Genomic DNA, 93,712 nt, shown 5'->3' with positions numbered 1-93,712 from the left:
GAGGGCTTTCGCCCGGCACGCCCAGAGCACGCACCTACGCGGACATCAGCCGCTACCGCGGCGGGCGCGCGGCCCGCCCTCCGGGCGGACGACGGGAATGTGACGACAGGACCTAGGGCTCACTCGTGCGGGACGACCGCCACCGGACAGTGCGCGTGGTGCAGGACGCCGTGGGCGACCGAGCCGATACGGGCGCCGACGGCCGTACGATGGGCGCGGCGCCCGACCACCATCAGCTGGGCCCGCCCGGCCACGGACAGCAGGACCTGACCGGCGCTGCCCATCTCGACGTGCTGGGTCACCGGCACATCGGGGAACCGCTCCCGCCACGGCTGGAGCGCCTCCGCCAGGGCGTTCTTCTCGTACGGCTCCAGCCCGCCCGCCTCGTCGAGGAGCCGCAGCGAGCCCGGGCTGTACGCGTACAGCGGCGGCAGCGTCCACGCCCGGACCGCGCGCAGGGCGGCGCCGCGTGCCGCGGCGGTCTCGAACGCGAACCGCAGCACGTCGGCGCTGTCCTGCGGTGAGCCGTGCTGGCCCACGACGACCTCACGCCCGGCGGCCTCGGCGGCGGGGCTGTCCTCGGCGCGCACGAACACGACGGGACGCGGGGACTCGACGAGCACCTGCTGTCCGACGGAGCCCAGCAGGAAGCCGACGACGACGCCGTGCCCGCGCGAGCCGAGCACCAGCATCTCGGCGTGCTCCGCGGCGCCGACCAGCGACTCGACGGGATGCCCCTCCACCAACTCCGTCGTCACCTCCAGCTCCGGGTGCCGTTCGGCGACGCCCCGCGCCGCCTCCGCGAGCGCCTCACGGGCCCACCGCGCCTGTCCGTCCCGGTCCACGGTGATCGCCTCGTGCGGCTGCCACTGCCAGGCGTGCACCACCCGCAGCGGCAGCCCACGCCGTACCGCCTCCCGGCCGGCCCACGCCAGCGCGGCGAGGCTCTCGGACGTACCGTCCACTCCGGCGGTGATCGGGCGCGTCGTCATCGGCCACCTCTCTGTATAAAAGTTTGGCTGACATGCCAAGTCTTCACTACCCTCCCCGCTTGTGACCTTGGAGTGGGAGCAAGTGATCGTGGACTCGTCGGACCCGGTGGCCCTCGGCCACTGGTGGGCCGTGGCGCTCGGCTGGGTGGTGGTCGAGGACTCCCCCGAGGAGTTCGAGATCCGGCCGACCCCGGACCGCGTGCCGGGCCTGCTCTTCGTCCAGGTCCCCGAAGCCAAGGACCACAAGAACCGCCTCCACCTCGACTTCCGCCCCGACGACCAGCAGGCCGAGGTCACCCGCCTCCTCACCCTCGGCGCCCGCCACGCGGACGCCGAGGCCGGGTACTCGTGGGTCACACTCCTGGACCCGGAGGGCAACGAATTCTGCGTACTCGGCTCCCGCCGGGCCTGACCTTGCGGTAGCTCTAGGGCGGGTTTCCGCCCCCGCCGCCCCTACCCGTCCCATCCCCAGGGGCTGCGCCCCTTCAACCCCCTGCGCGGGAGAGCTCGGGGGTGCGGTTTGTATGGCGGGCGCGGGTGAGTGGGGGCTTGTCGCGCAGTTCCCCGCGCCCCTGAAAAGACGGGGTGCGCCCGGTCTTTTCAGCGGCCCGCAGGGCCGTTCAGGGGCGCGGGGAACTGCGCGACAAGCCCAACACAACCCGCACATACAAACGCCCCCCACCCCCTCTCCCCCCAGCGGGGGTCTGGGGCGGCAGCCCCCAGGGAGCACGTCCGGGGTCGAAGGGGCAGCGCCCCTGGGGATGGGAATGGGTAGGGGCGGCGGGGGCGAAATCAATCCGAGGACGTAACGTCGACGTCGAGACATAGTGGAACCAGAAACGGGGTGGGTGTGTTGATCGGGATCTCCGACATCCGGGAGGCGGCCGAGCGGATCGCCGGCCATGTCGTACGGACGCCGACCATCGACAGCCCGGGGCTCTCCGAGTTCCTCGGCACCCCGGTCACCACCAAGCTCGAACTGCTCCAGCGCACCGGCTCCTTCAAGGCCCGCGGCGCCACCGCGAAGCTGCTCACGCTGACGGACGCCGAGCGGGCGGCCGGTGTCGTGGCGGTCAGCGGCGGCAACCACGGTATCGCGCTGGCGCACATGGCGGCCACCCTGCACATCAAGGCGACCGTGGTGATGTCCAGTACCGCCCCCAAGCGGTCCACCGAACTCGTCGAGGCGGCCGGCGCGTCACTGCGCCTCACCGACGGCATGGCGGAGGCGTTCGCGCTCACCGAGCGGCTCCGCTCGGAGGGCCTCACCCTCGTCCACCCGTTCGACGACGAACTGGTGATCGCCGGACAGGGCACTGTCGGCCTGGAATTCGCCGAGGACGCCGGCGAACTGACGGACGTGCTCGTCAGCATCGGGGGCGGCGGCCTGATCGCCGGTGTCGCGGCCGCCTTCAAGGCGCTGCGTCCGGACGTCCGCGTCTGGGGCGTGGAGACCGAGGGCGCCACCACCATGGTCGAGGCGCTGGCGGCGGGCGGCCCCGTCACGGTCGACCTCTCCTCCATCGTCACCACACTCAGCCCGCCCGCCGTCTCACAGCTCACGTACGACCACGTGTCCGCCCTCGTCGAGGACATCCTCGTGGTCTCGGACGCCGAGGCCGTACGGGGCGTCCTCGATCTCGCCGAGCACGCCAAGGTGTGGGCGGAGCCTGCCGCCGGGTGTCTGCTGCCCGCGGCCCGGCAGGTCGTGGAGCGGGTCGGCGACGGGGCCCGGCTGGGGCTGGTGGTGTGCGGGGGCAACGCCACCACGGCGGACATCATGGAGTGGGCGCGGCGATTCGGCCTGTAGCGCCCTCAGGCGCTCAGGAACCGGTCTTCTCATCGCCTCAACGGCCTTGGCCGCCCGGCATAATGCTCGAATGACCACCCCCACGTCCCCCACCTCCTCCCCGGCCGAGCGCACCCCCGTCGTCATCGTCGGCGCGGGACCGGCCGGGCTGACCGTCGGCAACATCCTGCGGGCCGCCTCCGTGGACTGCGTGGTGCTGGAGACCGAGAGCCGGGAGTTCATCGAGCGGCGGCCGCGCGCCGGGTTCCTGGAGGAGTGGGCGGTTCGCGCGCTGGAGCGGCGCGGCCTGGCGGACCGGATCGTGGCAGGGGCGCCGACGCACACCGAGTTCGAGTTCCGCTTTGGCGGGGAGCGTCGGCAGTTCCCGTACACGGAGCTGACGGGGCACCACCACTACGTGTACCCGCAGCCTCTCCTGGTGACGGACCTGGTCCGGGAGTACGCGGACGTCCGGGGCGGTGACATCCGCTTCGGCGTGCGCGACGTGGAGCCGCACGACCTCGACGGCGAGCGGCCCTCGGTGTCGTACACGGCCCCGGAGACGGGCGAACGACGGCTGGTGCACTGCGAGTTCGTCGCGGGCTGCGACGGGGCGCGCGGCGTGACGAGGACCGCCCTGCCGGCGGAGCACGCCACGGTCGCCCGGCACGACCACGGCGTGGGCTGGCTGGCGCTGCTCGCCGAGGCGCCGCCGTCGTCGGACTGCGTGATACTCGGCGTTCATCCGCGGGGTTTCGCCGGCCACATGGCACGCAGCCCCGAGGTCACCCGCTACTACCTGGAGGTCTCGGCCGGCGACGACCCGGCGAACTGGCCGGACGAGCGGGTGTGGTCCGAACTGCACGCCCGGCTGGCGGTGCCGGGGGCGCGGCCGCTCACCGAGGGCCCGCTGGTCGAGAAGCGGGTGCTGGACATGCACAACTACGTCACCGAGCCGATGACGTACGGCCGGCTGTACCTCGCGGGCGACGCGGCCCATCTCGTCGCGCCGATCGCCGCCAAGGGCATGAACCTCGCCCTGCACGACGCCCTGCTCCTCGCGGACGCGCTGATCGCGTACGTCCGCAAGGGCGACGACAGCGGGCTGCGCGGGTACTCGGACGCCTGTCTGCGCCGGGTCTGGCAGTACCAGGAGTTCTCGCAGTGGCTGGCGGAGCTGCTGCACGGGCCGTCGTCCGGCGACGCCTTCCGGGCGGGCTCCGCGATGGCCCGGCTGCGCCGTATCCTCGACTCCCCCGCGGCCGCGTCGACCTCCGCGGAGCTGTTCATCGGCAAGGACACCGATCACTAGACCCCGGCCGCCATGCTCGTGGAAACCCTCAGTGGCCGTCGCAGCACCCGTCCCGCCGCATCAGCCGCCCCACCTCCAGCCAGCCCTCCTCGGTCTCGGCAGCCTTCGCACGCCGCGCCGACGGCTGGTACGCGGCCACCAACTCCTCGGTGGTGTAGGGGGTTCCGCCCCTGAGAACGGAGATTGTACGGACGAGGTCGGCGAAGTCCGTGAAAGGGTCGCCGTCGACGACGGTCAGGTCGGCGAGCTTGCCCGTCTCGACGGTGCCCAGGTGGTCGTCGAGGCCGAACAGCCGGGCCGGCATGACGGTCGCGGTGCGCAGGGTCTCGGCCGGAGTGAGTCCGCCGTCGTGCAGGGCGCGCAGGGCGAGGTGGAGGAAGAGTCCGACGGGGCCGAGGGGCTGATCGGTGCCGAGGGCGATGAGGCCGCCCGCCGCCAGGATCCGCCGGTAGATGTCGATCTCGGTGCGCAGCGTGGCGAGTTGGGCGGGAGTCGGTGGGACGCCCGCAGACTGCCGTACGGTGGCGGCGTCCCACGGGGGCATGACGGCACTCACGCGGGGGTCGTCGGCGAGAGAGGGGTCCGCGCCGAGGAGGGGCGCGGCGGTGAAGGGGGTCGCGATGAGGGAGAAGTCGACGCCCTGTGCGCTGTAGATCTCGACGACGTCCTGGTGGGCGCGCCCGGCGGTGGTGATCGCGTGTCCGAACTCCGCGCGCTGGGTGGCCTGCAGATGGGTCGTCAGGTCCTGGCCGAGCTGGACCCCCGGGGAGAGCAGGTGGCCTCCGGTGCGTATGCCGAGCCGTTCGTGGGCGAAGCGCGCGGCCTCGCTCATCACCCAACTCGGCGCTCGCACATAGGTCTTGACGAAGTCCCAGTCGAGCGCCGCGCCCCGCTCCAGCGAGCGTCGCAGCCCTTCCCTGGTCCGGTGGGCGCGTCCCATGCTGTAGGCGACCCGTGCGCCGTCGAGGAGTTCACCGGTGGTGAGCAGCCGGGGTCCGGCGAGCCTGCCGGACGCCACCTCCTCGCGGATGCGCACCTGTTCGTAGGCGAAGCCGCCGAGGGAGACGGCGGTGGTGACGCCGTAGGTCAGCTGCCCGGTGGCCTGGCGGCTGCCGTAGGTGCTCTGCCAGGGGTGGGTGTGGGTGTCCCACAGGCCGGGGAGCACGGTGTGTGCGGAGGCGTCGATGTGGCGGTGGGCCGCCCGGCGGGTGTTCCGATGCGGTTCCACGGCGGTGATACGGCCGTCGCGTACGACGATGTCGACGTCGTCCCGGACCGTGTCGCCGGTGCCGTCCCAGAGCCGTCCGGCGTGGACGACCGTATCGGCGAGTGCGGGGCGTGAGCGGTCGAGCGGGACGCGGACGGTACGGGCGTTGGCGCCGGAGATGTCGATGAGGCGGAGCCGGGTGCCGGAGAGGTACAGCAGGGTCTTGGAGTCGCCTGACCAGGTGGGGTGGTCGGCGGGTTCGGTGGTGAGGGTGCGGAGTTCGCCGCGTGGGCTGCCGTCGGGGGTGACGGGAAGCAGGCACAGCGCGGACTCCACGATCACGGCCATCCAGCGGCCGTCGGGCGACCAGACGGGCCCGGAGTCGTACCGGTCGGCGATCGAGGTATGGGGTGCGACGGCGTGCAGCCGGTCGGCGCCGGTCGTGGCGTCGACGATCCGGATGAGGTTGTAGCCCTCCCGGAAGCGGGCGCCGAGACGGTTGCGGTCGCACAGGGCGAGGTGGCGTCCGTCGGGCGACCAGCTCGGTCTGCCGGGGATGCCGCCACCGTTCAGCGGCGTCACGAGGACACGTTCCTCGCCGCTCGCCAGGTCGCGTACGACGAGCCGCCCGGTCATGTCGAGGCAGGCCAGCCGCTTGCCGTCGGGCGAGGGGGCGGGCATGACGCGGCCGCCGGTGGCGAGGGCGGTCTCCTTCCCGGTGGCGAGATCGTGCCGGTAGACGCCGAGCAGGCCGTCGCGGTCGTCGGCGTAGACGAGGGATCGTCCGTCGTGCGACCAGGAGGGTGCGAGGAGGTAGCGGGTGGGCGGCGACTTCCGCAGTCGCTTCGGCGGGCGGCCGCCCGAAGTACCCGCCAGCCACAGCGAGTTCAGGGCGGCGAAGGCGACACTGCGGCCGTCGGGTGACAGCGCGGGCAGGTGGATGCCGCGTACCGGCCGGACGCGCGCCTCTCCGAGGTCGTACTCCTTGACGCGGTAGCGCGGCCGGTCCACGGGGAGCACGCCCTCGAAGGGGATGGCCTCGGGCCGCGCGGGTTCGCCGGGGTTCACGAGAGTGAACTGTCCGTCGAGGGTGAGCAGGAGCTGCCCGTCCGCCGTCCAGCGGGGTGGTACGGGTGCGATGTCCCCGTCGACCGGGACGGGCTCGCCGTCGACGACGAGGGTGCAGGAGCCGTTCGGTGAGCCGGTGGTGCGCAAGTAGGCGAGGCGGCGGCCGTCGGGGGCCAAGGCGGGTGTCATGACCTGTGCGGCAACGGTCTCGGTGTGCTCCACGGTCACCGGGCCGGTGCCGTCGGCGGCCACGGCGGCGATGGTCCGGGACTCCGCGCTCGGGCCCGTGGCCGTGGTGGTGACCTTGGCGCGCACGAACAGCAGTCGGGTGCCGTCCGGTGACCAGGTGGGGTCGAAGTCCTCCCACGCGCCGTCCTGGAGGGGGCCTTCCTGGCCGGGGAGTCCGGTGACTCGGGTGATGTCGCCGGTGCTCAGGTCCAGGACGTGGACGCGGTACGGGCACCCGTTGGCGGGGGTGACGGGGCCGCCGCCGCGTTCGGAGCCGAAGGCGAGCCGGGTGCCGTCGGGCGACCAGGCCGGTCCCCGGTCGTCCCAGGGTCCGTCGGTGCGCTGTCGCAGGTCGGAGCCGTCGGGGCGCATGGTCCACAGATGGAAGCCGCCGCCCTGGTAGGCGCAGAACGCGATGAGTTCGCCGTCCGGGGAGTGGGTGGGCCGGTTCGGTTCGAGACCGGCCGGGGTGAGGGGGACCGCCTTGCCGCCGGTGCGGGGTAGGGACCACAGCCCGCTCTGGATCTCGGCGATCAGCGTGTCACCGGCGGGGGCGAATGTCGCCGATCCGTTGGTGGCGCGGGTGAAGGAGAGGGTGAGGCCGGTGCGGGCGGTGCGGGGCCGGGCGACGGCTGCGGTGGCGGTGGCCGCGGTACCCAGGACCGCTGCGGCCCCTGTGGCGGCGAGGAGTTGACGGCGGGTCAGGGACGGGGTGAGGCGACTCTGGTCACGGTCCATGACACGTCACGCTGGCGCATCACGAAGCCCAGGGGCAACAGCACCGTTCACGCCAACCGGCGGACGTCACCTGCCGGAGTGATGGGCCCGGATCCAGGCCGGCAGCGCGAACCAGCACAGCAGGTACCAGACGAGCAGGGACGCCACCAGCCAGGGCACGTATGCGTCGTCGGTGGCCACCCGCAGGATGAGCAGCAGCGCCGCCGTCATCGTGGCGAGGAGCAGGATCAGGCCCGCGACGGTCATTCGGCCCGCCCAGCGCACGGTGGCCGGTTTGACGCGCCGTCCGGTGACGAGGCGGTGGAAGGAGACCGGGCCGACAAGGGCGCCGGTGGCGGCGGCGCCGAGGACGACCGTCACGATGTAGATGGTCTTCTCGGTCTGCGGCAACTGCTCGTAGCGCGGTGTGAAGACGACCGTCAGCAGGAAGCCGAACAGGATCTGCACTCCGGTCTGCGCGACCCGCACCTCCTGGATGAGCTCGCCCCATCGACGGTCGGCGCGCTCCTCCTCCGTCTCGTCACGGCCTCGGTCACGGTGGTCGTTCGCCTCGGTCATGGCACGTCCTCCCGGCTCGGTCGATGCCCCCTTCCCTGGATGGCGCCACCACCCCGACAACCCACCACAGACACAAGCCACTTCACCCACACGAGTGAATCCAGTTGGCGGATCGGATACTTGTGCCAATACCCCACCTAGCGTGACTGCGGTGACCGACTCTTCCGCAACGTCCCGTCGGGGATTCCTGCTCTTCGCCGCCGCGCTCGCTCTCACGCCGCAGTTCGTCCGCCAGGACCCGGCCGCCGCCGCGGCCGAGCTGCCGGACTTCCCGGAGGGCGTCGAGCTGTACCGGTCCGCGTACCGCAACTGGGGCGGGGAGATCACCGCGTCCGCGCTGTGGGCGTGCGCGCCCGCCGACGCGAACCAGGTGGTGGCCGTCGTCAACTGGGCCCGGCGACAAGGCTGGAAGGTTCGTCCGCGCGGTCTGTCCCACGGCTGGTCACCGCTGACCATCACGCCGGGGACCGAGTCCGGCGCACCGGTGCTGCTCGTCGACACGACCACGCACCTCACTGGCATGACCCTCCTATCCACCGACCCCGCCGCCGTCCGGGTCGGGTCCGGTGCCTCGTCGGAGGCGCTGCTCACCTTCCTGGAGGGCCATGGGCTCGGGGTGACGGCCTGCCCGGCGCCCGGTGACCTGTCGATCGGTGGGGCCCTGGCCATCGACGCCCACGGCACCGCCGTCCCGGCCAACGGGGAGAGACGGCTGCCCGGTCACACCTACGGCTCGCTCAGCAATCTCGTGCTGTCGCTGACGGCGGTGGTGTGGGACGCCGACAGCGACGCGTACGTCCTGCGCACGTTCACCCGCGACGACGCGGACGGCGCCGCGCTGCTCACGCACGTCGGCCGCGCGCTGGTCACGGAGTTCGTGCTGCGGGTGGGGGCCAACACGAATCTGCGGTGCCTGAGCCGGACCGACATCCCCGCCGCCGAGCTGTTCGCCGCGCCGGGCACCCAGGGCCGTACCTTCGAGAGCTTCCTGGACGAGGCGGGGCGACTGGAAGCGATCTGGTTCGCGTTCACCGAGGTCCCCTGGCTGAAGGTGTGGAGCGTGGCGCCGACCCGCCCACTGACCTCCCGCCGCGTGACGTCGCCGTACAACTACCCCTTCTCCGACAACGTGCCGCCCGTCGTCGCCGACCTCGTCGGGCGAATGGTGTCGGACGCCGCCTGGCATCTGGCCCCGGTGCTGGGCAACGCGCAGCTGACAGCGGCGTCGCTGGGCCTGGTGACCACGCGGTCGGCGGACATCTGGGGGCCGTCGAAGAACACCCTGCTGTATCTGAAGCCGACGACACTGCGGGTCACGACAAACGGGTACGCGGTGCTCACCTCGCGGGACCAAGTACAGCGCGTCGTCTCCGAGTTCACCGCCTTCTACCGGGAGCGGCTCACCGCGTACGCCGCCCAGGGGCGCTTCCCTGTCAATGGTTCGGTCGAGATCCGGGTGAGCGGCCTCGACGATCCGGCCGACGTCGGGGCGGCCGGGGCCCGCGCCCCCTTGCTGTCGGCGCTGCGGCCGCGCGCCGACCGGCCCGAGTGGGACACGGCGGTGTGGCTGAACGTGCTGACACTGCCGGGGACGCGGGACGCGGAGGCGTTCTTCCGGGACCTGGAACGGTTCCTGATCACCACGTACGACGGCGGCCACGCCCTCACCCGGGTCGAGTGGTCCAAGGCCTGGGGCTACACCGACGAGGCCGCCTGGAGCGACCAGGAGGTCCTGGGCACCGTCGTACCGGCGTCCTTCGACGACGGGGAGGGGCCGGGGTGGGAGGGGGCGGTGGAGATCCTGGACCGGCTCGATCCGCACGGGGTGTACGGGAACGTCTTCCTCGACCGACTGTTCCCGTGAGCGAACCGCACACCCGAGTTCGCGATCAGCGACGTCCCCGCGGCCCCTCTACCCGTAGCTGGAGCTGGACCTCCTGGTCACCGGCGTCCACACCCACCTGGAGCACGGTGTACGCCTCCTCCAGGACCGCCCGCAGCAGCCGTACGGCGGGCGGACTGCCCTGTACGTCGACCGTGACGGGCCCGGACAGCGGTTCGGCGTGCTCCTCGGCACCGGTGGGAACGGCGGCCGTGTCGTAGTGGCCGGTCCACATGGTCGGCCGGTCGTCGCCGGCCTCGTGGGGCGGCTCGTCGGTGCGCCGGTCCGACTCGAAATGGCCGCACAGGCAGGCGAAGACGCGTTCGGCGTCCTGTGCGGAACAGTCGCAAAGCACGACCTCGACCTGGGACACGGGCAGTCGCGGCAGGGTCACGAGCGTCCTCCCTGGTGTGGACGACAGGGTGCGGGTACCCCCATGGTGTGCCCGAAACAGGGTTCGCGCAGGTCGCGCGAGACGGCGCCCGCCGGTCAGGAGGCCAGCCGGGCCTCACGGGGTCCGACTCGATCCGCCCGGTGCCGCACAGCCCGTGGGCTATGTTGAGTGGTCGTGGGAGACGAAGGAGGCGCGCGGGTGCCATCGCCGCAGCAGGCACGTGCGCAGGCATCAGCGATCACGTCCGGGCGGACCGCCCCGGAGACCGAGCAGTCCCCCACGTCCCGGCTCAGGGAACTGTTCGACGGGCCCCGGCTCTCCCCCGGGCAGCGGCGCATCGCGCAGTACCTGATCGAGCACATCACCGAGGCCGCGTTCCTGTCGATCACGGATCTCGCGGAACGCGTCGGGGTGAGCCAGCCCTCGGTGACCCGGTTCGCCGCGGCCGTCGGCTTCAGCGGCTACCCCGCCCTGCGCGAGCAGCTCCAGTCCATCGCGCTCGCCACGCTCGGCAGCGCACCGGGCGCCCCCGCGCCGGACCGCAGCAACGAGCTCCAGGCGGCCGTGGACGCCGAGATCGAGAACCTGGAGAACCTGCGGCGCGACTTCGCCGACCCCGACCAGGTGATCGAGATCGGCCGCGCCCTGTCCCGCTCGACGCCCCTGACCGTCCTCGGGCTGCGCATCTCCGGCGCGCTCGCCGAGTACTTCGCCTACGCCGCCCGCCGTATCCACCCCGACGTCCGGCTGGTGACCAAGGGCGGCACGGTCGCGTACGACGCCCTGCTGCAGTCCCGGGAGGCGGGCGGCACCTGGGTGCTGGCGTTCTCCATGCCCCGGCACGCGCAGGAGACGCTCACCGCGCTCCAGGTCGCCCGCGACGCCGGGCTGAAGGTCGCCCTGGTCACCGACCTGGGGCTCGGACCGCTGGCGGACGAGGCCGACGCCGTGTTCGCCACCGGCACCGGCTCACGCCTCGTCTTCGACTCCTACGCGGCCCCCGTGATGATGTCCTCCGCCCTGCTCCAGGCCATGACGGACGCCGACCCGGAGCGGACGCAGGCCCGGCTGGAGGCGTACGAGCAGGTGTCCGAGCAGCAGCAGTTCTTCCTCAGGGACTGATCCCACCACGTACCGATAGCACCGGATTATTCAGAACTTTCCCGGCATGAATTTTTTCATGTCCTTGCAAACTCATCGGTATATATAAATACTGCTCGCGGATCGTGACCCGGCCGGACACCGGCGTCACGTCGTCCGCCCGGGTCCGTCCGCTCCTACCCACCACGGCGCCCCGGGCGCGGCGGCCCCGGCCATCCCCTGGACCGGGGCCGCCAGGACTCCACCCGAGTCGCACTGAACTGGCGTCGATGCAAGACCGGAGCGTTGAACATGGCCCTCACCTCCTCGCCGATCCGCACGGACTGGCCGTGTCAGGTCAAGACCCCCGGCAGCTACGACTGGGAGCGGTCCGCGGCCAAGTGGCTGCGCGAGCTGGTGCCGGCCCGCTACGGCAGCTACCCGGCGATGATGCGCCACCCCGTCCTGCTCGCCCGCCACGCCCAGATCCAGGTCCAGCACGAGATCCGCGTCGCCCGCACGGCCCTGCAGACCGCCCGCTCCGAACTCCCCAGTCTCGGCATGTCCGAGTCGGTCATCGAGCACACGATCAAGATGTACGCGGCCGAGGTCATGCAGCTGAACCACATCGCCCGCAGCATCAGGGCCGTCAGCCAGGCCCTCGTGGACCACAACCTGGCCCGCGCCTCGCACTGAACCCGCCACACCCGACCGTGGTAGGCGGCGCCTGTCCCGGGAAAGAGGATGAGAGGGTACGCGTACACGCGAGCGAGGGGCGGGACCGATGGATTCCTGGACCTGGGGTGTGATCATCGCGATCGCGGTGGCCGCGGCCGCCGTCCTCGGCGTGGCCGTGTGGCTGCTCCTCCGACTCGTACGCACCCGCCGTGAACTGCGCCGGGCCGGACTGCCGACCGGCCCCAAGTGGGTCTTCTGGGGTGCCGTCCTCTACCTGGTCCTGCCGACCGACCTCATGCCCGACCCTGTGTACCTCGACGACATCGGCGTCCTGCTGCTGGCGCTGCGGTCGATGCGCGCGGGCCGGCACGGCGAGTTGGCCACCGAGGCACAGAACGATACGGGAACCGCCCTGCGGGGATGAGACGTTGTCGGGCTGACGGTCACTGCGACGGACGGCACCGATGAGCGAGCTGGTACCCGGGGGCAATCTCCCCCTGCCGAACGGCACCCTGACGATCAGGGTGCCAGGCCCCTTCGACATCTCCGCCCTCATCACCGACGACACCGGCAAGGTACGCGGCGACGCCGACTTCGTCTTCTACAACCAGCCGACAACGCCGGGGGCCCGCCTCGACGGCGGGCAACTGACGGTCGAGCCGTCCGCGCTGCGCGCGGGCGCGACCCGCGTCACGATCGCCATCAGCCCCGCCGACCCGGCTACACCGCTGGGCCACTTGCCGCCACCCACCCTGCACGTCACGCGAGCCGGCGCCCGCCTCATCGCCCGCTTCACACCCCCGAGGCCCCAGCGGGAGACCGTACTGCTGCTGGCGGAGCTGTACCGCCGCGGCCCGGCCTGGAAGATACGGGCACTGGGGCAGGGATACGCGGAGGGGTTGGCGGGGATCGCGAGGGACTTCGGCGTGGAGGTGACCGAGGACGCCTCTGCGACTCCGCCCGCATCAGCGCCCCGTCAGGGGCGCGGGGCTGTGACATTTGCGGCTCCGCCGCGTGGGCGCGACCAGCCCCCACCGGCCAGCGCTGTGAGACTCCTCGGCCTCGTCAACTCGGCACGCGCCTGCGCACCTTCCCAAGCCGTATCACTGAACCCGCGACTCACAGCCGCAGCCCAAGCCCACGCCACCGCGATGGCCGCACAGGGCCGCCTCGCGTCGGAAAGCGCCGACGGCGTCTCCGTCTACCAACGCATCACCGCCGGCGGTTATACATACCTGACCATCGGCGAACACCTGGTCTCAGGTCCGCGCACCCCCGCCGAGTTCGTGGACTACTGCCTCTCCGACGAACAGGCCAAGGGGACGCTCCACGGACCCGCATACAGCGAGGCGGGCTTCGCACACGCCACCAACCCCCTCTCGGGCACAGTCTTCTGGACGGCACTCTGGGCCCAGCCCTTCACCCCGGCCGGCCTGGAGCGAACAGCCACCGAGGTCATCACCCTCACCAACGCCGAGCGAGCCACCGCAGGCCTCCCTCCGCTCTCCTACGACCGCCCGCTCACGAACGCAGCCCAGGCACACAGCGCCGACATGGTGGCGCGCGCCTTCTACGCGCACACCTCCCCCGACGGCAGCGAACCCTGGCACCGCGCGGCCGCCGCCGGCTCCACCCGGCGGTCCATCGGGGAGAACATCGCCTGCGGGCAACGCTCCGCCGCCGAGGTCGTACGCGGTTGGATGAACAGTCCCGGGCACCGCGCGAACATCCTCAAACCCGGCTTCACCCATATAGGTGTCGGCTTCGCCGGAGGCGGCACGGCAGGCACGTACTGGACGCAGCTCTTCGGCGGCTGAAACCTGTCTGCCGGTTTTCTCCCCCGTTCGAGTCAGTCAACTCGCCTAGAGACATGGCTTCTTGACTCTCTGTGATCGCTCGACTCCAATTCAATCTGTCGGTGTCTCCGCAACGGGAGGACGAAGCAGATGGTTTCGAGCACGGTGGGCGTGAGCGCGGCGACACTGGGCGCGGTGGTGCTGTCCCTCCTGACGGTCCCAGCGCAGGCGGCCGCACCCGCTGCCGCGTTGGCGCCACCGGACAGCGCGGCGCTACGAAAAGTGCTGCGCACGGCGCTGTCCCAGGGCGCGCCGGGCGCGTTCGCGAGGATCGACGACAACGGAACGGCGCTTCGGCTCTCGGCGGGTGTCGCCGACCGGCGCACCGGGCGGGCCATCGCCACCGGGGACCGTATCCGCATCGGCAGCGTCACCAAGACCTTCTCGGCGGTGGTCCTGCTGCAACTGGTCGACGAGGGCAGGATCAAGCTCGACACCCCGGTCAACACCTATCTGCCGGGGCTGCTGCCCGACAAGCGGATCACCGTGCGTCATGTGCTCAGCCACCGCAGCGGTCTGTACGACTACGCGGGCACCCTCTTCGCCCGCGCGGTCCCAGGCTTCGAGAACGTCCGCAACAGGGTCTTCACCTACCGCCAGTTGATGGACCTGTCGCTGGCCCAGCCGCTCACCAACAAGCCCGGCGCGGTGTACGCGTACTCGAACACCAACTTCATCGTGGCGGGCATGCTCATCGAGAGGATCACCGAGAAGTCGGTGGCGACCGCGTACCGGAATCGGATCATCAAGCCGCTGAAGCTGGCGGACACGCACTACGTCCACCCGCGGAACACCATCCCGGGGACGTACTCCCGCGGCTACATGACCGCGGACTCGGCGGGCCGGAAGATCGACTCCACGCGGCAGACCGTGTCGTGGGCGCAGAGCGCGGGGGCACTCGTGTCCAGTGCCAAGGACGTGAACAAGTTCCTCACCGCACTGATGAAGGGGAAGCTCACCTCGTCCGCCCAGCTGAAGCAGATGCTGCGGTGGACACCGGTGAACAGCACGCAGGCGTACGGGCTCGGGCTGCGCCGGCGTGATCTGTCGTGCGGGATCTCGGTGTACGGGCACACGGGCACCGTGCAGGGCTACTACACATGGGCGTTCACGTCGAAGGACGGCGGGCGCAGTCTGACCTCGTTCGCCAACACGTCCAACAACGACACGGTGTACGCCACCATGAACCGCACGCTGGAGTCGGCGTTCTGCGGCTGATCTGCGGCTCACACGCCATGGAGTACGTGGTTTCCGTCTACCGTCGTTCTCATGCCCCTGACCTTCGACGACCTGCTGAGGCGGGCCACCGCACTGGTCCGCCCCGGCCGCCGAGCCGTACTCGGCATCGCCGGCAGCCCCGGCGCCGGCAAGACCACACTGGCCGAGAGGCTGACCCGCACGCTCAACGGCGACGGAGACCCCTGGGTAGCCCACGTCCCCATGGACGGCTTCCACCTCGCCGACGTGGAACTGGACCGTCTCGGCCGCCGGAACCGCAAGGGCGCGCCGGACACGTTCGACGCGTCCGGCTACGCGGCCCTGCTCCGCCGACTCCACGAGGACGAGAACGAGCACGACGACGAGCACGACATCGTCTACGCCCCCGGCTTCGAACGCACCCTGGAACAGCCCATCGCCGGCTCGATCCCGATCCCGCCCACGGCCCGCCTGGTCGTCACCGAGGGAAACTACCTCCTTCTGGGCGAGGCCCCCTGGCCCCGGGTCCGCTCCCACCTCGACGAGGTGTGGTTCTGCGAACTCGACGAGCCCGAACGCGTCCGCCGTCTCATCGCCCGCCACGAGGAGTTCGGCAAGGGCCATGACGCGGCGGTCGCCTGGGTCCTCGGCACGGACCAGCGCAACGCCGGCCTCGTGGCCAAGACACGGGTACGGGCGGATCTGGTCGTGCCGGGGACGGCGATGCCCTTCTGAACCCGGTGCTCAGCCCTGCAGTGTCAGCAGCGGTTCACCCCTCTCGTCGCCCGCAGGATCTCCGATCAGGGCGGTGAATGCCTCGGTGCGGACGGCCAGGCCCTCCGGGGTGCGTTCGAAGGTGGCGGTGAAGGAGTCACCCGGTCCGTAGCGCACGGCGAAGACGTTCAGGTCGTCCGGGGAGCCGGGGGCCGGTTCGGCTTCGAGGGCGCTGGACGCCACCAGGTGGGCCCAGCCCTCGTCGGGGTTGCCGTAGCCGCGCGGGTCGGCGGCCAGGGCGAAGGCGGCCTGTTCCTGGGTGATCTCGGCGCGGGCGTCGAAGAACTCCACGCCCTCGGCTGTGGGGTGGGTCAGCCGCAGGCCGCCGGCGGAGGCCACGGCGGCCTCCGAGATCCGGCGCAGGCCGTCACCGTCGTCCGCCACATACGGGAGTCCGGCGAGCAGATAGGGCTCACCGGGGAGGCGTTCCACCGCGACCGTCGTCCATAGGCGTGTCCCGTCCGTAACGTACAGGGACTGAACATGGCGCAGGACGTGGTCACGGGTGACGACCGGCTTGGTGACCAGCTTGGCCGCCAACCCGTCGGCACGGACGTCCCGGACGCGGGTCTCGCCCATGGGGCGGCACAGCAGGAAGCCGTCGACGACCGGGCCGAAACCGTGCTGGCGGTTGACGGCCGCGGGGAGGAAATACGTGCCGTCCGCCTCGATCAGCGACGGAGTCATCCTGGTGTCGAAAGCCACCGAGACGCCGCCCGCGCGGAGTTGGTGCCGGACCGGTTCGGTGGACGGTGTGCGGTGCCAGGGCGTGGTGTCCTGGATCTGCCAGACCAGCATCCACGCGAAGTGGCCGTCGACGCCGCCGTCCGGCTTGACCGCGTGGCGGCCCGTGGGGGTACCTCCCACGCCCTTTAGGCAGTGGGGGAGGGTGTCGCCCCGGTAGCGGCCGAGGTCGGCGCCGATGCGGTGCCCGAAGTAGCGCAGGCCGAGGACCGACTCGAAGCCGGAGTGCTGTTCGCTGTAGCGCGGGCCGCCGTTGTCGAAGCCGCCGACCGTCAGGCGGGCGTCGATGTAGCGGGCGAGTACCTCGCCGTCCTCGGCGAAGATCCGCTCGCCGCTCACCCGGTGGGCCTGGGCGAGGAAGGACAGGGAGATCGGGCCGTAGTTGTTGTCGTAGGCGCCGCCGTGCTCGGGCGGGAGGAGGGCGCCCCGGTCGCGTACCCGGTGGGCCCGGATCTCGTCGACGTACAGGGCGATCGCCTGTTTGCGGACCCGCTCCCCGTCCTCGGGCGGAAGGTGGCGGGCCAGCATCAGGCCGCCGACGACGCAGCCGATGGCCTGGTTGCCGGCCTCCTGCGGGTTGAAGAAGGTCGCCTCGGTGAGCCAGCGCCAGTAGCCACGGCTCATCTCCCGCAGGGCGTCGGTCTGTTCGTCGTCGAGGAGGCCCTCGGCGAGGTCGAGCAGGTTGACGGCCTGGAGCAGGGCCCACACCGTGCTCGGCCAGTCGCCGATGGGGTGGGCGCCCGGCGCCAGGGTGTAACGGGCGTACGGGAGGCCCGAGTTGCGCAGCCTCAGGTTCGGGTAGCCGGGGTTGTCGTCCGTGTAGACGCGCTCCCGGAGGTGGAAGTCGGTGCTGCGGCGGACTGCCTCCGGCAGGCGCGGGTTCTTGGTGCGCTGCCAGGCGAGGGCCAGCAGCGAGGTGATGCCGAGGGAGGTGTCGCCGATGTCGTCGCCGCAGTCGGGGTGTTCGAGGTTGCCCTCGGGCGTGATGCGCGCGAGGGTCTGCTCGACGACGTCGGCGAGGACCGCGTCGTACGCCTCCGGGGTGTCGGGCAGGTCGTGCAACGGGCCGCGCTGGTGCGTGAGGTGCACGGGAGGGGACGTGAGGTGCACGGGGATCAGCCCTTCATGCCTGGGGTGGCCATGGCGTGGTTCGCCGGAGTCACACGACGGGTGCGGGCCGGCGGGCGCGCAGTGCGACGGTCAGTGTGTGCGGGCCGAGCCCACCGATGTAGACCCGGTTCCCGGTCGTCGCGTCGGTGCCGCCCACCACGGTGTAGTCCTGACCCGGGTCGTACCGCAGTACCTCGCTCCGGTCCGGCCCGGCAAGCGGTTCGCCTGCCTCGGTGTCGGCCTCGACCCGGATCTCGTCGTCACCGACCCGGTAGGTCATCGGCCCGGTCGTCAGGCACCAGCGTCCGTCGCCGATCGGTAGGGCGCCCTCTGGCACGCCGCCCGGCCGGAAGGTCAGTTCGAGGGCCCAGGGCACCCGTGGTCCGCTGATGTCGATCCGCAGGTCGGCGCCGTCCTCCCGCAGGTCCACCTCGACGCGGGTCGTGTGGGAGACCTCGTCCCGGGGCCGGTCCGGGAAGGCCATCGCGGCCGAGAAGCGGCCCTCGTCCGCCAGCCGGTAGACGCCGTCGTCCCGCCTCCGGTCCGTCGGGAGCGGCTGGTAGTAGGCGGCCGTGAGGGTTTCGGTGAGCCGGTACCGGTTGTCGGCGGGCTGTCGCATGTCGGCGGCGCGGAACGGGCCCAGGTCGAAGAACCCTCGCGTCAGACGGACCGCGTCGAGGACGGCGTCGCCGGCGAACAGGCGCAGGAAGGTGGGGTTGCAGGCGAGGCCCGAGCGGATGCGCCGGTGCTCGGGCACGTCGGAGCCGCCGTACACCACCGTGTGCGCGGTTGCCGAGGTGCGGGCGGCGAGGCGTGCGGTGGTGAGGTACCGGTCGCGCGGAAGGGGCTCCGCAGTCGGTGCCGGCAGGACGCGGCACAGGTCCGGGGTGAGGAGGGTCTCGGCGAGCAGGTCGGGGTCGTCGACACCGCCGGCGGCCGCCAGCCGCGCCACCCGTGCGAAGTCGCCCCGGCCGGTGCGGATCGCGAGCAGCCGGTAGTGCGGCAGGTAGGGCGCCAGCGGGAACGGGTGGTTCTGGTCCTGCCGTCGCGAGTGGACGGTCTCCACCGTGCCGTCCGGCCTGATCAGGTCCAGGGTCGTGGCGAGATTGCGTTCGACGGCGTACAGCAGGTCGGCGCGGCCGAGCACTTCGGCCAGGAGCAGCAACGACGGGTTGGACACATGGGCCGCGTAGTTGGCGCTGCGTTCCGAGTACAGGCCGTCCGCGTCGATGTCGACGCCCTCGGCGAGCCACTCCTCGACGCGGTCGAGCAGCCGGTCGTCGGGGAACGACCGGTGCAGCCGGGCCAGCGCCGCGCACAGCTCCCAGCGGTGGTTCGGGGTGTGCACCCCACCGGTCAGGAGGCTGCCGGTGGCGGCGTCGGCGATGTCGGCGAGCGCGGCCGTGACGTCGCGCAGTTCCGGGCCCGCGTCGGCGGCGAGGACGTGCGCGTCGCACACGTCGTTGACGGTGAACGCGGAGTCCGGCGGTGACTGCACGTTGTCGCCGCCGGCGAAGAGCCCGGTGGTGGTCTGCGCGGCCCGCAGGGCGCGGAGGTGGGTCGTCGCGGCGGCGACGGCCCGCCCGCTGCCGTGCAGTGCCGAGTCCGGGGAACGGTATGCCGCGACCAGGGTCTTCACCCGTCGCGCCAGACCACGGTGCGGCACACCGGCGGGTTCCTCGTCGGGGCGGGCCGCCAGCGGGGCGGCCTGCCGGTCGGCGGCGCGGGCCGCCGCGCGGACGAACTCGTGGTCGAGCGGGGTGGGCAAGGTCAGTCCTTCAGTCCGGCGTTGATGTCGGCGTTCATGACGTAACGCTGGAACACCAGGAAGACGACGATCAGCGGAACCATGGAGATGACCGAACCGCCGAGCAGCACCGACCAGTTGATGTTCTGCGCGCCGACGAGGCTCTGGATGCCGATCTGCACGGTGAACTTCTCGGGGTCGTTGAGCATCAGCAGCGGCCAGATGTAGTCGTTCCAGCGCCACTGGAACGACAGGATGGCGAGCGTCAGCATGATGGGCCGGGAGATCGGCACCATGATCCTCAGGAAGATCGACAGCTCACGCGCCCCGTCGATGCGGGCGGCCTCGATGAGCTCGTCGGGGACCGTCAGGAAGAACTGGCGGAACATGAAGCACCCGGTCGCGGTGAGCAGGGCCGGGAGGATGATGCCGACGAGCGAGTTGTAGAGGCCGAGGTCGCGGACGACCAGGAACAGCGGGGCGAGCATGACCTCGGCCGGCAGCATCGTGGTGGCCAGGATGCAGACGAAGAAGGCCTTGAGCCATTTGTTGTCGTACTTGGCCAGCGCGTACCCGGTGCAGCAGCTGACTCCCACCGTGAGGATCGTCGCGATCACACACACGATGGTCGTGTTGATGAAGTACTGGGAGAAGTTGGCGCTTGCCCACGCTTCCTTGTAACCCGACACGGTGGGGTCGTCCGGGAACAGCGTCAGCGGAAGGGAGAACAGGTCTCCCGCCGGTTTGAAGGAGCTGAGGACGAACCAGAGCACCGGCACCCCGTAGAGGCCCGCCAGGACCCACAGCAGAGTCGTCGCGGGAATCGCGCGCCGAAGCCCACCGCTTGCCGCGCCGCGGGGCCGCTTCCTGGAGACGGCCGGCACGGAATCGGCGTCGACCTTGCGCAGTGTGTCTGTGGTTGTCATCGGTTCTCCACCCGCCGGTTGACCATCATCTGGATCATCGCGACGACCATCAGGATGAGCATGAGCACGAACGACGCGGCGCTCGCGTAGCCAATCTGGCCCGTCTTGAACCCCGTCTGGTAGATGTACTGGACAAGCAGGTTGTTCGACGTTCCGGGTCCGCCGTTGTTGAGGGAGGCGAACACCGCGTATTCCTTCATCGCGTGGATCGTGTTGAGCAGGATGACGATGAAGGACGTGGGGGCGATGCTCGGCAGGGTGATGCTGAAGAACTGGCGCCACGGACCGGCGCCGTCGAGCGCGGCCGCCTCGTAGTACGACGTCGGTACGTTCTTGATCGCCGCGATGAACAGCAGCATGGAGAAGCCCGTCCAGGCCCAGGCTGCCGCCACCACGACCACTATCAGTGACAGGTCCGCGTTCGACTGCCACGGAACGGCGCTTCCGCCGACCTTCTCGATGAGGTAGTTGACCAGTCCGAAGTTCTCACCGAACAGCCATCGCCACAGGACACCCACGATGATGGGCGACAGCAGCCACGGGATGAAGAAGAAGACGCGGGCGACCGACGCGCCCTTGGCGTGCTTGCTCACCAGCACGTTGGCGATGAGCAGCGACAACACGAAGTTCAGGGGAACGAAGAGCACGGTGTACAGCAGCGTGCGGGTCGTCGCGGCGTAGAAGGTCGAGTCCCCGAGCAGCTTCTGGTAGTTGTCCAGTCCGACGAACTGGAACGCCCCTACGCCCGTGTAGTTCGTGAAGGAGTAGACGAGCCCGATCACCGCCGGCCAGAGGAAGAACAGCGCGAAGAGCACGACATTGGCCGCGATGAGGACGAGCGGCGCAAGGGTGTACTTACTGCGTCTCCTGGGCGGGCTCGCGGACACGTCCGAGGCGCGTTTTGTCATCTTCCTGACTCCGTGCTGGTGGAATGGATTCCTGGGGCTCACACCATGAGGCCGGCATGGGCCGGGCGCCCGGGCGGGGCGGCGAGGGCTCGACCCCGCCGCCCGGCCCGCCGGCCTACGTTCAGCCGCCGACCTGCTGGTTGTAGCCGTCCACGATGTTCTGCAGGGCCTTGTCGGCCGACTGTTCGCCGTTGATCGCCTTGCCGAGCTCCGCCTTGGTCGGGTCGTCGGCGAGGCTCTTGCCCTTCAGCACCCAGTTCGTCTGCGCGCTGTTGAAGTAGCCGGAGATCGGGTCGTAGAGCGGGATGGACTCGTTGTAGAGCTTGAACGCCGCCTGCGCCGCCTCGGACTTGAAGGGGTACTTCGGGTTCAGACCGCTCTCGACCGGCAGGAAGCCGGAGGCCTCGCACAGCGCCTTGTAGTGGTCGGGCTCGTACAGCCAGGACAGGAACTTCTTCGCGGCGGCGGCCGCGTCGGCGTTGTTGTTGAAGCCGACCGTCATGCCGCCGCTGTTGACGTCACTGGCCTGCACCGGCTGGGCGGGAGTCGGGACGCTCGCCCACTCGAACTTCGTGATGCTCTCCGCGTAGGCGGCGACCTGCCACACGCCGGACCAGTAGGCGACGACGTCACCGCTCTGGAACATGGCCGACGGGTCGGCGCCGCTGGTCCACACCGACTTCGGCATGGTCTTGTCGTCGTTCCATCCGACGAAGGTGTTCACGGCCTTCTTGGTCGCCGCGTCCACCGAGAACTTGCCGGAGTCGTCGGCGTGGACGTACTTGCCGCCCATCTCGTACACCATGGCGCGCAGCCGGGACGGCGACTGGTCGAAGGTCAGGGAGTACTTGGCCTTGGTCTTCTCCCGGACCTCGTCCGCCGCCTTGATGAACTCGGTCCAGGTCCAGGTCTTGTCGGGCGAGGTCGGGTAGGAGACGCCGGCCTTCTCGAAGAGCGACTTGTTGATGAACATGCCGGACGCGGTGACGTCCGAGGGGATGGACAGCACCTTCCCGGACGAATCCTTGGCCACGAAGTTGGCGTTGATCTTGTTGGTCTTGTTGTCGGCGATGGAGCTGAGGTCGATCAGCTTGTTCGACCAGATCGGGTCGAGCGCCGGCACGGCCGCCACGTCGGGCAGCGAGTTCGCCTGCGCGGAGTTGCGCAGCTTCGTCGTGTAGCCGTCGTAGGGGATGTTGACGAGCTTGACCTTGACGCCGGTTTCCTTCTCGTACTGCGCCACCATCTTCTTCCAGCCCGCGTCCTGCCCCGGAACCGTGGAGATCCAGAACGTCAGCGACTTGGAGGTCCCGCCCGATTCGGATCCCGAGCCGCAGGCGGAGAGCAGCAGGGCACCTGCCGTGGCCACGGCAGCGAGGGGAACCACGCGGCGTATACCGCCGCGGCCGAGTCGGCGGGAGCGCCGCACACCTACATTGATCATCTTCGATCCCTTTTTCGTCGCAGGGGACGGAGCACGGCGCCGACCGAGGCGGCACTGGTGCATCTTGCAGGAAAAGTCGCTTTCCGGGGGCGCGGCCTCGCCCGGCCGCGTCGCCCTGAACGGGCAAGGGTCCCCGGCCGTCATGGCCGTCGCCGCACGGGCACGCCCTCGTGCGGTTGCCGTACGTCGAGTACGGGCGGGACGCTCGCTCCAAGCCGGCGTCCCGGCCGACTTAGAAAGCGCTTGTCCGGACATTGGCAGAAGCGGGTGGAGTCCGTCAATGCTTCACCGGCACCCCCTCGGTCACGGTTTGGATTCCGCGGGCCACGGCCAGCTCGGTGGCCCCGAGGACGGTGCCGCTGCCGCCGAGGGCGCTGCTCACGACCTCGGTGGGCCAGCTGAGCCTGGCCAGTTCGGCGCGTACACCGGGCAGGAGCTGCGGGTTCGAGCCGACGTCTCCGCCGAGGATCATGAGGCCGGGGTCGAGGACGGCGGTCGCCGCGGCGGCGAGCCGACCGATCTCGGCGGCGTGATGGCCGACGACCGCGTGGGCGGTGGTGTGCCCCCCGTCGGCGAGAGCGAAGAGCCGCTCCACGGTACGCGGTCGGGGGCCGTCACCGTCGCACCAGGCGTCGGAGGCCCGGCGCAACAGGGAGCGTGCGCCGAGATGGGCCTCCAGGCCCTCGTGGCGTGGCTGGCGGTCCTCGTCCCAGGGGTAGGGCAGTCGGGCGACCTCACCGGCGGCGTGGTTGGCGCCGCGCAACACCTGGCCGCCTATGACGACACCCAGGCCGATACCGACGCCGATGCGCAGGTAGCCGAAGGTGTCCCGGCCCCGGGCCGCGCCCTCGTGGAGTTCGGCGAGGGCGGCGCAGTTGACGTTGTTCTCCAGGTGGACCGGCACACCTGATGGCAGGGCGACGGCCATGGCGTCGAAGGCGGGGCCCGCCTTGGCGGTCGCGGGGCGCTCCCCCTCCCCGGCCTGGATGGTGACGTCGCCGACGGCCACGACGACGGCCCGCAGCGGAGCGCCCTCCGGAAGCTGCGCGAGGATGTCGGAGACGACCCCTGCGGCGTCCGGTCGGGAGCCGGTGCCCTGGGCGAGCAGGGTGCCGTCCAGGGCACAGCCGCGCACCTGGGTCCGGCTGGGGCCGAGGTCGACGGCGAGCACGGCACCGGCGGCCGGGCCGAGGCCGTAGACGGCGGCGGAACGGCCGGTGCCGCCGGAGGCGGTGCCCGAGCAGGCGGCCAGGCCGGCGGCCTCCAGTTCGGCCACGGCGGAGGAGACCGTCGGTTTGGACAGCCCGGCCCCCGCCGCCAGCTGGGGGCGGGTCGCGGTGCCCGCCTCGGCCAGTACGGCGAACACGGCGCGGGCGCTCTCGCTCAGGTTCATGTTCTCCCCAGTCGTACCGCGGCGGCCGGCCGCTCGGAATCGTCTCGGTTTCCGGTTCCGGACCGCTTGACGCCCCTCTATTCGTTAGTTAATTTCCTAACGAAGTCAAGCGGTACTCGCCTGCCGCACCAGCAGAGGCCCGTCCCGGGGCTTCCCGACAGACTTTCTTTCCGCGTGTCCGGACACGGCTCGCCCGCCGTCGCGGCGCCATCGCATCGCAACGACGAAAGAGACCCCGTGCTGGACTCCACCCCGGCCGCCGTCGGTATCGACGTGGGCGGCACCAAGACCTGTCTCCGTGCCGTCACGGGGACGGACTGTGTGGCCGACCATGTGCGCCCGAGCCGTGGCTGGCGGCCGCACGACCCGGCGTCCGCCGCCGCGTGGCTGGCGGCGCTGGTCGGGGAGGTGCTGCCCGCGCACACCGTCCCGGCCGCCGTGGCCGTCGGTGCGCACGCCTGCGAAACCCCGCGGCAGTGCGAGGGGATACGGCTCGCCCTCCAGGAACGGCTTCAGGTGCCGTGTCTGATCGTGGGCGACGCCGAACTGCTCGTCCCCGCCGCCGGATTGGGCCAGGGGGTCGGCCTGGTCGCCGGTACCGGTTCGGTGGCCGTCGGCAGGCTGCCCGACGGGACCTCGGTCCAGGTCGGTGGCTGGGGCGCGGTCCTCGGTGACGAGGGCGGCGGTGCCGGTCTGGTCCGCGAGGCGGCCCGCGCCGTCTGGGCGGCCCACGACCGGGGCGAAGCACCCGGCGCACTGGCCCACCGGCTCGTCGCCGCGTTCGGGGTGGGCGAAGTCCCGGCCCTGGGCGGGGCGTTGGAGAGCGCCACGGAGGTGTCCGCCGACTGGGGGCGGCACGCGCCCGTGGTGTTCGAGGCCGCCGAGGAGGGTTCCGTCCTCGCCCACCGGGTGATCACCGACGGGGGTCGCGCGCTCGCCTCGCTCGTCGGGCGGCTCGCCTCGCGCGGGGTCGCCGTGGACGACGTGGTGGTCGCCGGCAGTACGATCCTGCGCCGGCCCGCCCTGTACTCGGCCTTCGCCACCGCGCTGGCCGACTCCGTGCCCGCCGCACGGCCACGTCCCCTGCAAGTACCGCCGGTCGAGGGGGCGGTGGCGCTCGCACGATCTCTCCTCCGACCGGTCACCCCCTGATCACAGATCCGTCGCCGACCGGACATCAACCGGTCACACGTCAAGCACACGCTCAGCCCGCACGATCACCCCACCGCGAAAGGAGCGGCATTCCATGCCGTCATCTGCCGGGCAACACAGGCTCAACCGGCGCGTCTTCCTCAGGACCTCCTTCGGCGTCTCGGCCGGCCTGATCGCCGCTCCGACTCTCGGGACCGTATGGCAGGCCTCCGGGGCCGAGAGCAAGGCCGCGACCGGGTTCAAGCCGTTCGTGGACGACTACACCACCAACATCACTGCGAATCTCACCCCCGAGACCAACGCGGTCGTCCGTGCCCTTGGCGGCTTCGCGGAGATATGGAAGACCGGGGACGCCTGGAACACCGGCACCCCGCTCATGCCGGAGGTGTCGCGCGCCAACATGCTGTACAGCGTGCGTGTCACCGCCCGGCGCACCGAGGCGCAGGCGCGCGAGGCGTTCATCACCGACCGGCAGCACCAGAGCTACTCGGTGATCAGCGGTCTCGGCCCCCTCGCGGAGCTGTACCGGACGGGCGCCAAGGCGGTCACCGCGATCACCTCCGCCCCGGACGGCACCCCGGCGGGCAAGATCAGCGACTCCGTCCCCGCCGACGCCCCCGCCGGATCCGCGAACGGCGCCGGCTCGACCACGTCCGAGCTCGGGAAGGTGGCCGAGCTCGTCAACACCGTGCGTGGACCGTTCGCGTCGAGCAACCCGGCCAAGTTCTCCTACCAGTACCCGCGCCCCTGGCGGATGAACGAGAACAGCGAGGTCGTCGACACCGGCAAGACCGACGAGTTCGGGTTCCCGGTGTACGACTCCGACGTCATCGTCGCCCCCCAGCTGCTGCGGCAGCGCGGCGAGGACGCGGCCACGGACGGCGGCTTCCCCAGCGGTCACACCAACGCCCTCCACCTGGCGGCCCTGGCCTACGCCTATGCCGTACCGGAGCGCTTCCAGGAGCTGGTGACCCGCGCCTTCGAGGCGAGCCACGACCGGATCGTCTCCGGCATGCACTCCGCGCTCGACGTCATCGGCGGTCGCGTCATGGCCACGGCCCTGGCCGCCGCCGCGCTCGCCGACCCGAAGAACGCCGAGCTGAAGGCCGCCGCGGTCAAGCAGGCCGCCGAGTACTTGCGGGCGAAGACGGGCACCACCGCCGACACGCTGTACGCGTACGCGCACTCGGCCGACACCGACAGCGACCCGTACGCCGACCGCAGGGCCAACGCGCGCCTGGTCGAGCCGAAGCTGACGTACGTGCTGACCCGGAAGGGCCGCTCCGAGGACCTGACCGTGCCGAAGGGCGCCGAGGTCCTGCTGGAGACGCGGCTGCCGTACCTCGACGCGGCGCAGCGGCGCGAGGTGCTGCGCACGACCGCGCTGCCGTCCGGGTATGTGCTGCTGGACGGCTGGGAGCAGTGGGGACGGCTCAACCTGTTCGCGGCGGCGGACGCGTACGGCGCCTTCGGCTCGGACGTCACCGTCACGATGGACGCCGCGCTCGGCGGCTTCCACGCGGCCGACACCTGGCGCAACGACATCTCCGGCTCCGGCGGTCTCGTGAAGGGTGGCAGCGGCACGCTGACGCTGGCCGGCTCCAACCGGTACACGGGCGGCACCACCGTGCAGGCGGGTGTGCTCGCCGCGGGCTCGAAGGAGGCCTTCGGCCGCGGTGACGTGAAGGTGGCGGGCGGCACCCTGCGCACGGGCGACCACACCGTCCGGGTCCGCGGCGGGTACGCGCAGGCCGGTGTCCTCGACGTGACGCTGGACCGGGGCGCCGACGCCGCCCTCGTGGTGGACGGGCGCGCGGTCCTGGAGAAGGGCAGCAAGCTGGTCATCCGCTTCGACTCCGAGCAGGCGCCGCGTGACGGCAGCAAGGTGGCGGTCATCGAGGCGCGGGCGGTGCAGGGCCGGTTCGCCGAGGTCAGCGTCGCCGAGGAGGGCTGGACGGCCGAGCAGGTCTTCACGGCACGTGGTGTGTCGGTGCGCCTGCGGAAGAAGTAACTCGCTTCCCACGTAAGGCTGTTGGGGGTGGCTGCGGCTGCCCCCAACAGTCGTTTTCACAGGCGCGCCCCAACAGCTGTGCTCACAGGCTCGGCAGCAGTGCCTGCTCCGCCCAGATCGTCTTGCCGACGCCGCTCGGGCGGCTGCCCCAGCGGTCGGTGAGCTGGGCGACGAGCAGCAGGCCGCGGCCGCCCTCGTCGAAGGTGCGGGCCCGGCGCAGATGGGGTGAGGTGCTGCTGGCGTCGGAGACCTCGCAGATGAGGGTGCGGTCGCGGATGAGCCTCAGCTGGATGGGGGCGCCGCCGTAGCGGATGGCGTTGGTGACGAGTTCGCTGACCACGAGTTCGGTGACGAAGACCGACTCCTCCAGGCCCCAGCGGGTGAGCTGCTCGGTGGCGAGTTTGCGTGCGTTGGCGACCAGCGCCGGGTCGTCGGTCAGGTTCCACACGGCCACCTGTTCGGCGTCGAGGGCGCGGGTGCGGGCGATCAGCAGGGCCACGTCGTCGGCGGGCGTGTCGGGCAGCAGCTCCTTGAGGACGCTGTCGCAGGCGCTCTCCAGACTGCCCACCGACCGTTGCAGGGTGGCGCACAGGGCGGCGGTGCCGGTGTCGTCATCCCGGTCCCGGGCCTCGACCAGACCGTCCGTGTAGAGGGCGAGGACCGAGCCCTCGGGCAGCTCCAAATCCGTGGCCTCGAAGGGAAGTCCGCCGACGCCCAGCAGCGGTCCGGCCGCCACCTCGATGACCTCGACGCTGCCGTCGGGGCGTAGGACCACGGGCGGCGGATGTCCGGCGGAGGCCATGGCACAGGTGCGGGCGACCGGGTCGTACACCGCGTACAGACAGGTGGCGCCGATCTCCTCGCTGCCCGTGCCGTCGCCGGCCGCCAGGCGCTCGACGAGGTCGTCGAGGTGGGTGAGGAGCTCGTCCGGCGGCAGGTCGACGTCGGCCAGCGCCCACACGGCCGTACGCAGCCGGCCCATGGTGACGGAGGCGCGGATGCCGTGGCCGACGACGTCGCCGACGACCAGCGCGACCCGGGTTCCGGACAGCGGGATCACGTCGAACCAGTCGCCGCCCACGCCGGCCTGCGACAGCGCCGGCAGATAGCGGGAGGCGAACTCGACGGCCGCCTGTCCGGCCATCGCCTTGGGCAGCAGGCTGCGCTGGAGGGCGAGCGCGGTGGTGCGTTCCCTGGTGTAGCGGCGGGCGTTGTCGACGCAGACGGCCGCGCGGCTGGAGAGTTCCTCGGCGAGGGAGACGTCGTACTGGTCGAAGGCGTCGGGGGACTCGGGGGTCAGCATGCGGACGAAGACGGCCACGCCGAGGGTGGTGCCGCGGGCGACCAGGGGTACCGCCATGAGGGACAGGTCGTGGTCCTCGGCCTCCCGGAGTTTGGCCGAGCGGGCGTCGTGCCGGGCGAACCAGGTGTCGAGGTTGTGATCGCCGGTCCGGGTGAGCACGGCTTCGCCGGTGAGCAGGGCGCGGGCGGGTGGCGAGGAGGCGGGGTAGACATCGGCGGCGCCGAGGCCGATCGCCGCTTCCGGGACACCGGGGGTACGGGACTGGTGGGCGGCCCTGCGCAGTTGCACACCGCTGTCCATCGGGACCGTCTCGGGTTCCTCGCCCTGGAGGACGGACTCCAGCAGGTCGACGCTGGCGAAATCGGCGAGCCGGGGCACCACCAGGTCGGCGAGTTCATGGGCGGTCTGGATGACGTCGAGCTTGGTGCCGATGGACCCGGCGGCCTCGTTGAGGATCGCCAGGCGCTGGCGCGCCCAGAACTGCTCGCTGCTGTCGAACGACACGTTCCCCGTACCCACCAGCTCTCCGGCGTGGTTCCGCAGAGGCCACATCTGGGTGGTCCAGGCGTGCATGCGCCGACCGGACGGCGAACGGGTCCAGCTCTCGTAGTGGACCGGCTGTCCGGTCTCCACGACGATCTCCATATGGCGCAGATAGCCACGGCTGTGCTCGGCGTCCTCCACGGTGTCGAGGAAGTAGCGGTGCCGGAACTCCGCCTCGGGCTGCCCCATGACCATGCACGCCCAGTCGTTCATCCGCAGATAGTGCTGCCCGGTGTCGAAGACGGACATGGCCATCGACGCCTGTCTGAAGGCCAGCTCGCCGAGGCCCCGTTCGTCCGGGTTCGGGTTCGCGCTGACGACCAAGCCACGCCGCCGGCCGTCCTCGCCCCACAGCGGGCACATCCGCAGCGCCATCTTCTGGCGCCGCCCGTCCCGGTACCGCAGGGTCACCAGCGCGTCGCCGAACGCCAGCAGCGCGCGCCGGGCGGCCGGGACATCACCGTCGATCAGCTCCGCCGCCGGTCGCCCGGTCACCTCCTCCGCCGCCCACCCGGTGAGCCGCCGCGCGCCCTCGCTCCACCCCGAGACGAGGCCGTACGCGTCGACCACGGCCATCGCGTCACCGCCCGGGGCAGCCGAGGACGAACCCGACCCCTTCGTCACCATATGGCAAGGATGGTCCGTTCAGGGCGGGGCAACAACCCGGATACCCCCACGGCGTACGGGGTCCAGGCCTCGCAGCGCGGCTAGAGGGTGGTGCGGGATTCGAGGTCCTGGCGTGTGTCATTGCCGTAGACGCCGGTCTCGTCGCCGCGGATGCCGTACCAGAGTTGGAAGCGGGCCACGGCCTCCTTGAGTACGACGTCGTACTGGCCCGAGGTGGGGCCGTCGTCGTACACGTTGGGGATGCGGCGCAGCCGTTCCTGGAGTTCGGTGACCTCGGGGCCGGTGTCGCCCTCGCGGAGGGTGCCGGGGCCGTCGGGGTCGACGGCGTCGTTCCGGGCCGGGGCGGAGGTCGCGGGGGCCGACGGGGGCGGGGTGGGGTTCTTCGCCTCGGTTTCCTTGTCTCCGCCGGGTACGAGGAGGGCGGCGCCGAAGCCGATGAGGGCGGCCGCGCCGACGCTGACGATCACCGCGGCGCGCTTGAGCCCCGTGCTGCCGCCGCCGGGTGCCGGGCGCCGCCGCGGCCGCCGCCCGCCGGTGACGACCTCGTCGGCGCCGAAGTCCTCGCCGACCATGACCGGGGGCAGCTCCTCGGTCTCGTACTCCTCCTGCCGGGGCAGGATCCGCTCGCGCGCCGGGGGCGCAGGCGGGTGCGGGGTCGCCCGCGCCGGGGGCGGGGTCGCGTCCGTGACCGGGGGTACGGCGACGGTTTCGTACTCGTCGTTCGGGGCGGTCGTCCCCTTGTACAGCTCCATCTCACGCAGCAGCTCCGCCAGGGCCTCGGTCCGGCGTCGGCGCATGACGTAGGTGGGCTCGATCGTGCGGCGTTTCGTCGTCTGCCCCGGTTCGGGCGGTATCGACACGCTGATCTCCTTCCGTGCACGCGGTCTCCCGCCATCCCCGTGAGGAGATACGGGAAGTCCGCCCCGGAGGTTCAGCTCACCTCGCGGCCGCCGGAGTGGCCGGGAGTACGGCGACGACCTCCCAGCCGGGGCCGACCTCACGCGCGCGGGCCTGAATTCGGCCGCCGAGTTGAGTGACGCGTTCGGTGAGGCCGACGAGCCCGAAGCCGCCGCCCCGGGCCGCCTCCGGGAGCCGGGCACCGCCCCGGCCGTCGTCGCGCACCGAGACCTCCAGGTCGCCGCGGCCGTAGCGGAGGGAGACGGTGACCTCGGTGGCGTCGGCGGCGTGCCGGCGGACATTGGTCAGAGACTCCTGCACCACACGGAAGGCGGCGGCCTGCACCTCGTGCGGCAGGTCGTCGGGGACGGACGGGTCGTGGTCCAGCCGCGCCGTGTGTCCGTCGACACCGCCGACGCCGTCGAAGCCGCGTACGAGCTCGGAGATGCCCGCCAGGTCGCCGACCGGGCGCCGGTCGGCGGCATCGGCCTGGTCGTCCTCGTGCTCGCGCAGCACCCCGACCGTACGGCGCATCGAGGCAAGCGCCTCGGTGGCCGCGCGCTCGATGCCCGCGAGGACAGGGTCCAGCCTCCCCCAGACTTCGTCCGGGGGGACCCCCATCTCGCTTCGCTCGGGCTCGGTGCCGGCCATCATCCGCGCGACCTGGGCCTGCACCAGGATCCCTGTGACGTGGTGGGCCACGAAGTCGTGCAGGTCGGCGGCCATGGAGACCCGCTCGGCGCGGCGGATCTCCGTGACGGCGGCCGTCCGCCGGTTGTCCAGGGTGCGGACGTAGGCGGACAGTCCCGCCGCGCTGCCGACCAGCAGCAGGAGCACGAACGCCGCCCCGAAGGTGCCGCCGTCGTCGGGGTCGAGAGCGAAGTACGGCAGCGTCAGCGCGAGCACGGCGATGCCGTTGAGCGCTCCGCACACCAGCGCCCACCGGGGTGGACACGTCCGGACGGCGACCACCAGCAGGCACAACAGCAGCAGCGCCTCGCCCGGGCCGAAGGCCCCCGGCCTGCCTGCGCCGACGAGGATCACCACGTACGCGAGGGCCGCGAGCGGCGGCAGTCCGGTCCGCACGGCCGGAGTGAGCCATGCGGGCCGCCGGGCGACGGGCCACAGCAGCGCGGCCAGCCCGATGGCGAGCAGGAGCAACTGCGGCCAGACGGGCGCATGGCTCGTGCCCTGCAGTAGTACGTCGCCGATGCAGAACAGGACCACCATGGCGATGCCGCCGGTACGCAGGCAGCCCGACCGCGGCTTCCGGCCCGGCCGGTCGGCGTCGTCGCTCGCGGGGACGCGGATGTCGTGCGTGAGGTTCACGCCGCTCACAGTAGGCAGCCCAGGTGTCCGACGTATCGGCCGTACGGCCGAGGGACGGCGCCCGGCGGACGGTGAAGCCCGGCCATTCGGCCGAGGCGAGCCCCCGCGCCGCCTCGATGGGGGCGCAGCCCCCAAAGGGGCGCGGGGCTGTATCGATATGCGGCTCCGCCGCGTGGGCGCGACCAGCCACACACAACCCGCAGCCGCCATCCCACAAACCCGACCGAGCTATTAGGCTCCCCGCACACTTGACCGGCATGATGCGACCATGACCGACCGCAGCCCGATCCGCGTCCTGATCGCCGACGACCAGGACATGGTCCGCACCGGCTTCCGCTTCTTCCTCGACGCGCAGCCGGACATCACCGTCGTCGCCGAGGCCGCCGACGGCGAGACGGCCGTGCGGCTGGCCCGCGAGGTGCGGCCCGATGTGTGCCTGCTGGACATTCGTATGCCCAAGCTGGACGGCTTGGAGGCCACCCGGCTGCTGGCCGGCCCCGGTGTCGCCGATCCCATGCGGGTCGTCGTGGTGACCACGTTCGACCTGGACGAGTACGTCTACGGGGCGCTCCGCGGCGGTGCCTGCGGCTTTCTGCTGAAGGACTCCGGGCCGACGCTGCTGGCCGAGGCGGTGCGGGCGGCCGCGGTGGGCGACTCGCTGGTGTCGCCGTCGGTGACGGTCCGGCTGCTGAAGCACGTCACGGCGGAGGCGGACGCGGCGGCCGCCGGCCCCGAGGCCCCGCGTCCGCAGGAGCCGCTGACCGACCGCGAACTCGACGTCGTACGCCTCGTGGCCCTCGGACACACGAACGCCGAGATCGCCGCGTCGATGTTCGTCTCCCTCTCCACGGTGAAGACGCACCTCGCCAGCATCCAGCTGAAGCTCGCCGCCCGGAACCGCGTGGAGATCGCCGCGTGGGCATGGCGGACGGGGCACGCGAACGACCGCTGAGACCGTTCCGTTTGTGAGGGTTGGGGCGTTTGGGCGAGTGAGCGCCCCCTGCGCCAGTAGCGTGCTCATGTCACCGTTTGTCTGAGCGTGCACCTGGTGCACGAGGGGGTATCCGACATATGCGCAGCATGCGCGCAGTACTGGCAAGACTGACCGTCGCCTTACTCGCGGGGGCCGGGCTCGTCCTCGCCGGGCCGGGTGCGGCCCGGGCGAGCGACACGGTCGAGATTCCGGCGCCCACCGAAGGGGGCATCTCGGCGACCGTGGAGTTCCGCCGAGCCGTTGTTCCCCAGCCCTACAACCCTGATCCGAACGCCTCCTCCGGTGACCGCCAGTGCCTGCTGCGGTACCATCAGTACTGGGCGACACCGGGCTGCGGTGGCTTCGGGCTCGGTGTCCGGCTGCACAACGTCCGCAACCAGCCGGGCTACCTCGCCGGACTGAGCAGCACCGGGGGCTACTTCGCCGCCTACGCCGACACGGCCCGCACCTTCGGCTGCCTGCGGCCCGACGGCAGCTTCGACCACGACACGAGCTTCGTCGTCCGCACCGAACAGCAGCCGCTGTCGCCGGTGTACTACGAACCGGACAGCAACTGGCTGCTCCGCCAGTTCCGCACCTACCCCGACCAGGACTTCGGCCCGCCGTTCTTCGTCAACTTCCCGGCGGTGGAGGTGAGTTGCCCGGAGGGGATGACGGCGACCCAGTACGGGCTCAAGGTGACGAACGTGAAGGTCACCATCGACGACCCGAACGTCTTCGGCTCGACGACCTGGAGCACTCCCGGCCCGTTCTACGCCTGACAGGGGCGACAGGGGTTACAGGGACTCACTTCGTCAGCGTGACGCGGACGCCGACCGTTCCGTCCGCGCCCCTGCGCAGTCGGCTGCCGAGGAGGGTGAGGCGGCCGAGGACGCCGTACTTGCGGGCGATGAGGCGGCGGTAGCGGGCGGAGCCGGCCGCGTCGAGGATCTCGGCGCGGCCGGGGACGGAGTCACCGGTGGGGTTGCCGCGCAGATCGCAGGGGCCGACGAGGACATCGGCCCGGTTGCGGATGCGTTTGACCTTCCACGAGCCCGCGACGGTCCAGATCCCGAGCGCGTCACCGTCCCGTACCACCCAGACCGGGGTCGGGACCGCGGTGCCGTTCTTGCGGTAGGTGGTGATCAGCAGGTACTTGCCGCCGGCGAGCGCGTCGAGCGAGGTGACATCGGCCATGGCGCGAGTCTAGGTGTACGGCCGCCGGCGGTGACCGGCGGCCGTACACCCGGGTGACGACGAGGCGGTGAAGCCCTATGGATCGTCAGTCGAGCAGGCCGTCGTAGTCGGGGAGCTTGAAGGTGCGCTCGGCGTGGCCGCCGACCAGGTCGGTGGTGTTGTTGCCGACGTTGGCGATGATCGTGTAGCCGTCCGACTCGATGTCCGCGCGCGAGGCGGTCTTGTAGGCGGAGACCTCGGCGAACAGGTCGGGCAGGTCACGCACGTAGAGGCCGTCGACGGGGTAGCCGACCGTCTCCAGGTTCCACTCGGTGACGCTCTCGATGATGCCCGGGCGGGCGGTGACGAAGAAGACGTCCACACCACGGGACTTGGCGTACTCGGCCAGCTCCAGGGAGGGCTTCATCGCCGGGGTGGGCAGCTGGTACCAGGGCGTGTAGTGCGTCTCCAGCGTGGTGTTGTCGATGTCGAAGACGATGGCGAGCTTCTGGCCGGAGGCGTTCGCGGTGCGCCGCTCCACATAGGGCGTCGCCGTGTCGATGACGGCCTTCACGTCCTTCTGCCAGGTCGCGTAGTCGACCTCGGCGGCCGCGGCCGCGCTCACCGCCGCCTCGGCCGGCGCCGCGGCCGCCGGAACGGCGGCGGTGACCGACCCGCCGATACCGAGCACCGCCACCGCCGCGACCGTCGTGAGACGGCGCCCCGCACCGCTTGCTGTCATGTTCGTCCCCTTCTCAAGTCAAAGCGGCGAGGTTGGTCGAACCATCACCGCGCTCGTCATGGTCATGTCCATGAGTGGCCGGGAGACTACCTGAAAGTTACTGATTGGTAGAGGGGTCTCGACGATCGTTCACTTCCTGCGCGAGATGCACGGCCGGGGGCACCGACCGCACCTGGCGGCTGCGAAGATCGCCGAAGTGGCGGCGAAGACCAACCGTCGGGTCTACATTGCGCGTTGACTATGCATCTCCACAGAAGATCACCGAAGATCCAGGAGCTGATGCCGTGACGGACAACCCGGCAGCCTCGGACTTCCCCTCCTCGTCGTTGAACCGCCGCATCGTCACCACGCGGCCGCACTCGGCGCGGATCTGGAACTACTGGCTCGGCGGTGGGGACTACTACGAGGTCGACCGGGCGGCCGGGGACGAGATACGCCGGCTGCATCCGACCATCTGCGAATACGCCCGGGCGGACCGGGAGTTCCTGGGGCGGGCCGTGCGTCATCTGACCGCCGAGGTGGGGATCCGCCAGTTCCTGGACATCGGGACCGGGCTGCCGACGGCAGAGAACACCCACGAGGTTGCCCAGCGCATCGCCCCGGACGCGCGGATCGTCTATGTCGACAACGACCCGCTGGTCCTGGCGCACGCCCGGGCCCTGCTGACGAGCACGCCCGAGGGCCGTACCGACCATGTCGACGCGGATCTGCGCAATGTCGACTCGATCCTCGAACAAGCCGCGCGAACCCTCGACTTCGGCCGTCCGGTCGCCCTGCTGCTGCTCGGCGTGGTGATCTTCATCGGGGACGACGAGGACCCGTACGGCATCGTGCGCCGGCTCGTCGACGCGCTGCCCCCGGGCAGCCATCTGGTGCTCTCGCACACCATCACCGCTCCGGGACTGACCGAGGTGGACGCCGCGGTCGCCTGGTGGAACGCGCACGGCACCCCGCGGATCACGCAGCGCACTCCGGAGGGGGTCGCCCGTTTCTTCGACGGCCTTGACGTTCTCGATCCGGGGATCGTGTCGTGTTCCCGCTGGCGCCGGGAGGCCGGCGATGGCTCCCGGGCGGGGGAGCCGGAAGAAGTTGCCATGTACTGCGGAGTGGGAGGCAAGCGCTGATGACGATCGACTGGGTCAGGCTGCAACTGGACGTCACCGACTTCGATCTGGCGCGTTTCCAGCCGTACGTCGACAAGTGCCGTACCTCCGGCATCCGGCTGACGACGCTCTCCGAGCTCGGCGACACCCCGGAGCACCGCCGGGCGCTCTACGAACTCAACAAGGAGTGCTCGGCGGACATCCCGGGGCGCGGCGAGTTCTTCGACTACGACGAGTACCACCGGCTCCGTTTCGAGGTGCCCGCCTACGATCCGCGCGGTGTGGTGCTGGCGATCGACGGTGACCGGTGGATCGGGATGGCGGCGACGTCGGACCGGCGGAAGTCCGGGTTCGTGTTCAACGAGATGACGGGGGTGCGGGCCTGCCACCGGGGCCGGGGCATCTCGGTGGCCATGAAGACCTTCGGCATCGGGTTCGCCGGGATGTGCGGGGTCAGCATCGTCCGTACGCTGCATCATCCCGCCAACGCGAGGGCGATCGCCATGAACCGGACGTTGGGTTTTGTCGACGCCGACTGGTGAACACGCGCCCACCGCCGCACGTATAGAAGGAGGGCGCTCAAAAACCGGACGTCCTCTCGGTGTTGACGCCGTGTCGGACGGGGTTCGGGAGCCAGGTAATGAGGCACGCACGACGACGAGTCGTGAAGCGAGTGGCACGGCTGACAGCCATCGGTGGAGTGCTCTGCGGAGGCCTGATGGTCACGCAGGCGGCGATGGCGACCGAACCCGCCACCTCGCCGCCCGCGACCCGGAGTTCGGTGCTGGCGGCGTCCGGCACCGGCTCGGGTCTGGTGGAAGAGCTCGGCTCCTCCCGTACGGCGGGGAGCTGGATCGCCGACGACGGCAGCCCCGTCGTCGCGGTCACCGACGAGGAGGCGGCGGCCGAGGTCAAGCAGGCGGGGGCTCGCGCCAAGATGGTCGAGTACAGCGCGGAGGATCTCAAGTCCGCTACGGAGGCGCTGCGTTCGGCGCCCCGGGTGTCGGGCACCTCCTGGGCGATCGACCCCTCGTCCAACGAGGTCGTGGTGCGGGCCGACAGCACAGTGTCCGCCAAGGACTGGAGGGAACTGACGGGTCTGGCCGAGGAAATCGGCGGGTCCGTACGGATGGAGCGCACCGGGGGCGCGTACACGATGCGGCTCAACGGCGCCCAGCCGATCTTCGGCACGGGCGGTCGCTGTTCGATCGGCTTCAATGTGACCGACGGCGAGAACGAGTTCATACTCACCGCCGGGCACTGCGGCCCGGCGGGTTCCGTGTGGTTCGCGGACAACCAGGGCCAGCAGGAGATCGGCCGGACGATCGAGTCGAACTTCCCCGGCGGTGACTTCTCGCTCGTCCAGTACCTCCAGGACGCCCCGAGCAACTCGTCCAACGTGGTGTCCGTCGGTGACGGCCAGGGGGTGCGGATCACCTCGATCGGTGAGGCGGCGGTCGGCCAGCGGGTCTTCCGCAGCGGCAGCACCAGCGGCTTCCGCAACGGCGAGGTGACCGGTCTCGACGCCACGGTCAACTACCCCGAGGGCACGGTCAGCGGGCTCATCGAGACCACGGTGTGCGCCGAGCCGGGCGACAGCGGCGGCCCGCTGTTCTCCGAGGGAGTGGCGCTCGGGGTGACCTCGGGCGGCAACGGCGACTGCGCGCAGGGCGGTACGACGTTCTTCCAGCCGCTGACCGAGGCACTGGAGGAATTCGACGTCCAGCTCACCGGCCTCCCCCAGGCCGCCCAGCCGACCGCCTCCGCCGGCGCGGCGGACGCCGGCTCCCAGGGCGCCGCGGCTCCGGGCGCCGTCGAGCCGGGCGCGGTGGAATCGGTGGACGGCGCCGGCGCCTTCTCGGACATCCTCGACCGCTTGGCCGACCCCCGGAACGTGGGCCCGGGCCTCCTGGTCATCGCCGGCAGCATGGTGGCCCTGGCGGCGACCCGCTTCATCCGCACGGAACAGGACAGGGCGGCGTATCGCCGCCAGTATTCACAGAGCTGGAGCTAGCGCCCCGCAGGGCCCGCAGCCGGGGAACTACTCGGCTGCGGCCCATTCCAGAACAAGGCGCTCGTACTCACTGCGCTGCTCCCTGTTCAGCGTCCCCCCGCTCCGGAACCACAGGGCCCGGATCTCCTCGTTGACCTCGGCGGCCGTTCTGATCGGTTCCGTTCTTTCCAGGACGACATCAGGGGTAGTGGACATGGTGTAAACCATATGACCTCGAACGTGAAGCCGGTGTGAGTAAAGATCCCACTTCGGACATTACGGAACGTGAAGCTGATCACTCTGCGTTTAGGGCTCCACGGTCCCGAGTACGAGCACCTGAATGGCCAGCACCGCGGCGCCCCGCGCCCAGTCGTGGAAGTCGGAGACCTTGGTCTCCAGCGGCACCGGTGCCGCCAGCGGATGCCGGCACGCGCGGACGGCCTCGTCGACGGCCTTGCCCGCCACCTCCATGAGACCGACCCCTTCACCGGCGAGCAGGATCTTCTGCGGCATGACGAAGTTGGCGATCTGCGCCACGAGCGTGCCCAGCGCCCGGCCCGCCTCGTCGATGACCCGCGCCGGCAGGGGCTCACCGGCGGCGGCCCCGGCGAGGATCTCCTCGTACGTCGTCTCGCGTCCGGTGGCGGCCTGGACCTGGTAGCGGATGCTGGGGATGCTCAGCAGGGAGACGGCGCTGCCGCGTTCGCCGTCGGGGGTGAGCGGGCCGGTGGGGTCGATGATCCAGTGGCGGCCGAAGCCCCGGTCCTCCTCGGCGCAGGGCACCCGCTTGCCGCCCAGCACGAGCCCGTAGCCGATGCCCGCGCCGATGGTGAGGACGACGAAACGGTCGAGGCCGCGGCCCGCGCCGAACCAGGTCTCGGCCTCGACGAGCGCGGCCACGTCGTTTTCGACGACCACCGGCAACCCGGTGCGTTCTTCGACGAGTTCGGCCAGGGGCACGTCCCGCCACTCCAGGAAGGGTGACTCCCCGACCACCGCCCGGTGCTGGACGAGGCCGCCGACGCCGATGCCGATGCCGGCGAGTGAGGGGTGGGTGCGCGCGAGTTCGGCCGCCATCCCGGCGAGCAGATCGGCGACGCGCTCCGGCTCGTGCGTGGTGAGCGGGCGGTCGTACCGGGTGACGATGTCGCTCCTGAGCGTGGTGACCACGCCGTACACCATGTCCTCGGTGACCTTGAAGCCGAGGAAGGTGCGGGACTCGGCGACGATGTCCAGCGGCTGCGAGGGGCGCCCCTGACGGGCTTCGGAAAGCGCGGCGCCCTCGGCGGTCTCGATCAGCAGCCCCGACTCGATCAGCGGTTTGGTCAGCCGGGTGAGGCTGCCGGCGGACAGGCCGAGACGCCGGGCGAGTTCGGTGCGCGAGAGCGGTCCGTGCACGAGCACCTCGATCGCCACCGAGCGTTCCCCGGGACTGAGCGGCAGCCAACTGGCGGCGAGAGCGGTCATGAGCGTCAGACTCCCACACAGTATTTTTTCCGCACTGGAAGTAACAAGCACATCCTAGGCCAGGCTCTCCCCCTCCAAAAGATGTTCGCAGAACCCCTTGACGGCTCAATTCTTTCGCAGCAAAAGTAAGTGCCCGACGGGCCTTGAGGCAGAGCCGCCGATGAGGGAGCCACGATGACCATCGCCTCCAACAGTCCACCGATCCGTCGGCGAGGTGACGGCCTCCTCGCCGCCGTCTTCATCGCCCCGGCCATGCTCGGCTTCCTGGTGTTCCTGCTCTGGCCGACACTGCGGGGCATCTATCTGAGCTTCACCCGCTTCAACCTGCTCACCCCGGCGGAGTGGGTGGGCCTCGACAACTACGTCCGGATGGTCAACGACCCGATCTTCTGGGACTCGTTGACGGTCACGGTCGAGTACGTGGTCCTCAACATCGGGGTACAGACGGTCGCCGCGCTCGCCATCGCCGTACTGCTGCAACGGCTGACGCAGTCGGCCATGCTGCGGGGTGTCGTCCTCACGCCCTATCTGATGTCCAACGTGGTCGCCGGTCTGGTCTGGCTGTGGATCCTCGACACCCAGCTCGGCATCGGCAACGAGATCATCAGCGCTCTGGGCGTCGACCGCATCCCGTTCCTCGCCGACGAGACCTGGGCGATCCCCACCATCGCCCTGATCAATGTGTGGCGGCACGTCGGCTACACCGCGCTGCTGCTGTTCGCCGGGCTCCAGGCGATCCCGAACGACGTGTACGAGGCGGCCAAGGTGGACGGCGCGAGCGAGTGGCGGATGTTCTGGCGGGTCACCATGCCGCTGCTGCGGCCGGTGCTGGCGGTGGTGCTGATCATGACCGTGATCGGCTCGTTCCAGGTCTTCGACACCGTGGCGGTGACCACGGCGGGCGGCCCCGCGAACGCGACCAACGTGCTCCAGTTCTACATCTACGGCTCCGCCTTCGGCCGCTTCCAGTTCGGCTACGCCTCGGCGATGTCCGTCGCCCTGCTGGTCGTGCTCAGCGCGATCACCGTCCTGCAGTACCGGCTCACCAGGGCCGGCCAGAGCGACCTCGGCTGACGGAAGGGAGACACCGACATGGCCACCTTGACCACACCCGCGGCACCCGCCGCACCGTCGACCTCACAGCCGACCGTACGACCGACCAAGCGCCGATTCTCCTTCGGGAGGGCGACCGCCTGGACCGTACTCGTCCTGATCATCCTCGTCACCCTGCTGCCGTTCTACTGGATCCTGCGCACCGCGCTCTCCACCAACGCCGGGCTCAACGCGGACCCCGCGAACCCGCTCCCCGTCGATCTCACGACCACCGGCTTCGAACGAGCCCTGGGACTCCAGTCGGCCGAGGAGGCGATCGCGCAGGGCGGCGCGGGCGGCGGGCTCGACTTCTGGCGGTATCTGCTCAACTCGGTGATCGTCGCGACGCTGATCACCGGCTGTCAGATCTTCTTCTCCGCGATGGCCGCGTACGCGTTCGCCCGGCTGCGCTGGCGGGGCCGGGACAAGGTGTTCGGTCTGTTCCTGGCCGGGCTGATGGTGCCGACCATCTTCACACTGCTGCCGAACTTCGTGCTCATCAAACAACTCCACCTGGTGGACAGCCTGTTGGGCATCGCGCTGCCGAGCCTGTTCATGACCCCGTTCGCGGTCTTCTTCCTGCGGCAGTTCTTCATGAACATCCCCCACGAGGTCGAGGAGGCGGCGCTGCTGGACGGGGCCGGGAAGGTCAGGATCTTCTTCCGGGTCATCCTGCCCATGGCGTCCACCCCGATCCTCACGCTGGCCGTGCTGACATACATCACCTCCTGGAACGACTACTTCTGGCCCCTGATGGTCAGTTACAGCGACGGCTCGCGGGTGCTGACCGTGGCGCTGGCGATCTTCCGGGCGCAGACCCCCGCGACCGGCGTGGACTGGTCGGGACTCACGGCCGCGACGCTGATCGCCGCGCTCCCGATGCTCGTGCTCTTCGCCTGCTCCGCCCGCCGCATCGTCAGCTCCATCGGCTTCACCGGGATCAAGTGAGGGACCACTGATGCGACTTCGTACGCTGACCGCATGGGCCGGAGCGCTGACGCTGTCCCTGGTGACCGGGTGCGCGCAGGGCGACGGCACCGGGGCGTCCTCGAACACCGTGACGTACTGGCTGTGGGACGCCAACCAGCTGCCCGCCTACCAGGCCTGCGCGAAGGGGTTCGAGAAGGAGAACCCCGGACTGAAGGTGAAGATCACCCAGTTGGGCTGGAGCGACTACTGGACCAAGCTCACCGCCGGCTTCATCGCGGGCACCCAGCCGGACGTGTTCACCGACCACATCCAGAAGTTCGGCCAGTTCGCCGATCTGCAGGTCCTCGAACCGCTCGACGACCTGGACATCGAGGAGTCCGACTACCAGCCAGGGCTCGCCGCCAACTGGATCGGCCAGGACGGCCACCGCTACGGCTCCCCGAAGGACTGGGACACCGTCGCGCTCTTCTACAACCAGAAGATGGTGAAGGATGCGGGCCTCACCGCCGACGAGCTGAACGACCTCTCCTGGAACCCCGAGGACGGCGGCACCTTCGAGAAGGCCATCGCCCACCTGACCGTCGACAACAAGGGCAGGCGGGGCGACGAGCCCGGCTTCGACAAGAACAACGTCAAGGTGTACGGCCTGGCCAGCAACGGCGGCGGCTACGCCGACGGGCAGACCCAGTGGAGCCCGTTCGCCGGCTCGGCCGGGTGGAGCTACACGGACAAGGCCCGCTGGGGGACGAAGTACCAGTACGACGACGAGACCTTCCAGTCCGTGATCAAGTGGTACTTCGGGCTCGCGGAGAAGGGCTACATGGTTCCCCTCTCCGACTACAACGTCCAGTCCAACCAGGCCAACACCCAGATCGCCGCGGGCAAGGCCGCCATCACCTTCGACGGCGCCTGGATGATCTCCACCTACACAGGCTTCAAGGGCATGGACATCGCCTCCGCCGTCACCCCGGCCGGACCGACCGGCAAGCGTGCCACCATGATGAACGGCCTCGCCGACTCCATCACCAAGGCCTCCAAGAACAAGGCGGGCGCCCGGAAGTGGGTGGCGTATCTGGCCTCCGACAAGTGCCAGACCGTGGTCGGTGAGTACGGGGTCGTCTTCCCGGCGACGCCGGCCGGCACGGAGGCCGCCGTCGCCGCGTACGAGAAGAAGGGCATCGACGTCTCGGCCTTCACCGAACCGGTGGCCGACACGGACAACTTCCGGACCTTCTCGTACCCGATCACCAACTACGCGGCGGACGTCACGGCGCTCATGCAGCCCGCGATGGAGGACATCTACGGCAACGGCGCGCCGGTGAGCGGCCTCGACGAGACCAACGCCCAGATCAACCTGATTCTCGACCAGTGACACGACGCATGACGCGACCAGTGACTCGACCAGTGAAGGACACCTCTTACATGACGTTCTCCCTCGGCATCGTCGGCGCCGGCCAGTTCTCCGGCCAGTTCGCCACGCTGTTCCAGGCCCACCCCGGCGTCGGCGACGTCTACGTCACCGATCTGCTGCCGGAACGCGCGGAGCAGCTGGCCGCCGCGCAGGGCCTGGCCGGCACCTTCCCCTCGTACGAGGCGATGCTGGAGTCGAAGGCGGTGGACGCCGTCGCGATCTTCACCCAGCGCTGGACGCACGGACCGCTGGTGCTCCAGGGACTGGGCGCCGGCAAGCACGTGTACTCCGCGGTCCCCATGGCGATCACCGCGGAGGAGATAGCGGCGATCATCGACGCGGTCCGGGCGACCGGGCTGACGTACATGATGGGTGAGACCAGCCAGTACAACCCGGCGACCGTGCACGCCCGCAACCAGATCGCCGAGGGCGCCTTCGGGCGGCTCTTCTACGCCGAGGGCGACTACGTCCACGACATGGATCTGGGGTTCTACGAGGCGTACCAGTACAGCGGCGGCGAGAACTGGAAGGCGACCGCGAGCTATCCGCCGCTGCTGTACCCGACGCACTCGGTGGGCGGGGTGCTCGGGGCCTGGCAGACGCACGCGGTGAGTGTGTCGGCGATCGGGGTGGTCGACGGGCGCGGGGACGGGGTGTTCGACAAGGAGGTCAGCCAGTTCGGCAACGACTTCTCCAACGCGACCGCGCTGTTCGAGGTGGCGGGCGGCGGTTCGTTCCGTACGAACGAGTTCCGGCGGGTGGGCTATCCGTCGCACATCCGGGAGTCGCGTTTCCGGTTCTTCGGGACGGACGCGAGCATGGAGCAGTTGGCCACGGTGGCGTTCTGGCAGGACAAGAAGGGGGTCAAGGACATCAGCGAACTGCTTGAGCCCAAGCCCACCTTGTCCCCCGACGACCCGTCCCTCCAGCACATCGCGCCGGATCTGCGGGCCGCCTTCACCTCCGGTTCGGCGCCGGTGCACGACCGGTCGCGGCTGCCGCGGGAGTTCGACAATCTGCACAACGGTCACGAGGGCAGCCACCACTTCCTGGTGGACGACTTCGTGACCGCCGTCAACACGCGGACCCTGCCGTCGGTGAACGCGTGGGTGGCGGCCCGCTACACCCTGCCGGGCATCCTCGCGCACGAGTCCGCGCGGCAGGGTGGGGGACGGCTGGAGATCCCGGACTTCGGGGACGCGCCCGAGGCGTGACGTTTCACCACCGGTGACGGGCCGGGCTCCTGGATACGTGTCAGGTGCCCGGCTTACGGCCGTACACGTAGACGTCGTCGCCCTTCTTCAGCAGCGACCAGTACTTCTTGGCATCGGTCTTCGTCATGTTGACGCAGCCGTGGGAGCCGGGCGGGTTCCACATGCTGACGCCGACGGAGTGGAAGGCCTGGCCGCCGTCGAAGAACTGGCTGTAGGGCATGGGCACGTGGTAGATGGACGAGACGTGGTCGATGTTCCGCCAGTAGATCTTCTTCAGGCCGGTGCGGGTCTCGTAGCCGTTCCGGCCGGTACGGACCGGCACGGGTCCGTAGACGAGCTTCTTGCCGTCCTGGATCCAGCTCAGCTGGAGGGTGAGGTCGACGCAGGCGATCCGGCCCTTGTTGGTCGGGCACTTGCCGGCCTTGTTGGGGTTCTTGCCCACGGCCTTCTGCTTGTTCATCAGGTCCATCACGCCCCAAGTGACGGAACCCGCGTATCCGATGTTCGGTGTGATGCCGTGCTTGGTCTGGAAGGCCTTGATCGCCTTGCAGTCGGCGGCCGACTGCTTGCCGTCGACCGGACGGCCGAGGAACTTCTCCACCTGCTTCTGGTACGGCCCTGTCGACGTCGTACAGCTCGCCGCCTGCGCGGGCGCGGTGCCCAGCGCCAGCGTGAGCGGTGTCAGCAGGCCGGTGATCGTGAGCGCTACAGCGCCTCTTCTGCCTATGTCCCCCATGGCGGTCCTTCCCTCTCACACACGTTGATTGCTCTGCGTCGGTAGACACACGGCGGGGCAGGGCGGTTGTGGCGTTGCTCGCGCTGAGACGAAACAGTTACACGGCGAGAATTACGGATATAGAGTTCTCCCCATGAGCAACAGCGATTCCATAACTCGCGTGGCCCTCAAGAAAATCACCCCCGATGTGTCCGGCGCGATGGGCTCCCTGCACGCCGCCGCCGTTTCCGCGGCGCGGGACGCGAAGGTCGAGCCGGAGATCCTCGAACTGGTCCGCATTCGCGCGTCGCAGATCAACGGCTGCGCGTTCTGCCTGGACATGCACACCAAGGACGCCCGTGCCCAGGGCGAGACCGAGCAGCGGATCTACGCGCTGAACGCCTGGCGGGAGACGCCCTTCTTCACCGCCCGCGAGCGCGCCGCGCTGGCGCTGACCGAGGCGGTGACCCTGGTCCACCAGGACGGACATGTGCCGGACGACGTCTACGCGGCGGCCGCGGAGGTCTTCGACGACGAGCAGGTCGCGGCGCTGATCTGGGCGGCCACCGTGATCAACGCGTACAACCGGATCGCGATCGCGACACGGATGGTTCCGGGCGCCTATCAGCCCGCCCAGAAGTAGACCGGAATCCTTCCGGAACCTTCGGGAACGAATTCCCCTGATTCAGGAACGCCGAATTGCGCCGGGCCGTATCGAATGCGGCCCGGCGCTTATCTGTATCTGTATCCGTGTGTCTATTTCTCAGTTGTCGGGGAGCGGCTCCATCAGGCCTTCCAGCCATTCCCGCCATTCCGGAGCGTGGACGGCCGGACCGGCGGTCATCGGGCGCCCGGTCCAGGCGGCGACCGGGCGGATCCCGTGCAGGGCGTTGACGAGCCACACCTCACGGCCGTCCAGCTCGGCCATGGAGCGCTCGCGGTGGGCGACGCGGACGCCGATGTTCGCGGCCCGCTCCTGGACGAGTGCCATGGTGACGCCGGCGAGGATGGGGAGGCGGGGCGGCGGCGTGCAGAGCGTCTCGTCCTCCCACCACACGAGGCTGGAGTTGGCGGCCTCCAGGACCAGTCCCGAGGGTGCGATCAGTACGGCCTCGTCGGCGCCGGTGCCGGACGCCCGTCCCCGCACCCGGGCCAGGGCGTCCAGGTCAGGGCCCTTGCGGCGGGGCACGGTACGCGTGTCCGGCTGGCCGGCCGCCCAGACCCGTACATCCGCGGTGCGGGCCGGCGCGTGCCGGAGCCGCAGCCTCAACTCCAGTGATCCCGCAGCGAGTTCCACGCGGGGGAACCACTCCCCCGTACGCGGCAGCGCGGCCGCCATGTCCTTCCAGAACTCCACGACCTGTTCCAGGGGCGGTGCTCCGCACTCGCCGCAGCCCCGCAGGAACCGCTCCCGGTGCCGGTCGAAACCGCGCACCCGTCCGTCACGCAACAGCCACGAGTCCGCGACCAGGAGGCGTCCGCTCCGCGCGGAGCTCGGGGTCAGGCCGCGCTCGGGCGACCAGGTCGACAGACCTTCCGCGATGGCCGGTTGTGTCACTCCGTACTCCATCGGTCTTTCCGTTCCAGTACTTGCGGCCCGCGACTTCAGTACTTGCGGCCCGCGACGGCCGGGGACCCGTGTCGGGGCCCGTACGGCGCGTGCTCCAGCCAGGCGCCGCAGCGGGGCACGACGGGCGCGAGGGCGGCCGCGGCGCGCTGCTTGACGCGGACGATACGGCGCCGGGGCCGCAGATGGTCCAGGGCCGTGCCGGCGGCGGCGCTGTTGAACAGGGCCGCCGAGCGCCGGACCGCGGCGAAGGAAGCGACCGCTTCGGGCCTGCCGTCGGCGACGGCTTCGGCAGCGGCGGCCGCGTCCGCGATACCGCTGTTCATGCCGCGCGCCCCGAACGGCGGGAAGAGGTGGGCCGCCTCGCCGACGAGCAGCACCCTGCGGTGCTGGTCGGTGAAGCCGGCGGCGACCTTGCGCAGGAAGCGGTATGTGGACACCCACAGGATCCGCTCGCCGTAGCCCTCCCCCACCACCTTCGGCAGCCAGCGCCGCACGGCCTCCTCGGTGCCGTACTCCTCGGCCGCGTCGTCGTCGCGGCACTGGAGGTCGACCTGGAAGCCGCCGGTGAACGGCACGCGCATGACACTGCGGCCGCCGAGGTCCGGGTGCTCATAGTGGAAGACCCGCTCCAGGGGCAGCTCGGCTCCCGGGATGTCGGCGATGTCCGCGACGACGTGGAAGCCGTCGCCGTGGGTGCCCTCCAGGGGGATGCCCAGTTCGCGCCGTACGGCGGAGCGGGCGCCGTCGGCGGCCACGGCGTGGGTGCCCGTCCAGGTACGGCCGTCCTCGTCGGTGAGCCGCACTCCGGTCGGGTCGGTGTGCACGCCGGTGATCCTGGCGTCCCACACGAACTCCACGCCCGCGTCCTGGCAGGCGGCGAGCAGGAAGCGCTCGGTGTCGACCTGGCGGAGGCTGGTGAAGGGCGGGGTGCCGGTGGGCGGGGGGAAGGTGCGGGTGTACACCTCGCGGCCCCGGTACAGGGTCCGCTTGGTCTGCCAGGTCCGGCCGTACGAGGCTATCTCGGCCGCCAGCCCCGGGCGCATCCCTTCGAGGAGTTCCAGGGTCTCGCGGTGGACGAACAGGGCGCGGCTGCCCGGGCGCTCGCGGCCCTCGGGGTCGGCTTCGAGCAGCGTGACGGGGAGGTCGTGGGCGCGCAGGGCGAGGGCCGCCGAGAGGCCCACGGGGCCGGCGCCCACGACGAGGACGGGCGAAGTCGTCATGTGCGGGCGCTCTCGGTCAGCATGCGGGTGATCTCGACCCGTTTGACCTTCCAGGTGGAGGTCATGGGCAGTTCCTCGAACCGCCACTGTCTGGGCTCCGCCATGGCAGGCAGGTCGGCGGTGGCCTCCCGCCAGCGCCGCGGGTCCAGGGGGCGTTCGCCGCGTACGCACACCACGGGGACGGGTTCGCGGTCGACGCCGGGGACGATGACGACCTCGCGCAGCTCCTCCAGGCGGGACATCAGGGTGTCCTCGACCTCCAGGTTGCTGTGCACGGAGTCGATCTGGTCGATCTCACGGTCGATCAGATAGAGGGCGCCCCAGCGGCTCTGGTAGCCCATGTCGCCCATCTGCCACCAGCCGCCGCCGAGTTGGCGCAGATAGCGCTCACGGGCGCCGAGGTAGGTGAGGATACGGCCCCGGGTGCGGGCCTCGATCCGGCCGGGGGCGCCCGGGCGGACCCGGTGGCCGTCCTCGTCCGCGACCCGGACGCGGGTGAAGCCCGGGATGCCGATGCCGACCCTGCGGCCGTCGGCGCGGGCGGCGCTGCGGCGCGTGAACCACTGGAAGGCGACCGGGCCGGTCTCGCTCTGCCCGTACAGCTGGATGAGCCACGGCGAGCGCCGCCTCGACGCGTCCAGCAACCGCTGCACGGTACGCGGGTGGATGGCGTCGAAGGTGGAGCCGTACGAGCGGACGCGGGACAGCGGGGCACCGGGCGCGTCCGCCAACTCCTCCCACAGGACGAAGGTGTTGGGGTGGGTCTCGACGATGCCGGGGCGGTGGCGGGCCAGCAGCGGGCCGATGTTGGCCGGTTCGGGATCGGTGATGAGGACCAGCGGGCTGCCGAAGTGCAGCAGGACACCGAGCAGATGGTAGAAGCGCGAGTGCACGAAGGACATGTGCAGGGCGGCGGTCTCGCCCCGGGTGGGCCAGCCCATCGCCTTCTGCGGGACGAGCCGGTTCCACATCGTGTTCGGGCAGTGCACGGCCAGCTTGGGGAGGCCGGTGGTGCCCGAGCTGTGCGTGATGAGGGAGGGGTCGCAGGGGTGAAGGCGCACGGCGGCCGGGGTCACGGCGCCGGCGTACTTCTGCAGCGGCTCGGCGCCGGGGGCGTCGTCGACGGACAGGGTGCGCCGTACGAGGCCGGGGAGTTCGACGTCCTTCAGCGGGCCTTCGAGTTTGGCCCGGTCGGTGATCAGCCAGGGCTTGTGGAGGCGTTCGAGGAGCTGACCGACGACGGGGCCCGCGAGGCCGGGCGACAGAAGCACGGGGACGGCGCCTATACGGGAGACCGCGCAGGTCAGCAGCACGATGTCGACGTTGTCCGTCTTGTGGACCACCACCTCCTCGGAGGGGCGTACGCCCGCTTCCCACAGGCGGCCGGAGAGTTCGTCGACCACGTCGGCGAGGACCGGATAGGCGAGGTCGGTCCCGAGGTCCGGGTTGACGTCGAGGGGGCGGTCCAGGGTGACGAAGACGGGCCCGTGGCGGTCGGCGGCCTCCCTGAGCATCGAGCCCAGGTAGAAGCCGCGCCCGGCGAGTGCGGGCTGACGGGTGGCCTGATGCTGGTCACGCATATGGCCAAACCTTTCTGCGGGGGTGGAGGTGTCCGCCATGGCTCACCACGCTCCTTGGCGGACGAGGTGGCGGCGGAGCTTGCCGGTCGCGGTGCGCGGCAGCGTGGGGACGAAGCTCACGCTGCGGGGGACCTTGAAGGCGGCCAGCTTGTCGCGGGCCATACAGATGAGTTCGGCCTCCAGGCCCACGGCGATGGGGGGTACGGGGATGACGAAGGCCCGCAGTTTGCTGGCGCCGCGCTCGTCGGTGACGGCCACGACGGCGACGTCCCGGACCGCCGGGTGGGTGCGCAGCAGGGCCTCCACCTCCAGCGGGGAGACGGTGATGCCGCCGACCATCTCCATGTCGTCGGCCCGGCCCAGATGCCGGTAGGTGCCGTCCGGTTCGCGGCGGGCCCGGTCCCGGGTGTTGAGCCACCCGCCGACGAGCGCGCGCTCGCTCTCCTCGGGCCGGTTGAGGTAGCCGGGCGTCACCGACGGACCGCGCACCCAGAGCTCGCCCGCCTCGCCGTCCGGCACCGGGGTGCCCGCGCGGTCGCGGAGTTCGACCTCGAAGCCGGGTACGGGGCGGCCGACCGTGCCGGGGTGGTTGTGGTCGAAGCTGTTGGCGCAGAACGCGTGGCCGGCCTCGGTGGAGCCGATCTGTTCCAGCACGGGGGCGCCGAGCAGTTCGGTGACCTGCTTGCCGAGTCCGGCGGGCATGCCCTCGCCGGCCGACACCGCCGCGCGCACCGAGGCGAAGCAGTCCTCGTGCCCGCCTGCCCGGTCGGCGACGAGGGCGGCGTACGCCGACGGCACCGAGTACAGCAGGGTCACGCGGTGGCGGGCGACGAGTTCGTCCACGACGGCCGGGGTGGGGCGGCGGTCGGTGAGGACCGCGCTGGAGCCGGAGAAGAGGGGGAAGACGAAGGCGTTGCCGAAGCCGTAGGCGAAGTAGAGGCGGGAGACGGAGAGGGTGACGTCGTCCTGGGTGATGCGGAGGAGCCTTCGGCCTATCAGGTCGTGGTAGGTCTTGGGGTCGCTGTGGACGTGGACGACTCCCTTGGGGCGGCCTGTCGTTCCGGAGGTGTACTGGATGTAGAGAGGGGTGTGGGCGTCTGTCGGGTGCGCGTCGGTTTTGGGGGCGGCTGTGGTACTCAGTGCCATCAGTTGGTCGGAACCTAGGCGCGCCGCTGGAACGCCGCGGGTCGTATGTGGCTGGTTGCGCCCACGCGGCGGAGCCGCATATGTCACAGCCCCGCGCCCCTGACGGGGCACGGTGGTGCGGGCCGGGAAGTGATTGTCCAAGTCCGGTCCTGTCACCCACAAGACAGCCTCGGTGTCCCCCTCCATGAACTGGAGTTCGGGTGGGGTGAGTTCGGGGTTGACCAATACCGCTACCGCGCCCAGGCGGGCGACGGCCAGGAACGTGGTCACCCAGGCGATGGAGTCCGGCAGGGCCAGCAGTACCCGGTCGCCCGGGCGTACTCCGTGGTCGGTCAGGACCGTGGCGGCGCGGGACGCGAGGTCGTGGATCTCGCCGTGGGAGTAGGCCCGGTGGCCCTGGTGGAAGGCCGGGCGGTCGGTCCAGCCGCGGCGTTCGGCGAGGGCGGCGAGGTGGGCCGCGACGTTGCCGGGGGCGCCGGCGTCGGCGGGGAGCCGGGTCGGCTGGGACTTCGTCGTGATCGTCATCGCGTCGGCTCCTCGGTGACGGTCGGGGCGGAGGCGTGCTCCCGGTGGGCCCGCATCAGCGCCGCGGTCTTCAACAGCATCTCGTCGTACTCGGCGGCCGGATCGGAGTCGAGGACGATCGCGCCGCCCGCGCCCAGATGCATACGGCCGCCCTGGAACACGGCGGTACGGATGACGATGTTGAGGTCCGCGCCACCGCCGCACCCGAGGTAGCCGAGCGCCCCGGAGTACACGCCCCGCGCCTCGGTCTCCAGCGAGTCGATGATCTCCATCGTGCGCAGCTTGGGCGCCCCGGTCATCGATCCGCCCGGGAAGCAGGCCCGGACGCAGTCGACGGCGTCGGTGCCCTCGCGCAGCGTGCCCTCGACGGTGGAGACCAACTGGTGCACGGTGGCGTACGTCTCGGTGGCCATGAGGCGCGTGACCTTCACGGAGCCCGTACGGGAGACCCGGCCGAGGTCGTTGCGGAGGAGGTCGACGATCATCAGGTTCTCGGCGCGGGTCTTGGCGTCGGCGGCCAGGTCGTCGCGCAGCCGGTCGTCCTCCTCCGGGGTGGCGCCCCGGGGCGCGGTGCCCTTGATGGGCTTGGCCTCGGCGATGCCGTCCCGGGTGATCCGCAGGAAGCGCTCGGGGGACGAGCCCGCGATGTCGAGGTCGCCGAACCTGAGGAAGGCTGCGTACGGGGCCGGGTTGATCCGGCGCAGCACCCGGTAGAAGTCGTACGGGTCGTACGGGGCGGGTAACCGGACCGCGTTGGTCAGGCAGACCTCGTAGCTCGTGCCGGCGTTCAGTTCCGCCTTGCAGGCCTCGATGTCGGCGAGGTAGGTGGCGCGGTCGCGGACGAGCCAGGGCTCGGCGGCGCGGGGGTAGGGCTGCGTGCCTGGCCGGAGGGGGACGGTGGCGTCCGAGGAGACGAAGGTCAGCTGGGCCAGTACGGTGTCGAGCCAGTCGCCGGCCTCGCGGGTCGCCGCCGGGGTGTCCTCGGCCAGGCAGACCGCGTAGGTGAAGCCCTCCTCGTGGTCCACGGCGATCAGCCGGTCCGCGAACAGCCAGCAGGCGTCCGGGGTTTCGGCCTTGTGCCGGTTCGGGGAGCCGGTGTCGCCCTTCAGTTCGTAGCCGAAGTAGCCGACGTAGCCGCCGGTGAAGTCGAAGGGCAGGCCCGTCGTGTCGACCTTGCGGCTGGCCAGCTGCCGCTTCAGATAGTCGAAGACGCTCGCCTGGACCTTGCGGGTGGGCCGCCCCTCCCGCTCGATCTCGCAGAGGCCGCTGTCGACGTCGTAGCGGACGAACTCCGCGAGCGGGCCGCTGCCGTCACCGAAGAACGAGAACCGCGACAGGCCCGGCTCGACGCGGGAGCTGTCCAGCCAGAACGCGTGCCGCGCGTCGGCGTACATGCGGGTGAAGACGGCCTCGGGATCGACGGCGCCGGCGATACGGCGGGTGTGCAGCCGGTAGGCCGGGGCGGGCGCCCGCCGGGGGCGGGGGATCGCGCCGGAGAGCGAGGTGGGCGCGGTGTGCTTCGTAGCGGTGTGTTTCGTACGGGCGAGGCAGGCGACCGCGGTGTTCTTCCTCCGTGGGCTGCCGGCCCGTTCCGCCGTGAGGTTGCGGAAGTTGACCAGCAGGCGGTGGCCGTGGTCGGTGAGGATCGACTCCGGGTGGAACTGCACGCCCCACAGCGGGCGTTCGCAGTGGCGCAGGCCCATCAGGACGCCCTCCTCGGACCAGGCGGTGGGCTCCAGGGTCGGCGGCAGCGGCTCGCGTACGGACAGCGAGTGATAGCGGACGACGGTGAAGTTCTGCGGCAGCCCGCGGAACAGGTCGCGGCCGTCGTGCCGGACGGTCGACAGGTGGCCGTGGCGGGGCCACGGGGCCGGCTCGACCTCGGCCTGCTCCCCCACCGCGATGCCCTGGTGGCCCAGGCAGACGCCGAGTACGGGGATCGTGGCCTCGGCGATCACGCGGGCGGCGATGCCGAAGTCGCGTGGCTCGGATGGGTGGCCCGGTCCCGGCGACACCACCACGTTGTCGAATTCCCGCAGCTGGGGAATGTCGTCGTCCGCGGCGTCATTGAGTACCACCACCGGCTCCTCGCCGTTGACCTCGGCGATCAGCTGGAACAGGTTGTACGTGTACGAGTCGTAATTGTCGATGAGCAGGGTCTTCACCCGCCCACCCCCCTCTGATCGTTCTCGGACCTAGGCGGTCCGCCGTTTGTGCCGACCGCGCAGCGCCTGCAGCGGCGGATACAGCCATTTCTTCAGGAATCTCTGGAGTCTCGGCATGAGAATCCAGGTGACGATGGCCGACACGGACAGACACAGCAGAAGTGTGCGGAAAAGCGGATTCAGGTCGTTGAGATAGGGAAGTATCGCCAGGTTGAACAAGAGCACGGGTGGGAAGACCGCGCTCATATTCACCAACCACAGTTTCCATTTCGGGGGCGGCCCCGGGGCGGCCGGCGTCGGGTCCCGGGCGGTCTGGGCGTCGAACCAGGCCTTGGAGCCGGTCACGCTGCGGCGGCCGGTCTCCCGGGCGAGTCCTTCGGCGCGGGCCGCCCACTGGGCGCAGGCCAGCGAGTTTTCCCAGGTCCGGGCCGAATCCTCACTGTCGAAGCGGTAGACCACATGCCACTCCGCCTCTCCGTCGACAAGTACGCCTCCCCCCAGAAAGCCCGACTGCTGCGCGGTCGTACGCAGCGCGGCCCACCCCCAGGAGTGGAAGTCGGCCTCGCGCCCCGGCACCACGTGATACGCGATGGTGACGGTAACGGGATTCCTGCTCACGCCGTCGAATACGCGAGGAACCGAGACCCCGTTCAAATCTCAACGAAACTTTTTCAACTGTCCGGATCGCACCTTTGGGAGAGCTTTCGTCCTCCTTTGCTGCTTCTGTCGAGGAGTGCGTCGAGCAATACGCCGGAGTAACTTGTTCGATTGTTTGGAAGCGGTTGCCCGAAGAACGATAAAAGGCACACAATGGCAATCACGCATTCACTGTGTGGGACTATGCTGCCGAACCATGCATCCCGTACTCGCCGACGACCTCTCCCGGCTTCCCGCGTTGCTGCAGATCGCCCGTGACTTCGCCGCCAAGGAGGTGGCGGGAATCGTGGAGCGGCCCGTCGCCCGGCTCGATGGGCGCTCCGAGCCCGCGCCGCTGCCTCTGGAGGGGATCGGAGCGGAAGGCGCGCTGGCCGGGTTCGCCGAGCGGTGGGCACCCGGGTTCTCGGGTTCGGCCGGCCCCCGGTACCTCGGCTTCGTCACCGGTGGGGCCACACCGGCGGCCGTCACCGGGGACTGGCTGACGAGCGCGTACGACCAGAACGTGTCCGGTGGTGGCGATTCCTCCGCGACCGCTCTGGAGCGGGAGACCCTGGGCTGGCTGCGGGAGTTGTTCGGGCTGGGCGAGGAACACAGCGGCGCGTTCGTGACCGGGGCGACCGTCTCCAACACCGTGGGGCTGGCCGTCGCCCGCGAGTGGCTCGGCGAACAGCTGGGCATCGACGTGTCCCGGCAGGGTGGGGCCGCCCTCGGCCCCGTCGACGTCCTGTCCGGCACCCCGCACTCCAGCATCGGCAAGGCGCTGTCCGTACTCGGCATCGGCCGCGACCGGCTGCGTACCGTCCCGGCGCTCCCCGGCAACCGGGAGGCGGTCGACGTGGGCGCCCTCGCCACCGCCCTGGACGCGCTCGACGGGCGACCGGCGATCGTCGTGGCCAACGCCGGGACCGTCAACACCGTCGACTTCGACGACCTGCGTGCCGTCGCCGCGCTCAAGCAGCGGTACGACTTCTGGCTCCATGTGGACGCCGCGTTCGGCGGCTTCGCCGCGCTGTCACCGTCGTACGCGCATCTCATCGACGGGCTCGACGCGGCCGACTCGATCTGTGTCGACCTGCACAAGTGGCTGAACGTGCCCTATGACGCCGCCGTCCAGTTCACCCGCCGACAAGACCTCCAGGTCCGGGTCTTCCACAACGCCTCCCCGTACCTCGGCCTGCCCACCGACGAGCCCGACTTCCTGCACCTCACCCCCGAGAACTCCCGACGGCTACGGGCCCTGCCCGCCTGGTTCTCGCTCATGGCATACGGCCGGGAAGGGCACCGCGAGATCGTCGAGCGCAATGTCGCCCTGGCCCGCACCGTCGGCGAACGCATCGCGCGAGCACCGGAGTTGACCCTCTCGGCGCCGGTCCGGTTGAACGTCGTCTGCTTCACCCTCACCGAACGGCCCACACGGGAACGCGTGCACGCCCTGGGCCGGGCGATCGCCGCCTCGGGCGAGGCCTTCGTGACACCGACCGTCTACGACGGCACGCACGCCCTGCGGGCGGCGTTCAGCAACTGGCGTACGACGGAAGCGGATGTGGAGCGGGTGCTCGACGCGGTACTCACGGCCACCGGCGCGGTCACCGGCGAGGCGGGCCCTTGATGCCGGTTCAGCGGTAGCCCGTCGTGTCCGCCGGCTTTCCCGTGTCCTGGACCTCGACGAGGTAGCGCCAGGCGTCGGGGCGGCTGCCGTCGAGGTCGGTGAAGCCGTAGACCTGGGCGAGGCCGCCGCTGGAGAGGGACTCGCCGTTGAAGCGGGCGACCTCGGGGTCGGCGGCGAGGGCGGCGACGGCGCGGCCGACGTAGCGCGGGGTCTCGGAGATGGCGAAGTGGGGGACGCGGTCGAGGGCGTCGCGCCAGTTGTCCTCGGTGACGCCGAAGTTGTCGAGCATCATCTCCGAGCGCAGCCAGCCGGGGGTGAGGGCGACGGCGGTCGCGCCGCGTGGGCCGAGTTCGTGGCCGAGGGCGAACGCCATGCGCAGGACGGAGGTCTTGGCCAGGTCGTAGAAGAAGGAGTTCCGGTAGTTCCGGCGGTTGTAGTCGTCCGTGCCGTCGGTCATCTCCACCACCAGGCCCCCGGGGTGACGCAGGAGCAGGGGCAGCGCGTGGTGGCTCGTGATGGCGTGCGTCTCGACGGCGAGTCGCAGTAGTCGAAGGCCGTTGTCGAGGTCGTGCTCCCAGACCGGGCTGTCCCATTCGAAGAGCTTCTCGCCGCCCCAGATGTCGTTGACCAGGACGTCGAGGTGGTCCTGCTCGTCCGAGATACGGTCCACCAGGGCCTGGACCTGTGACGGTTCGAGATGGTCGGCGGGTACGGGGATGCCGCGTCCGCCCGCCGCCGTGACCAGGTCGGCGGTGTCCTCCAGGGTCTCCGGGCGGTCGTACTCCGAGCGGTGCGCGCGGGTGGTGCGGCCGGTCACGTAGACCGTCGCCCCGGCCGCGCCCAGTTCGACGGCGATCCCCCGGCCCGCGCCGCGTGACGCTCCCGCGACCAGTGCGACCTTGCCGTCCAGTGGTTTTGTCATGTCCGACCTCCCGTGTGTATCGGCGTCCATGACATGAGGGTGTCCTGGAAGGCGGACACCTTCTGTCGGGATTTTCGGCTGCGTCCAAGAGGTCGATCGATTGGGTGGTGGGACGACTGCGGGTTGTTGGGGGCTTGTCGCGCAGTTCCCCGCGCCCCTGACTGGGCGCGTTGCCCAGCGGCAGTCGCGAGTGAACCGGGGCCGGCTGCCATGCCTTCGCGGCAGTCGGCCCCGGTCGGTACTCAGTGGCCCCGCGCGATCCACTCCTCCAGATGCGGAGCCTCGGCTCCGATTGTCGTGGTGTCGCCGTGGCCCGTGCGGACGACGGTGTCGCCGGGCAGCGTCAGCAGCCTGTCCCTGATGGAGTCGATGATCGTCGGGAAGTGGGAGTAGGAGCGGCCGGTGGCGCCGGGGCCGCCGGCGAAGAGGGTGTCGCCGGTGAAGACGGTGCCGAGGCCGGGGGCGTGCAGGCAGACGGCGCCCGGTGCGTGGCCGGGGGTGTGCAGGACCGTCAGGTCGGCGCCGGCGGCCGAGATGGTCTGGCCGTCGGCCAGCCAGTGGTCGGGCAGGCGGTCGGGGTGGGTCTGCTTCCACAGCGGCAGGTCGTCCGGGTGGAGCCAGATCGCCGCGCCGGTGCGCTCGGCGAGGGCGGGCGCGGCGTCGATGTGGTCGTTGTGGGCGTGGGTGCAGACGATGGCCGACAGCCTGCGGTCGCCGACCGCCTCGGCGATGGCGTCGGCGTCGTGGGCGGCGTCGATGACGATCACCTCGTGGTCGTCGCCGACGATCCACACGTTGTTGTCGACGTCCCAGGTGCCGCCGTCCAGCGAGAACGTCCCCGAGGTGACGAGGTGTTCGATACGCGCGGCCATCAGAGCGTCACCACCGAGCGCAGGACGTCGCCGCCGTGCATCCGCTCGAAGGCCTTCTCCACCTCGTCGAGTCCGATGGTCTCGGTGACGAACGCCTCCAGATCCAGGCGGCCCTGGAGATAGAGGTTGATCAGCATGGGGAAGTCACGGTCCGGCAGGCAGTCGCCGTACCAACTCGACTTGAGCGCGCCACCGCGGCCGAAGACGTCCAGCAGCGGCAGTTCCAGTTTCATCTCGGGCGTCGGTACGCCGACGAGGACGACCGTGCCCGCCAGGTCGCGGGCGTAGAAGGCCTGCTTGTACGTCTCCGGGCGGCCGACCGCCTCGATGACGACGTCGGCGCCGAAGCCGCCGGTCAGCTCGCGGATCGCCTCGACCGGGTCGGTGTCCTTGGAGTTGACGGTGTGGGTGGCGCCGATGTTCTTGGCGGTGGTGAGCTTCCGGTCGTCGATGTCCACGGCGATGATCTTCTCGGCGCCGGCCAGCCGGGACCCGGCGATGGCCGCGTCGCCGACGCCGCCGCAGCCGATGACGGCGACGCTGTCGCCCCGGCCCACGTTGCCGGTGTTGATGGCGGCTCCGATGCCGGCCATCACGCCGCAGCCCAGCAGTCCGGCGACCGCGGGGGCGGCGGCCGGGTCGACCTTGGTGCACTGCCCGGCGGCGACGAGCGTCTTGTCGGCGAAGGCTCCGATGCCGAGGGCGGGCGAGAGCTCCTGGCCGGTCGAGGCGAGGGTCATCTTCTGGGTGGCGTTGTGCGTGGCGAAGCAGTACCAGGGCCGCCCGCGTCGGCAGGCCCGGCAATTGCCGCACACCGCACGCCAGTTGAGGATGACGAAATCGCCGGGAGCCACGTCCGTGACGCCCGCGCCGACCGACTCCACCACACCGGCGGCCTCATGGCCGAGCAGGAAGGGGAAGTCGTCGTTGATGCCGCCCTGCTTGTAGTGCAGGTCGGTGTGGCAGACCCCGCACGCCTGCACCTGCACCACGGCCTCGCCCGGCCCGGGATCGGGGACGACGATCGTCTCGATCCGCACCGGTTCGTTCTTGCCCGGTGCGATCACGCCCCGTACTTCCTGCGCCATGGTGAATCCTTCCGTCGATCCGGGGTGGACGGTCTCCCGTCCATGGTCACCCTACGGACTGACCAGCCAGTAGGGCCTCCGATGCATGCGGAACCGTGGCCGAAATGACTGCCACTGAATACCCCCCTAGGTATCTCTGCTACTGTGTTCCGCATACCCCCGGGGGTATTTTCGCCATGTGACCCCGGGACGGGTTCTCAGGCTTCGAACGATTCGAACGATTCGAACTAGGAGAGGAGTGCCGCCGTGTACTTCGTCGACACCATCGAGGTGCCGGGGCTGGGCAACCGCAGCTATCTGGCGGGCGGCCCGCGCGGCGCCGTGGCGGTCGATCCACCGCGGGACATCGACCGGATGATCACGGCCGCGGCCCGGCGGGACGTGCGGATCGCGTACGTCGTGGAGACGCACGTCCACAACGACTACGTCACCGGCGGCCTGGAGCTCGCCCGGCTGACCGGTGCCGCCTACCTGGTGCCCGCCGGGGCGCGGGTCGCCTACGAGCGGGTGCCGGTGCACGACGGCGACACCGTGGAGCTCGACGCGGATCTGACGCTGCGCGCCGTAGCCACCCCAGGGCACACCCCGCACCACACCGCGTACGTCCTTCAGGAGGGCGGCCGTGCGGTGGCCGCGTTCACCGGTGGCTCCCTGCTCATCGGCACGGTCGGGCGCCCGGATCTCGTCGAGCCCCGGCTGACCGATGAGCTGGCCCGCGCCCAGCATGCCTCGGCGCACCGCCTGGCCGAGACGCTGCCGGACGACACCCGGGTCCTGCCGACGCACGGCTTCGGCAGCTTCTGTTCCGCCGGGCGGCCGGCGGGCGACGCCACGACCGTCGGGCACGAGCGGGTCACCAACGAAGCCCTGGTCAAGGACGTGGAGACGTTCGTCGCCGAGCTGCTGGCCGCGCTCGACGACGTACCGGCGTACTACGCGCACATGGGACCCGCCAACGCGCAGGGGCCCGCCCCGGTGGACCTGACCCCGCCGGCCCCGGCGGACGCCGAGGAGATCGCCGCACGGCTGGCGGCGGGTGAGTGGGTCGTGGACCTGCGCAACCGGGTCGCATTCGCCGAGGGCCATGTGGCCGGGGCGTTGAACTTCGAGGCGGACGGGCAGCTCGCCACATATCTTGCCTGGCTGCTGCCGTGGGGCAAGCCGGTGACGCTGCTCGCCGAGTCACCGGAGCAACTCGCCGATGCCCAGCGCGAGTTGGTGCGGGTCGGCATCGACCGCCCGGCCGCGGCGACGACCGGCTCACCCGTCGACTGGCTGCGCGAGGGCGAGCGACCGCGCTCCTTCCGGCGCGGCACGTTCGCCGACCTGGCGAAGGCGTACGGCGACGGCGACGGCGACGGAGTGGTCGTCCTCGACGTCCGGCGCGACTCCGAGCGTGCGGCGGCGGGGCATGTCGCGGGGTCGACTCACATCCCGGTGCACCGGCTGCGCGACCGGCTCGACGAGATACCCGACGGCACGGTGTGGGTGCACTGCGCCGGCGGAATGCGGGCCGGCATCGCCGCCTCGCTGCTCGACGCGGCCGGGCGGAACGTGGTGGCCGTGGACGACGGCTTCGCGTCCGCGGCCGAGGCCGGGCTGCCCATGGCGCGCATCACCCCGGTCCGGGCCCATGAACGCACCGGCACGGACGGCGACGCCGTACTCCTCGATGTCCGTGAGGCGGAGGAGTGGTCGGCCGGGCATGCTCCGGCCGCGGTGCACACCCCGTTGTCCGCGCTCACGGCCGGGGCTCCCCTGCCCCGGCACGCCCGGCACCGCCCCCTCGTCGCGATCTGCCGCTCCGGCCGGCGTTCCCAGGCGGCCGCCACCCTGCTCCGGGCCCGCGGCGCGGACGTGGTGGACGTCAGCGGGGGCATGCTGGCGTGGGCGGAAGCGGGGCTGCCCGTGGTCACCGAGGCCTCACCCGGGACGACCGGTGGCCCGGCGGCGTGAGCACTCTCGTTCTCGCCCTGCTCGCCGGGGGCGTGATCGGGCTGTCGCTCGGTGCGCTGGGCGGTGGGGGCAGTGTGCTCGCGGTGCCCGCGCTGATCTATCTGCTCGGTTTCACCCCGGCCGCGGCGACGGCGGCGAGCCTGGTGATCGTCACGGTCACGTCGGCGACCGCGCTGGCCGCGCACACCCGGGCGGGGACCGTCCGATGGCGTGGTGGGGCCCTGTTCGCGGCGGCAGGTCTGGCGCCCGCGATGCTGGGCGGCACACTGTCCGCGGGTCTGCCGCCCGCCTTGCTGACCGGGGCCTTCGCGGTGGTGGCGGGGCTGGCCGCGTACCGGATGCTGCGGCCCTCGGCCACGCGGCGGGAGGAGTCGACCGTACGGACGAGCCGGGTCGCCCTGTCCGGGGCCGGGCTCGGCGCGGTCACCGGTGTTCTCGGGGTGGGCGGCGGTTTCCTCGCCGTACCGGCCCTGGTGAACGTGGTGGGGCTGCGCATGCGCGACGCCGTGGGCACCAGCCTGCTCGTCATCACGGTGAACTCGCTGGCCGCGCTGGCCGCCCGGGCGGGCGCCGCCGAAAGCCTCGACTGGGCGGTCGTCGCCCCGTTCGCCGGGGCCGCGATCCTCGGCGCCTGGGACGGCAAGCGGCTGGCCGGCAAGGTCTCCGGAGACACCCTCCGGCGGATCTTCGCCTGGGTGCTGCTGGCGGTGGCCGCGTTCATGCTGGTGGACGCGGTCGTGTGACCCCGCACCACCGGCAGGCGCGGCCTCCCCCACTCACCTCACGCCAGCGACAGGAACAGCTTCTCCAGTCGGGCCCGCATCTGCTCCGTGCTCTCCCCGTTCCGCTCGTTCTTCTCGGTGTCGGTGAGGCACTGCTGCAAGCCGGTGGCGATGATCGCGAAGCCCGCCCGGTCGAGGGCGCGCGAGGCAGCCGCGAGCTGGGTGACGACGTCCTCGCAGTCACGCCCCTCCTCGATCATCTTGATCACTCCGGAGATCTGCCCCTGCGCCCGACGCAGCCGGTTCAGCACCGACTTGAGCTCATCACCTTCGAACTGCAGCTCCACTGCCACCCACTCCTCTACATACCCTTGGGGGTATGTTACCGCCCCCGCCCACGCGGACCCCTCCCGAAAGGATCACAGCACACCATGACCACTCCCCTCACCCCCCGCCCCCTCGACACCCAGCAGGCCCGCGAGCGGCTGCCGCGGCTGACCGTCGTCGATGTCCGTACGCCCGGCGAATACGCCTCCGGGCATCTGCCCGGCGCCCTGAACGTTCCCCTCGACCGGTTGGAGCGCGCGCTGCCCGCGCTGAAGGAGCCCACGGAGTCCGCCGCCGAGCTGCTGGTCGTGTGCGCGTCGGGGGCCCGGTCCGAGAAGGCGTGCGCGCTGCTCGCCGAGCACGGCATCGCGGCGGCCACGCTCACCGGCGGTACGAGCGCCTGGGCGGCCGCCGGTCACGAACTGCACCGCCCGGCCGGGGGCGCGCGGGCCACCTGGGCGATGGAGCGGCAGGTGCGGTTCACCGCCGGTGCGCTCGTCCTCGCCGGGCTGGGCCTCGGCCTGCTGCACCCGGCCTGGCAGTTGCTCTCGGCGGGGATAGCGGGCGGTCTCGTATTCTCGGCCCTCACCAATACCTGTGGCATGGCGGTGCTGTTGGGGAAGCTGCCGCACAACCGCCCGCGCCCCGCGGACTTCGACGCCACGCTCGCGAGGCTCGCGGCGGCCGGGAGGCGATAGCCGAGGAACGACGCGAGACAGGGGCGTCGGCCGCCCGCGTTTCCGGCGGCCTCGCCCCTCCTCCCTCGCGCGCTTCCTTCTGTCAGCGCATGAAGTCCCGTACGGCCCGGGCGATTCCGTTCTCGTCCAGGCCGTCCGCGTCACCGAGCGCCAGCAGTCGGTGCGGGACATGGACGAGCGTCTCGGCGACATGACGGGCCGAGGCGCCGGGGGGGGCAGGGCTCGACCAGAATCACGTCGGCGTGGTCGGCGGCGAGTACGGCGGTGCGCAGGCCGATCTCGTCGAAAGGGCGGACGGTGGTGGCGTAGAGCACGGCCAGGTCCAGTCCGGCCGTGGCGGTCAGGACGGGATCGAGGGCTGGGCCCACGGCGAGGACGACACCCTCGGTTCCCGGCCGGACGAGCTGGAAGCCGGCCGTCGCGTCCCGCGGGTCGGTGTTGGAGCGGGCGGAGACATGGACGTACGCGCGTTCGCCACGGGCCCTGGCGCCCGTGATCGCACGGCGCACCTCTTCGGGGTGGCCGGGGACGTGCACGGTCCAGCCGGGTGTGGCGGCGTACCGGTTCAGCTCGTCCACGGCTCCGTACCCGACCAGTACGGCACCGACCGCACCGGCATCCCGGTCGCCCCTCTCCCCTCTCGGCTCCGGGACGGTCTCGGCAACGGCGAGCAGCATGTCGGTCTGCATGGGAAAGCCCTTCTGCGAGCGGTTCGCGCAAAAGCAAGAAACATGAGAAACACCATGGAAACAGGGGACGGAAAACCCTCGCCCCCTCTCTCATATCGCGCTCGGCACCCCGGAACCCGGCGCTCCGGACGACGGAATCCAAGCTTTGAACAATATGGGCATCTCTTTGCCGCTCCAAGGCGTAATGCTGGTGTCCAAGACAACCGGTCCTGCGTAACTTGAGGTTGATCAACTTCGTCGTGCAGAGCTCCAGACCCAGGAGGCGGCACCAGCCATGGCCGACAGCAAAACGCAAGCCGAGGCATCACCTCTCGTCCATCTCATCGCGGGGCCGACCGGCGTCGGGAAGAGCGCGGCGGCCACGGAGCTGGCCCGGGAGACCGGCGCTCCCGTGGTGGTGGCCGACCGACTGCAGTGCTTCACGGACCTGGCCACCGCGAGCGCCCGCGCGGGTGCCGAGGTGCCGGACGTACAGCGGTACTGGCTGGGCGACCGGACCGTGGCCGACGGCGACCTGTCCGCGACCGCCGCGACGGACACGCTGGTCACACTGGTCGAGCGGCTGACCGCCCGGCGCGGTCTCGTGATCGTCGAGGGCGGTTCCATCTCACTGCTGCGCGAGCTGTCCGCACGCCGTGCCGCGCTGCCCTGGCGGCTGACCGTACAGCTGATGCCACTCCCCGACCGGGAGGAGTACGTCGCCGCGCTGACCCGCCGGGCCCGGACGATGCTCGCCCCGCCGCCTCCCGAGCGGGGTCTGCTCGCCGAGCTGGCCACGATCTGGCAAGATCCGCACCAGCGCTACTTCGCGGCTTCCGTCAACGGTTTCGAGGCTGTTCTGGAATGCTGCGCAAAATATTCACTGGACGTGGCGACCCTCCACAAGCGGAATCTTCCCGAGCGCATCCTGGCGCGTATGTCCGCGTTGATAGCCGAGCGCCATGCCGAGCATGGAATTCTGCAGCATCAGATATTCACCGAAATTTTCGATAACCGAATACGCACATCCCGATTCCACCTGGGCGCACTGGAGCGTGCGGCATGACAGGAATCCTCGAATTCGTTGCCCCGTCGGACGCCTTCGGCGAGAAACTCGCGCAGGCCTCGGACGATTTCGGCCATATCGTCACGAGTCGGCCGATGAGTGTACTCACCCCCCGGTCCCCCGCCGAGATCCAGGACATCCTCGCCCTTGCCGGTCCACGAGGGCTGCCGGTCTCCGCGCGCGGCGGCGGCTACGCGCTGTACGGGCAGGGGCAGGTGGACGGCGGCTGCGTCATCGACATGGGCGCGCTGAACGAGGTGCGATGCTTACCCGGCGAGCGGGTCCTGGTCGCCGGGGCCGGTGCGCTGTGGAGCGATGTCGTGCGCGCCGCCCTCGCCGAGGGTCTCACCCCGCCCGTACTGCCCGACCACCTCGGCGGCAGCGTCGGCGGAGTGCTCACCACCGGCGGCTTCGGCGGCTCCAGCCACCGGTACGGTCTGGTCGCCGACCAGGTGCGTGAGCTGGACGTCGTCACGGGCACGGGCGAGGCGGTCACCTGCTCCCACGACCGGAACCGGGGCCTGTTCCACGCGGTCCTCGCGGGCCTCGGCCAGTGCGCGCTGATCGTCCGGGCCACGCTCCGCCTGGTGCCCGCCCCGCCGCTCGTACGCCGCTACCGCCTGTACTACGACGATCCCGCCGCCTATGTCGCCGATCAGCGCGCTCTCTCGCACGACGACCGCTTCAGCCATGTCTCCGGGCAGGCCCGGCCCGCGATCGGCGGCAGCTGGGACCACGTCATCGAGGCCGTGGCCCCGCACTCGGGCCGACTCGCACTCGATGACGCCCGGTTGATCGGCGACCTGGCCCACGACCCCGACACCCAGGAGATCGAGGACCTCTCGTACGGGGAGTATGTGTGCCGCCTCGACCGCGACGAGCGGATCCTGCGGGTCACGGGCGAGTGGAACCGCCCGCACCCGTGGCTCACGCTGCTGCTGCCTGAGGAGGCGGTGGCGTCCTTCGTCCCGGCCGTGCTCGCCGACGGGCCCCAGCAGGGGTTGCGCACCTGTGGAGCGGTCCAGCTCCGCCCGCTCACCGGTGCCACCCTGCGCGCCCCGCTGCTGCGCAGGCCCGCCGGCGAACACCTCTGCCTGCTCTCCCTGATGCGTACCGCGTTGCCCCAGGACCCGGAGGGCGTACGGCGGTTGGTGGCCGCCAACCAGGAGGTGTACGAACGCACCCGGACACTCGGAGGTGTCATGCACCCGTCCAGCGCGCTGCCCATGTCCCCCGACGACTGGCGGGTCCACTTCGGCGACGCGTTCGACGCTCTGGCCGGGGCCAAGGTCCGGTACGACCCGCACGGCATCCTCACCCGGGGGTACGGGCTGTGGCGGTGACGGGCGTGACCGTGTTCTGCGGTGCCTCGTCGGGACACCGCCCGGAGCATCTGCGTACCGCCGCGGAACTGGGCGACGCACTCGCCGGGGCCGGGCTCCGCCTGGTCTACGGCGGTGCCCGCACTGGGCTCATGGGCGCGGTCGCGGACGCCGCCCTGGCCGCCGGGGGTGAGGTGACGGGGGTGATCCCGCGCCGCATGCTGCCATACGAGATCGCCCGCAGCGGGCTCACCGAACTGCGGGTGGTGGCCGACATCCACGAACGCAAGGCGCGCATGGCCGAGTTGGGGGATGCCTTCGTGGCGCTCCCCGGCGGTCTGGGAACGGCGGAGGAGCTGTTCGAGGCGCTGGCCTGGGCGCAGATGCGTATCCATCGCAAGCCCTGTCTCCTCCTCGACCCGTACGGCTTCTACCGGCCGCTGCTCGCTTTCCTCCGGCACGTCCGCGACGAGGGCTTCCTGCACCCCGGGGACCTGGAGCGGATCGTGGTGTGCGCGTCGGCGCGGGAGGTCGTGGAGCGCCTGACGGGTACGGACGCGGGCGGAGGCATCGCGCGGGTGAGCGCGTCGGCGGACATGTTGTCCCGGCCCGAGCCGTCGACGGAGGGGTCGTCAGGCGTGAGCACGCCCGAACTCGGCCGGACGGCCTTCCTGTTCTCGGGCGGCGGCTCCCAGCAACCGGGCATGGGGCGTGACGCGTACGACGCGTTCCCGGTGTTCGCGGCGGCTCTCGACGAGGTGTGCGCGGCGCTGGACCCGTATCTCGACGTGCCGTTGCGGGACGTGATGTTCGCCGAGGCGGGTACGCGTACGGCCTCGCTGCTCGACCGGATCGTCTTCGGCAACCCCGCGATCTTCGCGCTCCAGGTCGCGCAGTACCGGCTTCTGGAGAGCCGGGGTCTGAAGCCCGATGTGCTGTTCGGATACTCGGCCGGGCGGATGGCCGCGGCCCATGTCGCCGGTGTCTTCTCCCTGACGGACGCCTGTCGTGCGGTGGGCACGCTGTCCCGGCTGATGGGCGCCCTGTCGACGCCGGGGGCGATGGCGGCCGTGGAGGCCACACCTCAGGAGCTGGTACCGGAGGCCGGTGTGGTGGTCGCGGCGGTCAACGGCCCCCGGGCGCTGGTGGTCTCGGGCGACCGGGACGCCGTGATGGCCCTCGCCGAGCGATGGGCGGCCCGCGGTCGCCGGACCCGGGTGCTCCGCGTGGACGTGGCCGCGCACTCGCCGCACCTCGATTCTCTGCTGGACGGGTTCCGCCGCGCCCTGCGGACCATGGACCTGCGGGCCCCGCACACCTCGCTGATCTCCGACATCACGGCGAAGCCGGTCGAGGCGGAGGCCACCGAACCGGACTTCTGGGTACGGGAGTTGCGGGACCAGGTGCGGTTCTCGGACGTGGTGGACCTGCTGCGCCGCGACGAGTTGGACACCTGCCTCGAACTGGGCCCCGGCGAGGTCCTGACCAGGATGATCGACGAGTACCCGGGCGCCGACGGCAGGACCCCGGCCGTCCGCTCCCTCACCCGGGACTGGGGGTCCCTACTGGGCGGTTGAAAGGCGTTCCCGGTGCCGCTCACCGCCGACGTACCCTGAAGCTCCGCGCCCGGTCCCCACTCCCCGACGGATCTGCCGAGGAGCCCTGTGAGCACAACTGAGAGCGGAACCGAGCAGCAGCCCACCTGGCGGCTGCTGCTCGGCTATGTACGGCCCCACCGTTGGGCACTTCTGCTGGGCGCGCTGCTGTCCCTCGTCACCGGGGCGACCGGGCTCGCCCTGCCCCTGGTGGCCCGGGAGCTCATCGACGACCTCTCGCACGACCGGGCCATCACCTGGGCCCTGGTCCTGATGTCGGTGCTGGTCGTCGGCAACGCGGCGTTGGGCGCGCTGGGTTCGTACGTACTGCGGCGCACGGCGGAGTCGGTGGTGCTCGGCGCGCGGCGCACGCTGTCGTCGTATCTGCTGCGGCTGCGCATCACGGCGGTCGACCGCAGCGAACCGGGCGACCTGATGGCGCGAATAACCTCCGACACCACCCTGCTGCGCGAGGTGACCACCGACACGCTCGTGGGCCTCGGCACCGGTGGGCTCACGCTGGTCGCGACGGTGGTGCTGATGGGTCTGGTCGACCCGGTGCTGCTGATCGTCACCCTCGGCGTGATCCTCGTAGCGGGCACGGTGTTCGGGGTGATCGTGCCGCGCATCAACCGGGCGAGCCGTGCCGCGCAGGACGCGGTCGGCGCGATGGGCGCCTCGCTGGAGCGGATCCTCGGCGCGCTGCGCACGGTCAAGGCGTCCGGTGCCGAGCACCGCGAGGAGGAGACGATCCACGCGGCGGCCAAGGAGTCGTGGCGGCAGAGCGTACGGGCCGCCAAGTGGTCGGCGGCCGCGGGCAACACGGCAGGGCTGGCCATGCAGATGGCCTTCATCACCGTCCTGGCGGTGGGCGGCGCCCGGGTCGCGACCGGCGCGATCGACGTGGGCACGCTGGTGGCGTTCCTGCTGTACGTCTTCTATCTGATGTCGCCCATCCAGCAGGTCGTGGGCGCGATCACCCAGTACCAGACCGGCGCCGCCGCGCTCGCCCGCATCCAGGAGGCGCTGCGTCTGCCCGCCGAGTCGGCCGCCCGGCCCGCGCCGCTGCCGGCGCCCGACGCGGAGCCCGCCGCCCTGGCCTTCGACGACGTCCGCTTCCGCTACGCCGACGACCTTCCGTACGTCCACCACGGGGTGACCTTCGAGGTGCCGGCCCGCGGCATGACGGCGTTCGTGGGGCCCTCGGGCGCGGGCAAGACCACGGTCTTCTCGCTCATCGAGCGGTTCTACGACCCCGAGGCGGGCGTCATCACGGTCGACGGCCGCGATGTCACCGAGTGGGAACTCGCCCAACTGCGGTCGGCGATCGGATACGTGGAGCAGGACGCGCCCGTGCTGTCCGGCTCCCTGCGCGACAACCTGCTGCTGGGCAACCCGGAGGCCGGCGAGGACGGCATCACCCGCGTGCTGAAGACGACCCGGCTCGACGGTCTGGTCGCGGGGCTCCCCCAGGGGCTGGAGACCCTGGTCGGCCATCGGGGCACCAAGCTCTCCGGCGGTGAGCGTCAGCGCGTCGCGATCGCCCGGGCCCTGCTGCGCCGCCCGCGACTGCTGCTGCTCGACGAGGCGACCAGTCAGCTGGACGCGGTGAACGAGGCGGCGCTGCGGGACACCGTCGCCGATGTGGCCCGTACGACCACGGTGCTGGTCGTCGCCCACCGGCTGTCCACGGTGACGATGGCCGACCGCATCGTCGTCATGGACGCCGGACGCGTCCGCGCGGTCGGCACCCACCGCGAACTGGTGGCCGCCGACCCGCTGTACGCGGAGTTGGCGGCCACACAGTTCCTGGCGTCCGATCCATCCGATCAGAACGGCGATCAGAAGGGGTAGTGCGCCTGCTGGGTGGCGATGGTCACCCAGCGGGTGTTCGAGAATGCCTCGATGCCCCAGCGGCCGCCGAACCGCCCGTAGCCGGAGGCCTTCACGCCGCCGAAGGGGGCCTGCGGTTCGTCGGCCACGGACTGGTCGTTGATGTGCACGATCCCGGTGCGGATCCGGCGCGCGACGGCCAGACCGTGGGTGGCGTTCTCGGTGATGATGCCGCAGGTCAGGCCGTTGTCGGTGTCGTTCGCGATCTCCACGGCGGTGTCGTCGGCGGCGAACGTCTCCAGGACGCAGAGCGGGCCGAAGGACTCCGTGTAGTAGAGGTCGGCGTCCTTGGGGACGTTCGTGAGCACGGTCGCCGGGTGCACGGCGCCCTCCGGCCGGCCGCCCCCGGTGAGCACAGTTGCGCCCTTGGCGACGGCGTCCTTCACCAGGGCCGCGATCCGCTCGGCGGCCGAGGCGCTGACCAGCGGCCCGACCACCGTGTGCGGGTCGTTCGGGTCGCCCGACTGCAGCGCGGAGACCTTGGCGGTGAACTTCTGCGTGAACTCCTCGGCCAGCGACTCGTGGACGAGGATCCGGTCGCCGGACATGCAAATCTGCCCGGAGTTCATGAAGACGCTGAAGGTGACGGCGTCGACCGCGTAGTCCACATCCGCGTCGTCGAGCACGATGACCGCGTTCTTGCCACCCAACTCCAGTACGGCGGGCTTGAGATGACGTCCCGCGTGCTCGCTGATGATCCGTCCGACGCCGGTGGAACCGGTGAAGTTCACCGCCCGCACCCGCGGGTCCGAGACCAGCGCCTCGGCGATCTCCGCCGCGTCCGCACGGTCGTTGGTGACCACGTTCAGCACGCCCTCCGGCAGCCCCGCCTCCCGGAACACGTCCGCGACGAGCAGCCCGCAGGCGATGGGCGCGTCCTCGCTGGGCTTGACGACGACGGTGTTGCCCGCGGCGAGCGGTGCCGCCACGGCGCGTACGCCGAGGATGACGGGCGCGTTCCAGGGGGCGAACGCGGCCACCACGCCCAGCGGTTCGCGCACCGCGAGGCCCAGCGCGCCCTGTTCCTGGCTGCTGAGCACCTCACCGCGCGGCGCGGTGATCGCGGCCGCCGCCTCGCGCAGGATGTTGGCCGCCAGCATCACGTTGAACAGCGCCCAGGGCCGGGTGCCGCCCGCCTCGCGTGCCATGATCTCGGCGACCTGCTCGCCCCGCCCCTCCAGCAGATCGGCGGCCTTGAAGAAGATCGCGCGCCGGGCGAAGGGGGCGAGCGCCGCCCACTCCTCGAACGCCGCGTCGGCGGCGTCCACGGCCCGCCGGACGTCCTTGGGACCTGCCGCCGCGACGGTCGCGTACACCTCCCCGGTGTACGGGTCGAGGTCTTCGGCGGTGCGGCCGGACGTGGCGGGCACGTCCTTGCCACCGATCAACAGGTCACGGGCTATGGCCATGGTGCGGCTTCCTCGGATTACGTATCGACGACTTGTACGCGGGGTACGCGGGAGAAACACAACGAATGTTCACGTTTGTTCGTAAAGTGAAATTCCATTCACGTTACTGTCCCGTGATGTTCTGTCCGGGCGCCGGGGAATGTCAAGGGCCCCGCCCTGTCCGGTCGGCTGCGTTTGCCGGGTCCCGTACGGCGGAGGAGCCTCGAAGGAGAGGATGAAGGAGGTCACCCATGGGCACCGCGGCAAGCCCCGCCTTCGACACCGAAACGCTGCGCCGGGGCACGGAACAGGCGAACGCGGCGACACTGCTGTCGCTCTACGCGGACGACGCTGAGATGCGCGTCGTGGACCGCAACACCCAGCCCAGCCACCCCAAGGTCCTGCACGGGCGGGCCGAGATCGGCGAGATGCTCGAAGAGGTCTGCAGCCGGGACATGAGGCACAAGCTGGAGCAGTGCGTCGTCCAGGGCGACCATGTCGCCTACACCGAGTCCTGCGAGTACCCCGACGGGGTGCGGGTACTGGCGAGTTCGATGATCTCGCTGCGGGACGGCAAGATCGTCGACCAGACCCTGGTCCAGGCCTGGGACGAGTAGCAACCGTCAGGCGGGCACGCCCAGTTCGTCGAGCAGGCGGTGCATGTCGGCCTCGGTGAGGGCGGGGTTGGACGCCGCCTCCATGGCCGGCCACGGGTCCCGCAGGAACTCCTCGATACGGGCCCGTGACAGCCGGGCGTCGCCCGCCGCCGCCCGCTGGACCGACGCCGACTCGTCACGGCTGAGGCGTTCGATCAGCTCCGGCGGCGCGTCGGGGTCGTGCAGGGCAAGCCGCCGCAGGAACGGGCTGGGATCGTCCGCGTACCGGGCGAGACCCTTCCTCGGGAACTGCGGCATGCGCAGCATGTCGTGGCTCGTGTAGCCGTCCCATTCCAGGACCGTACGCAGCAGCGCGTCCGCCGGCACGTTCGGCTGCCTCTCGCAGACCATCAGCCGGACCACGAAGTCCTCGTCCCGCACGAGCAGTTCGACGAGGTCGGCCGGGAGCGCCGGGTGGACGGCCGCGCTCCGGCGCAGCCAGCGGTGGGCGGAGGCCGTACAGGCACGCAGGGCGTCCGAGTCTCCGTCGAGTGCCAGGACCCAGCCGAGCGGGCCGAGACCGGCCGAGCGCTCGACGGTGTAGTCGATGGCCGCCCGCTGTTCCTCCGTCAGCTCGGGACGCGCCGACACCGCCCGTCGTACCTCGCGCTCGGGATCCACGGCGAGCCGTGCCACCAAGTCGGGCGGCAGCGACGGGTTACCGGCCAGCGCCTCCCTGAGGTAGGAGTCGTCGAGGTCCATGAGACGTTCGGCGGTGGCGCGGGGCAGCCGGGCCTCCGCGATCACGTCCCGGCGCTCGAAGTCCTCGACGAGGGCGAGGACTTGGTCGGTGCGGAGCTCGTCGGTGCGGCAGGCCTGCCGGTCCGCCGCCCGGCGCACGGCGGCGTCGGGGTCGGCGAGCAATGCCTCGCGTGCGGTCGGTTCCAGGGCGTCCCAGGCCCGGCACACGGCCTTGCGTACCCAGGGGTCCTCATGATCGGCGTACGCGACGAGGACACGGTCGGGAATGCTCGCCGACTGGGCCGCGGTCTCCCGTACGACCCGGTCGGGCGCGGACAGCAGCCGTGCGTACGTCTCGTCGGGCAGGGGTTCGGCCGGCCTGCGGTACGGCTGCGGCCCGTAGGCCAGTTCCGCCCGCACCCTGCGTTCGGGGTCGTCCACGAGCCGGGCCCGGTTCTCCGGGGCGGCCCCCTGGCTCTGGGCGAACTCGCCACGCACCCGCCAGTCGGGGTGGGTGACGAGCGCGTCGACGACGGCGGCGGGCAACCCGGCCCGGTTGCACAGCCACCGCCAGGCGGCCTTCGCCTCCGGGTGCAGCAGCCGCAGCAGAACCTCGCTGCTCGCGGCCTTGTTCAGGGCCAGCCCCTGGAGTACCTCGCTCCGCGCGTACGTCACCGTCACCGCTCGACTCCCCCCGTCGTACCGATCGGTCATCCTACGGTCGGCCAGGGGCTCTTTCGGGTCATCGCCGTCCGTTCGCCGGACCCGGCACGGCTTCGCCGCCATACTGGCCCGCGTGCGGGTAGCGATCATGACGGCGGGATCCCGGGGCGACGTGGCCCCGTACACGGGGCTGGGACATGGGCTGGTGCGGGCCGGGCACGAGGTGACCCTGGTGACGCACGCCCGCTTCGAGCCTCTCGTGGCGGGGTCGGGGGTCGCGTTCCGCTCCCTGCCGGTGGATCCGCGGGCGGAGCTGGAGTCGGAGCGCGGGCGGGAGTTGCACCGGAGCACGACCGGGGCCGGGAAGCTGCTGCGGGCGGTGAGCATGGCCCGGAGCCTGGTCGGGGGGATGTCTCACGATCTGGAGGTCGCCGCCCGCGCCAGTGAGGTGCTGCTGCTGGCCGGCACGCTCGCGCCGTTCGGCCACACCCTCGCCGAGGGGCTGTCGATTCCGAGCTTCGGGGTGAACCTCCAACCCCTGGCGCCTACAAGGGAGTTCGCGCCGCCGATGACCGGGGTGCGCTCATGGGGTCCCGTCCTGAACCGGGCGGCCGGGCACGCGGTGAACCTGTCCGTGGAGTGGATCTTCACGGAGGAGATGCGAAGGCTGCGCGCCGCATACGGGCTCCCGCGCACCGGCCCGGTCGCCGCCCGGCGGGCCCGGGAGCGACGGGGCTGGCCGGTGTTCCACGGCTACAGCCCCCGGGTGGTGCCGAGGCCCGGCGACTGGCGGGCGGGGCTGGACGTCACCGGGTACTGGTGGCCGTACGACCGCGAGGACGAGCTCCCCTCCCCGTTGCTGGACTTCCTCGACGCCGGGCCTCCCCCGGTCTTCGTGGGCCTGGGCAGCGCCACCGTGCCCGATCCCGAGCGGATGAGCGCCGAGGTCGTACGGGCGCTGCGGGCGGCCGGGCTGCGCGGGGTGATCCAGCGGGGCTGGGGCGAACTGCGCGGCGAGGGCGACGACATGTTCACGGTGGGCGAGGTGCCGCACTCCCTGCTCTTCCCCAGGATGGCCGCGGTGGTCCACCACGCGGGCGCCGGCACCACGGCGGCCGGCCTGCGCGCCGGTGTCCCGGCCGTACCCGTCCCCGTCCAGTTCGACGAGGCCTTCTGGGCCGCCCGCCTGGTCACCCTCGGTGTGTCCCCCGGCGCCGTACCCCTGCGTGGCTTCACCGCGACGGCGCTGACGGCGGGCCTGCGCCGAGCGACCGGCGACCCGTCGTACGGCCACCGGGCGCGTGCCCTGGCCGAGGAACTGCGGGCGGAGGACGGGGTGGCCCCGGTCCTGAAAGCGGTGAACGAACTCTCCTGACGGCGACGAACCGGCCGTCCTTACGGCGGTGAACCGGTTCCCCTGATGGCGGTGTGCTGCCTCACCCCTGCTCAGGACGCCAGCCCGCCGGGCGCAGTATCCCGAGCAGCAGGTGGACGAGTTCGTCGACCACCTCGTCGAGGGCCGCGTCGACGTAGCCGGCCTGCCAGTCGTGGAGGAGGCCGTTGACGCTGCCGATGAAGGCGGTGGCGGCGAGGCGGTAGTCGCGGGGGACGGCTTCGCCGCGTTCGGCGGCCGCGGCGGCCTCGGCGCAGATGAGCGACCCAGCGGGAACGGCGTTCGAGGCGCTGGCGCTCCAGGCGGGGGCTGACGCCGATGATCTCGGTGAAGGTGATGCGCAGTCGGCGCGGATCGCCCGTCACGTTGGCGGCGTAGGCGCGGAACGCGGCGGTGGCCCGTTGGGCGATCGGCTGCCTGTCCACCGTGGCGAGACCGGTCAGGGCGGTCCCGCCACGGCGAACCAGCCCCCGTAACGGCCGGTGGGCTGTTTCAGCGTCTCTGATTGACTTAGCGGGACTGAGCGTTGTTCAGCGGCTTGAGTCAATCGCCTTCGTGCCCTGGTGCTGTAGACCGGAGTCATCAGCCCGCGTGGCACGTCCCTCCGGACGCTGGTCGGCCAGGCCGTGAGGCCATGCCGAGGAGGGTGCCCGACGTCGCCTGGGCACCGGGCGTGCGCGTCACAATCTGCCACAGGTTCACTACGATTCGCTGATCCAACTGATGAGCCCTGACCGTTGACGACCCGTTGGGTCGTCTGTTGATTTTGTCGTGTCCCTGGTCTTGTGGTGAAGCGCGCCTGTTCCTTACTTTCCAGTAAGTATGCTCTGAACACCGAGGTGTTCAGACTCCGCCCCCGCGCAGGAGGAACCGACATGCCCCTCTCCCCCGCCCCCCGCCGCAGAACCTGGCACCTCGGTGCCGTCGCCGCCGCGCTCGCGCTGACCGCCTCCGCCGCCGCGACCGCCACCCCGGCGACCGCCGCGGCCGATCTGCGGGAGGTGATGTTCGTGGGCAACAACTGGGACGGCACCGCGGACGTCATCAAGTCGTCGGGCGACTTCGCGAAGATCGGCCGGATCAATGTCATCCCGGACAAGGACGCGCGGATGGCGGAGATCAACGCCGATCCGATCAGGTGGATCGCGTTCATGACGATCCGCAACAGCGTGGGGGAGGGTCACGACCAGTTCGTGGACGACATGTACTCCACGCCGGACGGCTCGTCGATGGTCGTCTCCCGCCCGAGCTTCGCCGATGTGGTCTCGATCGACCTGGCCACCGGGGACATCAACTGGCGCTTCCCCGTGTCGGGTTACCGCTCCGACCACATGGCGGTCTCCCCCGACGGCAAGCGGGTGGCGGTCTCCGCCTCGACCGCGAACACCGTGCATGTGCTGGACATCGAGACCGGCCGGCAGGTCGGTTCGTTCGGCACGGGCGACAAGCCGCACGAGAACATCTTCACCAGCGACGGCAAGTACATCTGGAACATGGCGATCGGTGATGTGAACACCCAGACCGACGCGACCTGGCTGGACTGGACGAAGGGCGACCGCAAGATCACGGTCGTCGACGCGAACACGTTCCAGCAGGTCAAGGTCATCGACATGCGGGACCGGCTCAACGCGATCGGGCTCAACGACTACTCGGACGCGGTCCGGCCCGCCGTGTTCTCCCCCGACGAGACGAAGCTGTACTTCCAGGTGTCGTTCTTCCACGGCTTCTTCGAGTACGACATCGCCACCGACAAGATCACCCGCACCAAGACCCTGCCGAAGAACCCCGCGACCAGCGACGACCGCACCACGTTCGTCAACGACTCCCGCCATCATGGACTCTCGATGAGCCCCGACGGCAGCAAGCTGTGCGTGGCGGGCACGATGGACGACTACGCGACCGTGGTGAACCGCAGCACGCTCCAGGAGGGCCCGCTCGTCACCGCCTCCAAGCCGTACTGGGCGACCGTCAGCGGTGACGGCAAGTCCTGCGTGGTCTCCGAGAGCGGCACCGACCAGGTCACGGCGATCGACTTCGCCACCGGCAAGAAGATCGTGTCCGTCCCGGTCGGCGACCACCCCCAGCGGGTACGGCTGGCGCAGGTGCCCGCCGACTGGACCGGACCCTCCGACTGACTAGTTGAACTCGGAGGCCAGCCACCCCGACAGCTCCGTCCGTGCCGCGCTCAACCGCGCGGCGGACGGGGTTGTCGCGCCGTTGGTGACCAGGGCGTAGTGCAGCTTGCCCGAGTCGGCGGCGGTGAGCAGCAGCCGGCGGCTGCCGGTGCCGCCCGGTTCCTTCGCGGCGGCGATGGGCGTCGACGTGGTGTACGCCGGCGGGGCGGCCGTCACCCCGAGGTCGGACACCACCGTCGCGGACGCGGTGGGGAAGGACGCCGGGAGGTGCAGTTCCGTCGGTTCGGTGCTGCCGTCCGAGCGCCAGACCAGCAGGGCGTACTGGCCCGAGCCGACGAGCGAGGAGACGTTCGGCAGTGAGCTGGGCACGGGGTTCCATGTCAGCGTCGTGGAGCCGTCGCGCGAACGGTCCTCGTAGGTGAAGGCGACGGCGCTGCCCGCGGTGGCGCTCGGGTAGATCCGGTCGAGCATCCGGGCGTCCTGGCGGAGCACGGCCGTACCGGAGTCGTCGAGGCGTACGGCGGAGAGATCCTCGCCGTTCCAGGCGTCGCCCTCGACCTGCACCTTGTCGGGGTTGTCGTTCATCAGCTCGTTGTGGCGGCCATTGTAGATGTCCCACTGCCACTGGGAGCCGGAGAGGACCGGGCCGGAGGTGGCCGGTTCGGCCCACCAGTCGGCGCCCTTCACCCGGGAGTCGAGCGCCTGGTACATGGCCTTGTAGACCGTGGGCGCCTTGTCGGAGACCGAGCCGCTGAGCGGGTGCCCGAACTCACTGATGATCGCGGCCGTGCCGCCAGCCGTGGCCCGGTCGCGGACGGTACCGAAGTCGGTCACGTACTGGCCATCCTCCGCCTTGCCCCACATGAAGACGCCGGAGATCGCCTTCTGGTCGTAGAAGTGGGTGTTGAAGACGAACCGCGGTCCGATCGTGCCCGCGTCGAGGAGTCCGCCCTCCTGCTTCTGGAAGTCGAGGTTGGCGTTCCAGAAGAGGTTCGGCTCGACGAAGGCGGGTTTGCTCTGCCAGCCCGCCGCGTCCATCCGGGAGCGGAACTTGACGTAGAACGGCCACAGGACGTCCTTCTCCCACGTCCTGCTGGTCTGCCCCGAGTCGAGGATCCCGGGATGCGGCTCGTTCCACGGGTCGAAGCCGACGACGCCCTGGAACTGGGCCGCGGTGAGGTTCGACTTCATGTGCGTCATCGTCTTCTGGGCGGTGTCCAGGAAGGAGTTCTGGAGCCCGTAGGTGTTGTGCCAGAAGTCGTACGTCGACTCCGTCACGGCCGCGTTGGAGGTGATGTTCTGGCCCCAGAACGGGCAGATGCCGCAGTACTCGTCGGGGTAGTCGCCGAGGTCGACGGCCCACTTGGGGGCACCGTCGCCGGTGTACCAGCTGTCCGAGTCGAACAGCCAGCGGGAGTAGAGGTCCTGGTGGAAGTCGGGGTAGACCCGGATCCCGGCGTCCAGGAAGGCGCCCATCTGCGCCGTGGCCGCCGCGAGGTACTCGGTGTCCACCTGCCCGCGCACCGGTTCCGCGTACGCCCAGGACAGCAGGAAGCGGACGGAGTTGCCGCCGCCGAGTGCCCTCAGCGCGGTCGCCGACTTCTTGGCGTCGGCGACCGAGGCGAAGGGAAGACCGTTGTTCTCCTTGAGCTTCGTCTCGCCGGAGACGTTGTAGCCACGCAGGACGACCTCGCGGCCGAGTCCGTCCTTGAAGCGGCCGCCCTCGACGGTGAGGGTGGCAGCGGCCTGGGCGTCGAACCAGAGTTCGTCAGTGAGAGCGGAGGCGGGCTGGGTGGGGCCCGCCGTGGTCAGGAAGCCGGTGACGAGTACGAGGACACCGAGCAGACGTGTGCGCAATCTTGACATGTCCGCCACATTCGACATGTCCCCTACCGTCCCAATGACCAGGCGGGACGTCAATACCACCTGACGCACGAGTAAGTACCCGTTTTCGCAGGACAGTTCACCTGCCACGGCCGGTTCTTTGCCCTCGGGGGCCGAGGGTCGGGGCCGGGCCGTCGAGGAGGTGCGGCAGGGTACGCAGGTCCGGGTCCGTGATGGTCACCGCCAGGGCTTGAGCGAAGCGTTCGGCGTGGAGGACCAGGTAGGGGCGCGAGTGGTAGGAGCGGCGGGTCGGGTCGATCGGCGTGATGAGTCCGGAGGCGTTCTGCAGGGCGGCGACCGCCTCGTAGGCGTCACAGAGGTGGGCTTCCCTGGTCGGGTAGTCCGTCGCCGCGAGAGCACCGCGGAATGCCGGGGTGAGCGACGCGGCCGCAGGCAGTCGACTGAACGCACTGCCGAGCCATTTGCCGTACGGGGCGTACTCGCGTTCCAGCAGCAGGCACAGGCGCATCAGGTGCCGTACGAGGCGGGCGGCCACGACGGCCGAACCGATGTCGTCACCGACCTCCGCGCAGCGCCCCACGAACGCCTCCTCCTCCGAGATGCGCAGCCACTGGCACGCCAACAGGTGTCGCCACACCTGCTCCGGGTACCAGGCCAGCCTGCGCCGAGCGTCGGTGAGCGTGCCGAGCTCGTCGTGGAACACCGCGCCACCGGTGGTCTCGGCGAGCCGTTGCTGCGACATCGTCAGCCAGTCACGTGCGCTCAGTTCCCCGTCGTACTGGCGCAGTCCGAGGCGAGTGGTGAGCCAGTCGTCGACGTCGTGCACGTCCACGCGATGGTTGACCGGACCGTCGGTCGGCCGCATGCGGCCGACCCGGTCCAGCGGGTCGTCGATCTCCTGGAAGTGCGTGGGCCAGCCGCGCACTTGCTTCGGCAGCCGCTCGGACAGGACGCGACGGATGGAATCACCGTGCTCGGCGCGGTCCTCGGCTGTCAGGAAGAGCTCCAGCCGCGGCCCCACTCATGGTCCGCGGACCGCGGAGTGTCGAACCCCAGCACCTCGGAACCGGCGCCGACCCGAGCCGCCGCGTACCGCAATCCGGGAAACAAGCCCCGGAGAATCGGCCGCACCGCCTCCTCATACAGGACCTTGGACAGCTCGATGCCGGGCATGAACGCGGCGTGGGAAGTCGTCATGTCCCAACTGTGCTGAACGGCCTCGCCCCGGAGCCATCGGTTATTACGCTGCCGCGGTGATGCTGCCGACGATTTCAGAGGCGCGGGCCCTGCACGAGAAGTACGCGCCGACGCGTGAGGCTCTCGACCTCGTGTACACCCACTGCGAGATCATCTGCCGCATCGCGGAGCAGCTCATGGCTCGCACTGTCCTCCAACTCGACCCGGCCCTCGTGCGTGCGGGCGCGCTGCTCCACGACATCGGCGTGTACCGGCTCTACGACCATGCCGGCCGACTCGATCACGGCGACTACATCCGCCATGGAATCCTCGGCCACGAGATCCTCCGCCAGGAGGGCTTCCCGGAGCGCCCCCGCCGATTCTGCTCCTGGTGGACCTCACCGCCGGCGACTACCACGTCACCGCCGGGACGCCCTGCGACCGCGAGTACCAGCACCTGCCCTGGAACCTCTACGACGGCCCCCACTCGCCCAACTGACGCCGATATCCACTGACTTCCCCCCGCAGCGGCCCTCCCCACATGCCGACGCTCCCCGCCTCCCCCTTTCCGCGCCCAGGAGCCCCGCCATGAAGTTCAAGTCACCTCTCGCCGCCATCGGCCTCGCCGGGGCGTTGACCCTCACCGCCGCGTGCAGCGGCGCCGACACCGGTGCGTCGCAGGGCGCCGCAGGCGTCGACGTCTCGAAGCTCGACCTCACGCCCACCACCGCCGAGGCCTCGGGCGCCGTAGCCTCCGTGAACTGGCTGTTGGAGGACGAGCCCGAGTCCTGGACCTCGACACCCAGGGCGGCAGCGCGGGCCGCACCGTGCTCAGCAATGTGTGCGAGCGCCTCTACCAGCTCCAGCCCGACATGTCGGTCCGCCCCTCCCTGGTCGAGAAGGAGACCAGACCCGACGCGAAGACCCTTGTGCTGACGCTGCGGGACGGCGTCACCTTCCACGACGGTTCGACGATGACCGCCGACGACGTCCTCCACAGCCTGCGGCGCCACGCCGAGCCGGAGATGGAGCAGTCCGACGAGTTCGAGAGCGTCAGCGGCATGGCCAAGACCGGCGACCGCGAGATCACCATCAGGTTCGAGCAGCCCGACGCCCTGTTCACCCAGGCGCTGGCCGGTGACGCCGGGCTCGTCTACAACCGCGAGCAGGTCGAGCAGGCGGGCGGGGACTTCGGCACCCCGGGCCAGGGCGACGCCTGCTCCGGGCGTACGAACTGACCGGCTGGAAGTCGGGCGACTCGATCACCCTGACCCGATTCGAAGGCCACTGGGGAGACAAGCCCCTGACGGAGAAGGTCGTCTTCCGGTGGGCCGAGGACAGTGCGATGGTCAACGCGCTGAGCACGGGGGCCGCCGACGGCGCCAGCAGCAGACGTACGCCGTCAGGGTGCCACCTCGATGGGGATCTCCGCCCACACCTGTTTGCCGCCGCTCACCGGCACCGTGCCCCAGGCGGTCGACATGGCCTCCACGAGGAGGATGCCGCGGCCTCCCGTGGCCTCCCAGCCGATGCTGGTGGGCTTGGCCGGCGTACGGGGTGAGGCGTCGGCGACCGCGACGCGCAGCCGGTCGGCGAGGAGGGTGAGGTCGAGGCGGACCTTGCCGTCGGTGTGTACGAGGGCGTTGGTGACGAGTTCGGAGACGACGAGGAGGACGGTGTCCGCCTCGAAGTCGATGCCCCAGGCGCGCAGGACCCGCTTGGTGTAGCGGCGGGCCTGGCCGACGGCCTGGGGGACGCGCCATACCGTCCAGTTCTCGCGCTGCGGGCGCAGGGCCATGCCGTCGTAGCGCATGAGGAGCAGGGCGACGTCGTCGTCGCGGTTGGCGCCGCGGAGGAGGATGTCGGCGACGGCTCCGAGGTGGGCGGGGTCGGCGGCGGACAGTCCGTCGGCGAGGCGGTCGAGGCCGTCCTCGACGTCGATGTCGGCGGATTCGACGAGGCCGTCCGTGGTGAGGGCGAGCACCGTGCCGGGGGCCAGGCGCAGCGGCGCCATGGGGAAGTCGGCCTGCAGGACGACGCCGAGCGGCGGTCCGCCCTCCGACTCGGTGATCTCGGTGGTGCCGTCCGGGTACCGCAGCACGGGCGGCACATGGCCGGCCCTGACGTACCAGGCGGAGCCCTCCTCCATGTCGATGTCGACATAGCAGCAGGTGGCGAAGAGGTCGGTCTCCATGTCGACGAGCAGCCGGTTGGCGTGCGAGACGACGACGTCCGGGGGGTGCCCTTCGATGGCGTACGCGCGCAGTGCGGTGCGCATCTGGCCCATGAGGGTGGCGGCGCCGGCGTTGTGGCCCTGGACGTCGCCGATGACGAGGGCGACATGGTTGTCGGGCAGCGGGATCACGTCGTACCAGTCGCCGCCGACCTCCAGACCGGCCGTGGTGGGCAGGTAGCGGGCGACGGCCACCGCGCCGGGCAGTTGGGGCAGGCGGCGCGGGAGGAGGGTGCGCTGGAGCATGCTGACCAGTTCGTGCTCGGCGTCCAGGGCGTGGGCGCGCATCAGGGCCTGGCCGGCGAGTCCCGCGGCGGCGGTGAGCAGGGCGCGCTCGTCGGAGCCGAAGACGTGGGGACTGTCCCAGCCGATCAGACAGGCCCCGGCCATGCGGCCGCCGCCCGGCAGCGGGAGGACGGCGAGGCCGCCGGGGCCGACGTCGGCGAGCGCGGGCTCCAGGGTGGCTCCGGCGGGCCAGATCGCGGCGCGTCCCTCGCGCAGGGCGGCGGCGAGGGTCGGCATGCTGCGCACCGGTGCGTCGGGCCATTCGGAGCGCCACTCGGAGCGCCACACCTCGGGCCAGGCCTCCGGCTGGGGCGGGTCGAGGAGGGTGACGACGAGGCGGTCGGCCTCCAGTTCGGCGAGGGCGATCCGGTCGGCCTGGAGCGGTTTGCGCAGGGCGGCGACCACGGCCTGGCTGACGTCGCGCACGGTGCCCGCGCTGGCCAGGGCGGCGGCGAGGCGCTGGACGCGGGCCACGTCGTTGAGGCCGGAGCGCACGCTGGCGGCGTCGGCGACGGCGCCGACCAGCCGGTCGGGGCGGCCCTCGCCGCCGGGGACCAGGCGGGCGCGCAGCCACAGCCACCGCTGTTCGCCGGAGGGCTGGCGGATCCGGAACTCCAGTTCGCGGTCGCCGATGTACATGTGGTCCGCCTCCACGACGGACATCAGCGCCGGCATGTCCTCGGGCACGGTGAGAGCCATCAGGGTCTCGACCCGGCCGTCGAAGTCGTCGGGCCCGATGCCGAACAGTTCCAGCAGCTCGGGGGCGACCTCGACGCGGCCCGTGTCCATGGCGTACTCGAACGCGGCGCCGACCCCGGCGGGCGGGGCGGGGGCGGCGTGGGAGACGGCCTCGGTGAGGAGTCCGAGGCACTCCCGGTCCTCGGCGTCGAAGCCGTCCGTGCCGTCGCTCACGGCCACCAGACAGCCCCGCTCGCGCAGCGGCAGCACGGCCAGTGAGAACTCCTTGGCGTGCGAGCGGCGTACGTCGGCGTCCTGGAGGAGGTCCGCGGAGCCGAGCCAGCGCGGCTGCCCGGTGCGGCATGCCTCGGCGACGGGGGCGGTGTCGGAGGCCGGGTAGCCGTCGCGCAGCCCGTACAGGCTCCTCGGTACGCCGGCCGATGTGACCAGCGACAGCAGATCGCCGTCGGGGGTGTACACGGCGGCGACCGTCGCATCCGTGAAGACGAGGACGTGTTCGAGGACGGCTTGCAGGCGCTCGTGCGGGTCGAGGTCGCCGGTGAGGGACTTGAGGGCGAGTTCGGCACGCAACGTCTTCGCTCCGCGTTGCGCCGCACCCTCACTGACCACGTCGCAATTACAGCGCTTCTCAGCCACTCGCGCAGCCCCTGCGACCATTCCGTGCTGGTCGAGGAACGTCTTCGGCGGCCCGAGGCGAAAGGCTCCGGGCCCGGATCGAAAGGCTTCGGGCATGGGGCGAAAGGATACAAACAAGTCTCTACATGTGCATTCCGCACGGTGATCGTGTGACATCCGTTACAGGTCTCCGGTGACAGGCGTGACTGTCGGCCCGCCCCGGCGGGCTGGAAGGCTCGACCGCATCCGGCCCGGGGGGACCGGCTGACGCTGACCTCGCTCGCCGTGCGTACCGGGCCGTCAGGGGGGAGCCTTGACGCGGAGGCCGTCGCGCCGACACGGGAGGAGGTGGTCGGGCATGTCCGATGTGTACGCGGCCCGGGGGCGGACCACCGTCGAGACGGCGCGCGTGGGTCATCCGATGCTGTCGCTGGCCCTGGCCGCGATGATGGACGACGTCGACGCGCACTCCGGCGCCGTGTATCTGCTGACGCCCGACGAGCCCGTGCTGGAGATGGCGGTCATGGCGGGGCTGCCGAGATCGTTCGCCGCGCCGTGGGAGCGGGTGGGACTGAGCGCTCCGGTCCCGGTCGCCGAGGCCGTGCGGGACCGGCGGCTCGTGTGGGTGAACGGCGAGGAGCAGATGGCCCGCCGCTACCCCCGTATCGCCGTGGTCCTGCCCTACCCCTTCGCCCTGGCCGCCCTGCCGGTGGCGACCCGCGACACCACCTACGGCGCCGTCTTCCTCACCTGGCCCGGCTCGCACCCGCCGGAGCTCAGCGACCGTGAGCGGGACCATCTCACCTCGGCCTGCGACCGGCTCGCGAAACGGCTGCGGCGCGCGGAGGACGAGGGCCGGCCGGTAGTGCCGGAGCCGGACCTGTCGGCGCCGTCGGCGACCACCGTCGCCGGGACGCTCGGCACGGTGGAGGCGGCGCGGATGGTGGCGCGGCTGCCGTACGGGATGTGCGCGCTCGATCTGCACGGGCGGATCTCCTTCGCCAACGCGGCGACCGCCGAACTGCTCGGCATCCCCGTCAGCGGACTGCTCGGCACCCAGCTGTGGGCGTCCGTGCCCTGGCTGAACGATCCCTCGTACGAGGACCGGTACCGGGCCGCGCTGATGAGTCAGCACGTCACCTCGTTCGTGGCGCTCAAACCGCCGAACGACTGGCTGTCGTTCCGGCTGTACCCAGGCACGAACGGACTGAGCGTCCGCATCTCCCGGGCCCGGGCGGTCGCCGAGCTGGAGGGCGCCGGGCACCAGGAGGACGACGGGCCGGGCCGCCTGGTGACCATCAACCATGTCCTGGCGCTGGCCAGCGCGCTCACCGAGGCGGTGGGGGTGCAGGACATAGTGGAGCTGGTCGCGAGCGAGATCGCCCCGGCCATCGGCGCCCAGGCGCTGCTGATGCTCGGCTCGCGGGCGGGGCGGCTGCATGTGCTGGGGCACCGCGGTTACGCGGATCCGCACCACGTGGAACGCTTCGACGGCATGCCGCTCACCGCGCAGACCCCCGGCGCGCATGCCCTGACCAGCGGGGTGCCCGCCTTCTTCGAGAGCCGGCAGCAGTTGGAGCACCTGTATCCGATGCGGGAGACGACCCGGGACGGCCTGGCCGCCTGGGCGTATCTGCCGCTCATCGCCCAGGGGCGGCCGGTGGGCACCTGTGTGCTCGGGTACGCGGACCCGCATCCGTTCCCGGCGGACGAGCGTGCGGTGCTGACCAGCCTCAGCGGGCTCATCGCCCAGGGCCTGGAGCGGGCTCTGCTCTACGACGCCAAGCACCAGCTCGCCCACGGGCTGCAGGCCGCGCTGCTCCCGCACTCGCTGCCGTCGATCCCCGGCATCGAGTCCGCCTCCCGCTATCTGCCCGCGACCCGGGGCATGGACATCGGCGGCGACTTCTTCGACCTCGTCCTCTCGCACGGGCGGGCCTCGGCCGTGATCGGCGACGTACAGGGGCACAACGTGACAGCGGCGGGGCTGATGGGGCAGATCCGTACGGCCGTACGCGCGTATACGACCGTCGGTCAGGCGCCGCAGGACGTGATGAGCAGCACCAACCGGCTGCTGATCGACCTCGGGTCCGAGCTGTTCGCCAGCTGTCTGTACCTGCGGCTCGACCCAGAGCACGGGACGGCCGTCATGGCGCGGGCCGGGCATCCACCGCCGTTGCTGCGCAGGCCGGACGGGAAGGTGAAGGTGCTGGACCTCGCGGGTGGGCCGCTTCTCGGGATCGACGCGGATGCGGTGTATCCGACGACCGAGGTGGCGCTGGGCGAGGGGTGCGTACTGGCCCTCTACACGGACGGGTTGATCGAGTCGCCCGGGGTGGATATCGAGGATGCGTTGGCCGACCTCGGGGAGCGGCTCGCCTCCGGCGGGGATCAGGGGTTGGACGCGGTCGCCGATGAGTTGGTCCGGGAGACGGAGACCGCGGAGGAGAGGCTGGACGATGTGGCCTTGCTGCTGCTTCGTGCGTCCGGCTCGCCGTACGGTTCCCCACGCCCCTGACGGGGCGCTCGCGCCCCGTAACGCGCATCGGTCCGACCCTCCCGCCGGAGGGCCGGACCGTGTGCCACTCACCGGCGTGGCCGGTGGGTGGGTCGTGGGATCGACGTTCCGGTATCAGTGGCCGCTGAGCCCGGAACCGTCGTCCACCACGTCTTCGCGGGTGTCGGCCTACTGCTCGACGACGCCCTGCTCGTGCTCCGCGCCGGCCTCTTCACCGGCACCGGCAGCGGCGGCTTCCTCGCCCGCACCGGCTTCCTCACCGGCACCGGCAGCGGCGGCCTCCTCTTCGCCGACGCCGGCGGCGGCCTCCTCTTCACCCACACCGGCTTCCTCACCGGCACCCGCGGCGGCAGCCTCTTCACCGGCACCGGCCGCGGCGGCTTCCTCGCCCGCACCGGCCTCGCCACCGGCACCCGCGGCGGCAGCCTCGTCACCGGCACCGCCCGCGGCTTCCTCGCCGGCGCCCGCGCCGCCGTCGCCGAGGGTGGCGCCGACCGCGGCCAGGGCGGTGGTGACCGGCTGGAAGAAGGTCTCGCCACCGACCGTGCAGTCGCCGCTGCCGCCGGAGGTCAGGCCGATGGCCTGGCCGTCCTCGGTGAACAGCGAGCCGCCGCTGTCGCCGGGCTCGGCGCAGACGTTGGTCTGGATGAGGCCGGTGACCGTGCCCTCGGGGTAGTTCACCGTCGCGTCGAGGCCGGTGACCTGGCCGTCGGCGAGACCGGTGGTGCTGCCCATGCGGAACACCTGCAGACCGACCGTGGCCTCGCCGGCCGCGTTGATGTCGACCGTCTGGCCGTTGCCTAGGTCGACGGTGCTCGCCGCCTGGGTCGCCGGGTCGTTGTAGTTGACCAGCGCGAAGTCACCGTCGCCGGGGAAGGTGGCGGTCGCCGCGTCGACCGTGCCGATCGGGGCGCCACCCTCCTCCTCGGACCACTCGGCCTCCGCGACACCGCAGTGACCGGCGGTCAGGAAGGCGGGGGCCCCTTCGGCGTTGACGACGTTGAAGCCGGCGGAGCAGCGCGCGCCGCCGCCGAAGATGGCGTCGCCGCCCTCCAGGAAGGTCTTGAACGTGCCGGCGGACTTCTTGATCTCCGCCATGCCCGAGCCGAGCGACTTGACCGTCGACTCGATGGTGTCCCAGTTCTCTCCGGTGACCGTGGAGTCGGCGGTGACCTGGATCTTGTTCGTACGGGGGTCGATCGCCCAGGCAGTGCCCGGGATGGTCGCCTCTTCCTTCAGCGTCGCCGCGCCGGCCTTGAGCTCGGACCAGCTGTTCTCGACCTCCTGGACCTCCGCACCGGCCTGCTCGGCCTGGATGATCACATTGTTGTCGTCGCCGTCGATCTCGATGCCGTCGATGACCTGGATGATGAGCTGCTGCTCACTCGAGTTGTAATACGCGCCTGCGAACGCTTCACCGAGCGCTTCCTGGAGCTGTGAGGCGAGGTCCGAGGCGTCACTCGCGGCGAGCGTCTTCGGGGCTGCCTCGTTCGACTCCGTCTGGGACGCCATGGCGTTCGGCAGGATGAGTGCCGCCGCTCCGAGTGCCGCCACGCCGCCTGCCGCTATAAAGGCCTTGCGCTTGGTGGCTCGTTTGTGACTCAACTCTTGACCTCCTGGGGACGGGGTCCGTGCCGCCGTCCGGCGGGTGAACTGGGGGCGCCTGGTTGCCAGTTGGTACGGATGCTTCCGGTGGGGTGTTCAACGCCTCGAAAAAAGTTTCCGATCTTCCGCTTCGCAAAGTGCGGTTCGGGTGGCATTTCACGACTTCCCACCCACGTTCCCCGGCCCGAACCGCCGGGAACGATGCCGGCATGACTCTCACACCCACCGAAGCCGACAAGATCCTCACCGTGACGACAGGGCCCAGGGCGGCGTCCTGTCGGGTCAGGCGTTGATGGCCGCGGCGGACACGGCGACGGTGATCGCGGTCTCGGCGGCGCGCGGTTCCTTCGTACCGATGACCACGGTCCAGCAGTCGACCAGCTTCCAGCGGGCGGTCGTGGGTGAGGACGTACTCGTCGAGGCGGTCCTCACCAAGCTCGGGCGCCGGATGGCCTTCGCCGACATCGCGATGACGACCGGGAGTTCAGGGGAGCTCGCGGCCCGGGCGAGCACGGTTTACGCGCTTCTCGGGTGACGAAAAAGCGCTCCTGTGACAACTGAGCGCAATACGTCAAGCGGGCAGACACGATCTGCCACCGGTCCGTAGCCGTCCGTTTCTGTCGCTGATCGAAAAACCGGCTTCGGGGAATCTCCACATCGAATACCCAGTCGAGTCACGGCACTCGAAGGATCTGCACAGCCGGCGTCGCCGTGCCGTGCCTTTGAGGCGGGACTGTCCAGTTCGTTTTCCGGTTGGCAACGAGCGGGCCGCGACGATGCGGCGCCGGGTGTGAAGAACTTGCCACCGCCGCGTGCGCGAGCCTGCACGGATGAGCCCTCATGGTCATCAAGTTCCCTGGTGAGAGGCCCTGTTGATTGGATGTGCGCCCCGGATCTCTGCTTTGATCCATCGCACCGCGGGGACCGCCAAGCTCTCGGAAACGAGAAGTGGGCACCCACGTGTGCGGCCGTCGTTCTGTCCCCAGAAGGGGGCCGCTCCCCCCTTATGAAGAGCTATACGAAGGGAAGTTCCATCATGAACTCCACCCCCCAGGTTGAGACCGCCGAGCTGTCGGACGCCGCCCTCGACGCCGTCTCCGGTGGCCTGCACGTCAACGCCCTCGGCACCGTCACCGGCCTGGTGGACGGCATCGCCCCGGTCTCCGGCCTGGTCAACACGGCCGTCACCACGGTCGAGGGTGCCACCGGCCTGAACACCGCCCCGGTCACGAGCCTGGTCGCCGGTCTCTGATCGAGCCCCAGTGCCGCTGAGTCCCGGAACCGCCTGACGGTTCCGGGGCTCTCGGGTGCCCGGAAACCCTCGGGCGCCCCGAAAGTCCTTTCGTCTCACATCGCGCAGGTGAGGGAAGTCCCGTGCAGTTCCGCCAACAGGCCCTCGCCAGGCTCCAGTCACCGGAGGAGCTCGACCTTCCGGTGCGCTTCGCCCGCCCCCAGGGCTGGCTGGTGCTGTCCATCACGGTGGTCGCCATGGCCGCCGCGTCCGTGTGGGCCGTCACCGGTTCCGTGACCTCCACGGTCAGCGCGCCCGCCATCCTCACCCACGGGCAGGGCAGTTACATCCTGCAGAGCCCCGTCGCCGGCCAGGTCACCGCCGTACTCGCGAAGCAGGGCGAGCGGCTGCCCGCCAAGGCACCGGTCCTGAAGGTCGCCACCGCCGAGGGCGAGACGGTCGTACGTTCCGTCGCCGCGGGCCGGGTCTCCGCGCTCGCCGCCACGATCGGCCAGATCATCCAGACCGGCGCCAATGTGGCCGCCATAGAGAAGGTCGCCGACGCCGACGACCCGTTGTACGCCACGGTGTACGTCCCGGCCGAGAACGCCGCCTCCATCCCGAAGAACGCCCAGGTGGACCTCACCGTCCAGTCGGCGCCCACCCAGAGCTACGGCGTACTGCGCGGCCATGTGAAGAAGGTGGACCGCACCGCCCAGACCCCGCAGTCGATCGGCGCGTTCCTCGGCGACAGCCAGCTGGGCGAACAGTTCACCAAGAAGGGCCGGCCGGTGGCCGTCACCGTACGCCTGGACCGCAAGGCGTCGACCGAGTCGGGCTACAAGTGGTCCTCGCAGGACGGGCCGCCGTTCGAGCTGACCTCCATGACCATGGCCACCGGCTCGATCCGCATGGCCGACGAGCGTCCGATCGATTGGCTGCTCCCGTGACCCCACCCCAGGACACCGCGGCGCCGCCGGCACGCGGCAGACGCAAGGCGGCGCCGAAGAAGCGCACGGTGCCCAAGAGCAGGCAGAAGACCGTCCGCACCCCCACCGTCCTCCAGATGGAGGCCGTGGAGTGCGGTGCCGCCTCCCTCGCCATGGTCCTCGGCCACTACGGGCGGCACATCCCGCTGGAGGAACTGCGCATCGCCTGCGGTGTCTCCCGGGACGGCTCACGCGCGAGCAACCTCCTGAAGGCGGCCCGCGGCTACGGCCTGACCGCCAAGGGTATGCAGATGGACGTGGCCGCCCTCGCCGAGGTGAGGGGTCCGGCCATCCTGTTCTGGGAGTTCAACCACTACGTCGTCTACGACGGGATGGGGCGCCGCTTCGGCCGGCGCGGCGCGCACATCAACGACCCCGGCAAGGGCCGCCGGTTCGTGCCCATGGAGGACTTCGACGCGAGCTTCACCGGTGTCGTCCTCGTCATGGAGCCCGGCGACGACTTCGAGAAGGGCGGCCGCAAGCCCGGCGTCCTCGGCGCCATGCCGGCCCGGATGCGCGGCACCTCCGGCACCCTGCCCGCCGCCGTCCTCGCGAGCCTGCTGCTCGTGGCGGTCGGCGCGGCGGTGCCCGCGCTGAGCCGTACGTACATCGACATGTTCCTGATCGGCGGCCAGACCTCGCTGCTGGGCGTGCTGTTCGCGTCGATGGGCGCGTGCGTCCTGCTGACGGTCCTGCTGACCTGGCTGCAACAGACCAACCTGCTGCGCGGCCGCCTCATCTCCTCCACCCTCTCCAGCGCCCGCTTCCTCAGGCATCTCCTCCGCCTGCCCGTCACCTTCTTCTCCCAGCGCAGCCCCGCCGACCTCGTCCAGCGCCTCCAGTCCAACGACGTGGTCGCCGAGACCCTGGCCCGCGACCTCGCGGCGGCGGGCGTGGACGCGGTCGTCGTCGTCCTCTACGCCGTACTCCTCTATACGTACGACCCGCAGCTCACCTTCGTCGGCATCGCGGTCGCCCTGCTGAACATGGTGGCGATGCGGGTGGTGATCCGGCTGCGCGCGACCCGTACGGCGAAGCTGCGCGCCGACGCCGCGCGGCTCACCAACACGGCGTACACGGGCCTGCAGTTGATCGAGACGATGAAGGCGACCGGCGGCGAGGAGGGCTACTTCCGCAAGTGGGCGGGCCAGCACGCGACCACGCTGGAGGAGCAGCAGCGTCTCGGCGTGCCGAGCGCGTGGCTGGGCGTGGTCGCGCCGACGCTCGCCACGCTCAACAGCGCGCTCATCCTCTGGATCGGCGGCATGCGCGCGGTCGAGGGCCACATATCCGTCGGCCTGCTGGTCGCCTTCCAGGCGCTGGTCACCCGGTTCACCGCACCGATCACCCGCCTCAACGGCGTCGCGGGCCGCATCCAGGACTTCGCGGCCGACGTCGCCCGGCTGAAGGACGTCGAGAACTTCCAGGCGGACCCGCTGTACACCCGCCCGGACGCCGGCGAGTCCACCCGCCGACTGCACGGCCACGTCGAACTGGAGAACATCACCTTCGGCTACAGCCCCCTCGACAAGCCCCTGCTCACGGGCTTCGACCTCACCGTCGGCCCGGGTCAGCAGGTGGCGCTGGTCGGCGGCTCCGGCAGCGGCAAGTCGACGGTGTCCAGGCTGATCTCGGGCCTGTACTCCCCCTGGGAGGGTGTGATCCGCATCGACGGCCGTCGCCTTGAGGACATCCCGCGCGGCGCGCTCGCCGCCTCCGTCTCCTTCGTCGACCAGGAGGTCTTCCTCTTCGAGGGCACGGTCCGCGACAACGTGGCCCTGTGGGACCCGTCGATCCCGGACGAGGCCGTGGTCGAGGCGCTGCGGGACGCGGCCCTGTACGACGTCGTCACCCGTCGCCCGGGCGGTATCAACAGCAAGGTCGAGCAGGACGGCCGCAACTTCTCCGGCGGGCAGCGCCAACGGCTGGAGATCGCCCGGGCGTTGGTGCGCAGGCCCAGCATCCTCGTCCTCGACGAGGTGACCAGCGCGCTCGACGCCGAGACCGAGCTGGTCGTCATGGACAACCTGCGCAAGCGCGGCTGCGCCTGTGTGGTGATCGCCCACCGGCTCAGCACGGTCCGCGACAGCGACGAGATCGTCGTCCTGCAGCACGGCACGATCGTGGAACGCGGCCGGCACGAGGAGCTGGTGGCACGCGGCGGCGCGTACGCCCAACTGGTCAGGGAGCGGTGAGATGACCTCCGTACACGACAGCCACGGGGGCCAGGGAAGCCAGGTGCACCAGGAGGGCGACCTCGTCCTCGGCGCGCTCGGCGCCATGGGCACCCCCCTCGACTGCACCGGCTACACCCGTCTCGACCTCGAAGGCCCGCAGGTGCTGTGGCTGGTGGCCTCCGGCGCCCTCGACCTGTTCGCGGTCGACGCCAAGCAGCAGGGCCACTGGCACCACCTGGGCCGCCTCGAAGCGGGGTCCCTGCTGCTCGGCCCGGTCGCCGGGCCGCAACACACCCTGGTCGCCCGCCCGTTGCGCGACTGCGTGGTGCGCCGCATCGGTCTGCGCGAGCTGTACCAGCCGGTGAACACCGAGACCTGGTCGTACGACGAATGGGGCAACCCCCAGCTCGTACCCCCGCAGACGAGCCCGCTGGAGTACGCCCTCGCCCTGGGCGTCGGCCGTGGCCTGTCCATCCTCTTCCAGGCGCCGATGGCCACCGAGCAGGCCGCCGCGCTCACCGACGACGACGTGTTCTGGATGCAGGTGCCGCCCGGCAGCGTCCAGTACGGCTCGCTGTACGGCGCGGAGGCGGCGGCCGACCTGCTGATGGACCCCGGGGTCTGGCAGAGCATGGTCGACCAGCAGTACCGGCTGCTGGCCACGCTGGACCGCTGGATCGAGCAGCTGGAGCGCACCCACGAGGACCGTACGGCGGCGGGTATCAAGGCCGGCGAGGCGGTCCGCGCCCAGGCCGACCGGACGCTGCTCGCGTCCATCGGCAAATCGTCCGCGGCCCGGCGTACGACGGCGGCCGACGCCGACGCCACGTACGCGGCCTGCAAGGTCGTCGCCCAGGCGGCCGGGATCGCGCTCTCCGAACCCGCGCAGAGCGGCACGGAGAGCGACCGGCTCGACCCGGTGGAACGCATCGCGCTCGCCTCCCGGGTCCGGGTCCGCGCCGTACGGCTCACCGGAAACTGGTGGCGGGAGAACGTGGGCCCGCTGGTCGGACACCGGGCCCTGTCCGGCGCGCCGGTGGCGCTGCTGTGGCGGCGCGGCGGATACGTGGCCATGCAGCCGTCGTCCGGCCGGGAGACGCCGATCGAGAAGGCGAACGTGGCCGAGTTCGAGCCGCGTGCCGTGATGTTCTACCGCCCGCTGCCCGAGCGGGTGCTGAGCCCCCTGCGGCTGATGCGGTTCAGCCTGCACGGCACCGGCGGCGACATGACGGGCCTGCTCCTGAGCGGTCTGGTGACGGTCGCGCTCGGCTCGCTCGTACCGATCGCGACGGGCAAGGTGCTCGGCGAGTACGTGCCGAAGGCGCAGGAGAACCTCATCGTGCAGGCCTGCCTGGCAGTGATGCTCGCGAGCGTGGTGTCGGCGGCGTTCCTGCTGTTGCAGAACCTGACGATCCTGCGCCTGGAGGGCCGCATCGAGGCGACGCTCCAACCGGCGGTCTGGGACCGCCTGTTGAGGCTTCCGACGAAGTTCTTCGCGTCCCGCTCCACGGGTGAACTGGCGAGCGCGGCCATGGGCATCAGCGCGATCCGCCGCACGCTCGCGGGGGTCGGCCCGGTGGTCGCCCAGTCCGTGACGATCGGTGCCGTGAACCTGGCTCTGCTGCTCTGGTACAGCGTGCCGATGGCGCTGGCCGCGATCGGAATGCTCGTGGTCGTCGCGGCGGTCTTCCTCGGCCTTGGCCTGTGGCAGGTGCGCTGGCAGCGCCGCCTGGTGGTGCTGAGCAACAAGCTGAACAACCAGGCCTTCCAGACCCTGCGCGGGCTGCCGAAGCTGCGAGTGGCGGCGGCCGAGAACTACGCGTACGCGGCCTGGGCGGGCGAGTTCGCGCGCAGCCGGGAGCTCCAGCAGAAGGTCGGCGGCATCAAGAACCTCAACACGGTGCTGGGCGCGGTGTATCTGCCGCTGTGCACCCTGCTGATGTTCATGCTGCTGGCGGGCCCGGCACGCGGTTCGATGTCGGCGGCGGAGTTCCTCACCTTCAACACCTCGGTGACGATGCTGCTGACGTCGGTCACCCAGCTCACGGGCGCGTTCGTCTCGGCGGTGGCGGTGCTGCCGTTGTTCGAGGAGATCAAGCCGGTGCTGGAGGCGACACCCGAGGTGCGTACGGCGAGTACGCGCCCGGGTGTGCTGACGGGCGGGATCGAGGCCCGCCGACTGTCCTTCCGGTACGCGGACGACGGCCCGCTGGTGCTGGACGACGTGTCCTTCGACATCAGGCCCGGCGAGTTCGTGGCGATCGTGGGCCCGAGTGGCTGCGGCAAGTCGACACTGCTGAGGTTGCTGATCGGCTTCGACAAGCCGGTCGCGGGCAGCGTCCTGTACGACGGCCAGGACCTCGCCGCCCTGGACCAGTCCGCCGTACGCCGCCAGTGCGGTGTCGTACTCCAGCACGCCCAGCCCTTCACCGGGTCGATCCTGGACGTCATCTGCGGCACCGAGCCGTTCACGCCGGAGGAGGCGATGGCCGCCGCCGAGATGGCGGGGCTCGCCGAGGACATCAAGCGGATGCCGATGGGGCTGCACACCATCGTCCAGGGCAACGGCGCGATCTCCGGCGGCCAGCGCCAGCGCCTGATGATCGCCCAGGCCCTGATCCGCCGGCCCCGCATCCTCTTCTTCGACGAGGCCACAAGCGCGCTCGACAACGAGACGCAGCGGACGGTCATCGAGAGCACGCGGGCGTTGAACGCCACGCGCATCGTCATCGCTCACCGGTTGTCCACGGTCATGGATGCGGATCGGGTGGTGGTGATGGAGGACGGGAAGGTCGCGGAGGTGGGGGCGCCGGGGCAGTTGTTGGCGAACACGGGGGGTCGGCTCCATGAGCTGGTCCGCCGCCAGATGGCATAGCCGGTTTGTTTTCGCCCCCGCCGGCCCTACCCGTCCCTCCCCCACTCTCGGCTCCGCTCGAGCGGGGGGACCCCCATCCAGGGGCTGCGCCCCTTCGACCCCGCCACGCCTTCGAGCTCGGGGGATGGGGTGGTCTGGCGGGTGCGGGTGGTGTGTGGTTGCTCGCGCAGTTCCCCGCGCCCCAAAAACACGGCCCTGCGGGCCGCTGAAAAGACCGGGGCGCAGCCCCGCATTTCAGGGGCGC

General features: G+C 70.8%; 73 protein-coding genes and 5 pseudogenes. 42 read left to right on the top strand and 36 right to left on the bottom strand.

What is annotated here, in order from left to right:
• Positions 1 to 119: 119 nt before the first annotated feature.
• The gene (locus F3T56_RS27890) at positions 120 to 992 is read right to left on the bottom strand and encodes a universal stress protein (RefSeq protein WP_149828120.1); all 873 of its coding nucleotides are present in this window, start codon (positions 990 to 992) and stop codon (positions 120 to 122) included.
• Between the two features lie 61 nt (positions 993 to 1,053).
• Here F3T56_RS27890 and F3T56_RS27885 point away from each other — a divergent pair, with 61 nt between their 5' ends.
• The 3 genes from F3T56_RS27885 to F3T56_RS27875 all read left to right on the top strand — a co-directional run bounded on the left by F3T56_RS27885 (position 1,054) and on the right by F3T56_RS27875 (position 4,093).
• Positions 1,054 to 1,404 (top strand): VOC family protein, encoded by a 351-nt coding sequence (locus F3T56_RS27885; RefSeq protein WP_149828119.1) that lies wholly within the window; start codon positions 1,054 to 1,056, stop codon positions 1,402 to 1,404.
• 441 nt (positions 1,405 to 1,845) lie between these two features.
• Positions 1,846 to 2,802, top strand: a complete 957-nt coding sequence (locus F3T56_RS27880) for a threonine ammonia-lyase (protein ID WP_149828118.1) — start codon at positions 1,846 to 1,848, stop codon at positions 2,800 to 2,802.
• 70 nt (positions 2,803 to 2,872) lie between these two features.
• Complete coding sequence (locus tag F3T56_RS27875; RefSeq protein ID WP_149828117.1) at positions 2,873 to 4,093, top strand: 4-hydroxybenzoate 3-monooxygenase; 1,221 nt, start codon at positions 2,873 to 2,875, stop codon at positions 4,091 to 4,093.
• A 28-nt stretch (positions 4,094 to 4,121) separates the two neighbouring features.
• On the opposite strand, the gene F3T56_RS27870 is transcribed toward F3T56_RS27875, so the two are convergent.
• Together F3T56_RS27870 and F3T56_RS27865 are read right to left on the bottom strand one after the other, a co-directional pair.
• Positions 4,122 to 7,334, bottom strand: a complete 3,213-nt coding sequence (locus F3T56_RS27870; RefSeq protein ID WP_149828116.1) for an amidohydrolase family protein — start codon at positions 7,332 to 7,334, stop codon at positions 4,122 to 4,124.
• A gap of 66 nt (positions 7,335 to 7,400) precedes the next feature.
• Complete coding sequence (locus F3T56_RS27865) at positions 7,401 to 7,892, bottom strand: DUF6328 family protein (protein WP_149828115.1); 492 nt, start codon at positions 7,890 to 7,892, stop codon at positions 7,401 to 7,403.
• 151 nt (positions 7,893 to 8,043) lie between these two features.
• Between F3T56_RS27865 and F3T56_RS27860 the strand changes: the two genes are divergently transcribed.
• Positions 8,044 to 9,756 (top strand): cholesterol oxidase substrate-binding domain-containing protein, encoded by a 1,713-nt coding sequence (locus F3T56_RS27860; protein ID WP_149828114.1) that lies wholly within the window; start codon positions 8,044 to 8,046, stop codon positions 9,754 to 9,756.
• A 25-nt stretch (positions 9,757 to 9,781) separates the two neighbouring features.
• Here F3T56_RS27860 and F3T56_RS27855 read toward each other — a convergent pair whose 3' ends face one another.
• Positions 9,782 to 10,168: a hypothetical protein gene (locus tag F3T56_RS27855; RefSeq protein WP_149828113.1), complete on the bottom strand. Its 387-nt coding sequence runs from the start codon at positions 10,166 to 10,168 to the stop codon at positions 9,782 to 9,784.
• A 198-nt stretch (positions 10,169 to 10,366) separates the two neighbouring features.
• Here F3T56_RS27855 and F3T56_RS27850 point away from each other — a divergent pair, with 198 nt between their 5' ends.
• From F3T56_RS27850 to F3T56_RS27825, 6 genes are all read left to right on the top strand, one after another.
• Positions 10,367 to 11,290, top strand: a complete 924-nt coding sequence (locus F3T56_RS27850) for a MurR/RpiR family transcriptional regulator (protein WP_149828112.1) — start codon at positions 10,367 to 10,369, stop codon at positions 11,288 to 11,290.
• 270 nt (positions 11,291 to 11,560) lie between these two features.
• Entirely contained in the window at positions 11,561 to 11,944 is a 384-nt protein-coding gene (locus F3T56_RS27845; RefSeq protein WP_149828111.1) for a hypothetical protein, read from the top strand.
• An 88-nt stretch (positions 11,945 to 12,032) separates the two neighbouring features.
• Positions 12,033 to 12,350, top strand: coding sequence for a YkvA family protein (locus F3T56_RS27840; RefSeq protein WP_149828110.1), 318 nt, complete (start codon positions 12,033 to 12,035; stop codon positions 12,348 to 12,350).
• A 40-nt stretch (positions 12,351 to 12,390) separates the two neighbouring features.
• On the top strand, positions 12,391 to 13,743 hold the full coding sequence (locus F3T56_RS27835) for a CAP domain-containing protein (RefSeq protein WP_149828109.1): 1,353 nt from the start codon (positions 12,391 to 12,393) through the stop codon (positions 13,741 to 13,743).
• A 129-nt stretch (positions 13,744 to 13,872) separates the two neighbouring features.
• Positions 13,873 to 15,000 carry a serine hydrolase domain-containing protein gene (locus F3T56_RS27830; RefSeq protein ID WP_172639170.1) on the top strand — a complete coding sequence of 376 codons (1,128 nt, stop codon included), beginning with the start codon at positions 13,873 to 13,875 and terminating at the stop codon, positions 14,998 to 15,000.
• 51 nt (positions 15,001 to 15,051) lie between these two features.
• Positions 15,052 to 15,714: a nucleoside/nucleotide kinase family protein gene (locus tag F3T56_RS27825; protein WP_149828108.1), complete on the top strand. Its 663-nt coding sequence runs from the start codon at positions 15,052 to 15,054 to the stop codon at positions 15,712 to 15,714.
• 9 nt (positions 15,715 to 15,723) lie between these two features.
• On the opposite strand, the gene F3T56_RS27820 is transcribed toward F3T56_RS27825, so the two are convergent.
• From F3T56_RS27820 to F3T56_RS27795, 6 genes are all read right to left on the bottom strand, one after another.
• Positions 15,724 to 17,586: a hypothetical protein gene (locus tag F3T56_RS27820; RefSeq protein WP_149828128.1), complete on the bottom strand. Its 1,863-nt coding sequence runs from the start codon at positions 17,584 to 17,586 to the stop codon at positions 15,724 to 15,726.
• 70 nt (positions 17,587 to 17,656) lie between these two features.
• A complete protein-coding gene (locus F3T56_RS27815; protein ID WP_149828107.1) occupies positions 17,657 to 19,375 on the bottom strand; it encodes a hypothetical protein in 1,719 nt (572 codons plus the stop codon).
• A gap of 2 nt (positions 19,376 to 19,377) precedes the next feature.
• Positions 19,378 to 20,280: a carbohydrate ABC transporter permease gene (locus F3T56_RS27810; RefSeq protein WP_149828106.1), complete on the bottom strand. Its 903-nt coding sequence runs from the start codon at positions 20,278 to 20,280 to the stop codon at positions 19,378 to 19,380.
• Positions 20,277 to 21,188: a carbohydrate ABC transporter permease gene (locus F3T56_RS27805; RefSeq protein WP_149828105.1), complete on the bottom strand. Its 912-nt coding sequence runs from the start codon at positions 21,186 to 21,188 to the stop codon at positions 20,277 to 20,279. The genes F3T56_RS27810 and F3T56_RS27805 overlap by 4 nt, the downstream gene beginning before the upstream one ends.
• Before the next feature lie 121 nt (positions 21,189 to 21,309).
• Positions 21,310 to 22,632: an extracellular solute-binding protein gene (locus F3T56_RS27800; protein WP_149828104.1), complete on the bottom strand. Its 1,323-nt coding sequence runs from the start codon at positions 22,630 to 22,632 to the stop codon at positions 21,310 to 21,312.
• Positions 22,633 to 22,909: 277 nt separating this feature from the next.
• Positions 22,910 to 24,025 carry an ROK family protein gene (locus F3T56_RS27795; RefSeq protein ID WP_149828103.1) on the bottom strand — a complete coding sequence of 372 codons (1,116 nt, stop codon included), beginning with the start codon at positions 24,023 to 24,025 and terminating at the stop codon, positions 22,910 to 22,912.
• A 237-nt stretch (positions 24,026 to 24,262) separates the two neighbouring features.
• Between F3T56_RS27795 and F3T56_RS27790 the strand changes: the two genes are divergently transcribed.
• Complete coding sequence (locus tag F3T56_RS27790; RefSeq protein WP_149828102.1) at positions 24,263 to 25,177, top strand: N-acetylglucosamine kinase; 915 nt, start codon at positions 24,263 to 24,265, stop codon at positions 25,175 to 25,177.
• A 94-nt stretch (positions 25,178 to 25,271) separates the two neighbouring features.
• Positions 25,272 to 27,188: a phosphatase PAP2 family protein gene (locus F3T56_RS27785; RefSeq protein WP_149828101.1), complete on the top strand. Its 1,917-nt coding sequence runs from the start codon at positions 25,272 to 25,274 to the stop codon at positions 27,186 to 27,188.
• An 82-nt stretch (positions 27,189 to 27,270) separates the two neighbouring features.
• Here the strand turns inward: F3T56_RS27785 and F3T56_RS27780 are convergent, their stop codons facing one another.
• The 3 genes from F3T56_RS27780 to F3T56_RS27770 all read right to left on the bottom strand — a co-directional run bounded on the left by F3T56_RS27780 (position 27,271) and on the right by F3T56_RS27770 (position 31,887).
• Positions 27,271 to 29,661: a SpoIIE family protein phosphatase gene (locus F3T56_RS27780; RefSeq protein WP_149828100.1), complete on the bottom strand. Its 2,391-nt coding sequence runs from the start codon at positions 29,659 to 29,661 to the stop codon at positions 27,271 to 27,273.
• A gap of 80 nt (positions 29,662 to 29,741) precedes the next feature.
• Positions 29,742 to 30,521, bottom strand: coding sequence for a peptidoglycan-binding domain-containing protein (locus F3T56_RS27775; RefSeq protein ID WP_246203928.1), 780 nt, complete (start codon positions 30,519 to 30,521; stop codon positions 29,742 to 29,744).
• 76 nt (positions 30,522 to 30,597) lie between these two features.
• On the bottom strand, positions 30,598 to 31,887 hold the full coding sequence (locus F3T56_RS27770; protein ID WP_425473632.1) for a sensor histidine kinase: 1,290 nt from the start codon (positions 31,885 to 31,887) through the stop codon (positions 30,598 to 30,600).
• A 268-nt stretch (positions 31,888 to 32,155) separates the two neighbouring features.
• On the opposite strand from F3T56_RS27770, the gene F3T56_RS27765 reads away from it, so the two are divergent.
• Both F3T56_RS27765 and F3T56_RS27760 read left to right on the top strand, forming a co-directional pair.
• Positions 32,156 to 32,839 carry a response regulator gene (locus tag F3T56_RS27765; protein WP_149828099.1) on the top strand — a complete coding sequence of 228 codons (684 nt, stop codon included), beginning with the start codon at positions 32,156 to 32,158 and terminating at the stop codon, positions 32,837 to 32,839.
• A gap of 128 nt (positions 32,840 to 32,967) precedes the next feature.
• The gene (locus tag F3T56_RS27760) at positions 32,968 to 33,642 is read left to right on the top strand and encodes a hypothetical protein (protein ID WP_149828098.1); all 675 of its coding nucleotides are present in this window, start codon (positions 32,968 to 32,970) and stop codon (positions 33,640 to 33,642) included.
• Positions 33,643 to 33,667: 25 nt separating this feature from the next.
• On the opposite strand, the gene F3T56_RS27755 is transcribed toward F3T56_RS27760, so the two are convergent.
• The gene (locus tag F3T56_RS27755; protein WP_149828097.1) at positions 33,668 to 34,057 is read right to left on the bottom strand and encodes a PPOX class F420-dependent oxidoreductase; all 390 of its coding nucleotides are present in this window, start codon (positions 34,055 to 34,057) and stop codon (positions 33,668 to 33,670) included.
• An 85-nt stretch (positions 34,058 to 34,142) separates the two neighbouring features.
• Positions 34,143 to 34,778 carry an HAD family acid phosphatase gene (locus F3T56_RS27750; protein WP_149828096.1) on the bottom strand — a complete coding sequence of 212 codons (636 nt, stop codon included), beginning with the start codon at positions 34,776 to 34,778 and terminating at the stop codon, positions 34,143 to 34,145.
• A 284-nt stretch (positions 34,779 to 35,062) separates the two neighbouring features.
• Between F3T56_RS27750 and F3T56_RS27745 the strand changes: the two genes are divergently transcribed.
• From F3T56_RS27745 to F3T56_RS27735, 3 genes are all read left to right on the top strand, one after another.
• Positions 35,063 to 35,902, top strand: coding sequence for an SAM-dependent methyltransferase (locus F3T56_RS27745; RefSeq protein WP_149828095.1), 840 nt, complete (start codon positions 35,063 to 35,065; stop codon positions 35,900 to 35,902).
• On the top strand, positions 35,902 to 36,423 hold the full coding sequence (locus F3T56_RS48265) for a GNAT family N-acetyltransferase (RefSeq protein WP_172639169.1): 522 nt from the start codon (positions 35,902 to 35,904) through the stop codon (positions 36,421 to 36,423). Before F3T56_RS27745 ends, F3T56_RS48265 begins: the two co-directional genes overlap by 1 nt.
• A gap of 98 nt (positions 36,424 to 36,521) precedes the next feature.
• Positions 36,522 to 37,895: a S1 family peptidase gene (locus tag F3T56_RS27735; RefSeq protein ID WP_172639168.1), complete on the top strand. Its 1,374-nt coding sequence runs from the start codon at positions 36,522 to 36,524 to the stop codon at positions 37,893 to 37,895.
• A gap of 27 nt (positions 37,896 to 37,922) precedes the next feature.
• Here F3T56_RS27735 and F3T56_RS46425 read toward each other — a convergent pair whose 3' ends face one another.
• Positions 37,923 to 38,090 (bottom strand): hypothetical protein, encoded by a 168-nt coding sequence (locus F3T56_RS46425; RefSeq protein WP_229913705.1) that lies wholly within the window; start codon positions 38,088 to 38,090, stop codon positions 37,923 to 37,925.
• A gap of 90 nt (positions 38,091 to 38,180) precedes the next feature.
• A complete protein-coding gene (locus F3T56_RS27730; RefSeq protein WP_149828093.1) occupies positions 38,181 to 39,341 on the bottom strand; it encodes an ROK family transcriptional regulator in 1,161 nt (386 codons plus the stop codon).
• A 174-nt stretch (positions 39,342 to 39,515) separates the two neighbouring features.
• Between F3T56_RS27730 and F3T56_RS27725 the strand changes: the two genes are divergently transcribed.
• The 4 genes from F3T56_RS27725 to F3T56_RS27710 are packed head-to-tail and all read left to right on the top strand — an operon-like array spanning position 39,516 to position 43,988.
• Positions 39,516 to 40,415, top strand: a complete 900-nt coding sequence (locus tag F3T56_RS27725; RefSeq protein WP_149828092.1) for a carbohydrate ABC transporter permease — start codon at positions 39,516 to 39,518, stop codon at positions 40,413 to 40,415.
• A gap of 18 nt (positions 40,416 to 40,433) precedes the next feature.
• Positions 40,434 to 41,381, top strand: coding sequence for a carbohydrate ABC transporter permease (locus F3T56_RS27720; RefSeq protein WP_149828091.1), 948 nt, complete (start codon positions 40,434 to 40,436; stop codon positions 41,379 to 41,381).
• A 10-nt stretch (positions 41,382 to 41,391) separates the two neighbouring features.
• The gene (locus tag F3T56_RS27715) at positions 41,392 to 42,735 is read left to right on the top strand and encodes an ABC transporter substrate-binding protein (RefSeq protein WP_149828090.1); all 1,344 of its coding nucleotides are present in this window, start codon (positions 41,392 to 41,394) and stop codon (positions 42,733 to 42,735) included.
• A gap of 50 nt (positions 42,736 to 42,785) precedes the next feature.
• Positions 42,786 to 43,988, top strand: coding sequence for a Gfo/Idh/MocA family protein (locus F3T56_RS27710; RefSeq protein WP_149828089.1), 1,203 nt, complete (start codon positions 42,786 to 42,788; stop codon positions 43,986 to 43,988).
• 40 nt (positions 43,989 to 44,028) lie between these two features.
• On the opposite strand, the gene F3T56_RS27705 is transcribed toward F3T56_RS27710, so the two are convergent.
• Positions 44,029 to 44,724 carry a L,D-transpeptidase family protein gene (locus F3T56_RS27705; protein WP_149828088.1) on the bottom strand — a complete coding sequence of 232 codons (696 nt, stop codon included), beginning with the start codon at positions 44,722 to 44,724 and terminating at the stop codon, positions 44,029 to 44,031.
• 133 nt (positions 44,725 to 44,857) lie between these two features.
• Here F3T56_RS27705 and F3T56_RS27700 point away from each other — a divergent pair, with 133 nt between their 5' ends.
• Positions 44,858 to 45,346 carry a carboxymuconolactone decarboxylase family protein gene (locus F3T56_RS27700; RefSeq protein ID WP_149828087.1) on the top strand — a complete coding sequence of 163 codons (489 nt, stop codon included), beginning with the start codon at positions 44,858 to 44,860 and terminating at the stop codon, positions 45,344 to 45,346.
• 120 nt (positions 45,347 to 45,466) lie between these two features.
• On the opposite strand, the gene F3T56_RS27695 is transcribed toward F3T56_RS27700, so the two are convergent.
• From F3T56_RS27695 to F3T56_RS27670, 6 genes are read right to left on the bottom strand one after another with little or no spacing between them, the layout of a single operon-like run.
• The gene (locus tag F3T56_RS27695; RefSeq protein ID WP_149828086.1) at positions 45,467 to 46,261 is read right to left on the bottom strand and encodes an aminotransferase class IV; all 795 of its coding nucleotides are present in this window, start codon (positions 46,259 to 46,261) and stop codon (positions 45,467 to 45,469) included.
• A gap of 47 nt (positions 46,262 to 46,308) precedes the next feature.
• A complete protein-coding gene (locus tag F3T56_RS27690; protein WP_149828085.1) occupies positions 46,309 to 47,493 on the bottom strand; it encodes an FAD-dependent monooxygenase in 1,185 nt (394 codons plus the stop codon).
• Positions 47,490 to 49,073 (bottom strand): class I adenylate-forming enzyme family protein, encoded by a 1,584-nt coding sequence (locus F3T56_RS27685; RefSeq protein WP_246203926.1) that lies wholly within the window; start codon positions 49,071 to 49,073, stop codon positions 47,490 to 47,492. The genes F3T56_RS27690 and F3T56_RS27685 overlap by 4 nt, the downstream gene beginning before the upstream one ends.
• Before the next feature lie 42 nt (positions 49,074 to 49,115).
• A complete protein-coding gene (locus F3T56_RS27680; RefSeq protein ID WP_149828083.1) occupies positions 49,116 to 50,744 on the bottom strand; it encodes a benzoate-CoA ligase family protein in 1,629 nt (542 codons plus the stop codon).
• Positions 50,741 to 52,909 carry an aminodeoxychorismate synthase component I gene (gene pabB, locus F3T56_RS27675; protein ID WP_149828082.1) on the bottom strand — a complete coding sequence of 723 codons (2,169 nt, stop codon included), beginning with the start codon at positions 52,907 to 52,909 and terminating at the stop codon, positions 50,741 to 50,743. Before pabB ends, F3T56_RS27680 begins: the two co-directional genes overlap by 4 nt.
• 30 nt (positions 52,910 to 52,939) lie before the next feature.
• Positions 52,940 to 53,563: an antibiotic biosynthesis monooxygenase gene (locus F3T56_RS27670; RefSeq protein WP_149828081.1), complete on the bottom strand. Its 624-nt coding sequence runs from the start codon at positions 53,561 to 53,563 to the stop codon at positions 52,940 to 52,942.
• A 199-nt stretch (positions 53,564 to 53,762) separates the two neighbouring features.
• Between F3T56_RS27670 and F3T56_RS27665 the strand changes: the two genes are divergently transcribed.
• Positions 53,763 to 55,175, top strand: coding sequence for a pyridoxal phosphate-dependent decarboxylase family protein (locus F3T56_RS27665; RefSeq protein WP_149828080.1), 1,413 nt, complete (start codon positions 53,763 to 53,765; stop codon positions 55,173 to 55,175).
• Between the two features lie 7 nt (positions 55,176 to 55,182).
• Here F3T56_RS27665 and F3T56_RS27660 read toward each other — a convergent pair whose 3' ends face one another.
• The 3 genes from F3T56_RS27660 to F3T56_RS27650 form a co-directional block, all read right to left on the bottom strand.
• Positions 55,183 to 56,097, bottom strand: a complete 915-nt coding sequence (locus F3T56_RS27660) for an SDR family oxidoreductase (RefSeq protein WP_149828079.1) — start codon at positions 56,095 to 56,097, stop codon at positions 55,183 to 55,185.
• Between the two features lie 242 nt (positions 56,098 to 56,339).
• Positions 56,340 to 56,969: an MBL fold metallo-hydrolase gene (locus F3T56_RS27655; protein WP_149828078.1), complete on the bottom strand. Its 630-nt coding sequence runs from the start codon at positions 56,967 to 56,969 to the stop codon at positions 56,340 to 56,342.
• Entirely contained in the window at positions 56,969 to 58,057 is a 1,089-nt protein-coding gene (locus F3T56_RS27650) for an S-(hydroxymethyl)mycothiol dehydrogenase (RefSeq protein ID WP_149828077.1), read from the bottom strand. The genes F3T56_RS27655 and F3T56_RS27650 overlap by 1 nt, the downstream gene beginning before the upstream one ends.
• A 246-nt stretch (positions 58,058 to 58,303) precedes the next feature.
• On the opposite strand from F3T56_RS27650, the pseudogene F3T56_RS27645 reads away from it, so the two are divergent.
• The 3 genes and pseudogenes from F3T56_RS27645 to F3T56_RS27640 form a co-directional block, all read left to right on the top strand.
• A pseudogene (locus tag F3T56_RS27645) lies at positions 58,304 to 59,665 on the top strand (MBL fold metallo-hydrolase); the annotation flags it as partial.
• Positions 59,663 to 60,013: a rhodanese-like domain-containing protein gene (locus F3T56_RS48260; protein WP_246203930.1), complete on the top strand. Its 351-nt coding sequence runs from the start codon at positions 59,663 to 59,665 to the stop codon at positions 60,011 to 60,013. The pseudogene F3T56_RS27645 and the gene F3T56_RS48260, both read left to right, overlap by 3 nt.
• Positions 60,010 to 60,756, top strand: a complete 747-nt coding sequence (locus tag F3T56_RS27640; RefSeq protein ID WP_149828075.1) for a sulfite exporter TauE/SafE family protein — start codon at positions 60,010 to 60,012, stop codon at positions 60,754 to 60,756. The genes F3T56_RS48260 and F3T56_RS27640 overlap by 4 nt, the downstream gene beginning before the upstream one ends.
• Positions 60,757 to 60,794: 38 nt before the next feature.
• Here F3T56_RS27640 and F3T56_RS27635 read toward each other — a convergent pair whose 3' ends face one another.
• Complete coding sequence (locus F3T56_RS27635; protein WP_149828074.1) at positions 60,795 to 61,082, bottom strand: metal-sensitive transcriptional regulator; 288 nt, start codon at positions 61,080 to 61,082, stop codon at positions 60,795 to 60,797.
• A gap of 84 nt (positions 61,083 to 61,166) precedes the next feature.
• Between F3T56_RS27635 and F3T56_RS27630 the strand changes: the two genes are divergently transcribed.
• Complete coding sequence (locus F3T56_RS27630; protein WP_149828073.1) at positions 61,167 to 61,760, top strand: rhodanese-like domain-containing protein; 594 nt, start codon at positions 61,167 to 61,169, stop codon at positions 61,758 to 61,760.
• 140 nt (positions 61,761 to 61,900) lie between these two features.
• Here F3T56_RS27630 and F3T56_RS27625 read toward each other — a convergent pair whose 3' ends face one another.
• Positions 61,901 to 62,449 (bottom strand): transketolase, encoded by a 549-nt coding sequence (locus tag F3T56_RS27625; RefSeq protein WP_246203924.1) that lies wholly within the window; start codon positions 62,447 to 62,449, stop codon positions 61,901 to 61,903.
• A 274-nt stretch (positions 62,450 to 62,723) separates the two neighbouring features.
• Here F3T56_RS27625 and F3T56_RS27620 point away from each other — a divergent pair, with 274 nt between their 5' ends.
• From F3T56_RS27620 to F3T56_RS27605, 4 genes are all read left to right on the top strand, one after another.
• The gene (locus F3T56_RS27620; protein ID WP_149828072.1) at positions 62,724 to 63,494 is read left to right on the top strand and encodes an isopentenyl transferase family protein; all 771 of its coding nucleotides are present in this window, start codon (positions 62,724 to 62,726) and stop codon (positions 63,492 to 63,494) included.
• Positions 63,495 to 63,589: 95 nt separating this feature from the next.
• Positions 63,590 to 64,837 carry an FAD-binding protein gene (locus F3T56_RS27615; RefSeq protein ID WP_246203922.1) on the top strand — a complete coding sequence of 416 codons (1,248 nt, stop codon included), beginning with the start codon at positions 63,590 to 63,592 and terminating at the stop codon, positions 64,835 to 64,837.
• Between the two features lie 5 nt (positions 64,838 to 64,842).
• A complete protein-coding gene (locus tag F3T56_RS27610; RefSeq protein WP_246203921.1) occupies positions 64,843 to 66,393 on the top strand; it encodes a TIGR00730 family Rossman fold protein in 1,551 nt (516 codons plus the stop codon).
• An 87-nt stretch (positions 66,394 to 66,480) separates the two neighbouring features.
• Positions 66,481 to 68,265: an ABC transporter ATP-binding protein gene (locus tag F3T56_RS27605; RefSeq protein ID WP_149828069.1), complete on the top strand. Its 1,785-nt coding sequence runs from the start codon at positions 66,481 to 66,483 to the stop codon at positions 68,263 to 68,265.
• Here F3T56_RS27605 and F3T56_RS27600 read toward each other — a convergent pair.
• A complete protein-coding gene (locus F3T56_RS27600) occupies positions 68,253 to 69,713 on the bottom strand; it encodes an aldehyde dehydrogenase family protein (RefSeq protein WP_149828068.1) in 1,461 nt (486 codons plus the stop codon). The two genes, F3T56_RS27605 and F3T56_RS27600, sit on opposite strands and share 13 nt — an antisense overlap.
• 230 nt (positions 69,714 to 69,943) lie before the next feature.
• On the opposite strand from F3T56_RS27600, the gene F3T56_RS27595 reads away from it, so the two are divergent.
• Positions 69,944 to 70,309, top strand: coding sequence for a nuclear transport factor 2 family protein (locus F3T56_RS27595; protein ID WP_149828067.1), 366 nt, complete (start codon positions 69,944 to 69,946; stop codon positions 70,307 to 70,309).
• Positions 70,310 to 70,315: 6 nt separating this feature from the next.
• Here the strand turns inward: F3T56_RS27595 and F3T56_RS27590 are convergent, their stop codons facing one another.
• A complete protein-coding gene (locus F3T56_RS27590) occupies positions 70,316 to 71,710 on the bottom strand; it encodes a hypothetical protein (RefSeq protein WP_246203919.1) in 1,395 nt (464 codons plus the stop codon).
• 130 nt (positions 71,711 to 71,840) lie between these two features.
• Here F3T56_RS27590 and F3T56_RS27585 point away from each other — a divergent pair, with 130 nt between their 5' ends.
• Positions 71,841 to 73,067, top strand: coding sequence for a glycosyltransferase (locus F3T56_RS27585; RefSeq protein ID WP_149828123.1), 1,227 nt, complete (start codon positions 71,841 to 71,843; stop codon positions 73,065 to 73,067).
• Between the two features lie 61 nt (positions 73,068 to 73,128).
• On the opposite strand, the pseudogene F3T56_RS48255 reads toward F3T56_RS27585, so the two are convergent.
• A pseudogene (locus tag F3T56_RS48255) lies at positions 73,129 to 73,528 on the bottom strand (TetR-type transcription factor C-terminal domain-containing protein); the annotation flags it as partial.
• Positions 73,529 to 73,960: 432 nt separating this feature from the next.
• On the opposite strand from F3T56_RS48255, the gene F3T56_RS27575 reads away from it, so the two are divergent.
• A complete protein-coding gene (locus tag F3T56_RS27575) occupies positions 73,961 to 75,220 on the top strand; it encodes a YncE family protein (protein WP_149828066.1) in 1,260 nt (419 codons plus the stop codon).
• Here F3T56_RS27575 and F3T56_RS27570 read toward each other — a convergent pair whose 3' ends face one another.
• Positions 75,221 to 77,086 carry a cellulase family glycosylhydrolase gene (locus tag F3T56_RS27570; protein ID WP_246203917.1) on the bottom strand — a complete coding sequence of 622 codons (1,866 nt, stop codon included), beginning with the start codon at positions 77,084 to 77,086 and terminating at the stop codon, positions 75,221 to 75,223.
• Positions 77,087 to 77,183: 97 nt separating this feature from the next.
• Positions 77,184 to 78,262 (bottom strand): annotated as a pseudogene (locus F3T56_RS27565) (DUF4037 domain-containing protein).
• A 56-nt stretch (positions 78,263 to 78,318) separates the two neighbouring features.
• Between F3T56_RS27565 and F3T56_RS27560 the strand changes: the two are divergent.
• Positions 78,319 to 78,639, top strand: a pseudogene (locus F3T56_RS27560) (HDIG domain-containing metalloprotein); the annotation flags it as partial.
• Positions 78,640 to 79,068: 429 nt separating this feature from the next.
• Positions 79,069 to 79,479, top strand: coding sequence for an ABC transporter substrate-binding protein (locus F3T56_RS50160; RefSeq protein WP_425473631.1), 411 nt, complete (start codon positions 79,069 to 79,071; stop codon positions 79,477 to 79,479).
• A gap of 164 nt (positions 79,480 to 79,643) precedes the next feature.
• Here the strand turns inward: F3T56_RS50160 and F3T56_RS27550 are convergent, their stop codons facing one another.
• The gene (locus F3T56_RS27550; protein WP_149828064.1) at positions 79,644 to 82,067 is read right to left on the bottom strand and encodes a SpoIIE family protein phosphatase; all 2,424 of its coding nucleotides are present in this window, start codon (positions 82,065 to 82,067) and stop codon (positions 79,644 to 79,646) included.
• A gap of 364 nt (positions 82,068 to 82,431) precedes the next feature.
• Between F3T56_RS27550 and F3T56_RS27545 the strand changes: the two genes are divergently transcribed.
• The gene (locus F3T56_RS27545) at positions 82,432 to 84,591 is read left to right on the top strand and encodes a SpoIIE family protein phosphatase (protein ID WP_149828063.1); all 2,160 of its coding nucleotides are present in this window, start codon (positions 82,432 to 82,434) and stop codon (positions 84,589 to 84,591) included.
• A 168-nt stretch (positions 84,592 to 84,759) separates the two neighbouring features.
• Here the strand turns inward: F3T56_RS27545 and F3T56_RS27540 are convergent, their stop codons facing one another.
• Entirely contained in the window at positions 84,760 to 86,145 is a 1,386-nt protein-coding gene (locus F3T56_RS27540; protein ID WP_149828122.1) for a S1 family peptidase, read from the bottom strand.
• 313 nt (positions 86,146 to 86,458) lie between these two features.
• On the opposite strand from F3T56_RS27540, the pseudogene F3T56_RS27535 reads away from it, so the two are divergent.
• The 5 genes and pseudogenes from F3T56_RS27535 to F3T56_RS27515 form a co-directional block, all read left to right on the top strand.
• Positions 86,459 to 86,731, top strand: a pseudogene (locus F3T56_RS27535) (PaaI family thioesterase); the annotation flags it as partial.
• Positions 86,732 to 87,232: 501 nt separating this feature from the next.
• Positions 87,233 to 87,448, top strand: coding sequence for a type A2 lantipeptide (locus tag F3T56_RS27530; RefSeq protein ID WP_149828062.1), 216 nt, complete (start codon positions 87,233 to 87,235; stop codon positions 87,446 to 87,448).
• Between the two features lie 122 nt (positions 87,449 to 87,570).
• Positions 87,571 to 88,377, top strand: a complete 807-nt coding sequence (locus tag F3T56_RS27525) for an HlyD family efflux transporter periplasmic adaptor subunit (protein ID WP_149828061.1) — start codon at positions 87,571 to 87,573, stop codon at positions 88,375 to 88,377.
• Positions 88,374 to 90,611 (top strand): NHLP family bacteriocin export ABC transporter peptidase/permease/ATPase subunit, encoded by a 2,238-nt coding sequence (locus tag F3T56_RS27520; protein ID WP_172639165.1) that lies wholly within the window; start codon positions 88,374 to 88,376, stop codon positions 90,609 to 90,611. The genes F3T56_RS27525 and F3T56_RS27520 overlap by 4 nt, the downstream gene beginning before the upstream one ends.
• Position 90,612: 1 nt before the next feature.
• Positions 90,613 to 93,468: an NHLP bacteriocin export ABC transporter permease/ATPase subunit gene (locus F3T56_RS27515; protein WP_149828060.1), complete on the top strand. Its 2,856-nt coding sequence runs from the start codon at positions 90,613 to 90,615 to the stop codon at positions 93,466 to 93,468.
• Positions 93,469 to 93,712 lie beyond the last annotated feature (244 nt).

Origin of the sequence: Streptomyces tailanensis, assembly GCF_008386495.1 — a bacterium.
GTDB classification, from domain to species: Bacteria; Actinomycetota; Actinomycetes; order Streptomycetales; family Streptomycetaceae; genus Streptomyces; species Streptomyces tailanensis.
The sequence above is the reverse complement of the archived record's forward strand: the minus strand, read 5'-3'. Positions and strand labels throughout refer to the sequence as shown.

Bases quoted from the DNA above. Each gene is read 5' to 3' on its own strand.
- F3T56_RS27545 (WP_149828063.1), top strand. From the start codon at position 82,432: ATGTCCGATGTGTACGCGGCCCGGGGGCGGACCACCGTCGAGACGGCG.
- F3T56_RS27585 (WP_149828123.1), top strand. From the start codon at position 71,841: ATGACGGCGGGATCCCGGGGCGACGTGGCCCCGTACACGGGGCTGGGA.
- F3T56_RS27755 (WP_149828097.1), bottom strand. From the start codon at position 34,057: ATGGCCGATGTCACCTCGCTCGACGCGCTCGCCGGCGGCAAGTACCTG.
- F3T56_RS27870 (WP_149828116.1), bottom strand. From the start codon at position 7,334: ATGGACCGTGACCAGAGTCGCCTCACCCCGTCCCTGACCCGCCGTCAA.
- F3T56_RS27650 (WP_149828077.1), bottom strand. From the start codon at position 58,057: ATGGCGCAGGAAGTACGGGGCGTGATCGCACCGGGCAAGAACGAACCG.
- F3T56_RS27685 (WP_246203926.1), bottom strand. From the start codon at position 49,073: ATGCGTGACCAGCATCAGGCCACCCGTCAGCCCGCACTCGCCGGGCGC.
- F3T56_RS27800 (WP_149828104.1), bottom strand. From the start codon at position 22,632: ATGATCAATGTAGGTGTGCGGCGCTCCCGCCGACTCGGCCGCGGCGGT.
- F3T56_RS27795 (WP_149828103.1), bottom strand. From the start codon at position 24,025: ATGAACCTGAGCGAGAGCGCCCGCGCCGTGTTCGCCGTACTGGCCGAG.
- F3T56_RS27570 (WP_246203917.1), bottom strand. From the start codon at position 77,086: ATGTCAAGATTGCGCACACGTCTGCTCGGTGTCCTCGTACTCGTCACC.
- F3T56_RS27705 (WP_149828088.1), bottom strand. From the start codon at position 44,724: ATGGGGGACATAGGCAGAAGAGGCGCTGTAGCGCTCACGATCACCGGC.
- F3T56_RS46425 (WP_229913705.1), bottom strand. From the start codon at position 38,090: ATGTCCACTACCCCTGATGTCGTCCTGGAAAGAACGGAACCGATCAGA.
- F3T56_RS27515 (WP_149828060.1), top strand. From the start codon at position 90,613: ATGACCTCCGTACACGACAGCCACGGGGGCCAGGGAAGCCAGGTGCAC.
- F3T56_RS27655 (WP_149828078.1), bottom strand. From the start codon at position 56,969: ATGGCCGCGCGTATCGAACACCTCGTCACCTCGGGGACGTTCTCGCTG.
- F3T56_RS27660 (WP_149828079.1), bottom strand. From the start codon at position 56,097: ATGACAAAACCACTGGACGGCAAGGTCGCACTGGTCGCGGGAGCGTCA.
- F3T56_RS27785 (WP_149828101.1), top strand. From the start codon at position 25,272: ATGCCGTCATCTGCCGGGCAACACAGGCTCAACCGGCGCGTCTTCCTC.
- F3T56_RS27600 (WP_149828068.1), bottom strand. From the start codon at position 69,713: ATGGCCATAGCCCGTGACCTGTTGATCGGTGGCAAGGACGTGCCCGCC.
- F3T56_RS27845 (WP_149828111.1), top strand. From the start codon at position 11,561: ATGGCCCTCACCTCCTCGCCGATCCGCACGGACTGGCCGTGTCAGGTC.
- F3T56_RS27765 (WP_149828099.1), top strand. From the start codon at position 32,156: ATGACCGACCGCAGCCCGATCCGCGTCCTGATCGCCGACGACCAGGAC.
- F3T56_RS27760 (WP_149828098.1), top strand. From the start codon at position 32,968: ATGCGCGCAGTACTGGCAAGACTGACCGTCGCCTTACTCGCGGGGGCC.
- F3T56_RS27575 (WP_149828066.1), top strand. From the start codon at position 73,961: ATGCCCCTCTCCCCCGCCCCCCGCCGCAGAACCTGGCACCTCGGTGCC.
- F3T56_RS27690 (WP_149828085.1), bottom strand. From the start codon at position 47,493: ATGACGACTTCGCCCGTCCTCGTCGTGGGCGCCGGCCCCGTGGGCCTC.
- F3T56_RS27865 (WP_149828115.1), bottom strand. From the start codon at position 7,892: ATGACCGAGGCGAACGACCACCGTGACCGAGGCCGTGACGAGACGGAG.
- F3T56_RS27840 (WP_149828110.1), top strand. From the start codon at position 12,033: ATGGATTCCTGGACCTGGGGTGTGATCATCGCGATCGCGGTGGCCGCG.
- F3T56_RS27700 (WP_149828087.1), top strand. From the start codon at position 44,858: ATGAGCAACAGCGATTCCATAACTCGCGTGGCCCTCAAGAAAATCACC.
- F3T56_RS27830 (WP_172639170.1), top strand. From the start codon at position 13,873: ATGGTTTCGAGCACGGTGGGCGTGAGCGCGGCGACACTGGGCGCGGTG.
- F3T56_RS27875 (WP_149828117.1), top strand. From the start codon at position 2,873: ATGACCACCCCCACGTCCCCCACCTCCTCCCCGGCCGAGCGCACCCCC.
- F3T56_RS27890 (WP_149828120.1), bottom strand. From the start codon at position 992: ATGACGACGCGCCCGATCACCGCCGGAGTGGACGGTACGTCCGAGAGC.
- F3T56_RS27780 (WP_149828100.1), bottom strand. From the start codon at position 29,661: ATGGTGACGAAGGGGTCGGGTTCGTCCTCGGCTGCCCCGGGCGGTGAC.
- F3T56_RS27735 (WP_172639168.1), top strand. From the start codon at position 36,522: ATGAGGCACGCACGACGACGAGTCGTGAAGCGAGTGGCACGGCTGACA.
- F3T56_RS27615 (WP_246203922.1), top strand. From the start codon at position 63,590: ATGAGTGTACTCACCCCCCGGTCCCCCGCCGAGATCCAGGACATCCTC.
- F3T56_RS27630 (WP_149828073.1), top strand. From the start codon at position 61,167: ATGACCACTCCCCTCACCCCCCGCCCCCTCGACACCCAGCAGGCCCGC.
- F3T56_RS27725 (WP_149828092.1), top strand. From the start codon at position 39,516: ATGACCATCGCCTCCAACAGTCCACCGATCCGTCGGCGAGGTGACGGC.
- F3T56_RS27710 (WP_149828089.1), top strand. From the start codon at position 42,786: ATGACGTTCTCCCTCGGCATCGTCGGCGCCGGCCAGTTCTCCGGCCAG.
- F3T56_RS27530 (WP_149828062.1), top strand. From the start codon at position 87,233: ATGAACTCCACCCCCCAGGTTGAGACCGCCGAGCTGTCGGACGCCGCC.
- F3T56_RS27620 (WP_149828072.1), top strand. From the start codon at position 62,724: ATGGCCGACAGCAAAACGCAAGCCGAGGCATCACCTCTCGTCCATCTC.
- F3T56_RS27825 (WP_149828108.1), top strand. From the start codon at position 15,052: ATGCCCCTGACCTTCGACGACCTGCTGAGGCGGGCCACCGCACTGGTC.
- F3T56_RS48265 (WP_172639169.1), top strand. From the start codon at position 35,902: ATGACGATCGACTGGGTCAGGCTGCAACTGGACGTCACCGACTTCGAT.
- F3T56_RS27750 (WP_149828096.1), bottom strand. From the start codon at position 34,778: ATGACAGCAAGCGGTGCGGGGCGCCGTCTCACGACGGTCGCGGCGGTG.
- F3T56_RS27835 (WP_149828109.1), top strand. From the start codon at position 12,391: ATGAGCGAGCTGGTACCCGGGGGCAATCTCCCCCTGCCGAACGGCACC.
- F3T56_RS27595 (WP_149828067.1), top strand. From the start codon at position 69,944: ATGGGCACCGCGGCAAGCCCCGCCTTCGACACCGAAACGCTGCGCCGG.
- F3T56_RS27720 (WP_149828091.1), top strand. From the start codon at position 40,434: ATGGCCACCTTGACCACACCCGCGGCACCCGCCGCACCGTCGACCTCA.
- F3T56_RS27810 (WP_149828106.1), bottom strand. From the start codon at position 20,280: ATGACAACCACAGACACACTGCGCAAGGTCGACGCCGATTCCGTGCCG.
- F3T56_RS27730 (WP_149828093.1), bottom strand. From the start codon at position 39,341: ATGACCGCTCTCGCCGCCAGTTGGCTGCCGCTCAGTCCCGGGGAACGC.
- F3T56_RS27805 (WP_149828105.1), bottom strand. From the start codon at position 21,188: ATGACAAAACGCGCCTCGGACGTGTCCGCGAGCCCGCCCAGGAGACGC.
- F3T56_RS27680 (WP_149828083.1), bottom strand. From the start codon at position 50,744: ATGACGATCACGACGAAGTCCCAGCCGACCCGGCTCCCCGCCGACGCC.
- F3T56_RS27715 (WP_149828090.1), top strand. From the start codon at position 41,392: ATGCGACTTCGTACGCTGACCGCATGGGCCGGAGCGCTGACGCTGTCC.
- F3T56_RS48260 (WP_246203930.1), top strand. From the start codon at position 59,663: ATGGCGCGCATCACCCCGGTCCGGGCCCATGAACGCACCGGCACGGAC.
- F3T56_RS27625 (WP_246203924.1), bottom strand. From the start codon at position 62,449: ATGCAGACCGACATGCTGCTCGCCGTTGCCGAGACCGTCCCGGAGCCG.
- F3T56_RS27665 (WP_149828080.1), top strand. From the start codon at position 53,763: ATGCATCCCGTACTCGCCGACGACCTCTCCCGGCTTCCCGCGTTGCTG.